The sequence below is a fragment of the Amycolatopsis sp. cmx-11-12 genome, from assembly GCF_046269425.1.
Taxonomy (GTDB): domain Bacteria; phylum Actinomycetota; class Actinomycetes; order Mycobacteriales; family Pseudonocardiaceae; genus Amycolatopsis.
Genome location: NZ_JADNQM010000040.1, coordinates 1 through 85,921 on the forward strand (window position 1 = coordinate 1; position 85,921 = coordinate 85,921).

At 64.2% G+C, this 85,921-nt stretch carries 69 protein-coding genes; 46 read left to right on the forward strand and 23 right to left on the reverse strand.

Annotated features, from left to right (window positions below):
* Positions 1-646: 646 nt before the first annotated feature.
* The 8 genes from ACLARN_RS36555 (at position 647) to ACLARN_RS36590 (ending at position 9,606) form a co-directional block, all read left to right on the forward strand.
* A complete protein-coding gene (locus ACLARN_RS36555; RefSeq protein ID WP_409496051.1) occupies positions 647-1,129 on the forward strand; it encodes a hypothetical protein in 483 nt (160 codons plus the stop codon).
* A 16-nt stretch (positions 1,130-1,145) separates the two neighbouring features.
* Positions 1,146-1,787 (forward strand): hypothetical protein, encoded by a 642-nt coding sequence (locus ACLARN_RS36560; protein ID WP_409496052.1) that lies wholly within the window; start codon positions 1,146-1,148, stop codon positions 1,785-1,787.
* Positions 1,784-2,779, forward strand: a complete 996-nt coding sequence (locus ACLARN_RS36565; protein WP_409496053.1) for a YncE family protein — start codon at positions 1,784-1,786, stop codon at positions 2,777-2,779. The genes ACLARN_RS36560 and ACLARN_RS36565 overlap by 4 nt, the downstream gene beginning before the upstream one ends.
* 871 nt (positions 2,780-3,650) lie before the next feature.
* Positions 3,651-4,658 (forward strand): terpene synthase family protein, encoded by a 1,008-nt coding sequence (locus ACLARN_RS36570; RefSeq protein WP_409496054.1) that lies wholly within the window; start codon positions 3,651-3,653, stop codon positions 4,656-4,658.
* 168 nt (positions 4,659-4,826) lie between these two features.
* Positions 4,827-6,188, forward strand: coding sequence for a hypothetical protein (locus ACLARN_RS36575; protein WP_409496055.1), 1,362 nt, complete (start codon positions 4,827-4,829; stop codon positions 6,186-6,188).
* Between the two features lie 168 nt (positions 6,189-6,356).
* A complete protein-coding gene (locus tag ACLARN_RS36580; protein ID WP_409496056.1) occupies positions 6,357-7,598 on the forward strand; it encodes an aminotransferase class V-fold PLP-dependent enzyme in 1,242 nt (413 codons plus the stop codon).
* Positions 7,599-8,274: 676 nt separating this feature from the next.
* Positions 8,275-8,433 (forward strand): hypothetical protein, encoded by a 159-nt coding sequence (locus ACLARN_RS36585; protein WP_409496057.1) that lies wholly within the window; start codon positions 8,275-8,277, stop codon positions 8,431-8,433.
* A 129-nt stretch (positions 8,434-8,562) separates the two neighbouring features.
* On the forward strand, positions 8,563-9,606 hold the full coding sequence (locus tag ACLARN_RS36590) for a terpene synthase family protein (RefSeq protein WP_409496058.1): 1,044 nt from the start codon (positions 8,563-8,565) through the stop codon (positions 9,604-9,606).
* 146 nt (positions 9,607-9,752) lie between these two features.
* Here the strand turns inward: ACLARN_RS36590 and ACLARN_RS36595 are convergent.
* Positions 9,753-10,573, reverse strand: a protein-coding gene (locus ACLARN_RS36595) for an IS5 family transposase (RefSeq protein ID WP_409496059.1) whose coding sequence is annotated in 2 segments (ribosomal slippage) — positions 9,753-10,231 and positions 10,231-10,573 — 822 coding nt in all. Because the reading frame shifts where the segments join, the coding sequence is not laid out codon by codon here.
* Between the two features lie 79 nt (positions 10,574-10,652).
* On the opposite strand from ACLARN_RS36595, the gene ACLARN_RS36600 reads away from it, so the two are divergent.
* Both ACLARN_RS36600 and ACLARN_RS36605 read left to right on the forward strand, forming a co-directional pair.
* Positions 10,653-10,934, forward strand: coding sequence for a hypothetical protein (locus tag ACLARN_RS36600; RefSeq protein WP_409496060.1), 282 nt, complete (start codon positions 10,653-10,655; stop codon positions 10,932-10,934).
* Positions 10,931-11,830: a hypothetical protein gene (locus tag ACLARN_RS36605; RefSeq protein WP_409496061.1), complete on the forward strand. Its 900-nt coding sequence runs from the start codon at positions 10,931-10,933 to the stop codon at positions 11,828-11,830. Before ACLARN_RS36600 ends, ACLARN_RS36605 begins: the two co-directional genes overlap by 4 nt.
* A 92-nt stretch (positions 11,831-11,922) precedes the next feature.
* Here the strand turns inward: ACLARN_RS36605 and ACLARN_RS36610 are convergent, their stop codons facing one another.
* Positions 11,923-13,269, reverse strand: coding sequence for a tyrosine-type recombinase/integrase (locus tag ACLARN_RS36610; RefSeq protein WP_409496062.1), 1,347 nt, complete (start codon positions 13,267-13,269; stop codon positions 11,923-11,925).
* Between the two features lie 510 nt (positions 13,270-13,779).
* On the opposite strand from ACLARN_RS36610, the gene ACLARN_RS36615 reads away from it, so the two are divergent.
* The 8 genes from ACLARN_RS36615 (at position 13,780) to ACLARN_RS36650 (ending at position 22,993) form a co-directional block, all read left to right on the forward strand.
* Positions 13,780-14,517, forward strand: coding sequence for a hypothetical protein (locus tag ACLARN_RS36615; protein ID WP_409496063.1), 738 nt, complete (start codon positions 13,780-13,782; stop codon positions 14,515-14,517).
* Positions 14,518-15,509: 992 nt separating this feature from the next.
* Positions 15,510-15,635: a hypothetical protein gene (locus tag ACLARN_RS36620; RefSeq protein WP_409496064.1), complete on the forward strand. Its 126-nt coding sequence runs from the start codon at positions 15,510-15,512 to the stop codon at positions 15,633-15,635.
* 479 nt (positions 15,636-16,114) lie between these two features.
* A complete protein-coding gene (locus ACLARN_RS36625; RefSeq protein WP_409496065.1) occupies positions 16,115-16,528 on the forward strand; it encodes a hypothetical protein in 414 nt (137 codons plus the stop codon).
* A gap of 203 nt (positions 16,529-16,731) precedes the next feature.
* Positions 16,732-18,942 carry a CRISPR-associated helicase Cas3' gene (gene cas3, locus ACLARN_RS36630; RefSeq protein ID WP_409496066.1) on the forward strand — a complete coding sequence of 737 codons (2,211 nt, stop codon included), beginning with the start codon at positions 16,732-16,734 and terminating at the stop codon, positions 18,940-18,942.
* The gene (gene cas5c / locus ACLARN_RS36635) at positions 18,939-19,664 is read left to right on the forward strand and encodes a type I-C CRISPR-associated protein Cas5c (protein ID WP_409496067.1); all 726 of its coding nucleotides are present in this window, start codon (positions 18,939-18,941) and stop codon (positions 19,662-19,664) included. Before cas3 ends, cas5c begins: the two co-directional genes overlap by 4 nt.
* Positions 19,655-21,580: a type I-C CRISPR-associated protein Cas8c/Csd1 gene (gene cas8c, locus ACLARN_RS36640; protein WP_409496068.1), complete on the forward strand. Its 1,926-nt coding sequence runs from the start codon at positions 19,655-19,657 to the stop codon at positions 21,578-21,580. Before cas5c ends, cas8c begins: the two co-directional genes overlap by 10 nt.
* 13 nt (positions 21,581-21,593) lie before the next feature.
* Positions 21,594-22,469, forward strand: coding sequence for a type I-C CRISPR-associated protein Cas7/Csd2 (gene cas7c, locus ACLARN_RS36645; protein ID WP_409496069.1), 876 nt, complete (start codon positions 21,594-21,596; stop codon positions 22,467-22,469).
* Between the two features lie 212 nt (positions 22,470-22,681).
* Entirely contained in the window at positions 22,682-22,993 is a 312-nt protein-coding gene (locus ACLARN_RS36650; RefSeq protein ID WP_409496070.1) for a hypothetical protein, read from the forward strand.
* Positions 22,994-23,639: 646 nt separating this feature from the next.
* On the opposite strand, the gene ACLARN_RS36655 is transcribed toward ACLARN_RS36650, so the two are convergent.
* A complete protein-coding gene (locus tag ACLARN_RS36655) occupies positions 23,640-23,816 on the reverse strand; it encodes a hypothetical protein (protein WP_409496071.1) in 177 nt (58 codons plus the stop codon).
* 60 nt (positions 23,817-23,876) lie between these two features.
* On the opposite strand from ACLARN_RS36655, the gene ACLARN_RS36660 reads away from it, so the two are divergent.
* A complete protein-coding gene (locus ACLARN_RS36660; protein WP_409496072.1) occupies positions 23,877-24,590 on the forward strand; it encodes a hypothetical protein in 714 nt (237 codons plus the stop codon).
* A 42-nt stretch (positions 24,591-24,632) separates the two neighbouring features.
* Here ACLARN_RS36660 and ACLARN_RS36665 read toward each other — a convergent pair whose 3' ends face one another.
* From ACLARN_RS36665 to ACLARN_RS36675, 3 genes are all read right to left on the reverse strand, one after another.
* Positions 24,633-25,058, reverse strand: coding sequence for an Imm1 family immunity protein (locus ACLARN_RS36665; protein ID WP_409496073.1), 426 nt, complete (start codon positions 25,056-25,058; stop codon positions 24,633-24,635).
* The gene (locus ACLARN_RS36670) at positions 25,058-25,813 is read right to left on the reverse strand and encodes a DddA-like double-stranded DNA deaminase toxin (RefSeq protein WP_409496074.1); all 756 of its coding nucleotides are present in this window, start codon (positions 25,811-25,813) and stop codon (positions 25,058-25,060) included. Before ACLARN_RS36670 ends, ACLARN_RS36665 begins: the two co-directional genes overlap by 1 nt.
* A 114-nt stretch (positions 25,814-25,927) precedes the next feature.
* Entirely contained in the window at positions 25,928-26,161 is a 234-nt protein-coding gene (locus ACLARN_RS36675) for a hypothetical protein (protein WP_409496075.1), read from the reverse strand.
* Between the two features lie 179 nt (positions 26,162-26,340).
* Between ACLARN_RS36675 and ACLARN_RS36680 the strand changes: the two genes are divergently transcribed.
* The 3 genes from ACLARN_RS36680 (at position 26,341) to ACLARN_RS36690 (ending at position 32,807) form a co-directional block, all read left to right on the forward strand.
* Entirely contained in the window at positions 26,341-29,253 is a 2,913-nt protein-coding gene (locus tag ACLARN_RS36680; protein WP_409496076.1) for a hypothetical protein, read from the forward strand.
* A gap of 728 nt (positions 29,254-29,981) precedes the next feature.
* Positions 29,982-30,257, forward strand: a complete 276-nt coding sequence (locus ACLARN_RS36685) for a hypothetical protein (RefSeq protein WP_409496077.1) — start codon at positions 29,982-29,984, stop codon at positions 30,255-30,257.
* A gap of 219 nt (positions 30,258-30,476) precedes the next feature.
* Entirely contained in the window at positions 30,477-32,807 is a 2,331-nt protein-coding gene (locus ACLARN_RS36690) for an ATP-binding protein (protein ID WP_409496078.1), read from the forward strand.
* A gap of 429 nt (positions 32,808-33,236) precedes the next feature.
* Here the strand turns inward: ACLARN_RS36690 and ACLARN_RS36695 are convergent, their stop codons facing one another.
* From ACLARN_RS36695 to ACLARN_RS36730, 8 genes are all read right to left on the reverse strand, one after another.
* Positions 33,237-35,951, reverse strand: coding sequence for an ATP-dependent RecD-like DNA helicase (locus ACLARN_RS36695; protein ID WP_409496079.1), 2,715 nt, complete (start codon positions 35,949-35,951; stop codon positions 33,237-33,239).
* On the reverse strand, positions 35,948-39,712 hold the full coding sequence (locus tag ACLARN_RS36700) for a hypothetical protein (protein ID WP_409496080.1): 3,765 nt from the start codon (positions 39,710-39,712) through the stop codon (positions 35,948-35,950). Before ACLARN_RS36700 ends, ACLARN_RS36695 begins: the two co-directional genes overlap by 4 nt.
* A 620-nt stretch (positions 39,713-40,332) precedes the next feature.
* Positions 40,333-40,542: a hypothetical protein gene (locus tag ACLARN_RS36705; RefSeq protein WP_409496081.1), complete on the reverse strand. Its 210-nt coding sequence runs from the start codon at positions 40,540-40,542 to the stop codon at positions 40,333-40,335.
* Complete coding sequence (locus ACLARN_RS36710; RefSeq protein WP_409496082.1) at positions 40,539-40,976, reverse strand: hypothetical protein; 438 nt, start codon at positions 40,974-40,976, stop codon at positions 40,539-40,541. Before ACLARN_RS36710 ends, ACLARN_RS36705 begins: the two co-directional genes overlap by 4 nt.
* 89 nt (positions 40,977-41,065) lie before the next feature.
* On the reverse strand, positions 41,066-42,001 hold the full coding sequence (locus ACLARN_RS36715; protein WP_409496083.1) for a helix-turn-helix domain-containing protein: 936 nt from the start codon (positions 41,999-42,001) through the stop codon (positions 41,066-41,068).
* A 59-nt stretch (positions 42,002-42,060) separates the two neighbouring features.
* Positions 42,061-42,873 (reverse strand): helix-turn-helix domain-containing protein, encoded by an 813-nt coding sequence (locus ACLARN_RS36720; protein WP_409496084.1) that lies wholly within the window; start codon positions 42,871-42,873, stop codon positions 42,061-42,063.
* 147 nt (positions 42,874-43,020) lie between these two features.
* Positions 43,021-43,203: a hypothetical protein gene (locus tag ACLARN_RS36725; protein ID WP_409496085.1), complete on the reverse strand. Its 183-nt coding sequence runs from the start codon at positions 43,201-43,203 to the stop codon at positions 43,021-43,023.
* Positions 43,204-43,356: 153 nt separating this feature from the next.
* On the reverse strand, positions 43,357-43,794 hold the full coding sequence (locus tag ACLARN_RS36730) for a hypothetical protein (protein ID WP_409496086.1): 438 nt from the start codon (positions 43,792-43,794) through the stop codon (positions 43,357-43,359).
* A 630-nt stretch (positions 43,795-44,424) separates the two neighbouring features.
* Here ACLARN_RS36730 and ACLARN_RS36735 point away from each other — a divergent pair.
* A complete protein-coding gene (locus tag ACLARN_RS36735; RefSeq protein WP_409496087.1) occupies positions 44,425-45,543 on the forward strand; it encodes an XRE family transcriptional regulator in 1,119 nt (372 codons plus the stop codon).
* Here ACLARN_RS36735 and ACLARN_RS36740 read toward each other — a convergent pair.
* Positions 45,540-46,097, reverse strand: coding sequence for an NUDIX hydrolase (locus ACLARN_RS36740; RefSeq protein WP_409496088.1), 558 nt, complete (start codon positions 46,095-46,097; stop codon positions 45,540-45,542). The two genes, ACLARN_RS36735 and ACLARN_RS36740, sit on opposite strands and share 4 nt — an antisense overlap.
* 386 nt (positions 46,098-46,483) lie before the next feature.
* Here ACLARN_RS36740 and ACLARN_RS36745 point away from each other — a divergent pair, with 386 nt between their 5' ends.
* Positions 46,484-49,144 (forward strand): MFS transporter, encoded by a 2,661-nt coding sequence (locus ACLARN_RS36745; RefSeq protein ID WP_409496089.1) that lies wholly within the window; start codon positions 46,484-46,486, stop codon positions 49,142-49,144.
* On the opposite strand, the gene ACLARN_RS36750 is transcribed toward ACLARN_RS36745, so the two are convergent.
* Entirely contained in the window at positions 49,145-49,546 is a 402-nt protein-coding gene (locus ACLARN_RS36750) for a winged helix-turn-helix transcriptional regulator (RefSeq protein WP_409496090.1), read from the reverse strand.
* 299 nt (positions 49,547-49,845) lie between these two features.
* On the opposite strand from ACLARN_RS36750, the gene ACLARN_RS36755 reads away from it, so the two are divergent.
* The 16 genes from ACLARN_RS36755 (at position 49,846) to ACLARN_RS36830 (ending at position 64,090) form a co-directional block, all read left to right on the forward strand.
* Positions 49,846-50,484 (forward strand): methyltransferase, encoded by a 639-nt coding sequence (locus ACLARN_RS36755; protein WP_409496091.1) that lies wholly within the window; start codon positions 49,846-49,848, stop codon positions 50,482-50,484.
* Positions 50,485-50,552: 68 nt separating this feature from the next.
* Positions 50,553-51,104, forward strand: coding sequence for a hypothetical protein (locus tag ACLARN_RS36760; RefSeq protein WP_409496092.1), 552 nt, complete (start codon positions 50,553-50,555; stop codon positions 51,102-51,104).
* 446 nt (positions 51,105-51,550) lie between these two features.
* Positions 51,551-52,063 (forward strand): hypothetical protein, encoded by a 513-nt coding sequence (locus tag ACLARN_RS36765; protein ID WP_409496093.1) that lies wholly within the window; start codon positions 51,551-51,553, stop codon positions 52,061-52,063.
* A 75-nt stretch (positions 52,064-52,138) separates the two neighbouring features.
* Positions 52,139-52,837: a hypothetical protein gene (locus tag ACLARN_RS36770; RefSeq protein ID WP_409496094.1), complete on the forward strand. Its 699-nt coding sequence runs from the start codon at positions 52,139-52,141 to the stop codon at positions 52,835-52,837.
* Positions 52,838-52,875: 38 nt separating this feature from the next.
* Positions 52,876-53,703, forward strand: a complete 828-nt coding sequence (locus ACLARN_RS36775; RefSeq protein ID WP_409496095.1) for a hypothetical protein — start codon at positions 52,876-52,878, stop codon at positions 53,701-53,703.
* 41 nt (positions 53,704-53,744) lie between these two features.
* The gene (locus ACLARN_RS36780) at positions 53,745-55,208 is read left to right on the forward strand and encodes a CpaF family protein (protein WP_409496096.1); all 1,464 of its coding nucleotides are present in this window, start codon (positions 53,745-53,747) and stop codon (positions 55,206-55,208) included.
* Positions 55,205-56,131, forward strand: a complete 927-nt coding sequence (locus ACLARN_RS36785; protein WP_409496097.1) for a type II secretion system F family protein — start codon at positions 55,205-55,207, stop codon at positions 56,129-56,131. Before ACLARN_RS36780 ends, ACLARN_RS36785 begins: the two co-directional genes overlap by 4 nt.
* Positions 56,128-57,036 (forward strand): type II secretion system F family protein, encoded by a 909-nt coding sequence (locus ACLARN_RS36790; protein ID WP_409496098.1) that lies wholly within the window; start codon positions 56,128-56,130, stop codon positions 57,034-57,036. Before ACLARN_RS36785 ends, ACLARN_RS36790 begins: the two co-directional genes overlap by 4 nt.
* Before the next feature lie 84 nt (positions 57,037-57,120).
* Positions 57,121-58,056, forward strand: coding sequence for a hypothetical protein (locus ACLARN_RS36795; RefSeq protein WP_409496099.1), 936 nt, complete (start codon positions 57,121-57,123; stop codon positions 58,054-58,056).
* 63 nt (positions 58,057-58,119) lie between these two features.
* On the forward strand, positions 58,120-58,374 hold the full coding sequence (locus ACLARN_RS36800) for a hypothetical protein (RefSeq protein WP_409496100.1): 255 nt from the start codon (positions 58,120-58,122) through the stop codon (positions 58,372-58,374).
* A gap of 43 nt (positions 58,375-58,417) precedes the next feature.
* Complete coding sequence (locus tag ACLARN_RS36805; protein ID WP_409496101.1) at positions 58,418-58,840, forward strand: hypothetical protein; 423 nt, start codon at positions 58,418-58,420, stop codon at positions 58,838-58,840.
* Between the two features lie 38 nt (positions 58,841-58,878).
* Positions 58,879-59,307 carry a TadE/TadG family type IV pilus assembly protein gene (locus ACLARN_RS36810; protein ID WP_409496102.1) on the forward strand — a complete coding sequence of 143 codons (429 nt, stop codon included), beginning with the start codon at positions 58,879-58,881 and terminating at the stop codon, positions 59,305-59,307.
* Positions 59,304-59,753: a TadE/TadG family type IV pilus assembly protein gene (locus tag ACLARN_RS36815; RefSeq protein ID WP_409496103.1), complete on the forward strand. Its 450-nt coding sequence runs from the start codon at positions 59,304-59,306 to the stop codon at positions 59,751-59,753. The genes ACLARN_RS36810 and ACLARN_RS36815 overlap by 4 nt, the downstream gene beginning before the upstream one ends.
* Positions 59,750-60,163: a hypothetical protein gene (locus tag ACLARN_RS36820; protein WP_409496104.1), complete on the forward strand. Its 414-nt coding sequence runs from the start codon at positions 59,750-59,752 to the stop codon at positions 60,161-60,163. The genes ACLARN_RS36815 and ACLARN_RS36820 overlap by 4 nt, the downstream gene beginning before the upstream one ends.
* Positions 60,164-60,192: 29 nt before the next feature.
* Entirely contained in the window at positions 60,193-63,087 is a 2,895-nt protein-coding gene (locus ACLARN_RS36825; RefSeq protein ID WP_409496105.1) for a LysM peptidoglycan-binding domain-containing protein, read from the forward strand.
* Positions 63,088-63,922: 835 nt separating this feature from the next.
* Positions 63,923-64,090: a hypothetical protein gene (locus tag ACLARN_RS36830; protein WP_409496106.1), complete on the forward strand. Its 168-nt coding sequence runs from the start codon at positions 63,923-63,925 to the stop codon at positions 64,088-64,090.
* A 452-nt stretch (positions 64,091-64,542) separates the two neighbouring features.
* Here the strand turns inward: ACLARN_RS36830 and ACLARN_RS36835 are convergent, their stop codons facing one another.
* Positions 64,543-65,409 carry a hypothetical protein gene (locus ACLARN_RS36835; RefSeq protein WP_409496107.1) on the reverse strand — a complete coding sequence of 289 codons (867 nt, stop codon included), beginning with the start codon at positions 65,407-65,409 and terminating at the stop codon, positions 64,543-64,545.
* Between the two features lie 564 nt (positions 65,410-65,973).
* Between ACLARN_RS36835 and ACLARN_RS36840 the strand changes: the two genes are divergently transcribed.
* The 3 genes from ACLARN_RS36840 (at position 65,974) to ACLARN_RS36850 (ending at position 68,139) form a co-directional block, all read left to right on the forward strand.
* On the forward strand, positions 65,974-66,615 hold the full coding sequence (locus ACLARN_RS36840; RefSeq protein WP_409496108.1) for a rhomboid-like protein: 642 nt from the start codon (positions 65,974-65,976) through the stop codon (positions 66,613-66,615).
* Positions 66,616-67,240: 625 nt separating this feature from the next.
* Positions 67,241-67,510: a hypothetical protein gene (locus ACLARN_RS36845; RefSeq protein WP_409496109.1), complete on the forward strand. Its 270-nt coding sequence runs from the start codon at positions 67,241-67,243 to the stop codon at positions 67,508-67,510.
* An 11-nt stretch (positions 67,511-67,521) separates the two neighbouring features.
* A complete protein-coding gene (locus tag ACLARN_RS36850) occupies positions 67,522-68,139 on the forward strand; it encodes an integrase core domain-containing protein (RefSeq protein WP_409496110.1) in 618 nt (205 codons plus the stop codon).
* A 130-nt stretch (positions 68,140-68,269) separates the two neighbouring features.
* Here ACLARN_RS36850 and ACLARN_RS36855 read toward each other — a convergent pair whose 3' ends face one another.
* Both ACLARN_RS36855 and ACLARN_RS36860 read right to left on the reverse strand, forming a co-directional pair.
* Positions 68,270-73,291 (reverse strand): NB-ARC domain-containing protein, encoded by a 5,022-nt coding sequence (locus ACLARN_RS36855; RefSeq protein WP_409496111.1) that lies wholly within the window; start codon positions 73,289-73,291, stop codon positions 68,270-68,272.
* Between the two features lie 14 nt (positions 73,292-73,305).
* The gene (locus tag ACLARN_RS36860; protein ID WP_409496112.1) at positions 73,306-73,704 is read right to left on the reverse strand and encodes a hypothetical protein; all 399 of its coding nucleotides are present in this window, start codon (positions 73,702-73,704) and stop codon (positions 73,306-73,308) included.
* 1,858 nt (positions 73,705-75,562) lie between these two features.
* Between ACLARN_RS36860 and ACLARN_RS36865 the strand changes: the two genes are divergently transcribed.
* Positions 75,563-76,591 carry a pentapeptide repeat-containing protein gene (locus ACLARN_RS36865; protein ID WP_409496113.1) on the forward strand — a complete coding sequence of 343 codons (1,029 nt, stop codon included), beginning with the start codon at positions 75,563-75,565 and terminating at the stop codon, positions 76,589-76,591.
* A 375-nt stretch (positions 76,592-76,966) separates the two neighbouring features.
* On the opposite strand, the gene ACLARN_RS36870 is transcribed toward ACLARN_RS36865, so the two are convergent.
* Positions 76,967-77,941 carry a hypothetical protein gene (locus ACLARN_RS36870; RefSeq protein WP_409496114.1) on the reverse strand — a complete coding sequence of 325 codons (975 nt, stop codon included), beginning with the start codon at positions 77,939-77,941 and terminating at the stop codon, positions 76,967-76,969.
* A 7-nt stretch (positions 77,942-77,948) separates the two neighbouring features.
* Positions 77,949-78,980, reverse strand: coding sequence for a replication-relaxation family protein (locus ACLARN_RS36875; RefSeq protein ID WP_409496115.1), 1,032 nt, complete (start codon positions 78,978-78,980; stop codon positions 77,949-77,951).
* 570 nt (positions 78,981-79,550) lie between these two features.
* Here ACLARN_RS36875 and ACLARN_RS36880 point away from each other — a divergent pair.
* Both ACLARN_RS36880 and ACLARN_RS36885 read left to right on the forward strand, forming a co-directional pair.
* A complete protein-coding gene (locus tag ACLARN_RS36880) occupies positions 79,551-79,763 on the forward strand; it encodes a hypothetical protein (protein ID WP_409496116.1) in 213 nt (70 codons plus the stop codon).
* A gap of 445 nt (positions 79,764-80,208) precedes the next feature.
* Positions 80,209-81,465 carry a HEPN/Toprim-associated domain-containing protein gene (locus ACLARN_RS36885; protein ID WP_409496117.1) on the forward strand — a complete coding sequence of 419 codons (1,257 nt, stop codon included), beginning with the start codon at positions 80,209-80,211 and terminating at the stop codon, positions 81,463-81,465.
* A 793-nt stretch (positions 81,466-82,258) separates the two neighbouring features.
* Here ACLARN_RS36885 and ACLARN_RS36890 read toward each other — a convergent pair.
* Complete coding sequence (locus ACLARN_RS36890) at positions 82,259-84,739, reverse strand: type IV secretory system conjugative DNA transfer family protein (protein ID WP_409496118.1); 2,481 nt, start codon at positions 84,737-84,739, stop codon at positions 82,259-82,261.
* Between the two features lie 86 nt (positions 84,740-84,825).
* On the reverse strand, positions 84,826-85,921 hold a 1,096-nt coding region (locus ACLARN_RS36895; protein ID WP_409496119.1), incomplete at its 5' end, for a VirB4 family type IV secretion system protein.

Sequence of the window (85,921 nt, forward strand, 5' to 3'; positions counted from 1 at the left end):
GATGCCGCGCACCGGATCCGCTGCTCAAGCTGGCGCAGACGCCACCAATACCGCGCCCAGCAAAGCCACTACCAGCGACAAACAACCCACGAACCATGACCATCACGAACTACGACTGGAGTACTAGTACACCTTCGGGTCATATGGCAGCACAGCCGTATCGGGCACTCTTGGTGTTGAACATGTTGAACACCCGCCGCGCGCGGGTTCGTGCCCTGCGGACCGTCGCTGGCTGGGCGCAGACTTGCCACCGTTTCGATCTCTGCCTCCGCGTCCGGCACCAGTCCGGTGATCTGCAGTTTGGTCGTGAACTGTTCTGTCCAGTACCACGGCATCGCGTCGAATCTCACCGTCCGGCAGCCGCCTCATCGCCAGCCAAGCCGGAGCCTGCTGGAAGAACTACGGCCCGGGCGACCACGCACGGGCACCTGCCCATCCGAACATCTACCGAACACGCGACAGTTGATCACGCGAGCCTGCCAGTATCTTAATCGGTTCACCGCGGCTACGCGGTCAGGATCGACCGTGGTTGACGGTCAGGCACCCACACGGGTATTTGCTTGCACTCAATCGGTTCAACGGCTGGCGTGCGCCAATTTAACCGACTATACAAGTGGTTTGTCGCCAATGCACCAGGGAGGCTGAAATGCTACGAAGAATCATCCTCATAGCAGTTCTTCTGCTGGCTTCGCTCACTGTCACAACAGCGAACGCCACGGCTGCCGAGAACTGCGTCGAAAAGTCCTTGGTGGCCAATGCTGGATATAACAAAGCGAACACCAAACTGTGCCTGGAGCTCGTCGGTGGCAAGCGACGCGCCAAGCTCAGAGCGGACTGCTACTACTACTGGGGTGCTCACTGGTCGGGTGACAAGCCCTGCACTGCCAAGGTGGAGTTCCTTGTGGTGGTCACCTATGAGGACGAGTCAAAGTTCTTCCCGACCAACCTCAAGAGTGCGAAGACCACCGACAACATCTACCTTTCCGGTGTGAGCAACCTCTACACCTGTAAGAGCCCGCCGTCCGACGTTCAGAGTGTCACTGTGCATATGGGCCTCAAATGGCAGCAGTACTGGAATGAACAGAACTACGGAACGCTCTCGCTCACGTTGCGCAACGGTGGCTGTTGAGAAGATTGGGTGAATCATGCAGAGAAAATGGACACTCGTCCTGACCGTTACCGCGCTCAGCCTATCCGTCATCGTGTCGCCCGCGAACGCCGTGACGGGAGGGCCAAGCGCTAATGAGATCTTGCTGAAATGCGGCGACGGGGTGGCGTGTAGCTTCGACCTGATCACGCCGAAGGATGGCAGGCAGGAGATCGTCGCTGGCAAGCCCACCGCAGTAGGGCCGGTCATCAACTGCACCTCGTCGAACGCCCAGAGGAGGATCAGCAAGGCGGTCACCGACGGCACTTCGGGTCACGTGGAGAAAGAGGCGGGCGGCAGCATCACCGTGACGCTCGGGAAAGAGGGCCTTGCTTCGGCCGCGTTCACCGCGTCCTATGCCCAGCGGTGGGGCATCGCCTGGGAGAAGAGCAAGACATTCACCATCGAAGACACGGTCACCGTGCCGCCGAAGTACAAGATGTGGCTCGTCCGCACCCCGAGCCTGCGCAAGGCGCGCGGCACCTATGTTGTGCGATTCAAGTCGCCCTACGAGGGCAAGTTCTTCTATGTTGTGCAGGACGTCGTGATCACCGGCCCCAACCCGAACAGCGGGGGCGGAACGACAGTACTGCGGAGCGCCAAGCTCACCGCCAGCGAAGAGAAGCGTTTCTGCACATGAAACTCCTGGCACTGGCGGTCGCACTCGTCATCTTGACCCATCCGACGTCGGCGGCGGCCGATCCGCCGTCCACTATCGACGTCGGCACAGGCCCGAACGGGCTGGCCCTCTCCTCGGACGGGAAGAGGTTGTACGTCACCAATCAGGATTCGAATGATCTGTCCGAGGTGGACACCGGCAAGCGTACGGTGGTGCGCACCATCTCCCAAGGCAACCAGCCGAGCAGCGTCGCCGTGGGCGGCGAAGGCGGGCAGGCCAGGGTCTTCGTCAGTAACGCCGAGAGCAACACCATCACGGTCATGTCGAACCTCACGGCGAAGGACCCGTCCATCGCTGAACTGGACGAGAATACCGCCGGCCTGAAACCGTCATCGCTCGCGGCGTCCGCTGACGGCAAAGTCCTCTATGTGAGCAGCGGGAGCGACAACGAGGTGCGGAGGCTGACGTACACCAGCAACAATCCTGCCCCTTTGTCGGCCACCGTCGAAGTCGGTAGCGCACCAAACGGCCTCGCGCTGGTGAACGACGTGCTCTATGTGACCAACGGCGAGAGCAACGACGTCTCCGTGCTCAACGTGAAGACTTTGACGGTGCGGGCGACCGTTGAGGTTGGGGTCCGGCCGAACAGCGTCACGACGACAGCCAAGGGCGACAAGGTGTTCGTCACTAACCACGACTCCAACACCCTGTCGATAATCAGTGTGCCGAGCCCGGACAAGGCGACGGTGACCGCCACAGTCACAATCCCGCCCCAGCCCACGAGCCTGGCGCTATCCCCAGACGAGAAACGGTTGTACATCTCGCATGAGGGCAGGTCGAAGATCACTGTGATCGACGCCTCCACCAGCGAGCGTCTTGCGGACCTGACTATGAAGGACGGCACGGCGGGCGCGAGCGGAGCCAATGGCATCGCCGTGTCCCCGGACGGCGAGTACCTCTATGTAATCAACAACGGGGGCAACACCGTAGTCGTCGTGAAGACCAAGGAATAGCATTTGACGGAAGGGTTGAAGGCAGGGTTCCGGCGGTGATGCCGAGGGGTCGGTATATAGGTCATAAGATTTGTGTGTCCCAGCCGGGAATCGGTGGCCGGTGCGGAGCTAACTAGGAAGGCCGCCGATTCTGTCGCGATTACTACAAGAATCTTAACAGTCTCGCCAAGTTTACTTCTTTAGGTGGTAAGCTAGCCCGCATGAGGTCACCTTGACCGTGCGAAGAGCCACTTCTTTCACGGCTGACTCAATATCTGGGAATTCTGTGAGATCAACACCTTGTTCCTTCTCGGCGACCTGGCCGGGTCGACCTTGCCGAACGCACGCTTCCGGCAAGGTCGATTCACGACACGTCATCGGCGCTTAGCGCTTTAGGCGATAACAAGCGTCGATGCACAGTGCGGAGTTTTGCGACGGCTCCGGAGGGGAATCACTCGAGCGTTGCGATGGTGGCGAAACGGATGTTATGCAACAGGTATGAACCGTCGACACGCCGGTTAGGCAAGATCGACTCGATGGAAAGCCGGCGAGAGGGCATCCATCAGCTCCACCCGGGGTGGAAGCCGCGTCTCGTCTCGTTCGACCCCGGGTGTCGCTGACTTGATTGAGCAAGGCGCCACAGGATTCGAGCATGTCGGTTCTTCGGCATGCCGATCCGCGCGGTCGACTACACCTTACCTCCAAGTCGCTGCCGGTGACTCCTAGTGCACCTCCGGGTCCTATGGACAGCGCAGTCGTATCTGGAACTCTTGGTGTTGAACAGTTGAACGTGCGCTGCGCTTTACCTGGCCCATGAGAAGATTCAAATTCTTGCCAGCGCCCCAAGTGAAGGTTGTCGTCCACGTGAAGAGCTGAAAGGAAGCCTGGCGTTATGGCGGTTGACCGTGTCTCTTTGTCTTCCGATGACGGTGGCCCTGTTCTGACGGGATTGCCGTTGCCGTTCGGTTGCTGCGAAGACAACCTTGGGAATGCCAGTTGGCTGGCGGCCGATCTGGATGAATGGATCACCGCCTCGGGTGTCGGGTTGGCCGTGGCGTCGCAGCCTCGGGCGCGGGCCAGCGGGTACGCGCTGCTGTCCTGCCTGAACTATCCCGCTGCTTCACCGGAGCTGCTGAGGCTGATCTCGCGGTATTTCGCTTTCTACTTCGAATGCGATACCTCACGCATCGAGTTCCCCGCGCTGGCGGGCGAGCCGGCTGATGCGGCTGCCGAGATACTCTGCTGCTCCGCGACGATCCAGGACCCTCAGCGGCCGTTACCGACCTCGGCAGGCCGTCACGTGGAAGCGCTTCGCTCGATCACTGAGCAGTTGCAGCGGTTCGCGACGCCCGAGCAGGCCGAACGCGCTCGCCGCGGCGAGCAAAACTACTTCGTCGGAGCCGCCTGCGAGGCCGCGTACCTCGCCCAGGGCACAGTGCCTACGTCCGCCGAGTATCAATGTCTGCGCGAACACACTGTCACAGCCGACTGGCACCTGGCCTTGGTCGAGATCACCGGCGGATTCGAGGTACCCGGCGATACGAGGTGGCGATCTGACGTCCGGGCGGCCGTCCGGACCATGGGCGGTCTGCTGGGACTCATCAACGACCTGGCCTCCTGGCGGAAGGAGGCCCGAATGTCACCTCAGGCGTTGAACTATCCGGTCGTGATCTCACGGGAACTTGGGTGCACTCTGTTCGAGGCGGTCTGCGAGACCGCCGACAGGATGTCCGCCCACGCCCAGAGGTTCTCCGAGCAGACCGGGCGGCTGATCCGCAAAGGCGGCACTCTCGGCCGTTGGGCGGCCGGAGCGCGCCACTGCGTCGCTGGATGGCATCGCTGGCACGCCCGTAGCGAACGCTTCAGCCTCGACACGGCGGATCGGGATCGGTTGCCGTAGAGGTGCTCGGGCGCCCGGTCCGCGAGTGGGGCCACGCCTGTCTCCGGGCGGTGCGATGTGGGTGCTGTACACCGTCGGCCCTTGTGGGGGCGCGGCCGTTCTGAGCACTCTGGTAGTTCACATCGTGAAACGCCCGCAGCGTTTGACCTGGTCCCAGTCAGGAGAGCTATGCCGAGTCGTGCCCGCAATGACCGGCTTCGCGACCTGTTGACCGCCGCGGGGTGGAGTTTCGATAATCTGGCACGCGCGGTGAACAGCGCGGGCACCGAAGCCGGATTGAGGCTGCGGTACGACCGGACCGCCGTCGCGCATTGGCTCTCCGGGACCCGCCCTCGAGGTCAGGTGCCCGCACTGATCGCCGAAGTGCTGACCCGAAGACTCGGCCGACCGGTGTCATCCGCCGAGCTCGGCCTGACGTGCGCGACAGCGGGGCGGAAGACCGCCCGGCCCGCCGGCAAGATCGCCGCGTTCGCTGACCTGGTCAGGGCGGACCTGGATCTTGTGGGGCACGACAAGCTCGCTCGGTCGGTGTACCGGCTGGATGTGCTGGTGGTACCGGCCTGGCGGTCGAAGGGCTTGGACGTCCGTCACGCCGACGATCGCACCGGGCCGACGTCGGCACAGGTCGGGATGGCCCGGCATCTGACGCAGGCTTTCGCCGCCGCCAATCACCAGTACGGCAGCGGCCACGCCAGGACCGCGCTGACCGCCTACCTCGCCGACGACGTCCTTCCTCGCCTGGCTGACCCGGTGACCGAGACCGTTCACCGGGAGCTGCTCGGCTCGGCTATCGATCTGGCGTTGCTGATCGGATTCGCGTGCTTCGACAGCAACGAGCACGGGCTGGCCCAGCGCTACTACCGGTTCGCGCTCGAACTCGCGGTCTTCGACCGTGACCCCCTCCGATACGCCATCGTGCTGCGGGCGCTGAGCCAACAGGCGTGCCACCTCGGGCATGGGAGACCGGCATTGGGGCTGGCCCTCGCGGCGCTGGCCGCGGGAAACCATCACGCCCAGCCACGCACCGGCGCCTTTCTCCACGCTCAGGTATCGCTGAGTTACGCCACTCTCGGCAGGGCGGACGCGGCACTGGCCTCGCACCAGAGTGCTCGCGACAATCTCCGCAACGCCACCGGGCCACCCCCGACGTTCGGCTCGTATCACCGGGGCGAACTGGACTATCACGCCGCATCGATCCGTACCTTCGACGGCGATACCTCAGGCGCGATAGTGGCATTGCGCTCCGCGTTGCGTCACTATCCCTCCGCCGAACGCCGCTCGCGCGTGCTGACGTTGGCCGAGCTCGCCGAGCGGCAACTCGACCTCGGCCTGCTCACCCGAGCCTGCGCCACGGCACACCGCTTGCTCGACGACTACCCACGTGTGCACTCCGGTCGTGTCACCGCGGCGATGGACGGTCTGCGGAACCGCCTTCGGCAGTTTCAGCGGAATCCCGCGGCGCGCGCGTTCAACCAACGATGTTCCGCGATGTCCCAGTCCCATTCTGCCAGCAGCAGTTCGGGTACCTGACTTCACGCTCGTGCGCCCACTAGGGGCGATCCTACGAGAGGCCGCGGAACAGAATCTATCCTGGCGCGCTAGCTCTTAGCCGATGGCTGGCCGAGGATTCAACACTTTCAACAGAAGCCCCTGCCATCGCCGGAATAATAATAGCCGGCACGGACCTAATGTTGGACTGTGCTGGAGCAGACGAACTATCGAGCGGACTTCCCGGTGTTCACCGACCTGGCGCTCCCGGGCCACAGGCGGATATACCTTGACAACGCAGCGACGTCCCAGAAACCGCACGGTGTCATCGCCGCGATGAACCACTATTTCATCTCCCAATGCGCCAACGTCCACCGGGGATCCTGCTGGATGGCGCAGGAGACCACCGCGGACTACGAGGCGGCCCGGGCAAAAATCGCCACGTTCATCAACGCCTCCTCGGCGTCGGACGTCATCTTCACCCACAACGCCACCGAAGCCCTCAATCTGGTCGCCAACACACTGGCGTGGGCTGAACCGCCGCTCCGGATCGGTGCCGGCGACGAGATCGTCACCACCCGGATGGAGCACCACTCCAACCTGCTGCCCTGGCGCCTGCTCGCCCAGCGCGTCGGCGCGAAGCTGCGCCATCTCGACATCACCGACGACGGCCATCTCGACCTGACCAACCTGCCCGAAATGATCACCGAGAAGACCAAGGCCGTCGCCGTCGTCCACACCTCGAACATCCTCGGCACCGTCAACGACATCACCCCGATCGTGCGCCGCGCCCGCCACGTCGGCGCACTCGTCATCGTCGATGCCTCCCAGACTGCGCCACACCTGCCGCTCGACGTCCAGGCGCTCGGCGCCGACGTCGTGGCCTTCACCGGCCACAAAATGTACGGACCGACCGGGGTCGGTGTGCTCTGGGGCCGCCAGAGCCTGCTCGAGGCGCTCCCGCCGTTCCTCGGTGGCGGCAACATGATCGACACCGTCACGGCCACCGGCACCACCTACGCGGCCCCGCCCCATAAGTTCGAGGCCGGCACTCCTGCGATCGCCGAAGCCATCGGCCTCGGCGCCGCCGTGGACTACCTCACCACCATCGGCATGTCCACCGTGGCCCGCCACGAACAACGCCTCATCGCCCACGCCCTCACCGAACTCGACACGGTTCCCGGACTGCGGATCATCGGGCCACGCACCCCCGCAGGCCACGGAAGCGTGATCTCTTTCGTCTCCGACACGGTCGACGCAGAACACCTCGGCCGACGCCTGGACCAAGCGGGGATCGCCGTGCGGACCGGCCAGCACTGCGCAGCGCTGGTCTGCGACCGCTTCCACATCCCAGCGGCTGTCCGCGTCAGCCTCGCTCTGTACAACACCCACGACGACATCGACCACCTGATTTCAACGCTGCGGAACCTCCACGCTCACCACGCCGCTTAGGCGGTCGGGGAACACAACGGCCTCGGCTGGCAGATTCTCGTCTAGGTGAACATGAGACTACATGTGTGCAATACGAGAGAAGGCGGCCTAACGTCAACAGAAGCGGACGCACCGTGCATCGGAAGGTGACAATGGCGAGAAAACCTGTCAGCACGTGTTCCGCCGTGGCTTTCGGCGTTGCCGCCCTATCCCAAGGTGGTGTCGCGAACCCCCACGACAACACCGTAGAGATCGAAATCGACAAAGGCCGTAGAAATCTGACTGGAACACTGCTTCGTTGCTCAACCGACGACCACGTCACTTTGACTCAGCACGGTGCTTCGGCTCCGCGCCTGTCCGGTGCCCGGAGCCAGGCAGGCGAACTCCGCCCACTAAGGCCGAGCCAGGGTTCCCGCCATGACACATCCGCAGACATCTCGGCTGTCCTCGCCAGGGCAAACCGCTTTCTTGCTCAGCGGTGATCATGGTCCATGATACCTCGGGCCAGGACGGTTGACGCGTGATCGCTCCTGGATGGCAGCGTGGGCGGCGGGCATACGTGGGTGATCGTGCCGGAACGCGCGGCATCCCGTGGCAACTCGCAAAAGCTATAGTCAGCACTAGAAAAATAGATGCGGACAAGTGTGAGAGTTGGAAATGGTTGCAAGAATGAAAGGGGAACCTTGTGGGTGAGAAAATGAAGGACCCGGAAGGCTATCGGGCCGCGGCAGTCGAATCAATCGAACACAACAAACTCCAACAGGCAAATGCAGAAGCGACGTTGGCTGTGTCTGAAGCCGTCGAGCAACTTACTGACGTGGTCGACGCCAACCGCAAGGAGGCTTCCTCCGACTAGCCCCCGCGCCCGCTTTAAGGACGGCAGGGCCGAAATCGGCTACCGGATGTCTCGCCTGCGGCGCGTGGACAGTCGGTGCCGTTCTGTGACCTGGGGTGCCCGAAAGCAGGTTCGGTGAGGAAGTGTCTGGTGGCGCGTATCGCGTTTGATCTGCCGTTTCGCTCGGCAGGCCTGCCCGACTTAACCGATGCCACGGAACACCATCACCGTTGGCTCCTGGAAATGGGCCTGCTGACCAGCACGGCCGCAGTCGACCGGTTGATGTCCTGGGGGCCACATCGATGTGCGGCGCACTTCCATCCGTACGCGCGCGGCGCTGACCTTCTTCTGGCCACGGACTTCTATGGCTGGATGATGGCCATCGACGGCCAGTTCGACGGCCCGATGCGTGACCGCCCGGATCAGGTGCGTCAGATCATCCAGCGCCACGTCGCCATCCTTGACGGCCGTGCCCCGTCCCCGATGTCCTCGGCGGAAAAGGCGTTCGCCGATATATGGGAACGCATGACCGCTGGGATGAGCTCTGCCTGGCCGGCCCGTGCAGGCGCCTGCTTCGCCCGCTTCCTACAGAGCTATACGGAGGAGGCCGTCAACCGGCGAGACAAGGTGAACCTGCACCCGGAAACCTATCTCGCGTTGCGGACCCGGTCCGGCGCGATGGACATCATCAGGAAACTGGCCGAGCGGATCAACGACTGCGAACTCCCGCAACGGGTCACTGACCATGAAGTCGTCAGACAGCTTTGCTACCTCTCCACCCAGATCATCGACGTCGTGCAAGACGTCCTGTCGCTCGACAAGGAGGTCGCCGAGGGCGAGATGCACAACCTCGTACTGGTCTTGCAGCGACACCACGGCTGGGATGAAGGCCGGGCAGTCGACCACAGCCGGACGATGGTGCGGGAATGGGTTCACTCATTCCACGCGCTGCAAGGTGACCTGCCCGCCGTGTGCGCTCAACTGGACCTCTCCGACACCGAACGTGCCCGGCTGTATCGGTATGTCGAAGCACTGCGGGCCTGCATGCGCGGTAACCATGACTGGTGCAGCGAATCGCCACGTTACGCACCCGACGCGGGCGAAGGCAGCCTGTATGTCGGCTACCTGGAAGGACTGGCCCACGCCTACCATCTGCCGGAGGATAGCGTCGGGTCGCCCACGGGTGATCTCTGATGAGGAAGTCGAAAAGGTGAGTACGAGGACATTGCCGGAGAAGCCAGGACACGACGTGCAGTAGTCGACCCGGTCAATGGCGACAACCACGGATATGTCGCAGTTGGCGAGTCGCGGATCCGGCGTGCGTTCAAGCTTAAGGGGTCCTAACAGATTGAGTGGGCTTTGAGTCGGCGCCAGCAGATGATGGCGCAGCCGAGGGTGAGGAAGGCTTTGTGGATGTCGTCGCGGTCTTCCCAGCAGATGCGTAGGCGTCGGAACCAGTGCAGCAGGGCGAAGGCGCCTTCGACGACCCAGCGGTGAATGCCGAGGCCGGAGCCGTGTTCCTGGCCTCGGCGGGCGATGACCGGGATGATTCCCGCGGCGCGGACCAGTTTGCGGTATTTGTCGTGGTCGTAGGCGCGGTCGGCGTAGATCCGTCGTGGCCGCCGGCGGGGTCGCCCACGGCGGCCCCGGACCGGCGGGATCGCGTGGATCAGCGGCATCAGCTGGGTGACGCCGTGCCGGTTCCCGCCGGTCAGGGTCGCCGCGAGCGGGATGCCGGTGCCGTCGGTGATCACATGGTGCTTGGACCCGGTACGGGCTCGGTCTACCGGGCTGGGGCCGGTTTCCGGCCCCCTTTTAACGCCCGCACATGCGATCCGTCGACCGCCGCCCGTGACCAGTCCAGCTGGTTCGCCCCATTCAGCTCCGCCAGCAGCAGCTCGTGCAGTTGCTGCCACACCCCGGCCTCGGTCCAGTCCCGCAACCGGCGCCAGCACGTCATGCCCGAGCCATAGCCCAGCTCTTGCGGCAGGAACTCCCACGGAATCGCGGTATAGAGCACGAACATGATCCCGCACAACGCCTTGCGGTCGTCCAACCGCTTACGCCCAGGATGCCGAAACCGACGCTCCACCCCCGGCAACAACGGCTCGATCCGCTCCCACAGACCATCATCGACCTCCCACGGACGCCGCTGCCCCACCCGGCCCACCCCTCACCCAAGATCAACGAGACACGACATCAAACCACACCAAAGAGATCATTCTGTTAGAACCCCTAAGTTGTGGTCGCTGCAGCCGCCAGCATCGGAGACGAATGCCGACATTGAGGCGATCGCTCCGCTGGTCGACGCTCTTCCGACGGATCGCCGGCCAAGCCTCACCTCAAATGTCCTCGAGAAACTTCAGTCGCTCGTCTCCGATGCCGACGAAGCCTCCGCACGTCAACAGCTCCTAGCTCACACCGAACTGTTCGTCACCCGCGGGTTCGTTGACGACTCGGGCGTCGCCGAGGTTGTTGTTTCCACTCTCCGAGACACGCTTGCTCAATCGCTGAGCCAGTGAATCACGAGCATGCGATGTATCAATATATTGCGGTAAACGGAGCCAAGGCTCTAGCTGCTCGGGTTGGATTGATCAACGATGAGGTCCTGAACGGCATCCTGAACGAAGCAGCAACCAGCCCATGGCTGGACGACCTCGGGCATATCGAACTCCCACTTATGCTGGCCACCGGCACTGGGCGGTCGGCAACTACGATGGAAGGACTTCCGACCGCTCAGGCTGTTGCCAGCGTTGTGGACAACTACGCAGGTCAGGCTGCCCACGCGGCAACATTGTGGGCTAGCCTGATCAAGCCCAATGCCGATGATCTCGCGCTAGTCCTCGACCGGTTGCTGTTCGAGGGCGTGCTATCGGCTGATTTCGCCGACGCAGCACTTCAGACTCAGCTGGCCTGGACACTTGCTCAACGTCGTGGTTTTTTGGATCGCTACCTTGCGCAACCCGACTCCGAAGTTCCTGCCGACCTCACTCTCCGGGCGATTGGCCTCGCGGCCTGCGACGACGGCGAGGTCGCCAGTCTCCTCTGTGACCGTTTCTCCCGAGCAACGAACAACAGCCAACGCCAAGCTGTCGTGGAGCTGTGGGGAAAGGCCGACATTCGCGATATGGCGGCACGGAAGAGACTTCTCGAGACAGTCGTCTACGGACTCATCGATCTCCATACCGAGAATGGCCGGAACGTTAGCGCGGTAGACCTTGCCCTTACGGCCCTTGACAGTCTCGGCGATCCCTTGCCTCACGGCTTAAAGGGAGCACTCGGACAGCGGCTCAAGGTTGTCGTCGACGGTAACAAGACCCTCGAAGACAAAGCGCTACGAGTGCTGCCTCGCCTCGGTTACTCCACGTCGAAGGGGTTCCTCAGCAGGACAAGGCGAGTGGACTACACCAAGACGTAGCTCCAGTAGTCTGAAATCGACCTCGGTGCCCTTCACGCCCGTCTCGTCGCTAGTTGGAATCGGACTCACGAAACTGCTTACGGTATCCAGCCTTAAGCAAGGGGGTGTGGTTCTTCGGTGAGCGCTGCCAGCGCACGGGCTACGGCGTAGCCGAAGTTGCGCTCGACCCAGGTCAGGGTCGTGTGCCGCAGCCAGTGGGTGGAGATTTGTTGGGTCGCCACCCAGGGTAGGTGTTTGCCCAGCCGGGTCCAGAGGTGGTCGTAGCGGCGGGTGGTGATGGGGCGGCCGTCGGCGTAGCGAAGCAACTGTCCGTCGCGGGGAGCGCCTCGTTCATCGGCGTGGTGCTGCAGGTGCCGCATTAGCGTTGGCGAGACCGGTTGCCAACGCACAGTTTCGCCTTTATCCCGCAGCAGAACGAGACACTGCTCCAGATCGAGGTCTTGCGGCCGGAGAGCGAGGGCGCCACTGCGGCGGCACGCGGTCTCGGTGTGCAGCCGCAGGATGAGGGTGTCCAGGGCTGGGTCGGTGCCGGTGGCGGCGGCGGTGTGGTTGATCTCGGCCAGCCGGTCGCCCGCGACCGCGCGGCGCGTGGACGGCAGTCGTGGGGGTTTGGCGACCTTACGAGCTGGGTTGTCGGCGGGTGTGATGAGGCGGTCGTCTTCGGCGTGCCGGTACAGGCAGCGCAGGGCGGCTACGAGGTGTTCGCCCGCGCTGCGCCCACCGCGGGCGTTGCGGCGGGCGACAACGGTGGTCTTGATGTGCTCGACGAGTTGTTTGATCTGCGACGGCGTCGGCTCGTCCAGGCGGCGATGCCCCCAGTGCTCGTAGATCCGGTTCCAGTAGGAAGCGTAGACGCGGCGGGTGCCCTCGGAGACCGCGTCGGACACGACGGGGATGTATTCGGCGAAGGTCGGCAGCAGTGGCCTGGTGACCGGCTCAGCAAGCAGGTCTTCGGCGGTGACACCGATCCGGGCTAGCAGCAGCCGGGCCGCGTCGAGATCGCAGCCCGGTCTGCCGACGCGCCCTGGTGCTGTTCCGTGGTCATGCGGGACCACCGCCCAGCAGCGTTGCGTGGCAGTCGGTGAGCAGCAGGCCGAGCACCATGGGTGGGTGCACCAGAAGCAGCTCGCGATCGGGGTAGGCCGCCAGCAGCACACGATCGCCAGAGCCCAGTTCGCAGCTGTGCCGTACATGTGCGGGAAGGCGTAAATGTCCTGGCTGGTCATGCCGAATACGCCGGAGGGGTCGGTGCCGATCACCAGCGTTCCGTCGGTGACGCTGATGGTCAGCGGTGTCCCGGCTACCCAGCCCAGCGCGGCGAACACCGCGCGGTCGGCGACCCGCCCGCGACTGTCCACGGCCGCCATCCCGTACACGGCGGCACCGGCGCGCGGTGTGGGAACCGTGGGCAACGGCAGCGGTCGGTTCGACGCGGCCATCGGAGAACGCCCGCCCCGGGCAGGCGTGGCAGGGAAGGTGACCGGGTGAATCACAGCGCCGGTCATGCCCACCGCCGCCATACGCGACGCGCGGTCCGGCAGAATGCCGGTTCAGGGTGTTGGAGTGCGTTGAAGCACCGATACGTTCGACGTAGCAGTGATGCAACGAAAGTGTGTCCGAGGACCGAGTCGCCCACTGCGCACACGTCCTCCACCAGCGAACACTGTTGGTTGTGGCGCCATGATGCGCGTTCGAATTCCTGGCGAGGTGCATGCAGCATCCACCCGAAACCACATCCGCTGTGAACTGCGACCTTCCGCGACCGCCGGGATCGCCCGGCGTCGTCGCGGTCAGGGTGGTTGATGCTCGATGACGACTTCCGTGCGGCGCAGGTTCGAGCCACTGGCAGGGCTACCAAAGGATGGGAACGGGGCTGACCAGGGGCTTTACGTTGGCACGTTGGTGGTCGAGGCGAGCTTCGAGCTTCCGGGCTCTGGTGGGAGCCCGTCATGAGCGCCAACACGCAGTCGGTAGCTCGGTTTGTCACGGTCATGATGGGGCTGGTAGTCGGGCTCACGTTCCTGTTCGGGTTCGGGAACGTCCTGAATCTCGCGTTGAAGCTGCAAGTGCCGGTGTTGGTGGCGCCGCTGGTGGCACCGGCCGTTGACTTGACGGTGCTGGGCCTGCTTGTCGGAACTCGGCACCTGGCGCTTACCGGAGCCAGTGACGACGTGCTACGGCCAGCGCGCCACTTGCTGCTTGCGGCGAGCGTCGTTACGTTGCTTTTGAACGTCGCAGACCCGGTGTTCGCCGGCCACTGGGGCAAGGCCGGGTTTGACTCGGTTGGGCCGTTGCTGTTGATCGGTTGGGCTGAGGCGGGCCCTGGCCTGCTCCGTGCGCTGAACGCTGCAAGTGCTGATCCCGGACCAAGGCAGCCGTCCAGCTTTGCGTCCTCGGAGCCGAAGTGCGACCGTGAGGAGCGGGATGTGTACGAGTCCACGACCGTTCGGCGTAGCCAGCAGGTAGCAGTGGAATCCCGTCGGACGGTTGCTCTCGATGAGGAACTTGTGGAGCGTGCTCGCCGAGCGGACGCTGACCACTGGCGGCGTTATCGGCGGCCGATCTCCGCTGAGACGCTCCGGAAGCAGCTTCGGGTTGGCGCGACAACGTCACGGTCTCTGGTAACAGAGGTTCGGCTGGAGAGCGCTCCGTCAAGCCAGACGAGCACTGAGCTCGAGGACGCATAACGGCGGTAGCTGACCGCTGAACGATGTCGGACACGTCAGCCAGTTTCTACGCGCGTACAGGCTGGGCCTGCCCAATCGGTGATCCGACGGCGGGGAAGGCAGAGAGGGACCACAGTATGTGGGTTTTCTCGCCTGTCCAGGACGTCCGACACGTGTTACATGATGTGCTGGAACCCGACACCTCCGTGTAGCTGGTCCTTCCGATGGCGCTGTTCACGGAGGAAACCTCGGTTTAGCCCCGAATCGGCGCGGCGCAATCGTGGACGTTGTTCGCCACCCATCAGAAAGTTCCGCGTGCTGCGCCGGGACTCGTTTGCTGCCGTCGATCGCTTCGGAACCTGGAGCGTCGCGTGACACGCCTGTAGGTTCCGAAGCAGCACCTGGCGTGTTATCTCACTGATTGGGATCTACGTTTCGTCCTGGGCCTGCCCAACGATGAACTTCCTGGTCGTGCAGGGGCAGCGCTGGTCGTCAGCGACCAGCGAGGATCGCAACAACATCGACGGTGTTCTGGTGCCCCTCATCGACGGGGCAGCGCTGGTCGTTCGCGGCCAGCGAGGATCGCAACCGGTGACGCAAGGCCGGGAAGACCGTCTACGCCAAGGCAGCGCTGGCCGTCCGCCGCCAGCGAGGATCGCAACTTCTGCGCGGCCGTGCTGCTGCCGGTCCCGCTCGCGGGCAGCGCTGGCCGTCTGCGGCCAGCGAGGATCGCAACGCTGGCTGGTTGCACGCCGAGGTCCGCCACGACGTGCAGCGCTGGCCGTCCGCGACCAGCGAGGATCGCAATAACGCATACACGGGCGACGAGGTTGGCCAGGACGGCAGCGCTGGCCGTCTTCGGCCAGCGAGGACCGCAACGGCAAGAGGTTCGTCGGCGCCACCGGCGAAATTGACGCAGCGCTGGCGAGGATCGCAACAACTTCGCCGAGGTGACCGGGATCGAGCTGAACGGCAGCGCTGGTCGTCCGCGACTAGCGAGGATCGCAACCCTCATGGGGCTGCCTACGCTGGTGATGCCACATGCGGCGCTGGCCGTCCGTGGCCAGCGAGGATCGCAACGCGCGGTCACCGGCGGCTTTCACCTCGGTGGCCTGGCGCTGCTGGCCGTCCGCAGCTAGCGAGGATCGCAACGGGTTGGACGAGCAGGCAGATCAACTCGGAGTCGGGCAGCGCTGGCCGCCCGGTGGCCAGCGAGGGTCGCAACAGCGCACCGCGCAGGGACACGATGACGGGATCGGCGCAGCGCTGGCTGTCCGCGGCCAGCGAGGATTGCAACAGCACGACGGCACGAACTCGTAGTCGTCCAACACAGCAGCGCTGGCCGTCCGCGGCCGGCGAGGATCGCAACAACGCGGTGGTCGCGAAAGGTGAAGCACCGGGGAACAGCGCTGGCCGTCTGCGGCCGGCGAGGATCGCAACGCCGCGACGTACCGCGCGACCGCCGCGCCGAGCTCTGGCAGCGCTGACCGTCGCGGCCAGCGAGGATCGCAACTGGTTGAAGGTGTGCTGGATATGCGGCCAGCCGAGGAGCAGCGCTGGCCGTTCCGCCGGTGAGGATCGCAACACTGGGACAGCGGGCGTATATGGTGACCCATTCGTGCAGGCACTGGCCGCCTGTGGCCAGCGAGGATCACAACTTCGTGCTTTTGGGGCCGTGCAGGTGGGTCACCAGCAGCGCTGGTTGTTCGTGGCCAGCGAGGATCGCAACGTCGGAACTGGCGGCGCTGAGGTGCTCACCGAACAGCGCTGGCCGTCCGCAGCCAGCGAGGATCGCAACACTCCTTGGCAGCGCGCGACCCCGATCCGCTCGGAGATGCAGCCCTGGCCGTCCACGGCCAGCGAGGATCGCAACGAATGCCTCGGGGCGGACATCGATGGATGCGGTCCGCAGCACTGGTTGTCCACGACCAGCAAGGATCGCAACGGCAGGGTCAGGGGGTTTAGTGCCGGGGCAGCGCTCGCCTTTGGGGCGAGCGAGGATCGCAACGGTTCCATTCATCCATTCTGCTGAATTCGTACCTGGGGAAGAGTTCGAGTGCGTATCGGATGAGGATCTCAGCAACGCTGAGAAGATCACGTGCAAAGTCCGGGCACAGAGGTGATCTTCCGCCACTTGCGCGGTGTTGCCCTGATCGTGTGAACGGTAGTGGACTTATCGGCTCTGCAGGGCGCTGGCGACGATTTTTGTCGGTGGCCCGGAGTATGCCTACCGCCGTGTTGTCGAAGCAGATTGACGAGGGTTGTTTGTGGTCGCACAGCGGCAACGCTGCCGGCCAGTGGCACGGCTTGGTCGATCACCTGACCAGTGTCGCGGCTCGTGCGGCTAAGTTCGGCGATGCGTTCGGTGCTGCGGCGTTGGGGTGGTGGCTGGGTCTGCTGCATGACCTGGGCAAAGGGGCTGAGGCCTGGCAGCAGGGGCTGATCGCGCGGGGGCTTGACGGTGGTCGGGTCGGCATCGATCACAAAGCGGCGGGAACCCGGTTCGCTGTTGAGCGGGTGGGTTTGTGGCGACTCGCGATGGCCATACACGGTCATCACGGCGGCCTCGAGAACCCGGCTCAATTGCATGCCTTCTTGACCAGCTCGGAACGTGATCGCCTTGCCGAGGGCCAGGCGGTTCGTCGATTGTCGAAACATATCGCCGAACTTCGGCAGCCGACTCCGCCGCCGTGGCCGAATTGGGCCCGCGACGACCCGGAAGCCGGCGAGATGTTGCTGCGGATGCTTTTCTCTGCGCTCGTTGACGCTGATCACCTCGACACGGCGGCACATTTCAGCGGTGTTGAACGTGGGCCAACGAAGGCGCCTGTGGGGATGGCTGAGCTGCTGGATCGGTTCGAGCGCGAGCGGGCACGTCTCTTGGCTGAACGGGAGCCTGCGTCGATCGACGAACTGCGCGCCCGAGTCTATGCGGACAGCGTTCGAGCGGCCGCGTGCTCGCCTGGCTTCTTCCGGCTGGAAGCGCCGACAGGAGCGGGCAAGACGCTCGCTGCCGGTGGATTCGCGCTGCACCACGCCAAGCGTCATGGCATGCGGCGCGTGGTCTTCGCGGTCCCGTTCCTGTCCGTTACTGATCAGAACGCGAAGGTGTATCGCGACCTGCTCGACCCGGACGGGACCGGCGAGGTGGTCTTGGAGCACCACACCGCGGTGAATCTCGACGATCGCCGCAGGGGAGAACGATGGCAGCGGCTCGCAGCCGAGAACTGGGACGCCGAGTTCATTGTCACCACTACCGTGCAGCTGTTCGAGTCCATCCACGCGAGGACTCCGACGCGGATGCGCAAGGTGCACCGGTTGGCCGGTGCGGTGATCGTTCTGGATGAGGTCCAAGCGATCCCGGTGCACGTGCTCGACCCGGTCCTGCTCGCGCTCCGGCAGCTCGTGGAGCACTTCGGTGCCACGGTCCTCCTCGCCTCCGCGACGCAACCGGAGTTCTGGCATCTGCCTGTGCTCAAGGGCGTCGCACCGACGTCCATCGTGGCCGATCCGAGCAGCCTGTTCGCCGCGCTGCGCCGTGTCCGGTTCCGGTGGTGGAAGTGGCCGAAGCCATCCCTGGCCGACGTGGCGGTCGAGGCCGCTAAACATTGCCGGGCGCTGGTGGTCGTGAACACCACTGACCATGCGCGGGCGGTGCTGCGGGTGTGGAAGGAAGCTCGCACGGGATCGGCGGTGATCCGGCATCTGTCCACGCGGATGTGTTCCCGGCACCGCCTCGACGCCATCGAGGAGATCCGCCGGCTGCTCGCTGGTGACGGCGACGTGCTCGTGGTCTCGACCCAGCTGGTGGAAGCAGGTGTCGATCTGGATTTCCCGGTTGTTTTCCGTGCGTACGCGCCGGCCGAGTCGGTGCTGCAGGCCGCGGGCCGCTGCAACCGTGAGGGCCATCTGGGGCGCGAGGGCGGCTTGGTCGTGGTGTTCGATCCGCACGAACCCGGCCGTCCACCGTCCTACGAGGTGCCGCTGCACGAGACCCGACGCCGCTTTGGACCGGCGCCCGGCCAAGCCGAACCGGATGATCTGGCCGCGCTGGCCGCCTACTTCACCGGTCTGTACGCGACGCTGGGACCGGAGGCACGCGGCCAAGCCGTGATCGACGCACGACGTCAATGGGATTGCCCGCGCGTCAGCGAGCTGTTCCGGATGATCAGCGACGAGTCTGTGCCGGTCCTGGTCGACTACACACCGATTGCCGATTCAGACGCACGTGCCAAGGCCGATCGTGTGGTAGCAGAGCTTCGGCGAGGTCGGCCGGTGCGGCCTGATCAGCTGAGGCACCTTCAGCCCTTCCTTGCCTCGCTGCCCCGCGGATTTGCCGAGCGGCAGCGAGATGCGCGCCTCGTCCGGCTGGCTGGCGACTTGCACATCTGGACAGGCCACTACGACCCGCACTTCGGCATCGACCTCACCTCGGAGGACCAATGAGACAGCCACGCAAACCCGTCACCACTGACACCCCGATCGTTCTCGACGTTGCCGGGGACTACGCCTGTTTCACTCGGCCCGAAGCCAAGGCTGAGCGGATCAGTTACCCCTTGATCACACCCAGCGCCGCGCGCGGTGTGCTCGAGGCGGTGTTCTGGAAGCCGGAGTTCGATTACCGGATCAGAAAGGTTGAGCTGTTGCGGCCGATCCAGTGGTTCCGGATCCGTCGCAACGAAGTCTCGTCGGCGCCGGCCCTGTCGACCATCCGGCGGCAGGGGGCGAACTTCCGGTACGACGCTGTGGCCGATCGTGACCAGCGATTCACCCTGGCGTTGCGCGATGTCGCTTACCGCATCCACGCGGACGTGGCACTGCGCCCGCACGCGACCGACAGCCTGGGCAAATACGTCGCCCAAGCTCGACGGCGTATCGAGCGCGGTGCTTGCTTCAGCCAGCCCTACCTCGGCTGCCGCGAGTTCTCGGCAACCGACTTCGGCGCCGCTGACCCCGCGGTCGGACCCGTCCCGCACGATGAATACCTGGGGATCATGCTGCTGGACGTCGACCACACGATCCGCCCGCCGCGTTCGACGTGGTTCACCGCCTGGCTGCGTCAGGGTGCCCTCGACGTTCCGCCGGAAGGCATCCACGACCCCGCGCTCGACGAGCAGGTGACCACCAGTCCGAGTATCGGAGCCGAGGCGGGCCGGACATGTTCCTGACTCGGCTGCGCGAGTTCGCGGAATCCAGCGACGCGATGCCTCCGCCGTTTCACGCTCGGCGCAGTATCCGATGGATGCTCGACCTTCATCTCGATGGCCGCCCCGACGGTGAACTGGTCGACCTCGCCGTCCCGGACGAGCCGGCTCGCCGCAACGGCAAGCGCGAGCTCGTTCCGAACCTGCAGCGCTCGAGCCCGGCGCCGCAACCGATGCTCGCGTGTGACGATCTCAAGAATGCTCTCGGATGGCCAAGCCCAGGGAAGGGTGGTCGGCCCTCGGACGCCAAGGACCTCGAACGGGCCCGACTGTGCCATGCGGCATTCACAACGCTAGTGGCCGAGTGGGCCGACGCCAGCCCACGCGATCGCGGAGCAGGTGCATTGCTGGCGTTCCTGCAAAGCGACGCCCAGCAGCACCTGACCCGGCCAGACAAGTACTCCTCAAGCGACCTGGTCGCGTTCCGCGTCCACGGCCGGTTCGTCCACCTCTCGCCGGCAGCAAAGCGGCGATGGACTCACATCGCCACACGCCGCAAAGCCAGCGAAGGTCAGGGGATGTGCTTGGTCTGCGGCACGACTGGGCAGCTGATCGACACCTTCCCGCGACAGGTGACAGCCGGCCTGATCCCGGCGATGGGGTTCGATCCCGACAGCCGCAGCAAGAACCGGCCCCAGCCCAACTCAGTGGCGCTGGCGAGCGTAAACAAGGAGTCCATGGGTTTCGACCTAAAGACCCAGCTCGCGCATTCACCCATCTGTGTGTCCTGTGCAGAAGCGAGCGTGGCCGCACTCGACCATCTACTGCGCAGCCGTGACCACAGCCGGCGCATCGGTGACACCGCGCTGACCTGGTGGCTGCTGCACGCCGAACCCGGCACGGCCGCGCCGATTCAGCTCGTCTTCGAACCCGACGAGGCTGCGATCGACGCGCTGCTCGCAGAGACTCCCACGACCTCGGCACCTGAACCTGTATGGCTTGTCAAAAAGGCCGGAACGATCATCGACGCACCGAAATCCGGACGCGAGCCCGGGCGGGTGGACACCAGCCTGTTCTGCGCAGCGGCGATGTCGGCGAACAAAACCCGGCTGGTCCTGCGCGACTGGATCGATGTGCCATTGCCCGCGGCCAAGCAAGCGGTGGCACGGTGGTTCGTCGACCACAGTGTGCTGGACCCGTGGACCGGCACCACGCGGAGATTTTCCCTATACCGCCTCACACTGGCCTTCGGGCGCTGGGATCGACAACGGGGTACGTATCTGCCCCTGGGGGATCCTGGCGCACATCGCCCGCTGTGGGCACAGCGAGACCTGCTCGCAGCAGCCCTTCACGAGAACCCGCCCCCGGTGACCCTTGCCCACCACCTCGTACAACGGCTCCGGGCCGATCGGCACCTCGACGGTCCCCGCCAAGCGCTGCTCAAGCTCCTCATCAGGAGGACATTCAAACTGGACAAGGAGACCCGATTGACACTCGACGAGACCGACGACACGCCTGCGTACCTGGCCGGAAGGCTCTTCGCCGTCCTCGAATCTCTCCAGTACACCGCCACCAGACTCGACAGCAAGGACAAGAAGCTCAACACGACCCTGGCTGACCGGTATCTCGCCGCCGCATCAACCAGCCCGGCACGGGTGGTCCCAGAACTGCTCCGCGGTTCCCAGGCCCACTTGAAGAAGCTGCGCAGCCGCAACCGCGACGGGCTCGCAGTCCACTACGCCAAGCAGCGTGACGACCTCAGCGCCCGGCTCAAGCCGGTACCGCTGGCGCTCGGGCTCGCAGACCAGTGCTCCTGGTTCAACGGATACGCAGACCAACGCAACCATTTCTTCGCACTCGCGGCAGCGCGCGGCCAGCGGGCAGGCGACAACGTACCGGCGATCCCCGACACCGATGCTGAACAGTCGACCGACAACTAAACCAGGAGGAACCATGAAGCAACCCCACCTCGACCCACAGCGCCGGCACGACGCCGTACTGCTCTTCGACGTCATCGACGGCAACCCGAACGGCGACCCCGACGCTGGCAACCAGCCCCGTACCGATGTCGAGACCGGCCATGGCCTGGTCACCGACGTGTGCCTGAAACGCAAGATCCGAGATCAGATCCCGTTGCTCCACCCGGGCGAGGAGCGCTTCAAGATCTTTGTCGAAGCCGACGTCGCACTCAACACCAACATCAAACGAGCGTTCACCGCGACCAAGACGCCGCTGACCAAGAAGACAAGCCCGCAGCAACGCGGCGATGTGCAGCAGTGGCTCTGCAACGAGTTCTTCGACATCCGCATGTTCGGCGGAGTCGTTGGCACAGGCGACGGCAACGCGGGACGGATTCGCGGTCCTCTTCAGCTGACCTTCGCCCGCAGCGTCAGCCCCGTCCTCACGCAAGCGCACGGCATCACGCGGATCACGCAGACGACAGAGAAGGACATCGAAAGCGGCGAGTCCACCGAGATGGGAACCAAGTGGACCGTCCACTACGGACTCTATCGCGCACATCTGCACTACAGCGCGTCTCGTGGAGAGCAAACCGGGGTCACCCAACAGGACCTGGCGACACTGTGGCAGACAATGACCAACCTCTTCGAACACGACCGAGCCAGCGGACGCGGAGAAATGGATGTCAAGGGCCTCTACATATTCAGCCACGACGACGCGTACGGCCGAGCGCGCGCCAGTCAGCTGTTCAAGGGTGTCCAAACTGCCCTCCTCGACGGCGTGACCGCGCCGAGGTCGTTCGACGACTACAAGATCGTCGTCGAAGGCAAACTGCCCAAGGGAATAACCTTAACCCGCCTAACCGACTGAAAGGCTTCCTATTGTGTGGGCGAGCCTGACGGTCGGCTCATCGTCGACCAACTGAAACTCATACGGTCGTCGTGATGACCAGATTGACCGACTGCCAACGAAGAACCTCAACGTTGTCGGAATTCTCATGCGCGCAGGTAGCCGATATTGAACGTTGGCTGTTCGCAGTCAATGGGGATCGCAACACCGACATGGTCAGCCCGGACGTGACGGTGACCCGCAGGGCAGCGTTGGCCGTCCGCGGCCAGCGAGGATCGCAACGTGGTGACGGGCCGGAACTGGCTTGCCCGGAGGACGCAGCGCTGGCCGTCCGCTACCAGCGAGGATCGCAACTATTGCGACCCGCCGCACTGGCAGGACTACGTCGACGGCAGCGCTGGCCGTCCGCGGCCAGTGAGGATCGCAACACCGGCCGCGCGTCCATCGAACGGCACTACCTGGCAGCGCTGGCCGTCCGCGACCAGCGAGGATCGCAACACCGGAAACGCGGCCCGCGCACGGAAATACGCATCGGGCAGCGCTGACCGTCCACGACCAGCGAGGATCGCAACATGATCACAGAGGTGTGTTCGGTGTCGACGAAATGCAGCGCTGGCCGTCCGCGGCCAGCGAGGATCGCAACTTCGGCTGGAGCTCCAGCACCGCCCCGAAGAGACGCAGCCGCGCTGGTCGTCCGCGACCAGCGAGGATCGCAACCATCCTTCGAAGGCTAGAATCATACAAGGACCGGTGGCAGCGCTGGGCGTCCGCGGCCAGGGAGGATCGCAACCAGAAGAAGGCCCGCACGAACCTGTGCGCGCTTGCAGCGCTGGGCGTCCGCGGCCAGGGAGGATCGCAACCAGAAGAAGGCCCGCACGAACCTGTGCGCGCTTGCAGCGCTGGGCGTCCGCGGCCAGGGAGGATCGCAACTTCTGCACCGCCGAGAGTTCGTTCTGCCACGCCGCAGCGCTGGCCGTCCGCCGGCCAGGGAGGATCGCAACAAGGGCTCGCATGCGACGCGCTTGCCAGTCAGCTGTCGGCGAACTCCTCCTGGCCGACTGGGATACGGAAGGCGCTCTTCGCCGCTGCCGCGACAGGACTGGCTGCCACCGGGTGGCGGCCGCGTGAACCGCGGGCGCCTGTCACGCCGTGGCGGACTCCATCGCGTGTTTCAGGCCAGGGCCCATGCGGCTATCGGCGGTGCCGACCCGCGACGCTGCGATGCCGCTGGCGGTTTACCCACAGCGCACGCATGGTCTCCAGCGAGACGGCGTCGGTGAAGTCCACTTCCCTGATCTCGGTCGCCCAGGCACGCAGCATCGGCAACACAGCGTCAGGTGCGGGTTTCCGCTCAGCGGGACTGGCCACGTCGGACACATCGCGACATCGTCGCGAAACGCAACATAACCGTCGAACAAGTTTGGCGACGTGACGATCAGCGCCGGGGCTGATCGGACCAAGACCAGTGCAGACCGGACGAAGGTTCGCAAGGCGCTGGCCCGCGTCACCGGCTGGACTGGCCGGGTCGTGGCCGAACTCGGCTTCGCCCACCACGGCGTCCTGCACCTCTGGCCCACGGAGACTCCGTGGTACGCGGGGCTGGAGGCGGAGCCTGATTCCTGGGACGACGGCGGTTTCGATGAGGATAAGATCGCCGAGCTCGCCGGACAGGTCGCGGCTGCACAGGAATTCCGGCGGGCGCGGTGGAGCGAGCGCGTCGCTGTTGCCGAGACGCTACCTGCGCTGGCCGATCTCAAGACGAACCCGAAAATTTCGCGGTGGACGATCTCGTCGGTGGTCAGAAAAGCCAACGACCTGGTCCGGCTCCAAGCAAATGACTGCGCCACCGCCCTGGAAGCCCGCAAAGAGGAATTGGCGGCCGCGCTAGCATCGGACCCGAAGTTCCGTGCGATCAAGAGGACCGACGGGCGCATGCGGTTCATCGAAACCTGGATCCGCGACTATTCCGACGGCCTGACGATCGGAACTTGGCTACTGAAGGAACTCGTCGCGCTGGCCGTCGAGATGCGGAAGAACCAGGGCCCGACTCAGCTGGCTCTAGCGAAGGCGCCGGACCCGTCGTCACCGATGAGTCAGCGGATGGACCTTGCAGGTCCGCAACGGCGACCGCGCGGCGTTTGACGAACTACGGTCGCCTGGCGGGCAACCAGGCCATCCTGAACCTCAACTGACGGACGGGTTGCGAATATCGCCGCTCTCGGTCACCAAGGTGACGTTGCCAGGAAGTTGCTGGTGCGTAAGGAAATAATGTGCAGCGGCGCGCACTTCCGTTGCGGGGATCTCGGCGTTGTCGGGGTAGAACTGTTCGCCGGTGTCGAGGTAGTACATGAGCTCGTCCCAGCCGTCGGGCAGGGCGAAGGTGCCGCCGGTGCTGTAGTAGGCGTCGTCCTGGTCGGCGTAGCGGAGTGTGCCGCGGTCGCGGTAGAGGCCGACGGTCAGGTCCGGTTTCGTCAGGTCGCCGTCGGGGATGAGCTGGACGACTTGCCGGGTGTCGGCGGCGGCGACCGCGTCGAGGACGGCGTCGAGCTCAGCGGGGGTCGTGACGGTGACCGGTTCGTCGAGGTGTCCCACATACCACGCTTCGAGCATCAGCGTGCCTTTCCTTGGTACCGGTAGGTTTTCGGCGTTCCGTCCGCTGTCACACCATAGACGGTGAGCGTCGATCCGGCTGGCAGGACGTTCGGCAGTACTTTGTCGCAGCCCAGCGGGCCGGCGCAGGGGACATGGTTGATCGTGACGGTGACGTCGTCGAGCCCGGTGCGCGCCATGCGGACGGCGAGTTTGGTTTCCACGTGCGCCGCGATCGCGAGTTTCCGGTAGCCGAGTGCGGTCAGATGCTCCTGGGCCTGCTGATGGGTGACGTCATCGGGATCGTCGGGATCGGGGGCACCGGTGCCGCTGACGATCGGCCTGCCGGAGTCCTTCGATCCGGTGGCGAACCATCGTCCGTGTGTCTTCTGACCGGTGTTGGGTTGCACAGGTGGCGGCAGGGAGGCGCGAGCTGCGGCGACCTGTGGTTCGGGGTCGGTGGCGTTGTCGGTGCGTGGGTCTGGTGCGGGCCGTCGGGGCACGGGTTCGGTCGGTGTCGTGGCGGGCCCGCGCAGGCTCGCGGTGTACCGGGCGAGAGCCTTGCTGCTTTCTTGTAGCTGGCCTGTGAGATCGGTGATGCGGTTGTGGGCATCGGAAAGTGCGGCGTGTCCGTTGTTGACGTCCTGTGTAGCCGCCGCGAGTGCGGCGAGAGCTTCCGCTATGAGGCTCGCGGCGGACTGTAGGTGTGCGGCGGCGGTGTCGACAGAGATCGCGGCGGCGGTGGTGCCGGCCACGACGTCAGCGACGTTCTCCATGCCCTGATCATCACCCGTCGGAGCGAGTAGTGCAGCCGTGCGCTGTGTGTTCGTGAACGCGAGCTCGGTTCATTGGAACCGAGGGTGAAGAGGCCTGCGCGGGTTCACGCCTGGCTAGTTGCCGCGACGTCGGGTGCCGTTTTCGAGCTCGAGGACCCGGAGGGCGTGTGCGCTGGTGGTGATCTTGTTGCTGGCGCGGAGGCGGATGATCTGGGTGACGATCACCCGTGCAACGGTGGTCGCCGCGGCGACCACCGCTACGGCGACCACACACCAGACGGGCAGGGCCCGAAGGAGAGCCGCGCCGCCGGCGGCGGAGGCGAGCAGCACGATCGGTTTGGAGCCCATCGTCACCACCTTTTCGTGTTGTTGTCACCGCCGATCGGCCGGTGTGGTTCCACGGTGACGCCGTCCACCACGCTGGTCAGTACATCCATCGGGCACGGCGCCGACGTGGGCGATGGATGTGCATCGGACCGATGCGTCAGCTGCCGACGCGCTCGGTGGGGCAGGCGCGGAGTTCGGCCATGACGGTGGGGTGGGAAACTGTGGTGATGGTGCAGCCGGACCTTGCCGCCGCTCAGCAGCTCTGCACGTTCCTGGCCGGTTTCAAGGCCCGCAGTGGTCTGTCCTACGAGAAACTCGCGGAGCTGGCATCGTGCAGTCGAGGGACGGCCGAGAACTACATCGCCAAGCCTGGCCACAGTCGCGGCGAGGATATCCTCAACTCGCTGTTGACCGCGCTCGGTGTCACCGACGCTGAACGCGCGGAGGCTCTGCTCCTGCACCGGCGTAGCAGGCCCGAAACTACCGACCCAGTGACGGTGGGGTGGAGGGTCGCTGCGGCGGAAGCCGACTGCACGGTGTGGGAGATGGACGAGTTCACCCCTGCCGAGGCGACGGTTCACCCCGCGATCCGTCGTGGTCGGGTTCTCGTCAGCGACGGAAACCCCGTCATGTCGCCGCCCGCGTATGTTCAGCGGGATCACGACACATCACTGCGCGCGGACGTAGCTGCCGCAGCCCGCGGTGAACTGCGTGCTCTAGTGGTGCTGCGTGGCGGGCCGTCGACAGGGAAGACCCGGTCACTGTTCGAGGCTGTCCATGCTCTCGGGCCCGGGTGGGCGGTGATCCGCCCCCGTTCAGCCACTGCGGTTCGTGGCTTGGTCACGTCCGGCCTGCTGCACCGGCGCAGGTGCGTGCTGTGGCTCAACGAACTTCAAACTTTCCTCGGTCCCAACGGCGCCGGACTGTCTCTGGACGTTCTGCGTGACTTGTTCGCCGCCACCGGCAACCGCACCGATGGGACGAACCGAAGCCCGCAGCCTCTCGTGATGGTGGCGACGTTGTGGCCGGAGAAGCTGCGCGATGCCACCGCGCCCGCCGATCACTTCAGCGACAACCGGGGGCTGCTGGCCGCAGCCAATGAGTGGGTGCGATGGCACGATGTTCTCCGCGACTTCTCGCGGCGCGAACGCGGTAGAGCCCGGAAACTCGCTGCCAGCACCGGGGATGAGCGCCTTGGCGCGGCTCTCGCCAATCGCGACCGGATCGGGTTTGCCCAGACCCTCGCCGGGGCCCACGAACTCCTTCAGCACTACCTCACGGCGCCGAACCACATGGACCAGCTGTTGCTCGACGCCGCGTGTGACGCGCGTCGCCTCGGCCACACCAGCCCGATTACCGCCCCCTTGCTGCGTGCGACTGCCACAGCACTATGGCGGGATGAACGTGGCCAGACCAGCCAGCCTCCAGACTGGTTCGACACCGCGATCGCCCACGCGACGCAGCCCCTACGTTCCACCCAAGGGGTCCAGGCCCTCATTCCGCTCGACTGCACCGACCCTCACGACACCACAGGCAAGCCCGGCACCTATGAACTCGCTGACTACCTCGAACAGCACCTCAGCCAGACTCGTCACACCCATCCAGTCAGCGACGCAGTCTGGAACGCGCTACGGGACCACTCCGCGGCCCCCGACGATCTCTGCAACCTCGCCAAGGCGGCAAGAAACCGCGGCCGCTTCCAGCACGGCGAAGCGCTATACCGTGCGGCAGGCACACCCGGTGCATTGGGGGAGCTCACCAGTTGGCTCGCGGTGCGGCCGGGACATGAACAGGAAGCGGAGCGGGTCTACAGGGACGCCATCGCCTCAGGTCACCCCCATGTGCTCTCTGCGTTTGTTCGCTGGCTGACTGGACAACCGGGTCGTGAGGCGGAGGCGGAGGAGGCCTTCAGGGACGCTGTCGCCGCCGGAGACGGCGGCGTTCTTCACGCGTTTGCGCGCTGGCTGACTGGACAACCGGGTCGTGAGGCGGAGGCGGAGGAGGCCTTCAGGGACGCTGTCGCCGCCGGTGACCGCGGCGTTCTCTACGCGTTTGCGCGCTGGCTGACTGGACAACCGGGTCGTGAGGCGGAGGCGGAGGAGGCCTTCAGAGACGCCATCGCCGCCGGCGACTTCAACGCGCTGCAGGAGTTCGCCGCCAGGCTGACTGAGCAACCAGGCCGCGAAGCAGAGGCCGAGCTACTCTTCCGGGACGCCATCGCCGACGGGCGCTCCTTCGTACTCCATATGTGGATTAGTCGGCTGGTGGCAGAGCCAGGCCGCAAAGCTGTGGTAGAGCGGGTGTATCAGAACGCTATCGCCGCCGGGGACTACAGGGCGGTCCGCGTTTGGGCTGACTGGCTGGCGACACAGCCAGGCCGCGAAGCCGAGGTAGAGCGGGTATATCGGGACACCATCATCCGCTACCCCGACGGATTGTCCTCGTTCGCAGGCTGGTTGGCGACACAGCCAGGCCGCGAGGCGGAAGCTGAGCAGGTATATCGGGACGCCATCGTTGCGGGGGACTCTTTCGCGTTCAACTTGCTGGCCAACTGGCTAGCAACGCAGCCAGGCCGCGAGCCGGACACAGAGCGGGCCTTACGCGACGCTATCAGCGCGGACGAACACTTCGCGCACGTCGAGTTGGCTGATTGGCTGGCGATACAGCCAGGCCGCGAAGCGGAGGTGGAACAGGCGTACGAGGACGCTATCGCTGCTGGAGACCGCAACGCGTTCCGTGGGTGGATCGATTGGCTGGCGATACAGCCAGGCCGCGAAGCGGAGGTGGAACAGGCGTACGAGGACGCTATCGCTGCTGGAGACCGCAACGCGTTCCGCGGGTGGATCGATTGGCTGGCGACACAACCAGGCCGCGAAGCGGAGGTGGAACAGGCATACGAGGACGCCATCGCCGCTGGAGACCTCTACGCGTTCTACTCGCTGATTGACTGGCTGAGGGAACAGCCAGGCCGCGAGGCGGAGGTGGAACAGGTCTACCGAGACGCCGTCACCGCCGGAGATCCCTCCGCGTTCACTAAATTGACTGACTGGCTAGCGGAACAGCCCAGCCGCGAACGCGAGGCCAAGCATATTACTCGCTTTGGACTGGACTGATAGGACCTGCGTCCATCGAGTACGGGAAAACCGGATCAGAAACGCCTCAGCCTGGAACTTTGACTGGTAGCCGACACTATTCGTGCGTGATGTATTCCGTACGAAACTCGCCGGTGGCCACCTACGTATCGGGCCACGTCACGAGTGCACCAAAGATCATCAACTGGCTGACGAGTTCCTCGAACCCATCACGCTGCGAGCCCGACGGCGACTTGCCACGGATTTGCCGCCAGTTGATCTCGGGAAATTGAGTCACGAAATCTCGCCAGTCAATGGTAACGGGATGGATGGAACTGGACAATCTGAGCTAGATGATTCTAGGCGCGTGGATGGCATCGGTAGGTCAATGACACAAGGCACTCCTTGTGGCGACACTCAGGCCCTGTCGCTTTGCGTGATCACTCCTAGCAGTTGGCGACATCTCGGGCGGCGACTGTTCGCGACCACGACCGAAGCCTCGCCACTGTTGCTGACGCACCAGCGATCCCGTCGTCCTACTGCGCATACTCGGCTTGGGCGTCACCACCGCCATGAGCAACATCCGCGCCGCCTACCCTGACCCCTTCACCCTCGAACCTGTCAGCGTGCGACAAACGAATTCTCTTGCCGCCAAACGAACTGCTCAGCGTAGACAGCGTTACGGCCGCCCGATTCAGCAGCCGGGTTGGCCGGGAGGTGCGGTTCACTGTCTTCGCCGAATTCCAGCCAGGATGCCGCGGAGGCCGGAGGTGGAGCGCACGGGCGCGGTATTTGCCGGCGAGGTCACGGTGGCTCGGGTACCGCGCGGCCTGATCGTGCGCCCATGCCGGGGACGCCCACTTGGCGTGGATCATGCCGAGCAGCGCGTGGTGCGGCGACGCAGGCTGGACCAGGTCGCGAGCTGCTGCCTGAAGGCGCCATCGACTTCGGCCCATCAGCATTCGGACGAGGCGATGCGGGTCGTGGACGAGACTGGTGATGGCAAGAAGAGTGAGCACCGGGGGTGCAGCGGCAACCCGTCGTGAGTGCTCCAGACGGGTGGTGCCCATTAAAACTCGCGGTGACGCGTCGGCTACTCAGGCAGACTGTAGTTCGTGGTAGACGGGGCAGCGGGCCGAAACGAATCTGCTGGCAAGGAGGCCGGTCGGGTTACGCAAGCTGGGCCCATTGGGCATCTCCAGACGGCCAAACACGCGGAACCCGAAGCGAAACGTAGCGGTCTTGTGCCGCGGCAATTGCCGCTCGTGATTCCTGATTTCGTCGGCCGTAGTGAATACCTGACGGCGCTGGACGGTTTGCTTCTCGAAGAGCGCGAGGATACATCGGTAGCGGCGATCATCTCGGCGGTGGACGGGGCTGCCGGGATCGGAAAGACCACGCTAGCGGTGCACTGGGCTCATCGGGCGCAACGTCACTTTCCGGATGGCACCCTCTATTCCAACCTTCGTGGCTACGGGCCTGGAGCTCCGGCCAGTTCCAGCGAGGTGCTGGAGGGATTTCTCCGGGCGTTGGGGACTCCGGTTGACTGGATACCGGTTGGGCTGGAGGCGCGAACTGGTCTGTATCGGTCGTTGCTTGCTGGCCGGCAGATGCTGGTCGTGTTAGACAACGCCAGTACCGCCGAACAGGTGCGCATGCTGCTGCCTGGCTCGTCGAGGTGTCGTGTTGTGGTTACTAGTCGTGACAGTCTGCTTGGGCTGGTCATCGGCGAGGGGGCGGTTCGGTTGACGCTCGATCTGCTCACGGCGACAGAAGCGGTTGAGATGGTGGAGTCGATCGTGGGGCGCCAGCGAGCGGAGATGGAGCCAGATGCTGTGCTGGCGCTGACGACCGTGTGCGCGCGATTGCCGCTCGCGCTGCGTGTCGCGGCCTGTCGCGCCACAGGCCACGTGCATGCCACCGTCGCAGACGTTGTCGCCGAGCTCGCCGATGACCGTCATCGACTGGACGCTCTGAGTCGAGGTCGAGACGAGCGGGCAGCGGTGCGGACCGTGTTCAGTTGGTCCTACCGTCGGCTAGGCGCTGAGCAAGCTCGCCTGTTCCGCTGTCTGGGCCTGCACCCCAGCTCTGAGTTCAGCGTAGAAGCTGCTGCGGCTGCACTTGGGTCTTCCAGGCACGTGACTTGTCAGCTCCTTGATGAGCTTGCCGACGCCCACCTCATTGAACCCGTGCGTCCGACGCGGTATCGCATGCACGACCTATTGTTCTCCTATGCGGCGGAACGCGCTGCGCAGGACGAAGGCGGACCCGATCATGAAGCGGCTGTGCGTCGCATACACGGGTGGTACTTGCACACCGCGGATGTGGCCTTACGTGCGCTGCATTCGGCCGATGTGCGGCTGCCTCTTCCGCTGGTCGGCCCGGGTGTCGTGCTGGTTTCGTTCGACAATGATGCCGAGGCATCGGAATGGCTGGAAACCGAACGGCAGACCGTCATAGCGGCAGTCCACAGTGCTGCAGATCACGACCTCGGTCCAATTGTGTGGCACCTCGCTGACGCGCTCTCCATGTTTCCGCAAGGCCCCCAAAACGCTGCGGTACGCGCGGCTGTACATATCGCTCTAGCTGTTGCGCGGCGAGCTGGAGAAGTGAGGGCAGAAGGACGCCTGCACAGTACGCTCGGAAATGTACATAGTCACCTGGGCGAGTATCCGCAAGCACGCGACCACTTCGCACAAGCTATTGCGAAAAGTCGACATATTGGAGACTTGAATGCTGAGGCCATCGCCATCGGCGATCTTGGCGTCATGGAACGTGAGCTGGGCAATCTGCGCGACGCTGAAATTTGCATGCAGCAAGCCCTCGTCATGGGCAGAAAAGCCAGCAGCGCAACAGGTCAAGCGGCGCCTTTGGCGAACCTTAGCTTTGTCTATCATAAACTCGGCGATTTTACTCGCGCTCGAGACTGTGCGCAACAAGCACTCACTCTATATAATGAAGGCGAACATCTCGCGGGTCAAACCATCGCCTTGGTCAGAATCGGGATTATCGATTGTGATCAAGGACTGCTGGATCAAGCCGATGATCACCTCAGGAGGGCATTGAGCAAAGCCGTGCGACTCCGAGACAGTTACCGGCAGACCATCGCACTGCGCGGCCTTGCGAGCGTTGCTCGCCGAAAGGGCGAGCTACACGGTGCGGAGCAATATGCCCGAGCGGCTCTTGCCAGTGCGCGCAAGATCGGCTATCCGCCGGGTGAAGTTGACGCTCTGGTCGAACTGGCCATCCAGTTGCGCGCACTTGAACGGTTTCAAGAGGCGCTTGACTGTGCTGAAGGAGCACGGTCGCGGGCGTGTGCCACGGGCCAACAGCTTCGCCAAGGCGAGGCGTTTTGCGCGCTAGCCGAAGTACATCTCGACCTCGGCGAATTTCGGCAGGGCATCGAGCACGCCGAGCACGCTTTGATGATCAGCCGTAGTACAGGGCACCGCTTGGGTGAGGGCCGGGCTCTGCGAACTCTGGGTCATGCCTACGAACGGACGGGCCGTCACATCGACGCTGCTCAGTGTTGGAACATGTCGCAGGCGCTCCTCGCTGAGACTGGCGCAACCTTCACCAAACGGCAAGCCTGGTAGCACTGAAGTCACCGAAGGTGTTTCCGTCGTCGCAGGGATCAGCGGCCGTGCCCACAACGCGGCTCAAGCATGTTCAGTGACAAGCTGGTGCCTCAACAGGGCCGTCGCAGCGCGCGTTCGACATGACAGCCTTTCATGCCAGACGAAGTGATGCTTCTGGGAAGTGTCATTCAGGATCTCATGCGGCGGCGCCATCGGGGCGGCCTGCGTTCCCTCAGCGACTTGTCACACCACCGGGTAGATGGCCCTGATGACTCCACCGGTGCTGTAGTCGCCGGTCAGCTACAGCCTAGGCTGCGCCATCAGGGACTCGAACCCCGAACTCGCTGGTTAAGAGAACCGGCCGGACATTGCGGCAAGGAGAATCTACCAATTTTGATCTCGAGAAACGTGTCCTCGCCCATGTCCGATCTCGTTTAGCTCTTCGTCTCATGAACCGCGCCGGGATCCAGACGCTGTCACCAAGCCCCGACGGGTCGACAGTAGGGCAGTATCTTTCGGGCTCGTGCTCCGCTGAAGGCTCTTGAGAACGTGCTGCTGGGTCTCTGGTGTCCAGACGATGCTCAGGTGCTCACGTGCGCGGGTGACGGCCGTGTAGAAGATGCTGTGGGTGATGTGATCTTCGCTGGCGTCTGTAATGACGATCTTGACGGAGTCGTACTCAAGACCTTGTGCCTTGTGGATCGAGACGGCGTAGGCGACCTGGAACGGCACGGTGGTATTCAGGGAGTCATCGTCGTCGTCGCTGATGTCGTGCTCGTAGACCGAGAAGCGAACCGTTGAACCTTGCACCCATTCGAGCTCATCACCGTCCACATCGAACTCGCTGAGCGGTCGGTCGAGCTCGACGTCGAACCGGATCTGCCCTCGCATGCGCTCGACGGCGACAATCCACCCTTTCAGATTGTTGTAGATCACCGGACGGAACCGTTCAGCGCCGCTGAACAACACCGGATCGCCGACCTTGTACGTGGAGGCGCCCCAGGTCGTTGCCGCGCCAGGGTTGCTGCTCTGCAGGAATCGGTTGACGTTGTTGATCCCATAGAGACCGTCGTAGTTCAGGCACAGGATGATCTCGTCGTCACGCTGAGCCTCGAAGAGTGACTTGTCGAGAACGGTCGAGTAGCCATTGCGGGCGATGACCTCGGCGAGGTCGTCGTCGATGCACCGCACCTTGTTCCAGAAGCCTAAGAGCGAGTCGTTCTTGGTGCGGAACGGTGTCGTTAGCTCAAACACCGACGTGTTCGGGATGAACGACCGGATGATACTGAACCAGTTCCCGAACTGGATCGATTCGATCTGGTAGACGTCACCGACTAGCACGAGCAGTTTGAAGGATGTCTCCTCCAGCACCCTGAGTAGGTCAGCATTGCTGACGGTGCTGCACTCGTCGATGACTAGCAGGTCGTACTCCGGGTCGAGGGCAGCCCTGTGGATCTGGCTGCTGATCGTGCGGAAAGTCGAGTTCTGCGCTGTGACCTTACGCTTGAGGTTGTCGATCGCTGGGTTGGTGTGGGCAAGGAACAGCTTCGACTTGTCGTTGAAGTAGTTCGCGATGTGGTCAACCATGGTCGACTTGCCAGTGCCGGCCGCGCCGTAGATCAGCGCGACCCGCGACTGGCTGAACAGCAGCTTGAGCGCGTCCTTCTTGGCGTCGTCGTCGATCTCGCGTGGAGTCTCGTCGAGCCAACGCTCGACGGCCTCTGTGTAGCCGTCGATCCCGGAGGGTGTGAACTCCTGGAGCTTCTCGACGATGTCGACGGTGTCGTCCTCGTAACCACGGATGAAGATGTGCCCCTTGTCCAGCACCAGCTTGCGCTCGGTGTGGCGGTGGTAGACCTTCCTGTTGTACGCGGGGATCAGCTGGCCGATGTCTCCGAATTCCTCCAGCTCAGCCACAGGCGTGTAGAGGACTCCGTGTCGCTCGACGTTGTTCTTCACACGGCGAGCGAGCAGCTCATGGTTACGTTCGGACACGTCGAGGCTTTCGACGAGGTCCCAGTACCGCGGGTTGTGGCCCGGCAGCGAGGTGCAAAAGGGCATCTGATCGAACGGAATGCAGCCATACTTCAGATTCATGCCTGACAGGAGCCCGCAGCTCTCCCAGTAGTACTGCGGCTTCAGCACCTGGTTGTGCATTCGCAACATGAGATAGCGGATGACGTTGTGGCCAGGAGAAGCTGAGCGCACGATGCGGCGTGCTTCGTCCAGTGCCGGGAAGATCTGCGGCTGAGAGATGCCTGTCGTACCCAGGGCCTTTGTCGCCTGGTACCTGTCATCGGGCAGGTCGATTAGGTCCAGCAGGCTGCCCGAGCCGGCCGTCAGCCCTTGCATCAGGTAGCGGTACTCCGCAGAGCCGGTCCGCACCCTGGTGGTGATGCCCAGAAGACGTGCGAAATTGTCGAATTCACACGGGCGGATCGACACCTCCCACTCGCGAATGATCGTGATTGGCATCGTTTGGTCGAGCACGTCGATCGAGTCGCTCTGTAGCGTCAGCATGGCCGAGTACTTGTCGGTCATGTCAATGTCAGTAAAGGCGATGATGCGGTCGAACTTGCTGATCTTATTGACGGCTTGGTAAAAGGTGACCTCGTAGTAAATGCGGCCGCCAACGAAGAAGGGGCGCGTCTTATGGATGTAGTATCGGCCCGGCAGGCCGTCGCCTGACCGCCTTGAATGTCCAGCCTCGATCCTCGTGGCGATCTTTTCGTGGTACTCCCGCAGCGACGGGTCGAGATCGATCGGAAAGGCTTCAAGGTTCGCCAGTACGGCGATCCCGCAGCTGTCCTGGAGCAGGCTACGGATGCGCAGGAGGTACTCGTAGTACTTGAGCATCAGACGCTCGGAGGCGTCCCCATCCAGGGTGTAGTGCGAGGTACTCGCTTGGGTGAGCTTGTGGAACTTGCCGAGAAAGTTGACCTTACCCTTGCTCTTGACGAATGCAAGTCCGGGATCGACTTGTGCGTAGTTAAAGTCTGCATCGGAGTTGCCGGTGTGAAGTCGTACCGCTACCCCCTCGACGAGGTTCCGGAGTTGCGCGAGGACATTCTGCGACAGCAGAGCGCGCTGATCAGCCAGTAGCTGGATGTTTCGGCAGATCGCCTCGTCTGCGCTCTGGATCTGTTCGCCGACCGTGGTCATGAGAGTTCACCTCCATCGTCGGCTGCGCCTGCACGTGCTGGTCTCCAGCCAATTGCGCCCATTTCGTGTAGTGCGACTGCCGCTGCTGTAGGGATCAACTCAGCGAGTACCTCGATAGACCTCTCCCAATCGGTCAGTCTCAATCTGGTCGCGATTAGTAAACACTGGCGATCCGGATTGCTGCCTTCGAACGATTGCAATTTCGCACGGCAACCATTATCCGTTTCGAGGGTCTCGTTGCAGCATGCCGACGCCAACCTCGCCAGGTTGAGCATCGCCGCGGCCCTCTGGTCGGGGTCGGAGGTGCCGTTCGCGATCGCCTCGATGTGTTCTCGGGCGCGCTCCTCAGCGAACATCGTCGTCATGTCCGTGAGCGCGTCGTCTCTGTGGCCGGGAGTCATGGGAGCATTGGCGATGGTTTTGGCTCGCTCCAAGTCACCTATCCACACGGCAGCCCCTGCAACCCATTTCAATGCCCAGTCTCGGATCTCTGACTTGACTATGGCGTAGGCGACGTTCTCTGCTTCATCGACCGCGGAGCGCGCAGTTTCCAGGTCACCAGCTTGCACGAGCCCCCCGGCTAAATGCGCGAGTGCCCACGCCTGCTCGCCTAGCTCGGTGTAGCTTTGAACCAGCGTCTCGGCGCGGTCGATCTGCAGACGCGCACGTCGGGGATCGCCTGCGTTCACGAACGCGTCGATGATGTCCGCCAACACCCACAGATAGCTGTCGGAGTTGTCGATGTCGCACGCGATGGCCTCGGCGCCCTCCAGGTCTCCGGCCTGGGCAAAGACGTCCACGAGCCAGGCCTGCACCAGTGCGCGCCCATCGCGTTCGGCGATGTTAGGGACAATGGTCAGGACATGGTCCACCAGCGCACGCGCTCGGTCTTCGTCGCCGATGTCGACAGCCACCTCCGTCAGGTGCATGAACAACGTGGCTTGATACTCGAAGTCGCCGACGGTGCGGGCAGCGTTTTCGGCCTGTTCAAGCACCCTGTGCGCTCGTTCCGAGTCGCCGGCGACGGCGACCGCCGCAGCGATTTCTCCTAGAGCCGATGCGCGGGAATCTGAGTTAGTGATGTCGTGAGCAAGAGCTTCAGCGCGGTCCAGATCACCGTGGCGTGCCCGCGTCACAGCGATCCGCTCCAACGGCAACGACTGACGGGACGGGTCGATCTCGTCACGGACGAGCGCTTCGGCGCGGTCCAGATCGCCAATCTGTGCCAGCGCAGCCGCGACGTCAGACAGAGCCGATACCCACCGCCGCGCACTGGTAGCGCCGCGTGCTACTGCTTCAGCCCGCGCGAGGTCGCCCGCCTCGGCAATCGCCTGCGCCACATCGGTTCGTGGGTGTGGACGGAGTGGCACGTCCGTGAACTCCCTGGCGAGGGCTTCGGCGTGGTCCAGATTGCCTGCCCGCGCCAGTGGGATTGCCACCTGCTGCAGCGCCATGGTGCGTGCACGTAGATCAAGAATGCTGCGGGCCATGACCTCGGCTCGCATCAGGTCGCCGCAAGCGGCGGCCGCTGCCACCATCGCGGACAAGATCGTCGTCCGATGTAGTTCGGAGACGGCGTGGAGGTCGTTTTGGACCTCGTCGATCAGCGAACGAGCGCGGTCCACATCACCGATTCGCGCCACAACCTCAGCCAGGCCCGCGAGGACCTTAGCCCGCGTAGACGGCTTGGTGATCTCGCGAGCAATCGCCTCGGCGTCTTCGACGAGTGCGCGGACGCGGTCGGTGTAGTCCTCACTGTCATGTCGTGCGAGCGTCTCGGCCAGGCGGGTGAGCGCGCCGGCTCGGCCGCCAGGGTCGGTGATAGTCCGGGCAATGGCTTCGGCGCGCTCCCCATCACCAGTCCGCGCGATCGCCACGGCGAGTTGGGTTAGTAACGACGGCCCGTCGTAGGTATCAAGGCTGCGGACTAGGGCCTCTGCTCGCTGCAACTCGCCAATTCCCACGAGTGCCTCCGCAACGCCCATCAGCTCGATGGATCGCGGTCCAGAATCGATTCTGTGGGTGAAGGTCGTCTCTGCCTCGGCGATCAGGGCGCGAGCACGTTCGATGTCGCCGGCTCGTGTCGCGGCTTTGGCCAGGTATGCCAGCGACTCCACCTGGATCCTGGGATCGCTGATGTCGCGCGCATGCGCTGCCGCTCGCTCCGAATCACCTGTCTTCGCGCTCGCGGCCACCACATGCAGCAGAGATCGAGACTGCGTGAAGGGGTCGCTGATGTTGCGCGCGGCCATCTCCGTTCGGTCGAGCAGTGAACGTGCTTGCGTTCGGCTGCCGACCTCGGCCACCGCCACCACGAGGTGACCCAGCGCAGCGACAAGGTCCACCGGATCGCTGATGGAGCTAGCAAGGGCAAGCGCACGGTCTGTGTAGCCGCGACGAGCCCAGCAAGCAGGCAGACTGACCGGGATGCCATCGTTTCGGCTGATCAGGTGGTCACGATGGATCGCCAGCCGCAACATCGCCAGCAGGTCGATAGGACTCTGAAGGAACAGACGATCCTGAGTAGCGGTGACCTCAGTCAGAGCGGCGTTGTCACCTCCGGACAGATCGAGCATGCGATCGTGGCGCGCTCCGTCGGTGCCCAGGGCGACCATACGGGGCAGGTCGTTGGTCGCTGTGAGCATGCGGTGGTAGCCGCGGAGCAGGTATTCCGGTGTCTGTGACGGCCAGCCCAGGCTGCGGTAGTGATCGGCCCACTCATGCAGGCGATGTCGGTAGGCCGTCAGTTGGTACTCGCCCAGTTCCTCGGCCGCGATTGCCTGGAGGTCCTCGTGTCCGAGCAGATAGACCGGGTTTTCCGGGCGCCAGTGCGCGTTGCGGGTATCGAACGTTCGCGCGGCTACTTTACGTAGCCGACCGTGGACTCGGCGCGCGCTCTGGTTGGTCAGCGCGGCAAGGTCGGCAGCCGTCAGACCGCCACGGGCAACGGTGAGTAACCCGAGCAGATCGCGTTCTTCTGGACCGGCATGCAGCATACGGTCCAGTTCCAGGAGCATGCGGTCTTCGGCGATCTTCGCGTGGGGCGAGGCATCCAGGGCGCGCAGGACGGCTGCATCACGCAATGGATGGTCGGCGGGGACATCGGCGGGGAGCTGGGGGTTAGGCCGTCCGGCCACCAGAATCCTGATCCCGGTGGGCGGACGGGCAGGCAACGCGGCGGCGATGCTGGTCCCCACCCCTGGGCGGTCGTGCGGGGTGGCGCGGTCCTCATCCAGGCCGTCGACCAGCAGAACTAGCCGTTCCTGCCTGCTCTGGCAGGCTTGCGCGGCGCGCGTGAGCAGCCCTAACAAGTAGCTGTCACGCACATGTGGGGGCATCGTCGCCGGGCTGGGCTCACCGAGGATCTCGGCCAGCTGGTCGCCCACGATGTCCACGAACGCTTCCCGGGTGTCGTGTCCGGCCCAGCGGGCGGTGACGAAGAATGCCACCACACGCACTCCCGGCGGCGGGCCGAGGGCGAAGGCGGCCATCAGAGCGGTCTTGCCTGACCACTTCGGCGCCCGCCACCATCGGTACGCTGGCGCATCATCGTTGGCTGCGGTACAGAACGTGGCCAGCTCGGCTAGCTCCATAGCCCTATCAAGCAGCCGGTCGGGAGCGATCTGCGCGATCTGGTCGCGGTAGTAGGAGACCGCTGCGGGAGCGGTGGTGACCGTGACGGTGCCCGCTCCGCTGATCGCGATGGCGCCCGGCGCAGTCGCGATCGCGTCTCCGGTCCTGGAGACCCTAGCTGTGCTCACTTGCGGCCACGTTCCTGCCGAAGCTGATTCGTCTCTCGCTGTTCAAGCCGATCCTTGCTCACTTCGCGTCACCATCTCGACTACGCCACCTGCGGCTAAGTATCAGCCGAGGTCAACGCCGGTGACTGCGCTGCCGCCATCATCGGCCTGTGCTTCTCCTGTGTTACGCGCCCTGACCGTCCCTTCGTCCCTGGCGGTGCCGCGTACGCCGGAGATGGCGCTGCTGCCGGCCCCAGTGGCAGTCGCCTTCCCAGTGCCTGTGGCCCGGGTGGTGCGACGCGATCCAGCTCGACCGGACGAGGCGCGCAGGGTTGTCCAGACTGCGACACCGACTGCGGCCACCGCGCCCAAGGCGGAAGCCACAGTAGCGGCCTTATTGGTCTGATCCCACTTAGCCACAGCGAACCAGACACCCAAGCCGGCCACGACCACGCAAGTAATCACCAAAGTGACCCGTGCTCCGTTCATACCCTTAACATCGCACAAGCCGACGGCCTTGTATCAGTGCTGGCTTCAGCAGCCTTCGCGGCCACTACCGCTGAGGTTGGTCGCTCGCGCGCATCTGTACTCTCTCGGAGCTTCGCTACCGTCCAACAGAAGAAGCCCTACCTCGTCGAGGTCTACTTGGCGGGGGCCGCCTGTTCGACGTCGGTATCCGGGCGATGCAGCACCATCCGCAGGGTGACCGGCCCACCAAGAACACGACCTCCTGTGCCGCGCACGGTGGCCTGGTCGCGACCGGTCTGGTCGCGGCCGCGGTGCTGGCCGTCAGCACGACGGCCACCTCCGATGCGGAAGGAGCCGAGCGGAGCGGTCCCCGTCTCACTCACCTTTCGCGGCTAGCGGTGCCGGCCGACCCGGTACTGCGGCACACGGATGTGCGCGGTAGAAGGTCGAGCTGGACCCACAGCATCCGGTCTGCGGTCGTCTCGACTCGACTGCTATTCCGGATCCCGTCGCGGTGGTCGGCCACGGCCTGCGCGAGAGTGCGTAGCGCAGACCTCATCTCGTCGATCACACGGGCTTCGTTGAGAAGGCGGATTCGGGGCTCCAGCTCACCGCGGCGTTCACGCGCGCAATTGGTGAAGTGAACTGTCCGCGACTTCCAGGCCTCGTACTCGGACGCCGTCTCCCGGTAGTCCTCGCGGGTGCCCTGAAAGGCACGCAGGTCGGCCTTGCGTTTGATGAACGCGACCTCGACCTGCTTGATCAGGAGCCCAAGCGCGCGGTAGGTCTGCCGTAAACGCTCCTCGCCAGTGGTCATTGCCCGCCAGCGTGCCGTGTCTGGCCGGTTGACTTCCTGACCGACCGCTTCGACGGCTGCACGGTCATCGTCGACTGCGTACGGGAGTCTCATGTCTCGGGTTCCGCCACGGCCAAGCGTTGAGGGCTGAGTGGCCGAGCGCGCTCTTGGCGCAGCTCGATTTCAGCCAGTTTTTGGGTGAGCCATTCCCGGGTCTCTTGCTGGCCAAGCGCTAGTTCTGCCAGACGTTCCAGTTGGCCCTGGTAGTAGGCGATGTCGTGCGCGCTTTCGAGGAAGAGGCTGGCGGTGGGCAGTTGGTGGTGGAGAACGGGTGGGTGCTCGTCGTGCCGATACAGGGTGAACCCTGTGCAGAGATCGGTCACGGGGGCGTCCGCGGGAACGAGGTGGATGTGGCAGCGGGGAAGCGAGGACAGGATCGACAGGTGCACAAGTTGCTCATGCGCAACCTCGGCGCTCCCTGGCTTGTCGTGCAAGGCCGCTTCGGGAATGTAGAAGGTGAAGGGGCCGGGTTTTCGCATGGATGACGGCTGTCGGGTGAGGCGATCCTGCACTGCGGCATCCAGCGCGAACCCGTTCTCGTAGCCGTGCGTCCTAAGCACGGCGCGGATGTACGGTTCGATTTGGAGATGTCGGGGGATAGAGAGAGCATCGTAGGTGGCGAAAGAAATACTTTCGGTATCGAGCACGGTGACGATAGGGAGTGAGTCGGGGAAACCCGCGGGGTGAGGCCTGGCCTGGCAGCCGTCGTCGGGGTAGCGGTCGAGCGCCACCAGGCGGTCGAACTCCTCGGTAGTTGCCTTCGCTCGTGCGAGGTAGAGCGCAACCCTTCCGTCTTGAGGTTTGCGTGTGCCGTTCTCCATGTGTGAAATCGCAGGCTCGCCCCAATCCAGCATAAAGGCCATGTTGACGCCTAGGTAACCTGCGCGCTTGCGGATCCGTCGGAGCTCGGCGCCCATTTCCCTTCTTTTGATGGTGGAGAACTTCTTTTCTTTTCCCGTCTTCAATGGATTCCTCGATGTGGTCATGTGGTATCGATTTTCTGATTTCTAGCGATCCGGGCCTGGACTTCCTGGTCGATAGCGGACTAGGGCCTAACCTCGGTTAGGTGTGTCGAGAGTCGATCTCGGGTCTCGCTACGACTGAGCGCTGCTGCGGCGATCTTTTCTAGATGGCCTTCGTAGAACGTGATGTCGGTTTCGTTTTCGAGGAAGAGACTGGTGGTGGGTTGTTGATGGTGCAGTACGGGGCGGTGTTCCTCATGTCGGTAGAACGTGAAACCTGTGCGTATGTCCGTCAGGTCCGCGTCTGCGGGAACAAGATGGATATGGCAGTGAGGCAGTGTGGACGCGATTGTCAGATGCGCCAACTGTTCATGTGTCACCGTGGGAGGCACGCTGGTGCTGTGGAGGGCAGTTTCGGACAGGTAGAAGGTGAAGGACCCGGGTTGGCGAAGGGAAGAGGGGTGGAGAGCCAGCCGGGTCTTCACCGCCGTGTCGAGTGCCTGATCGTCGTATCCGTGTCGCCTGAGGGCATCGCGGATGTACGGTTCGACCTGGAGGTGGCGGGGTACTTCCACGGGGTCGTAGCTGGTGATCGATGAACTGTCGTGGTCGAGCATGGTGATGATGGGAAGGCTATCGGGGAAGCCCGCCGGGTGTGGCCTGACTTGGTAGCCGTCATCTGGGCGGCGAGCCAAGGACACCAGTTCGTCGAGTTCGACGGGGGTGGACTTTGCTCGCGCCAGGTAGAGTGCGAGTTTCCTGTCCGGGACCTTGCAGAGGCCGTTCTCCAGGCGCGAAACCGTGGAAGCGTTCCAGTTCATCAACGCACCCACGTCGCCTCCGGGATACCCAGCCCGCTTGCGGATCCGGTGAAGCTCGATTCCGAGCTCTCGCATCTTTACAGTCGACAAAGAGCTCGCGTTATTTTTCTTCTTCACAGTTCCTCATAATGCTTCTAGAAGAGATTTCTTTGCTGTGGTGGCGCGGGAAACGGAGAGTTGGCCAGATGATCGTCCGCGGAGGCCAGGTTGGAGGTGTAATGTTCACCATGCGAGCGAGAGCCCGAAATATATTCTGGCTCCCAGGTAAGCGATGACGAATCCGCTGCCGACGATGACTCCTCCTCCGATGAGCAGGAAGATAATTCCGATATAGCTGACGTTGCCCAGCCTGGAACCAGCTGACGTGCGATGAGAAGTGGCATGCGCGTGGCGTCCGGTGGCCATCTGTTCTCCTCCATAACATTTAGTCGGCAATTCTCGCGAGAGTTGCGAGCGGGAGCTGGCAGGTTGAGAGGAGTCCCGGCGAGGGGGTCAGGTCCGGGACTCCTCTCAACCTGTCACCTGTGGGCCGCCCGAATTTGTTTCTGGCTGTGGTGGTCAAATAAGGTGCCATGGCCCGGCGATGCATCCGTTGTAACCGCTTTTCTCGGCTGCGTGACCGGTTGACCGGACGCAACTGTGCGGTGCTTGTCGCCAAGGCAAAGGGACGAGTGCTGTTCCATGGAAACGTTGCCGCCAGTCCGGCGCTTCAGCGGTTTCTGGCTCGGGGAGGGCGAGTAGCCTTTGAAGTGCATCCTGAGGCTTGCCGCCGAACGACCAGGAAATAAGCTCGGGTACGAATGGATGAACGTCCTTGTTGATATGGGCGCGGTAGGCTTCCGCGAAGCCTTGACTGTTGACTACGAGGACGTCTGCATGATTGTTCTTTCGGTGTAGGTAAACAAAACCTAAGAAGTTCTCTCTGGTGCCGAATTGCCACTTCTCCCATCCAGCGCCGGACACTGCGTCAAGGGCGTTGTCAATGTCCGCTGTCATTGCCCCAAGAGTGGGCCGCCGCTTACGTTGAGAAGCAGGCATCACCGCTTCGCGGGTTCTTGCAAGGGTCCCGCCCGGACGGGCAAGGAGGATCCAGAACTGGCCCTGTTACCGTAAGTGACTGGATGCATGTACTGAGTGTCTGACTCCAGGTGCTGGAGTGGAACGACAGTGATGCATGAGATTCAGCTGGTAGAGAGCCTGCAGCGTCGGATTCCATGCATGTACAGCATGGAATCTGTGACTTAGGGTGTTAGATCGCATACACTGTGATGAGAGATGGACGAGGGGCGGCTGGTCGTGCGAGGAGCAACGCGCAGGTGTAAAGCGTGCGGCGCGCGCCTCGCTCGCGATCGCGTGAGTGAACATTGCGGGACGTGCATCAAACGATTGGTGTCCCATGAAGCTCCGACGCGACCAGAGTCATTCTGGCAAGCGGAGGGCATTCGTGCTGCGCTTGATGCGCGCCACTTCGGGCGCCTTCTCTCGGCATATCGCAAGGAATCCGATCCGCACGTGTCACAGGCTGCGCTAGGTCGATGGCTGGGCCTGGATCAGTCACAAGTGAGTCGGCTCGAGGCTCCCGGTGCTCGTTCGCCAAGCAACCTGCACAGCCTCGAACGTTGGGCCTTGGCAATACGTGTCCCCCTGGAACTCCTATGGTTCAAGGTTTCCCATGTACCTGAAGCATCGACTGGCGCGGAGGTGCAAGCTAGTGTCGACGACGTGCAACGGAGAAGTTTCTTCAAAGCCGCAAGCGCGGGCGCGACCGTTATTGGTGCTTCGCTTCTCGGTGTGGCCTCGGAGTCAGCGAGCGCTTCGCCGAAACCTAGAAGCCGCGACGTCGAGATTGTTCGGGATATGACGGCGACGTTCCGGCGACTCGACAACCGGTATGGCGGTGGCCATAGTCAGGCGACGACGACCATCACCAAATACTTGACGTCAACGGTTACGCCGTTGCTGAAAGACGCTGGCAGGAGTTCGACGGAGCAAGAGGAATTGTTTGGTGCGGCCGCCGAGTTACACCAGGTCGTTGGCTGGATCGCTTACGATATCGGCAATGCGGGCGAAGGGCAGCGACACCTGCGCGATGCGTTGAAGCTGTCTCAGGATGCCGGTGACGACGCACTTGAGGCCGAGATGCTTGCGGCGATGAGTCATCATGCTGCGTTCAATAGAGCCCACGGGGTCGCCGTCGACATGGCGCTCGCAGCCAGGCGTACTGCCAAGCGATCCGGCCTGGTCGCTCTGCAGGCAGAGGCTGCGGTTTTAGAAGCCCATGGGCACGCGCTCCAGGCGAACCCATCTGCTTGCTTCGCAGCCCTTCGTGACGCGGAACGATCCTTCGAACGATTTGTACCCGGTTCTGGGCCGTCCTGGCTGACCTATTTCGACAACGCCTACCTTTCGGCGAAGTTCGCTCACACCTTCCGCGATCTCGGACTTCCTGTTGAAGCCGAGCGGTTCGCCCGGCGATCACTTGGAATGAGCGACGGGTACGAGCGTGGAAGGTTGTTCAATACGGCTCTACTCGCGTCGACGCTGGCCGATCAGGGACGCCTTGATGAGGCGTGTAACGAAGCGGCGACCGCGGTAAGGATGAGTGAGCACGTCCGATCGGTTCGAGGTGGCGCCTACCTTGCTGATGTAGGACGTCGTCTAGCCGCGCATCGCGACGACCGGCGCGTAAAGTCGCTGTACTCCCAAATGACTGCGGCAGGTGTCCCCACTCCGACACAGTCCTAGCGGTGGAATGCGAGAACGTGGAGCAAGGCAACCTGGGATGCTGCGCCGATGATCTCGCCCTCGGCGATGCGCTGGCGAACAGTGTCGAGTGGAATCCAGGCTACCCGTTCAGCTTCGTTGATATCTTCGGGTTCGCCGACATACTCCGCTCCTCGGGCCACGTACAGAATATTCTCTGCGTCGGCGCTGCCGACAATGGGCTGCATCGAGCCAAGGCGTTCGACGCCGAGCGGGCGCCAGCCCGTCTCTTCCTCGACTTCACGCGCCGCGGTCTTCGCGGGATCCTCGTTGGGGTCGACATAGCCACCTGGTAGTTCCCACACCCAACGGTCGACGATGAACCGGTGGCGCCACATCATGAGCACGCGGTCCTGATCGTCGAGAACCGCCACCATGGCGGCTTTGGGGATGCGCAGCACGTACTGCTCGAAGGTCACGCCGTCAGGGAGCTCGACCGAGGCGATGCTCAGGTGTAAGCGACGTGTGTCGTCGACCAGCCGCTCCTCGTGGATCTTCCAGCGTGTCGACTCTTGCCCGTTGGGTTCGATAGCCACGTGACTGGATCCTACGGCGCAAGGTCGGCGTAGCGATATGAGCCGTGTTTTCACTGGGGACGAGCTGAAGGGCTACGCCGGCCGATGTTGTTGATACCCGCACGTCGAGTGAGCGGTGTGGCTGTAAAGCTCAACCTAAGACAAGCAACGGGCTGTAGTCGCGGAAGTCTTGAAGCCGACTGTGCCCACGGCTGATCTATGTCCAGTTTAGAGAAAGGTGGCGAGCGCGCCCTCATGATCACGGTAGGTAGTCACCTGCATGCGATCGAGTGAAACTTCGCTAATCGTATCCGGCTGGCGACTCTCCGGGCATACCGTGGCTGGTCCAGACGTGTGACGCCTTCATTGGCGAACTGGAGCACAACCGCGCGCGGTGGGGAGGCCAAATGCGGCGTGTGGAAGGGGTCGGGTTGATCGACTCGTTGAGAGTCGGTGAGTTTCGTGCGCTGTGGTCGGCCGAAGCCGCATCGATCCTCGGTGATCAACTCGCGAGGGTTGCTCTCGCGGTTCTTGTCTTCGAACGGACCTCCTCGGCTGTACTCACCGCGTTGACCTACGCGCTGACGTTCGTTCCTGCCGTGCTCGGCGGCTTTCTGTTGTCTGGCCTGGCCGACAGGTTTCCGCGCAAGCGTGTCCTCGTACTGACCGATCTAGTGCGTGGCGCACTGGCGGCGTCAATGGCCATCCCTGGTATGCCGCTATGGGTGCTGTGGACCTTGATCGGTCTGCTGACCATGGCGGCGGCGCCCTTCAAAGCAGCGCAACTAGCTTTGCTGCCGGACGTGCTGGGCGATGACCGATACCAAGCTGGCCTGGCGCTTCGTCAGATCACGGTCCAGATCGCGCAGGTGGCAGGGTTCGGGCTCGGCGGCATTCTCGTCGGGGTGCTCAGTCCGTCAGGCGCGCTGATCGTCGACGCGGCCACCTTCGGGCTGAGTGCGCTGATCATCTCGACGGGCGTCCGGCCAGTCCAGGCGGCGAAGAAGACCGCGGTCGGCGAGGTCGGCGCCGATGCTCACCAGCGCGGCATCGACCTCAGGCTGGCAGTGCCGTTCATCCTGGGGGCGTTGATCGGGCTCTTCGTGGTGCCCGAAGGTCTCGCCGCTCCGTACGCGGGGTCTCTCGGAGCGGGAGCGGTCGCGATCGGCCTGCTGATGGCAGCCGATCCCGTCGGCAGCGTCATCGGGGCCTGGTGGGCGGCTAAGACCGGCTCGTCGGCAACGCCGACCCAGCGAGCTGTGGTGGTCCCGGCGGCTCTGGCGGGTGTGCCGCTTGTCGCCTGTGCATTCTTGCCGGGAGTCGCCTGGACGATCACGTTGTGGGCGTTGTCCGGCGTCTTCTCGACGATCTACTTGATCCGCTTGCAACCCATGATCGTCGCGATTGTCCCGGATTCCCGGCGTGGCGCCGTCATGGGCAGATTCAGCACCACTGTCTACGCCGGTCAGGGCGTAGCGATCCTGGGTGGCGGAGTCGTCGCGGAAGTGATCGGGCCGAAGTACACCGTCGCGGTCGCAGGCGTTTTGGCCACGGTCCTGGTTGTCGCCGTCGGCGCAGCCTGGAAGATGGCTCGTCCTCGACGCGTCAGGATCACCGAGGACGAGCCTGCACAAGCTGATCAGGCGGCACGAAGACCCTCAGACTTCCTTGTTACGCATCGCGGCCTCCTCCCGGGACGTCCGGCTGAAGGAGGAGGTTCCGCCGGCCAGGAAGCGGCGACTTCGGAGACCGGCCCCTCCTCCGAAGGGAACGGAAGTGCGGTCAGTATGCAGCGGGAGTCACAGAGCGCGCATGGGGGTAGTCCAATTGGACCCGTAGGTTGGTCTGTCTGGTCTCACTCTGTGTATGCGCGTGCGTTCGTCGTGTTCATCGAAATGGCCGCAATCGCGGCGGTCGGCGTCAGCGCGGCTCTTGATACGCCCTCCTGGGGGGACGTTCGTGTCTGCCTGTTCGTGCTGGCTTTCGGGGTGATCGCGGCCGAGCTGGCGCGCAGCGTTGAACGGCGTCGGAGGCGCTTCGCGGACACGCCACACGTCAATTTCTCGTCCGTGTGGACGCTTGCGGGTGCTCTCATCCTGTCCCCGTCTCTCGCCGCCGGTCTCGCTGTCGTTCTCTATGTCCATCTCTGGCTCCGTTGCTCACGTGGTGTGGCCGGGACCTTTGCCTCGCGGTTCGCGTTCAACGCGGCCAACGTGATCTTGTCCTGCCAGGTGGCTGGATGGCTTGCCAAGCAGATGCACCTCGTGCCGATGACGCACGAGTTCGATGGCTCGGATGCGCTGGCGTGCGCCGCGGTCGTCGTCGTGTACTTCACCGTCAACTCGCTGATCGCCGCGATCACGATCGCGATCGTGCGTCCAGACAGGACAGCGACGCGCCTCCTCGGGCCGTTCAGCGAGAACGCGCTCGAACTCGCGACGTTGTGCATGGGTGTCGTGACCGCTCTCTTGCTCAGCATGCACCCCACGCTCGTCGTGCTGATCTTCGTGCCGCTGTACGCGCTGCACAGGTCGGTGCTGATCCGGCAGTTCGAGCACGCGGCCACCATCGACCCGAAAACCGGCCTGCTGAACTCGACCGCATGGCACGCCCTCGCTGAAGCCGAGTTCGCGCGAGCTGAACGCACCGGTACGACGGTCGGTGTGCTGATGATCGACCTCGATCACTTCCGCCGGATCAACAACTCCTTCGGCCACCAAGCCGGAGATCGAGCCCTCCGCGCAGTCGGCCAGGTTCTCCAGAACATCGGCGGAGAGGACTACAGCGGCCGGTTCGGTGGCGAAGAGTTCGTCGTGATCCTTCCCGACGTAACTCAGGACGAGCTCCGAGCCGCGGCTGACCGGACGTGCGAGGCCGTCTTCGGCCTGCGCGTCGACGGCATCCACGATCATGCCGTGGGCGAGCAGCACCCACTCAGCGCATCGATCGGAGCCGCGCTGTACCCGAACGCCGGTACGAGTCTCGAGGACGTGCTCCTGGCCGCCGACCTGGCCCTGTTCGCCGCGAAGGACGGTGGGCGGAACCAGGTTCGCATGTTGACTACGTGATCAAGTCTCGTCGGTCGTGGTGGCGGTGTCTTTCGCCAGGTTGTCGTGATTCTGCTGCGCCCAGGTCGCCAACGGCCGCAGAGCCCTCAGTAGCTCCTTGCCGCTGGGGGTGAGCCGGTACCAGACACTGCCGCCGATCTGGCTTCCCTCGGCACGGCGTACGACCAGCCCGTTGTCCCGGGCTCGTTGCAGCGTGTCGGTCAGCACCTTGTCTGTGACCGGCTTCGGGTGCGATACCCAGCCAACGCGTTCCTCGACGCCGTTCACCTCGGCCATCAGATCCTTGTAGCGCCGCTCGCCGAGCGCGAGCGTGGCCAGCACCGCCACCGTCCATTGACCGGACAGCAGAGCCAGCGCCTCGTGCAGGCTTTGGCGGTACGGGACGTCCCAGTCGTTGGCCACGGCCTCTGCCTATCACGAGCGGGCTTGCGCCGGTGCAAATCTGCGGTCTTGTGTCCACTGTTCGAGTGAAGATCAGCGTACTGAGTCGAGGCTCAGTACGTACTTACCTTGCAGATAGTCGGGGCTGACCAGCTAGAACCGAAGAAGCCCGGACGTTCCGCTCCGGGGACGGAAGTTAGGTGACCGGCTTGGTTCGGAGCCGGCGAGCACACCGGACCCAGCCGGTCACCATCACCGATAAGGAGGCGAGGCCATGACGATCCGCTCGTGTCTGTGCGCTTCGCCGGGGAGTGTCAACAGTGCCGATCTTGGAGTGCACGGTCGGCATCGGAAGCCTCGTGGCGGGACCGGCGTCGCTCGCTGCTGCGGAGCGCACGACGAGCACGGTGCTGGTGACCGGTGTTCGGACACGGTTCGTGGTCGCGGCCACGATGTCGGTCGCGACGGCAACGGCGAGCTGGATCGGCTGGCTCCGGATGGGCACGACGCCGAGCTGGCTCGTCTGGTGCTGGGTATGCGCACTGGGGTTCGGCCTCGCGCTCGCCGATCTCCGGTGCCGACGACTCCCGTTTCCGATGGTGACGACGCTGGCAGGCGGCTGCGCCGTGGCTTTCTTCAGCGTCGCGCTCATCGATGGAGTTTGGTCGCGGTTTGCTTTCGCCTCTGCGGCTGCCGTGGTCGCGTTCGGTCTTGCTTCATTGGTGCAGGTCTGCGCGCCGGACCACACCGGAGGAGGCGATACCGCGCTCTATGGCGCGCTCGCGTTGTTTCTCGGCTGGTTTGGATGGGATGGCTTACTTCGGGGCCTGCTGATCGCGAGTGGGCTCACCGCGGTGGTCGCCCTCGTAGTCGCGGTGTCGTCCAAGAGCGTGAATTCCACCTTCGCTGCCGGACCGTCGCTGCTCGGCGGAGCGCTGGTGAGCGTCCTCGTGGCATAGACAGGCCGGTGACCATGCCCAGACGGCGTGGTCGTGCATCGGTAGTGGTCATCATTGGGGAGGAAATCGTGAACGAAGTCGGTACTCGTCGGACTCTGCCGGTTGCCCTGGCCGGATCGGCGGCGGTGCTGCTGGTGAGCTGTAGTGGCGGCACCGGCCGGGTGTCGCCGTCGTCGACGAATCTGTCCGCTCCGCCGCAGACGGCGAGTTCCTCGGGCCAGGACGAGCGGGCAGCGGTTGAAACTGCGTACTCCGCGTTCTGGTCCCGGACTCTCCAGACCGACGACGAGCCGGAAGACACCTGGCGGGCAGCGATGACAGCGGTGGCGGTGGACCCCCAACTCACCACGACGCTGAACGCGATGCGCACCCAGAGGCAATCAGGGATCAAGGTCTACGGCGACGTCACCGCACGGATCCAGTCGGTTCAGATCGATGGTGCCTCCGCCAAAGTGGCCGATTGTCAGGATGCGTCGCGCACAGGCCAGGCGGACGCCACGACCGGCGACCCGAAAACTGTCGGGGTGCCAAGGAATCCAGTGGCCGCCGACCTTAAGCGAGACAACACGGACGGTCGGTGGCGAGTCGCCAAGGTCGCATTCCCCGGCGGGACATGCTGATGAACCGGCCAAGCAGCACGCGGGCGACCTCGATGGCGCTTGCCTGCCTGATCGGAGGAACAGTTGTCTTCGCGTCGCCCCAGGCAAACGCTGCGGCGCTGGCGCCCACCGATGATGGTCAGGTCATCGTGGTGCCCGGCGACTCATCAGGACTCGTCGCTCCACCGCACGTCGACATGGGGGCATTGCAGCAGCGAGGGCAGGCTCCTGTCCGGCCAGGCGGACCGGGAAGGAAACCACTGGGCCAAGACCGGCGTGCGGCCGGTGCGAGCGGAGCACCAGAGGCGCCGGACGGACTTCCTCCAGGTTGTTCCCTCGGTGGATTCGGTGTCGGTGGCCCGCCCGGCGTCGGCCGAGCAGGCGGCAGTGCGTTCGGGATCCGCTGTCTCCCTCCGCTGCCTGCCGACGATGAACCCGCGGCTCCAGAAGGGCCGCCAGCTCCGCCGTTGCCGACTCCGGCGCAGCTCGCCGCACGCGCATTCGAGCAGCTGCAGTTACCCCTGCCGGTTCCTCGTCACTCGCCGGACGTGCAGTTGCCTGATGGACGGGACGCCACGATCGTCGGGGAGAACACGTGGATCTGGACTGACCGAAGCGTGTGGAAACCGGCAGTGGAACGGGTTGAAGTCGGTCCGGTGTGGGCCGAGGTGACCGCGACACCGACGGGAATGACGTTCAACTCGGGATCCAGCGGGTCGATGAGCTGTTCGGGGCCGGGAACACCGTATGACCGTTCCCATGGACTGCACGCCGCCAGCCCTGATTGCGGCTTCGTGTACACCCGCAGTTCAGTCGGGCAGGTCAAAGACCAAATCACCGCGGAGTGGGCGATTCATTGGTCGGTGAGCTGGATCGGCTCGGATGGTTCCGGTTCCGTGGGCGGCGACTTCTCGCTGATGCAGTCCCGGGCAAGGGCGACGTTCGCCGTCGCCGAGGTGCAGGCCCTGCGCACGAAGTAAACCCCCTACGAAAACGCAATTTACTGCGTTCTAGGCGCACTAAGCCGCAATTCTGAATTGTGGAGGAATACCACTATGGGTACCGCTTTGTCTTTTTCCCGACCATCGAAACCGCACGGCAGCGACTCGGGCTTCCTCGACCAGCTCGAGGACGACGAGGTACCGCGGGTGCCACGACGACGGCGCTGGTGGTTGTTGGGCGTTGCGGTGGTGCTGGCCGCGGTCGTCGCGTTCGGCAACTACGCCCTGATCACGGGGCAGGACGAGCGCGTCGATGTTCTCGCACTCACCCGCGAGGTGAGCTGGGGGCAGACGATCGAGGAGATTGATCTCGGTGTGGTCAAGGCCGTCCCGGACCAGCCGCAGGCCTTCATCCCGGCCAGCGACAGGGATCTGGTCGTGGGCCAGGTCGCGCGGTCGATCCTGCCCGCAGGGACGGTACTGGCTCCCGGTCAGTTGTCCGTGCAGCCGGTTCCGGGGCCAGGGGAGCGACTGGTCGGGCTGCTTGTGCGGCCGGGTCACCTGCCTGCCCGTGGCTTGTCGGCCGGGGATCTGGTGCAGGTCAACCCGGTTATGGGCGGCGCCGGGCCCGATGTCGGGCAGGCCCCGGCGAGCACGTCCGGTCCGTTTCGTGCGCGGGTGCTCGGCGTCGGCCCGCCGGATTCCACCGGGGCGGTGACGGTCGATGTCGTCGTCGGCACGGACGCCGCGCAAGCCGCGACCAGCGCCTCCGCGGGCCAGGTCGTCATGGTCCAGCTCGGACCGGGCGGGTGAGAAGACCAGATGGCGAAGGAGTGGTGAGGGAGATGGCGATGATCACGATTGTGTCGGGCAAGGGGTCGCCGGGCGGGACTACGACGCTGGCCGCGTTGGCGGCGTCCTGGCCTGCGCCGGTGTTGCTGGCCGACTGCGACCCCGCCGGGGGCGACCTGGCGCCGGGCTGGCTGGGGCATTGGGTCGTGAACGGGTTTCTCCGCACCGATCTCGGCTTGTTGTCGCACGCCATCGCGACCCGGCACGCGACGGCAGGAGACCCGGCGACGCTGATTGAGCACGTGCAGATGGTGCCTCCGGCGCGGCATGTCGGCCTGCTGTCCGGGTTGAGGACGCAGGGCCAGCACACCGCGATCGGCTCGGCCGGATGGACCCGCCTGACCGTGGCGTTGGCCGCGTTCAAGACCGCGGCTGGGCATCCGGCCGACGCGCTGGTCGACCTCGGCCGCTTCGGCTCGGCGACACCGTGGCCGGTGCTGCTCGCTTCGGATCTCGTGCTGGTCGCGGTGCGCCCGACGCAGCGGCACGTGCTGGCCGCACGTCCTGTCCTGGCCGAGCTTGCCGAGCGGATTCTGCCTCACCGGCTGGGGCTGGCCGTGTGCGCGACGACACCGGCGGGTACCCGCGAAGTCCGTGTGGCGCTGGGACGTGAGGCTGCGGTGGAAGTCCCGATGGCCGTGCGGACGGCGGCGGTGTTCTCCGACGGCATCGACGGAGGAGCCCTTCCGTACCGGTCGCCGCTGCTGCGCAGCGCGCGCCGCGTCGCACGCCGCCTGCACGGCTCCTACCACACCTATGCGCCTGACGAACCGCGCTTTCCGGCCGTGTCGGCATCGGCCCGCTTGCTTTCTGGGGGTACCCGATGACGTTGCCGCGCAACGGGTTCCGCCCTCTAGATGATCCGGCGATGCTGCCTCCACCGCGAAGCAACTCGGCGGGATCGGCGACAGCGATACCGCGAACACCGCTGCTGCGGGACAGCGTGCAGACAGGGCGTGCCGATCCCGAGGCCGTCCGGGAGATCCGGGAAGCGGTCGCTGCCCGGTTGGAACGCGTCGCGGCGGGCGAGTCCCATGTGGATACACCGCTGACGAGCGAAGAGCAGCAGACGCGGATGCGTGCCTACGTGGCCGAGGAGGTCGCCGGCTGGGTGCAACGCCGCGCAACTGCCGGACAGGCACCGCTGTCGATCGCCGAAGAACGTCGATTGATCCGGGCGGTCGTGGCGGCGCTGTCCGGGCTGGGCGTGCTGGAGGAACTGTTGGAGCGCGACGATGTCGAGAACATTCACGTGCATGGTTGTGACCGGATCCTGCTGGAGCTGGCGGACGGTTCGATCGAGCTGTGGCCGCACCCGGTGGCCGACACCGATGCCGATTTGGTGGAGATGCTGGCGGCGATGTTCGCCCGCCAAGGCCAGACGTCCAGGGAGTTCAATGCTGGCCGCCCGTTGGGAAACCTTCGGATTCGCGCGGGTGGTCCGTTGGGGGCGAGGGTGGCTGCGGTGATGGAGGTTTCCGACCGGCCGCGAGTGGCGATCCGCCGCCACCGCCTGGTCGACGTCGGCCTGAACGATCTCGTGGCCAACGGCACGCTCGATCCGGTGCTCGCGGGCTTCCTGCGGTCGGCGGTGCGGGCGGGCTGCACCATGGTCGTCTCCGGCGGCCCGGCTGCGGGCAAGACGACGTTGCTGCGCGCGTTGTGCACGGAGATCCCGGACTACGAGCACGTCGTCACGGTCGAGGAGGAGTACGAACTAGGTCTGCACCTCAGCGCCCGGCCCTTGGTCACCCCTTTGGAGGCCCGTCCGGCGAACTCGGAGGGGATCGGGGAGATCTCCTTGGACGATCTGCTGAAGCAGACGCTGCGGCACTCGCCGAGCCGTGTGATCGTCGGGGAGGTTCGGGCCGGGGAAGTGACCGCGATGCTGCGCGCTCTCGGGAACGGCGCCACGGGCGGTATGTGCACCCTGCACGCCACGAGCGCCTCGGCGGTGTTCGACCGGATCGGCGCGCTCGGGCAGCTCGCTGATCCACCGTTGGCGATCGACGCCGCGCACCAGTGGACTGCCTCGGCGATCGACCTCGTTGTGCACGTCGCCCGCGCTGACCACGACACGGCTGGTGGGCGGCGCAGGCAGCGGTTCGTCACCGAGATCATCGAGGTCGGCCCGGTCGGCGATTCCGGTCGACCGGACACCACCAGGATCTTCGCCCCACGCCCGGAAGACGGCCGCGCCGTCCCGGCCTACCCGCCGACCCGTGACCTGCTGGAGCGCTTGGCGAGGCACGGGTTCGACCGCCACGTGTTCGACACCGCCGGTGCCGACACCTGGCAGACCACCGGGCTGCCGGGCGGGGGCGGGCGATGACGGGCGTATGGGCGGGCCTGCTCGGCGTCGCCGCGGTAGCGGCGATCGCCTGCGCCGTCGTCGCCTTCCGCCCACCCGCCGCGCGGTCGACGACACCGCGCAAGGCGCGCAGCGCGGGCTGGAGGACGGTCGCGGCGCGGATACCGAGGCGGCGGGTCGTCGTCGCGGTCGCCGCGGGCGGGGTCGTGTGGTGGAGCACCGGCTGGCCGGTCGCCATCATCCTGACCGTCGCTGCGGTGCTGACGGTGCCGATCCTCGCCCGCGGACATGACGCCCGCCGCGTGATCGCGAGGTTGGACGCCCTCGCCAGCTGGGTCCGGCGTCTCGCCGACGTGCTGGCCTCCGGCGCCGGCGGGCTGGAGCAAGCGATCGCCACCTCGGCCCGCACCGCCCCCGAAGCCTTGGCCAGCGAGGTCGAAACCCTGGCAATGCGGCTACGGACCCGTGGCCTTGAGGCCGCGCTCCGCGCCTTCGCCGAGGACGTGGGCGATGAAGCCGCTGACGAAGTCGTGCTCGCGCTGATCCTGCGTGCCCGCGCGGGCGGACGCGGCCTGGTCGACATTCTCGACAGTAAGGCCACCGCCCTGGAACGCGAGGTCGTCGCCCGCCGCGACATCGAAGCCGACCGCGCTAAACCCCGCACCGATGTCCGCGCCATCCTCGGCATCACCGCACTCCTGCTTGCCGGGCTGGTCGTCTTCGCGCACGAGTTCCTCACCCCGTTCAACGACCTGCTCGGCCAGCTCGTCATGGCCGGAATCGGTGGCCTGCTGGGCGCGGCCGGGTGGTGGATGCACCTGCTGACCCGAACCCGCCGCCCCGCCCGCCTGCTCGGCGCCACCTCGAGGATCCCGCCAGGAACACCGAAACCGAGGCGCACACCGATCGCTGCCGCCCATGTCGAAGTGGAGGTTCCACGATGAATCCCGGGGTCACCGCTGTCGTGCTCGGTGCGCTGGGCGGGCTGGCTGTGGTCTGCGTGCTGCTGGCGCTGGTGCGCCCGGCACCGGTCAACGTGGCCGCCGCGGTGGCCGAGCTGGACGACCGTGCCGCCCGCCGTGCAGACGGGGCACCGCCACGCAGCCGCTGGTCGACCCGGATCGAACGCCTGGCCGGGGTCTCCGGACGGTCGTCGAACCGCTGGTGGGGCATTCCCTCCTCCGACCTTGACGTGCTCGATCAGACCGCCGACCGTTACCTTGCCCGCCGTCTGGCCTGGGCCGGTGGCGCGGCCGGAACCGTGCTCGTGGTGGCAGGGCTGGGATGGTTCGGCGGAATCGACCTCCCCGCCCCGGTCGTGGTGCTAGCTGTGATCGTCGGCGCGGCTGCCGGGTCGGTGGTGCCGGTCCTGGCCGTGCAGGAGGACGCCGTCCGGGCGCGGGAGGAGTTCCGTCGTGCCACCGCCGCCTATCTCGATCTCGTCGCGCAGGAACGCGCCACCGGCCGCGCCCCCAGCCAGGCACTGGGCGAGGCCGCCGCGGTCGGGGACTCGTGGGTGTTCGCCCGGATCAACCGCACTCTCGGCCGCGCGATCCGTGCCGGGCACACGCCGTGGGAAGCCCTGTCCCGCCTGGGGAAACGCATGGGGGTCGTCGAACTCGGCGACTTGGCCGACATCCTCGCCACCGCCGCCGCCGACGGCGCCGCCATCTACACCACCCTGCTCGCCAAATCGTCCGCGCTGCGGGCCGCCGCTCTGGCCGCCGACAAAGCCGACGCGAATGCCCGGTCCCAGCGACTCGTGCTTCCCGTTGCGCTGCTGTTGGTCGCGTTCCTGCTCCTGGTGATGTACCCCGCCATGATCCGGTTGGCGGCTGGAGGTGGCTAGCCGATACCGCGCGACGACACCCGTTGTTGCCCTTCGCATTCCGCTCCAGGGAATGAATTCGACCTCGGCTTAAGGAGAAGCCCGATGCGCAACCATGATTCACCTGCAACGGTGCCACCGGTGCTCGACTGCGTGCTCCCTGACGGCTATGACACAGTGCTGCTCAATCCTGCGATCACCCCTCGGCAGTGGCGGCGAAGGCAAGCCTTCGGTCTCGTCCGCCCCATGACCATCCTCAAAGGACTCGTCGCCGCTGGTCTGGCCATGCAGATATCCGGTGCCGGTCACGGATTCGGCGAGAAACTCGGCATCGGCATGGTGACCTTAATCCTGGTACTGGGTGTATTGCGCGTCCTTAACCGCCCAGCCGGTGAGAACCCGTTCGAGCGCGAACGAGCGCCGCGGCCGCGCCTTCGGCGAGGAGAGTTCTTTCGGCGCCATGATTTCGACGACTTTGGTGCAGATTCCCGTGAACTGGTAGCCGAGCTGCTGGCAGGGGTGGAGGAGCTGCACCGCAGCCCCGCGCGCGCCTGGCTCGACCCCGCTCTGCTGGGCGAGATCCACACAGTGGTGTGGCGGGCTTTGTGCTGTCTGGATCGCAGCCGAGATGCCCGTGCTCTCGCCGACGAGATCGCAGCCGAACTGGACGCTGGCGACACCCTGGCAGCCGTGACGTGGCAGGCGGTTGACGACGTCGATACCAGCCTGCGCGACGTGGCCAGGCATGTGCAGGGGTGCGTCGTGCTCTGTCGCGCGTGGGAACAGAAAATGCGTCGACAGGAACTCGTTGACCGGGCCAGTGACACGCTGACCACTGCCCCGGGACGGGACCACCTCGCCAGCCTGTCCCAGGACTCGGACACGTTGCCGCGAAGCGTTTTCGCTCACGTCACAGCCGCACGGGACATCACACATTCCGGTCCATTCCCATGGGAGCAGCCACCATCCGAGTGGCCCGAACTCGTTCTCCTTTCCTCCCGAGAATCGTCAACCTCGCCGACTGTCAAGAGACAACCATGAGCATCATCCAGACAGAAGAATCGTTGCCAGGCAACCGCTTTGCTGTGAAGGAGTTCGATACTCATGCTCAATGACCTGAACCGCTGCGCAACCACTGTCCGGCGATGTGGTGCCTGGCTCGGACTGATCGTGACTGGCTGGGTGCTCACCCTGGTCATCAGTACTGAAAGCCAGTGGGAGCGAGCCCGTGCGTCGGGAGACCGCGGATCGGAGTCCGTGGAGAAAGCGGTCCTCGTCGCTATCGGCCTTGCCGTGGCGATCGGGCTTGCCTTCGCCATTCGCGCCGCCGTCCAGAACTACCAAGGCCAGATCAAGTGAACCTTCATGCGCCCGAAAGCACTTAACCGTCAAGGAGCCTACGATGCCCACCGCCGAGGAGATCGAACGACGGGTCGCAGTAGCCGACGAAGCCCGGAGTGAGAGGAGGTCTGCCGCGGCGCGACGCGTCGGTGACTTGGCTGAGCGTCACGCCGAGCTCGCCGAGCAACTCGGCGACGTCGAACGAGAACTGGGTGAAGTGCTGGCCGAGTCCGGCGACGTCATCGAGATCGACGAGCTTGCCGTGTTCACCGACGTCCCCGTTGCTGAGCTCACTCGCTGGCTCAACTACGCCAAACCTAGTCGCACCAAGCGAAAGAAGCCCGTTGGGGTCAACCACACGAGGACCACTCAAGCCCCGAAACCGGCTGCTTCCCACGAAACAGCGCAACCAAAGCCCGCTGCGGCGCAGGATATTCCCTTTGCACGAAGCGGCACCGTGTCCACTTCGGCGGTGGCGTCGTGATGACATCTGTACTTGCGCTGCACCCAGACGAGCGACCTATGCGGACATACGGTCGAGAGTTCGGCCAGACACGGATGCACGGCGACCGTGGAGCGGAATCTGTCGGCTTAGCCGTGCTGTTCCCGTTGGTGCTGCTGCTGATTCTCACAGCGGTACAAGGCGGGCTGTGGTGGCACGCCCACTCCGTGGCAGCCCAGGCAGCACAGGCCGGCGCGGACGCCGGACGCCCGGTCGGCGCCACCCAGTCCACCGCCGCCGCCGCCCAGTCGTTCGCCGACCGCGCGGGCCGCGGCGTCCTCGCCATGCCCGAGGTCCGCGCCACCATGACCGCGGACACCGTCCAGGTAGCGGTGTCCGGTACGACCGTCCGGCTGCTGCCGATCCCCGGCCTGGACATCCACGTCGAAGTGACCGCCCAGGTCGTCAAGGAACGCTTCACCACGTCGCCGACCGGGGGTGGCTCGTGACCCGCCGGGCACGCACGCATCGAATCGGTCGACTGTGGACAGACACAGGTTCCGTCAGCGTCGAAGCCGCGGTGCTCGTGCCCGCCGTGATCGTCGCAGGGTTGCTGATCATCGCCGGTGCTCGTGTCAGCTCCGCACAGCAAGCCGTCGACAACGCCGCCACCGCCGCCGCACGCGCCGCCTCGATCGCACGCAGTCCTCTCGCGGCACGGCAGGCCGGAACGACAGTGGCCCGCGACCGTCTCGGACGCGAGGGCATCACCTGCCAAGAAACCAGCGTCTCGGTCGACGCCAGCCAGATCGCCGTCGGCCGCGCCGGACTGGTCCGGGCCAACGTGACCTGCCGCGTCGCACTCAGCGACCTCGCGCTCCCTGTCTCCGGAGGGACCCGCACGATCACCAGTTCCTTCACCAGCCCCGCCGATCCGTACCGAGGCACCCCATGACCACCCGAGCACGGCCACGCGATACCGGATCGGTCACCGCGATGATCGCGATCCTCGTCCCCGCGCTCCTGTTCGTGCTCGCCCTGGTCGTCGACGGCTCCGCCCGTTTGCGGACCTTTGCCTGCGCCGACGCCCTGGCCGCCGAAGCCGCCCGCGCCGCGAACACCGCTGTGGACACCCGCAGCCCGCACGTCGGCATCGATACCGCCACGGCCGCCCGCACCGCAGCCGACTACCTCGCCCGTGCTGGGCACCCCGGCCACGTCACCATCACCGGACCCCGCGCGGTCCGTGTGACGGTCACGGTCACCGAGCCCGCGCCCATCGGCCTGCTCGGCCGTAGCGTCCAGGCCACCGGAACCGCTCTGGCCGAACTCGGCGTCGGTACCCGCGACGGCGGACTCCCATGACTTCCCCGGCGACTCAACGAGTTCGCGGCGTGCTCGCCGCGCTCGCTCTGATCGCCTTCGTCGCCGGTATCCCGAGCGGGCTCCTCGCACTCGGTGCCAATCCCGCTCGTCTGCTGCCCGATCGGTGGCCAGACCCGGTACCGATAAGCCACTGGCCCCAACAGATCTGGGCAACGCTGCGCTGGGCGTGGATCACCGGTGACCTCGTGATCTGGCTGATCGTCGCCGTGGCCTGGACGGGCTGGCTGGCAATCACCGTGTCCGTGATCGTCGAAGTGATCCGTCAGACCGGTCATGGAGTCCGCGCCGCCCGCGGCTTGCTAAGCCGGGTTCCGCGCGGTCGGTGGATCGCCGGGCTCGTCGCCGCCGTCCTCATCGCCACCAGTGCAGGCACCGCGGCAGCGTCCGGCCTCCCCACCACGTCTACGGCCGCCACCGCGCTGCCCTGGCCGCATCCGCACCCAGCTACCGCAGTCCGAGATTCCGCAGCGGCCACCGCGACCGCGGCTACGCACGACGCGGTCCCATACACGGTCGTGCACGGCGACACCCTGTGGGACCTCGCCGAACGCTACCTCGGCAACGGCATGCGCTATTACGAGATCGTGCAGCTCAATCCGGACCTGCTCGCGGGCAACCCGGACGGCCTCGAACCCGGTTGGACACTGCTTCTCCCACCGGACGCAGCCGGTCTTCCCCACCCCACTGACTCCATCGCGGAGCTTAACCTGACCGTCACCGTGCAGCCCGCGGACACGCTCTCCGGCATCGCCGAACGCCACCTCGGCGACCTGGACGCTTGGCATGTGCTCTTCGACCTCAACGCCGGGCGTCCCCAGCCTGATGGCCGCGCACTCCGCCAACCCGACCAGCTCCTGCCCGGGTGGCACCTCACCCTGCCCACCCCGCCATCACCATCCAAACCAGTGGCTGAACCAAGGGATACACCGCCGAAGATCTCCACGCCCGAACTCCCGGGCGACCCCCCTCCGGTCAACCAGACTCCGTCGCCCGTACCTCAGGACGACGAGCAGCGCGCGTCCGCGATCTCCGAGGACGGCGGAGTTTCACTGCCGGGCGGAGCATTCGTCGGCCTCGGACTGGCCGCCCTGATCACGTTGGCCACCGTCACGGCCCGAATGCGACGTCGTCGCTGGTATCGACCAGGAAGGGAAAGCAACGCCGACCCCGCGGGACTACCGGTCGTACGTGCGCTGCGCATCGCACACGATGCCGCCACACGATCGCTCGTCGACGACGACATGCCGGTTCCCGCACTTGCCACACCTCGGTTCGACCGGCCGGTTGAGATGAACGTCCGCGACCAAGCCCGGGCCATCGTCCGCCACGCGCTCCCGACGACGCCCGAGACCGCGCTCGGCGTCCGGGACGGGCGTGCCATCGCGCTCGACCTCGCCCGGACACAAGGCCTCGGCCTCACCGGCCCCGGTGCCCGTTCCGCCGCACGGGCGCTGATCGTCAGTCTTCTTGCGCAAGCCAGCACTGACAGCCTCGATGCCACGATCGTCATCCCCGCCGCTGCTGCCCACTCACTACTCGGGAGCAGCCCCCCGGACCGTGTGCCGACACGACTGAGGATCGTCGAGGACATGCCCGCAGCAGTCGATGTCCTCGAAACCGAACTCCTGGTGCGCACTCGCTCGGAAGACATCGCCGGGCATAACCCGGCCACCCAGAAACCTCACCCATCGAAGGGCAATGGACTTCTTCTCATCGTGGCCCTGCCCAGCACGGACGCCGACCGGCGCATGCACACCATCCTCGAGACCGGATCGCACCTCGCTCTCGCGGGACTGATTCTCGGCCCCTGGCACTCCGGCGGCACATTGCACGTGACCGACGACGGGACGATCAAGACAACAACGCCAGCACTCGCCGGCGACCTGACCGGCGCGCGACTGTTCACCCTGCCGGACTCCGACACCCTCGACCTGCTTGCGCTGCTTGAAGTAGCCGAGCCCGACCACACCGAACAACTGCGGAACCGCGTCCCTGCCGACAGCCCGGTGCCCAACGTCTCCGAGTACGAGTTCAGCACACCCGCTACCGGACCCACTGCCGAGACGTCCACGGTGTCCACCAGCGATGACGACCGGCCAGCAGTGACCCGGTCCGCAGGCTCGAACCGGGAACGCCCACTCCATCTGAAGGTCCTGGGCCGCCTTCACCTGACCCGCACTAACCCTGAACCTCGCGACTTCATCGAGGTCCTAGCGCCGCGGCAACGCGAGATCCTGGTTTACCTGGCCCTACATCGTGAAGGTTGTCGACGCGAAACCTTGAGTGCCGTGCTCTGGCCGGACGCCCCAGCCGATCGTCCTTACAACACTTTCCACGCAACCCTGTCCCAGCTACGACGAGGACTTCGCCGTGCCACTGAGGACGACAGGCTCGACATCACCATCACCCAGGATGGTTACTACGCGCTCAACCACGAGATCGTGACCGTTGACCTCTGGCAGCTGCAGGACGCGCTCGACGCCAGCCGGACCAGCACGTCGACTGACACGATCACGGCCCTGAACGGCGTCACCGAGCTGTACTGCGGAGACCTCGCCGAGAGCGTTGACGCCTCCTGGATCGACGGCCCGCGCGAAGCGCTCCGCCGAGACGTCCTCGATGCCTTCAGCGGCCTGATCCGAGCAAACCGCATCGACGCACCCGAGAAATCTCTCACCTTGCTGGAGCAAGCCCGGCAACTCGACCCCTTCAACGAAGCGATCTACCGCGACCTCATGCGGACGCAGGCCCGTCTCGGTCAGTACGACAGCATCCCGCGCACCCTGAGACTGCTCACCGCAGCGCTATCCGAGCTCGGCGAACGCCCCGCTCGCGGCACCCTTGACCTCGCCGACGCCCTCCAACAGCCGCGAGACGGCACCGCCGCCCGAAAAGCTAGCTGACCGTGCCTAGCTCCGGTGCGGCGCAAGCAGACGTGCCGTCGCCTTGTCCGCACTGATCTCCTCGATCTGCGATAATGGAATGGTGCCTGCGAAGGGCAGAGCGACAAGCAGAATGGTCCAATCACCGGCCAGCTCGGAGCTGCGGGGCTCAGTGAGGCGCCCGCAGAGCCGATCCACAGCGGACCATGTGGCGGTCCTCAGGAGAGTTCGAGCGGGCGACCTACTTGTGGGCAGGGCCAGAGGACGGCTGCGCTCAACTGAGGCAGAAGCGGTCGCCGCTTGTCCTGCTACCTCTCCAGCTTCCTTTCCCCCTTCCTCTCTGGGGACCGGCTAGAGAGGAAGGGGAAAGGAATGAGCGTGGCGCAGCCCAGGTACCTCGGCACCCCTTCCTCCGTGTACCCCAACTTCGGTGCCAGCAGGCATATTAACAGTCATCTGGGTGGATGGTCGGCTGCCGTCTGTTGTGATTCCGTGGTCACCTTCGGGTGTGATGGTCGCCTTCTTCTGGTCGAGGCCTACCGGTGTTCAAGGTCATGCATGCCGCTCGCAACAATGTCGCGGTGGCGAGGGCAGTTGCTCACTTTCTGCCAGAGTCCACTATGGATAGTATTCCAGGCGAACATCCACAGTAGACGACGGGTTGAAGGCGCTAAGCGATCTCCGATGTTCTGCGGCTGGGGTGCTGGCGCCGATGCCTGGGTGGTCGCGTTCTCGAGCGTGAATACGCTGCAGCTGTGCGCAGACTGCCGGCCGGGTTGGGTAGATGTATTCATTGCGTGCGACCGCTCATCAGTCGCCAAAGGTGCAGACTGGCCCACATTTTCCTCTGCAGGAGATGCGGGAAGTCCTGCTCCAGCAGCGGAAGGTCGCACGAGCTGAGCGGCTGACCGAGATTCGCGAAGCGGACAAGGCCGGTGTGCCGAAGACCAGGATCTCTCGCGAGGTCGGCCTTAGCCGGGCGAACCTCTACAATCACCTCAAAGGGGCCTCGGCGGACGAGTAGTCCCACAGGGCTGCCGTGGAACAGACGGACGACGAGACCTCGGATCAATCCTTACTGTCGGTTCCCAAGTGAACCGGGGGTATTGACGGGCGGCTCTTAGACCTCGGGCAGGGGCACGACGATCTCATCAGCTGATCGCGCGGTTATCCACCACAGGCTACCCATCCCGTAGTCATGCAAGGACCAGAAACCGCGTCATGGACCACGGTGTATTGCGTGCCTTCGTGAGCGGTCGCAGGCGTGGGACTGGGCACCTCGCGCAGGGAGCGCTTACCCAGAACGTGGGCGAGCTCCAGATGCAGTACTGCAGTGTGACCGTCATGTGGCTGACCGTGCCGATGCCGGTGGCAGTGAGGGATCCGCGGGCGTTGCCGTCTTCGACGAGCAGTTGATTCACTACGTCGTCGATCCTCGGTTCGGCCAGATATTGACGATCGCGTTTCGCGGCACCATCAAAAATAGCTACGGCCGCCGTAGGGCCACTCGGTCTCTTCAATTAGTTCACGATTAACTCGGTCATTTGGCGCCGGACGCGTACGTGCCAAATGGTAGACGAACGAATTGGCTGACAGGAAAGAGACAAATAAGACCAAGTAAGGAACAAATAGCGGTCCGGTCATGGTAGCGTCATACAATAAGGCGGCAAGCGAGGCGAACCAGATTCCTACGCCGATTATCAAGGATAATGCGAACGACGCCGCCATTCGTAGAGATTTTTCCCGTTTTTTGCCGGTAAGCGACTTCTTTCCGCTAAGACGGAGATAGACTGTTGTGCCGATGATGATCTGCAATAGAATTAGAGCCCACGCAGTAATATCGAGTGCGCCAATGGCTTTTCGTTGAGTTGCGATATTGTAGTCTTGAATCCCAAGATAGAGAAAGAAAAACATGAGCGGAGTCAATATTGTGGCAAGAATAAGACGAATAAAACTGCCAACCGAATCCAGGGCGAAATTGACACGCTCTGACGCAATGCTGAGACTGTCAAAGGTTAGCGCTATGGCGTAAAATAGAAGCAGTCCAGAAGCGGCGAAGCCGAGTCCTGCCACTAGCTCCAAGGAGGCAAGGCGGCGAGACTTTGGTACATCGCCAGCAAGGGCGGCGTACGTAAGACTTGATATCAGAAGGCCAACAAAAGAAACAATCAAGAAACGCGTTGGAGGGACAAGCGGGGTTGTCTCATGCGTGCTCGAACCCGCTGGAGATAGTCGTGCGGTCAAGAGAAGCAGAAGTCCGGTAAAGGCAAATCCGGACAGTACTCCCGCCAACTGAGAATACAGGCTTGCTATTTCAGCAATATTGTATCCAGCTTCCTCCAAAGCGCGGCCTCCGTCCACTGCTCACTCTGAATTTTATCGTCTCCGTTTGGTGAGGGTCAACGTCCGAGAGAGTGAGATTCGCTGAGGCCACAGCAAGTGATCATGGTAGCCGCCGGGAGACGTGTTCCCGCGAGCGATCCAACATTCTGGTAACGTGCCGACATCAGTTGACTCCGCAGTTCAGAAACGTTCTCACTGATAGTGGCTCCTTGTGACACTGGTTGGCAAACGCCAAAACCGCCGGGTTGCGCTGACCTGCAAGCTGTGTCGCCTCGCTCCATGCTCATAACGCAAGACGACAGGGCGGTCGCGCACGTTCATCCAGATATGGTATTTTCAATAACCCACCTCATTAAAGGGTTAATCATTTTCATGTTTGCACGTGTTCTATGCGCGCCTACTGGGTATCGTCAATACCACTTCATCTCGGTAGTCGCACCAGTCTGCACAGCACGACGGTAAGATCGCCGATGGCAACCTAGGGGCTCTCAAAAAATCCCTAGGCAAAAGAAGCGATATCGTTCAGTGTTCCGAGCCATCTCGACCGTTGAGGGGATACTTCCAGTGTTGCTGTCCTATCTTCGGCGCAATCCAGTGACCGCCGGGTACCTTGCCTTCCTGTTGGTTTCACACCTTGTGCTAGTTCGGCTGCTTTCGCTGGACCGAGCGGACAGTCTGCTGAGGTGGATCAGCACGAACCTCGACAATCTCGACACTCATCCAGTTGGTGCGCTGATTGGCAGCATCTTGTTCTTCAATGGCACCCTCACCGAGGTCTGGACGCTGGAATTCGCTGGCACCGTGATCACGCTCGGCTTGGGAGTCGGGTGGGCGCTGGCCCAACTCGAACGGCGACACGGTCCGCTCTGGACGTTCAGCGCTTTCCTGGCCGGGCATATCGGGGCCACTCTGCTTACGGCACCGATCATTGCCTACGCCATCCATCATGGTTGGTATCCGGTCAGCATCCGCGCTGACCTCGACTATGGCATCAGCTATGGCGCACAGACGGCGTTAGCCATGGTGACCTCCGGCTTGTCGAATCGCGCCCGCCCGTTCTGGATATTGTTCGTGCTCGGCTGGCCGCTCGCCGGGGCCGACTTTTCCGGAGCCTTGCCGAACTTCACCACCATCGGCCATCTCGCGGCAGCCGGACTCGGCCTCATGATCGAGGTGGCCACACGAATACAGACGCACGACAAATAGACGTTGACCGACCGGGCTCGCGTGGATTGCCTAGTCACCTTTGCTCTCGAAGCCTGAACTCGGCACGAGCGTTCGTTGCTGCTCCCGGCATCGAATCGGCATCAGCAGACCTTCCGCAGCGCCTGAGCAAATGCTCACGGGATGCTCATCTGCAAGCGGAAATGCTCGGATCGGTGCGGAAACTGCAACAAAGTGTACTTTCCGCGCCAACTTGGCCAAATCTGACACGCAACATCACGGTTTCCGCGCGATGTGATCGCTCGACAGATGCTGGTTTCCGCCGTACTTGATCGCCGCAACCAAGCAAGCGTGACCACTCTGCAGAAGAGGGTGCGTTCGACTGTTGGTGGCCAGTTTGATCTCCCCGCTGGCGGCCAGTGGGGTTCCAGAACGCCGGCCCATGCATCAGACCTGCGGCGACAGGCGCGTTCGACGGGTAGGGCATGATCGTCGGCCACGTCGTTGCGTCTGCTCTATCTGATCTTCTTTCCACTGGTGGGCCTGGTGGTGTTACTCGGCCGGTCGTCAGCGTCGAAGAATGTCGAGTTGCTGGTACTGCGCCACGAGGTCGCCCGTGCTGCGCAGAGGCAACCCGTAACCTCGTCTCGACTAGGCTGACCGTGCTGTGTTCGCCGTGTTGGTCCGTCTGCTGCCCAAGGCGGCGCGGCTGCACCGGTTGGTCACCCCGGGTACGATCCTGCGCTGGCACCGGCGCCTGGTAGCCGCGAAGTGGACCTATCCACACCGGGTCGGCCGTCCACCGGTCGACGACGCGATCGCCAGGCTGATCGAACGGATGGCCACAGAGAACCACAGTTGGGGCTACAAGAGGATTCAGGGTGAGCTGCTCAAGCTCGGATACCGGGTCGGCGCTTCAGGATCCGGCGGATACTGAAGCGGGCACGCGTGCCTCCCGCGCCGGTGCGGGACACTGACACGACCTGGCGGCAGTTCCTGCGCACGCAGGCCTCGACGATGCTGGCTTGCGACTTCTTCCATATCGACTGTGCGCTCACCCTCAGAAGAATCTACGTGTTCTTCGTGCTGGAGGTCGGCAGCCGCTACGTCCACATACTGGGCACGACAACGAATCCGGACGGCGAGTGGACTACGCAACAGATCCGCAACCTCGTGATGGATCTCGGTGATCGAGGCGACGACTTCAGGTTTCTCATCCGGGACCGGGCTGGCCAGTTCGCGTCCTCGTTCGATGCCGTCCTGGCCGACGTAGATATCGAGGCGGTAAAGATCCCTCCGCGCTGCCCGCGGGCGGACTGCTACGCGGAACGGTGTGTGCTCACGGCCAGAACCGAGCTCGCCGACCGTATGGTGATCCTGAGCGAGCGGCATCTGCGCGCCGTGCTCGCCGAGTATGTCCGGCACTACAACGGTCGACGGCCGCATCGTTCCCGCGAGCTCTGCCCACCACGGCCGACCCACCCCGTGGCAGACCTCAACTCTCAGCGGATTAGGCGACAGCGGCTTCTCAGCGGCCTGATCAACGAGTACGAACGGGCGGCGTAAACCTACTGGTCAGAGCCGTCGGCAGACTTGTGGAACCCCGCAGCTTCTCGAGCCGGTGAGATTGATTTGTCGTCGAGGTTGTTGGTGACTTTGCGTTGCAGGCTGTAGTGCCATCGCGGAAGTTATTTCCTCAAGCGAATTGGATCTGGTACCTCGTTGCGGCGAGGAACGGGTCGTAGCGGTTGTCCGGTGGCAGGTGAGCCGCCCTGCCCTGGAGCAGAATTGCCAGTGCTTGTAGGAAATCACCGGTCTCCCGGTCGTTTGGGAACTGCTTCGTGTGCTCGGCCAGCACCGCGCCGAACTGTTCCCGCCAGGTGTCCAGGTGCTCGCGGTGATTGCTCAGAGCGCCGCCCGTCAGTGAGATGAATCGCATGATCCGGGCGCTGGTCAGGCTTCCCGGCCACGTCAGCTTGCCATGGAACAGGTCGATGCTCTCCTGCGCCCGCTGGCACTCGGTTTCGTATCGATGGCCGGCGGGCAGGGCGGGGTCTTCGGCGCGCACGATTTGAATCAGCGCGTCGAGAAACTCTCGCTCTGGCGTGAATGTAACGTGTTCCGGCAGGGCATCGAAACGGGACTGCAACACACCCAGCGTCTGCTCGTGTTGATGCGGTGCGGTGGTCCGGGTGAGAACCGTGACCGTGAGCACGGTGTCGAGATCCTGCATAGCGGCGAACGGGGAATTGTGTCGATGGCTAGTGGTGAACTCATTCTTGCTCAGTGCCAGCGCCGCGATGGAATCGTCAGCCGGCAGCTGAAGCGTCGGAGGAAAGGCTTCGGCGAGTTCGCGCACCAGTTTGACGTACGGGTTGTCCTGGGACAACCGTTCCATCGGCGCCAGGTTCACCAGCGCGAGTACCGCGTCGACCAGCTCGATCTCATGCTGCCACTGCGGTTCGCGGCGTACCAGGTCGTCGCGCCAGGCGAGGATGTTGTGCTCCCACTGGCTCTTGGCCCATGCGATGTGGCGCAGTTCTGGCGATTCGAACCTGTCCCGCAGGAAGGCAGCGACGGTCTCCTGTCCCGTGGGCATGCCAGAGACGAACGACTCGGTGAACGCCTGGCGCGCACGGAGGCGCTCCGCGGCCGAGTCGAGCAGGTATCTGAGGTCTGCAACGGACAATCGCCCACCGAGACGCGCTAGGGCACCATTGCGCCGGACCTCGCCTTGTGCCCGTCGCACCGCTGCCGAGTAGGGGTGGTCCGGGGCGAGCTCTGGTTGTCGTCCTTCGAGCAGGTCGCCGAGTGCGGCGAGAAAGGAGGCTTCGTACCGCCAGTCCGCACCACGGGCCTCCATGATCGACAGGTAGTTCGTGAAATACTCGCCGATCCCGGACGTTTCGTCCAGCACTCCCGATCGCACCGACACGACGAGATCCACCAGTCGTGCGACGTCATCGTCGGGCAAGGTCTGGTCGACACAAGGGGCACGGCCCTGCTCGCCGATGGTGGTGGTAACCATTTCGACCACGCCCGCGTAGGGATGGTGAGCGGGAAGTTCCGGTGACTCGCCTTGAAGGATCCGCACCGCGGCGGCGTAGAGATCGGCGTCGGTGTGGCGGCCGATGCCACGGGCCTCTTCGGCCTGCTCGCCTAGTCGCTGAGCGAGCCCGTCGGTCGTCTTCGGCCGGTCGGTTCTCGCCGCTACGACCCGGTCCATCAGTCCGGGGAGTTCGGCGTTCGGTATCAGGCTGAACAGAACCGTGCCATTCGTGACTGCTTCGACTGCGCGGGCGAACTCGTCGTAGTAAGGGTTGTCCTCACCTAACAGGGGATGGTCTCCGGATGCGAGGGCGATGAGCGCGGCGATGAACTCCTCACTCCAGCGATCACCGCGCCAGGAAGAGTCCCTTTTCGCGTCTTTGAGGTGTTCTGTCCACTTAGCCAGTTCGCCGGGCTGCAAGACCAGCGTTGCTACGGTCCGTTCCACCAGGACGTGTGTAGGCAGCCGCTGGTGCTCGAAGAGTGAGTCCAGCAGCGCATTAAGGACTGCGCAATGCGGGTGGTCCGCAGGCAGCGCGGCGGGCTGGCCTCCCAGCACGCAGAGCAACGCACGGCAATAGTCCTCGACCGGGACGTCACTCCAGATCCAGGCGCTGCGAAGATTGGCACGCAGAGTGCGTTCCCAGTCCGCACGATGCCGGGATCCGTCGACAAGGACGAACAGCGTTCGCTGCGCCCATTGCAGGGCACCCTGGCCTGTCAGGTGCGACCGATCGCCTGTGTCGCGGAGTTGTTCCGCTCGTGTTCGGACTTCTGCGACTATCTGCGCGTAGCCGGTGCCCGCAGCGCCGCGTTCGGAATTGCCCAGGGTGACATCGATCAGGCTGTTGACGAACTCGGCGTGCTCGGAGTGCAGCTCGCCAGCATCTTCGATGAAGTGTCGCAACGCTTCCGCCCATTCCTGGCCGGCCTGGTCAGGGGACGAGGCGAGGCTGATGGTGCGGCCGATCAAGTAGGCTCTCAGGTCTTCCGGCAGCACGCCTGCGGGGTCTTCCAGACGGTCGGCCTGTCTCCGTCCTTTGACGCGGTACTGCTCAATTTCGTTGAGCCGGGCGACGTCCTCGTAGCGCACCACGAAGTGGCCACGGACGACGAACTCCTCGACGCTGTCCTCGTCGAGGAACTCCTCAGTCAGGAGACGCGCTAGGGGAAGCGCGGCGGCGTGCGCGGCGAGTGCCTCGGAGTGTCGGCCGGCCTCGGCATGCAGCTGGGCGAGATTGCGCAGAGCGGTGGCGTGCCCTGCAGTGTGACCGGTGGTGGCAAACAGCGAGATCGCAGTCTTCAGCAGACTGGCCGCGTAGTCGGGCTCGTCGGCTGCGATCGCCCCGGCGAGGAAAAGCCGGGCCACACCCTCGCGGTCGCGTTGGCCGATCTGCTCGAACTTCTCGACGGCGTCACGCAGCATTGTGGCTGCGGTACTCGAACTGCCGAGGGTGTCAAAGAGCCTGCCTAGACGCAGGAACGTCTCCGCCTGAACGTCGCCGAGGTTGTGCTGCCCTGCGATGTGCGAGGCGTGTGACAGCGACATGATCGCCGTGGCGCGCTCGGCGAACGTGCGAAACCAGTGGGCTTGCCAATCCGCGAGCTGGAGCAGGGCGTGGGCAAGTTGCGGTTCGTCGCCGAGGCGCGTCCACAGCTCCACGGACCGGTACAGCCACTGCGGCGCGGCGTCCGGGTCGTACTGGAGCATGATGGCGCCGAGGTTGCTGTTCGTCATGGCGGTCCCCGCCGTGTCGCCCGAGCTCTCTGCCCGGCGGCGGGCCTGGTACAGGCTGCGGATAGCCGCAGTTGGGTCGCCGCGGACGTGCTGTCCCTTGGCTAGCGAGTTGAGCAGGACGACCTCGTAAGAGGACTCGCCGAGCAACGAGCTGACTGCCGCGCCCGTGGACATCCATTCCGGGTGGTGCAGTTCCGTGCGCGTGGCGAGCAGGTGCCGGGTGTTCAATGCGAAGGTCAGCATTCGGTCGAGCCGTGCTCGATCCGGCCGCTTCCCGCTGAGTTCCGCTTGTACGGCAGGTACCAGGAGTGTGCCGGTTTCCTCCATGTGGGCGATGTACGGGTTCAGCTCGTTCCACTGGTCGAGTGGGCGTTGCGCGAACCTCGTGCTGATGTCGACGACTTTTGCTGTGTAACAGTCCTCTGCTAACGAACGATCTTGGCTGCTGTGCAGGAGGGCGCGGGCATAGGCGCGCAGCAATTGGTGCTGGTGGTACCAGCCAGGTGAGGTCGCGATCGAGAGCAGTGCCCGGTGCCGGAAGCGGTCGAGGACCGGCTTCGGGGCATCACCCCAGATCGCCTCGCACAGCGACCGGTCGAAGTCGGCACCATACGCCAGCACACCGAGCGCGCGGAATCGGGCCTGGTCCGCCGCGTCCAGCTGGTCGTAGCTGAACGACAGCACCAGCTCTAGGTTGTCCTCGCGAGACTCACCCAGTTCAAGACGGATACCTCGAAACGGGCTCCCCGCAGGGATACCTCCCCGATACAGGGCCAGCAGCTCTCCGAGCTCCGCGTCCGGTCGTTCCAGTAGCTGTACCTGCCCGGCCGCGAGCTCCATAGCGAGCGGATGGTGTCCCACGATCTCCGCCAGCTCGCGCAGGTCGCCCTCAGCCAGGGCTGGGAAGTCGGACAGCAGCACGCGAAGCATTCCCACTGCGTCATCAGATGTCATCGGATGGAGCTCGACGCCGGTACTGCGCAGTTGGGAGACCACCCGCCGGGAACGGGTGGTGATCAGGTGGACCGTCCCGGGCGGGGACGCCGCCCGCAGGTGTCGGGCGGTGGTGACCGAGTCGCCTTCCCAGATGTCGTCGAGTACTACCAGCACCCGTTCCCCCGGGAAGTGGTCGCGCACCAAGGCGGCCAACGTCGCTCGTACCCGGCTGACCAGCCCCTCGACCGATCCGTTGCCCGCCTCGAACTCGGGGTCGGCGTACCTAGCCCAGTCTGTCAGCAGTGCGACAGGATTCGGAGCGGGGCCGAGCGACGCCCAGAGGACGACACCGAACTCTGACATGTCGGCGGCGAGCCGCAGAGCGGTGGCAGTCTTGCCAATGCCTCCCATGCCGTGGATGCTCGTAATGGCCACATTGCGCCCTTGTGAGAGCGCCGCGCGAAGCTCTGCCAGTTCCGTCGCGCGTCCGGTGAAATGCGGAGGTGGATCAGGCGCGACAGGCCGCGGCCGCACCACTGTCTGGGTGACGACTAGGTCTCCGGCGACGTACTGCGTTCCGCCAATGACGATGTTGGCGCCGCTGACCGACCCCTCCACGCGGACGTCCGCAGACCGTTTCAGCAAGTCGTGACGGAGGCATTCCTCAAGGAAGTACCCGATGAGCCGGTCGAGTTGTGCGCGGAGTTCCCCGTCCTCTTTCGCCATGCGGGTGAGCAGGAGGGCGCCGTCGAGCGGTGTGCTATCAGCGGCGAGGGCTTCCACCGCACGCAGCAACGGATCCACGTGTGCCGTTCCGCAAATGCTCGCCAGGGCCTCGCGCAGGCTAGAGGAACCGCGATCGTCTCGCACACTCCACAGCAACGCGCCACCGACAACGCCGTAGGTGACACCGATCCGCGCGTCTACCCGGGCCAACGCCGAGAACAGCCCGACACGGTCCGGCAGCTTGGCCCGCCATCTAACCAGGTAGTCCATCCCGTGGCAGTGGCCTAGGCGAACTTCTCGATTGTCGCCGCGACCTGCGTGGCGAACGCCAGCACGGACGGGGTGACACTGGCGAGCCGTTCCGCTGCCCTACGCAGCGTCGCGGCCCTTCTGCGCACCTGGGCGGGCGCGACCTCGTCCTTTGCCACTTCAGCGACCGCGTCCTCGGCTGCGGCGTGCACGTCCTCGGCGTCCCCCTGACAATCGGCCGGAACCTCGCGCAGCGCTGCCGCCAGCGCCTCGGTCTGTGCCCTGAGTTGGGCGAGAAGTTCCTCCGAATCCGTTGCACCGCCCACTGTAATGGTGAAGTCGCCGTGGACGGTCTGCGTACTGCCTACAAGCACGTTCTGCCCGTGCACGTCGCCCCCGATATGGATTGACGGCTGGTCCGGCTCGCCGCTCAACGTTTCTCCCCTCGCAACACGTAGCGAAACGCCGCTAGCCACTCGCTTCTTTGCCATAGTGTCACTTCGAGTGAAGATTGTCACTACACGTGACCAAATGCCCGCCACGTCAGTCGGAACAAAGACTGTATGTTGGGCCGGTGTCGCTACCAGTAACCGCTGAGCGAATCAGCCACGAGGGTCCACGGTGGAAGCTTGGCAACACACTCTCATTGGCATGAGCGAGCATCTCCGGCACGAGTTGTTTTACACGCGAATGATGTTCAACGAGAACATGTTCACATGACACCGCCGCACCACGAAGCAGCCTCATCACCGGCAACACCGTGGCTCCCAGCCCGTGGCGACGATACCGGCATCCTGCGTAACAACCAAGGCAACGGCGATCGAGGAAAGCCGAGTGTGCTTCGCCTAGCGAGCTAGGGACGCGATGCTGTCAGTTCTCGCGGACACGAGCCTCCCCATCAAACACGGCGCGTCATTTGATACGGAGAAATGCGGTCGCAACGGATAGGGAAAATCATCTGGGAGATCGGCCAACCCCCGGACGCGCGAGAGAGGGCCGCAGATGGACAAGGAACGAGCACGCAGCGCAGCTGCGCGCCCGCCGACACCGCATGGGAACAATCGAGACCACCTTGGAGAGCGTCTGGGGCGTGGAAAGTTCGCTGCAGGAGATGAAAGAGTTCCTGACCAAGTAGCTGAAAGCCGAACGCACCGAACGGCTCGCCGACATCCGGGTAGCGGACAAGGCCGGTGTGTCGAAGACCCAGATCATCCGTGAGGTCGGCCTCAGCTGCGCGAACCGCTACAGCTACCTCAAAGACACCTCGGCCAGCGTGTGGTCCCCGACCGGGCAGTGAAATTTCCTGTGACCTGGGTATGGATCCTATCTACCTCGGGCGCTATTAATGGCGGATAGCTCTATTGTTTGTAGGTGGCGAGTTAGATCAGCGTGCCGTCCACGATCGCATGTGAGCGACCAGCGGCCTTAGTCGCTAGCAGTGCCCTGCGAAGTGACGGCCAGCGCGCCGCTATCTCTTGCCAGGGCTGATATCCGAATGTCGTCGAAGGGGTCAGTGCAGCACCAGCACTTCCTGCTTATAGGTGCTCAGTGCGCGGACGCCCTTGCGGGGTGTCCCACCGGCTCCGCTCGGTATGCGGCTAACTGGACAGGAGCAAGACGCTGTCCGCGGATTGTTTCAGGACAGCAATGTATGCAACACGTATCGATGCGAGATCCTTTGCGATGTTGATCTGTGAGAAGACCACTTTGAAGCAGAGGTCCCGCGTTCTCATGTGGACGCCGTCCGGCGTGGCCCCAGGGGCACACAGTGTCGCGAACCCTGTTCTCGGAACTCTTCATTGGGCTTCAGCCTGCAACAGATGCACTATGGCTCCACTACTGGCGCAGTATAGGTATTTGAACCGTCTGAATGCCTCCATCACTGCGTGGCTGGCTAGCTCTGCGTGATCAGAATCTATCCGGAGCCCGCGAGGGAGCTGTACGGAGCCCGTGTCGGCAGGTTGCGGGCCCAGCTCAGTCGACCCGCAACCTGGCGACAACGAGCGGGACTTGGCCGCTGGTCGGGTAAGTCTTGTCGTCGGCTTCTTGCGGGTAGGGCATGCTGATGTCGTGTCTGATCGATCCGGTCTTGCGGGAACGCGGCGAAGTCGGCTTAAGCCGCTTCGCTGGTGGTGGGTTGGCGCTGCGGCGGCGCTCGTTGTCGTTGCGGGTTTGAGTGTGGGATGGGTGTTGTGGTCGCAAGGCCGTGGCCTGGCGGGGCCCGCGTTGGCGCAGGCGCGGGCTGACGCGATTCGCACTGGTCTGGCTGCAGCTGCGGGTACTGGTGCGGCGTTGGCTCTGCTGCTCGCGGTACGTCGACAGCGTTCCACAGAGCTTGCGCTCGACCTGCAGGCTGACGACTTGGCGCAGAAGGAGCAGGTCGCTGCGGCGAACGCGCATGATGCCACAGAGCGACGTATCACCGAGTTGTATGCAAAGGCCGTCGAGCAGTTGGGTGGCGACAAAGCGCCGGTCAGGTTGGGGGGCCTCCATGCTCTGGAGAGACTGGCTCACGACAACGAAACCCACCGACAGGCCATCGTGGATGTCCTGTGCGCGTACCTTCGGATGCCTTACGCACCGAACACTCGTCGCATCTCCCGACACATGCCCGACCTGCCGCCAGCCGATGGTAGAGCCGATGATCCTCAGCTGGCGGCCGAGGAGACCGATGGCCCAGAGTTCGAACAGCGTGAGCAAGAACGTCAGGTTCGCCAGACTGCGCAACGGATCCTTGCTAGGCATCTCCAGCCGGTCCGGGATTCAAATGGACAGCCGAGCAACCCAAAGTTCTGGCCTCGTATCGATATCGACCTCACTGGCGCATACCTCATCGATTTCGCGATGAATGAGTGTGAGGTTGCCGCCATCACCTGTAACAACACGATATTTGCAGGCGAAACCATCTTTAGGGGGTTTGCCTGCGATATGGCCCTCATTCAGGGTGCGACGTTCATCGGGGGGCCGACTGAGGATACTTTCATGGCAGACTTCCGCGGTGCGCGCTTCGGGTCCGACGCATGGTTCTCGTACTCGGCGTTCGCTGGGCGACCGTGGTTCCACGCTGACGAGTTCTTCCCAGGGTCCCATTTCGGCGGATGTGCGAGCTTCAGCGGAGTCATCTTCAATCGCGGCGCACGGTTCGATGGCGTGTCATTCGAGAAGGATGTGGACTTTGCAGGCGCTCGGACCCGGGTGGACTGCGATTCGGGCCAAGACTGGCCTGAACACTGGACCGAATCCTCGAACGCCGAGCCCTTCGGTGAGGCATCCGACAAAGCGGCCGGTCGATGGCGCAGCCTCATCGCGCCAGACAGGTAACGTAACTACCGCACAGATCATCGGGCGGTTGCCGACACATGTCGCTCGGGGACGTTCAGTGGGACTGCGAGGCAGCATCGGACGAGCTGGTGTGTGTTACCCGTGCGGCTCCTCGTCCTGAGGCGGGGTTGACAAGGCTCCTCCCGCCGCGCAGTCCGTCGAATCCAATACTGAGTACCTCAGCATACTTCGAGGATCGCAGTACATGGTCCCGACGTGCTCGCCGAACGGCGAGGCCCCTCGCTGACAACGAGACCTAGACGCCGGTAGTAACCCCAAGTGTAATGTCAGCTAACAGCTAACCGGGGCTTGTCGCATAACGGGAATTAGCGACCAAAAGTGCAGAAGCGTCATCAGATGAAACTCGCAACGGAATTAATACATTGAGACGTGAATGTGGTCGTAGTGGCAGCCAGTGAGGTTGTTGGGGTTGGGGCAGCCGTAAGCGCTGGATTGGTACGTGCTCCAAGTCGGGTTGTCGGCTGACCAGTACTGGGCCTGCCAGATGAGGTAGCTGACGCCGAGATTCGCCTGGTGGGCGATGAGCCAGTTCGCGACTTGCCAGCCTCCGGTCACCGATGGCTGGCTGTGGGGGTTGAACATGATGTCGCAGGCGCGGCCCTGTGGGTGGTCGGAGTGCGGGTTGGCTGGTCGGTGTGCGAAGCAGCCGAGACCGTTCCCGGTCATTCCGTTGGTGCGCAGTGTTTGCACGAGGTTCAGGGTGCGTGGTGTGATTCGCCCACCGCTGGTGGGGTCGGGCATGGTGGCTTGTTCGGAGAGCCAGTCGGTGCGCAACTTGCCCGGCGTACCGGTTGCGCATGGGGCGCCTTTCGTGGCAGCCACGATCTGCCGGGCCGTGTCTTCGAACACGGTATATCGATCTGGAAATCCTGAGCGCTGCACGGTTTGAGCGGCTTCGGCGACAGGAATGCTCTGCCAGTTCGGCACGGCCAGCAGATGACGGTAGAACTGCTCGCTGCTGTAGCCGGGATCCATGATCTGCCCCGGGGTTCCCCAGCCCATGGACGGGCGTTGTTGGAACAGGCCGAGACTGTCTCTGTCGCCGTGGTCGAGGTTCTGCAGGCGTGTCTCGGTGAGCGCAGTGGTGACGGCGACGATCCAGCCGTATTCGGGTACGCCCAGTCGTTGACCGACGGCCACGATCGTTGCCGCGTGCGCGATTTCCTGAGGTCCGAACCCCGTAGCCGCGGTGGGAGCGTCTGTAGGAGTGCAGTTCAGGCGACTGTCGGACGAGCCGAACACGGCTTGCACGACGGCGATCGCTCCGCCGCCGATGAGGAGAATGAGCGCCAGGACCAGCGCTACACTCGTTCCGACGATCTTGCCCATGGCCGCTTCACCTTCGCCGGCTGCCGGAGCCGGGCGGGGCGCTCGGCAGGGGCGGTGCCAGTTCCGGGTGGTGGCCTGAGGGTGCGCTGCTCGAGGGGCGTGGTGTGGTGGGTGCCAGTGTGCGGAGATCGGGCCAGAGCGCGTGCAGACCTGGGAGCGCTACGCGATCGGCGGTCCCGGGCTCGTCGACTCGTCGCCAGCGGGCCGCGGCCATGTCGAGCGGGTCGAGAGCGGTTTCGCCGCTGCTGGTCGCCACCGGCACTCGCGCGGGCTGGCTGAGTGCGCGCAGTGCCTCGGCTAGCGCCTTGCGGGCGTTGGCCTCGCGCGCGGCACTGGGCATCCACACCAGCACCGGTGTGGTGATGCCCGTGGTGTCGGCCAAGCGCTCGTAGCGGGCTAGCTTGCCCGCCAGCCGGGATAGTTGCTCGGTGCCGAAGTCGAACTCGACGAACCATTCGATCTCCCGGTTGCCCTCGTGCCAGCGGCCGTAGCCGTCCGGGGTGACGATGTCGCCCCAATGTCGGCCGCAGCGGGTGGCTGACCACCAGGCCGTCAGGTTTCCCGTGGCGCCGGGCTGGCGTGCTCGGCGGATGAGGGAGGTGAACAGGCTGTTGCAGCCGACGGTGTGCGCCAGTTGCAGGGAGAAGGCTCGTCCGATCTCGCGCTCACGGCTGTAGCCCAGTTCCTTGGGGTCGATACCGGCTTCGCGCGCGAGAGCGACTGCTCCGGCGGTGTCGAGGACGTAGTGCATCGGGTGTGAGCCGTGGTCGCGGTGTGGCTGGAACCGGTGCACGACGCCCCATTGGTAGAGGTCGCGCAGGCGTAGGTTCGCGGCGCGCCGTCCGGGGAAGGCGATGTCGATGATCTGGGTGCTGGTGAGCACGTGGTGCTCGAACAGCATCCGGCACAGCCATCGGTCCCGGTCAGTGAGGTGCCGGACCAGCCAGGCGTGGTGTTCGGCGGTGTTGAGCACGCGTGGTGCGGGACGTTCCGGCCGGTGCGTGCGCAACTGTCGCTGAGGCGTGGGATTGCTGACCATGGTGACGAAACCTCCAACTAAATAAGCGGAATTGCATTTGTTGCAACATTGGGCAGATCGCTGCGACTGCGATTTTCGCTGGTCAAGCGGACAGGGCGAGTTGCCGCTGAGATGGATGAATTCACTGTGGACCTGGGCGCCATCGTCGAGTGCATCGATGTTGCGTCTGATACAACGGCGCGATGGGTCCTGAAGTGCCTGGTTCAGCGCGTCTTGTGTTGATGGAGAATGTCGTTCACCTTGATCCGGCGCCAGCGGTGTTCGAGGCGATGTTGGAGCGCTGGCGGCGGCAGCAGTCCGCGCGTTTCCAGAAGGTGTCGACGATCGCGCCGAGGCTGCGGTTAGTTCGCCGGATGGAACGGCTACCCAGTGGGTGCCGGTGGCCGGTGAGGCGTTTATCGATGACCTGCGCGGCGGCGAGGCGCCGACCGTGTCGTCCACGGCCCGGTCGTACGAGGTGACGGTCAGTCTTCCGGCGAGTAAGAACAGCTTGCCGATCCACTTTCAGACCGAAGACCAGTACCGTCGGCAACTGCGCCGCTGCCTCAACGACGACAGCTTCCGCACGAGGTGCGGATCATCGGCAGCCTGTTCGGGCTTTTCGGCCTGACGATCAGGCGCATCGTCGATCTCGCCGCCGATCGATTCGGCCGCGCCGACGGCGACGCCTTCCTGACCATCGGCGACCATCCGGTCTTGCTGCCGCCCAAACTTGCGGTGCTGATCGAGCAGCAACTCGCCAGCCCTGGGCTACCGGTCGATGGTGTGCCTACCAGAGGGTGAGCGCCCTGATACCTGCTGCCCACTAGTCGGCCTGGCAAGCCGCGAGGCGCTCGGGCAACGCAGAAACTCCTCCGGCAAAACGGATTGCCCACGCTCGCGGCCCGCAACACCGCGACGATCGAGGCCGCTGGCGAGCTGCCTCTGATCGTGATCGCCGACTTGTTGGGCCAAGCTCACCCAAGCCACCTGGACCGACTACCTCGCTGCCGCCAGTGGGCCGGCAGAGCGGTGTTCTTGGAACCTCAGGAATAGTGCGCACTTTCAATACTTGCCTTTCGTTAGGCAACCTATGCGCTGGCAATGAGGCTGCCGGGTCAAATTTTCCCGGCCAGAAATCAACAATCTTCCGGTCGAAATTTCGTACGGAGGGGCGTTGGCAAGATACGTCGAAACGTCTCTCTTTTATTGGGATGTCTCTCCCTATCGTTTGGTGTAGAATCCGACGATGAGCAACTATGCCAGTGCGTGTCTTCGAGATGTAGAGATACTTTTGTGGCGAAATATCGTGGATTCAAAGTTCATGTATCTGTTTACAAGGCAAGACTTCCGGCGCTTTTCGACATCTGACGAGGGCGGTTCCCGGCTAAAGAGAGTTTACTTGTCTGCTACTGCGAAGATTCTGTCCGACCGACTCGATGCGCTCGGCATCGGTCCTGCTTCTGCCGAATTTGCCTTTAAGGAGCTTACGGAAGGGCGACTTGCGCAAAAGCGTAACCGTTATGACGCATTCTCTTCCGGTCCGGACTATGAGGGCTATCGAATGGAAGCACGGAATTTGGGGCGAGAAATCGAGAAGCTTGAGCAAATGACATTCGATTCCTGGGTTGACCAGTTTGCGGAGATGCTCAATTCCCCCGAGGAGTGCGTGCTTTACGATGCCCCATGGATGATCGACTCCTTTGCATGGTTGATGAGTATATGGGAGGGCGCTGATGCTCGGTTTCTGCTTCGTGCTGCTTTGCTAAAATGCAAGCCGGATGAAGAAGTTGTTCTCGATTTGACGCGGTTGATTAATCGTGGTTGGCTGGACGACAATTTTGATCCCCAGGCGTTAGCGACGGATTGGTTCGCCTCTGTGCTGACACATGGAAGCCCGGCCGTGGTCGTCACTGAAGGCGGCACCGACGTCGAGTTTCTTCAAGCTGCCGTTCGAATCCGTTACCCGCATCTGAGTTCTTACATTAGATTCTTCGACTTTTCTAGTGGTGCCGAGGGTAGTGCGGCTGCAGGTATTCGAACTATAAAGAGCTTTGCGGCTGCTGGTATATCAAATCGAGTTATTCTTCTTCTGGACAACGATACCGCGGCTCGTGATGCGCTGAGAGCGTTCAGGAATACCGTACTGCCAAGGCATTATTGCGTTCTCCGCTATCCTGAAATCGATCTTGCTCGTCGCTATCCAACTTTGGGTCCGAACGGATTGTCGGAGATGGATGTCAACGGACTGGCTGGCTCTATTGAACTTTATCTGGGAGTGGACGTTCTTACTGGTTCCGAAGGGTCACTAAGCCCTGTGCAGTGGCGCTCATACATCGAAAGCATGAAAGCCTATCAGGGCGAAGTCATGAACAAGTCGACAATCCAGAAGCGGTTTCGTGAAAAGGTTAAGCTGGCCGAGTCGGATTTCGACACTGTGGTGCAGCAGGATTGGAGCGGACTCGAAGCCGTAATCGGCCGCTTGATTGAAGTACTGCGAACCTAGTTGCGGTCGCATGGCCCATCTCCGGCTGCGCTAGGGCGGGCCGCTTTAGGGGAAGGGGTGCAGGGCGGGTTCAACATCCTCCCGAGTGGCATGGCAATTAATGCGGCAAGTAGGTCGTGGATCGGGTCGGGAATAATGCAATATCGGAATAGCGCCTATCTAGAACTTGGAATAGCGCCTTGTCGGAATTTGGATTTTTTCACCACTCAAATTCCGACTTTTCGTCGCTATTTGAGTGGTGTCTGGATAAAGAGCAGACTCGCCACCCGTCGACTGGCGGGATCATCGGAAGCCGCAGTTCGGTTAGCAGGTCCGTGAGTGGTCGGACATCCTCAACGACGTCTACCGGCGGCTTAGCGAGGGCGGTCGCGGTGAGCCAAACGGCTTCGACACGTCCGGGATGCAACGGCTACGCGGTCTCATCATGGTCCAAGCGGCTGAAACCGAAGCTTTAAGGACCCCCGTATCGGGACCGGCTCGCCACATCCCATCGCGCGTATCGGGCTACTGTTCCGATCCCTGGCAGGTGACGCCCGTCGCCTGACTCCCAGCCAGCTGACGGCCGACCATCGTAGCCCTTTAAGACGGACCACTGTGAAGTTGTAAAGGAACAGGAGTTGGGTCGGCCGCCAAGATCACGAGCGCCGAGTTGGTAACGTCAAGCCAGCCAGGCTTGGATGGCCAACAGTGCGACGCTCGCCGACGGAATAGTGCAACCTCCAGATACTGCTCCTTCGCCAGTCACGCAAGGCGTGACAACGCACTGCGGGTATAAGGAAAAGTGAGTGGTGGGTCAGGCCGTGCGGCGGGGATCGACTGTCACCGGCCGGACGTTCTCGACAGGCGACTGCGTGCTCCGGGGCACGGTGTTCAAGCGCGCCAGCCGACGGATTTCCGTGGCGCGCCCCGGAATCGCCGGCGGGAGTTTCTTGGTGACCGCGGTGAACGGGGGCGCTTCTTCGCTGTCGAGCACGAGCCGGGCGGCGATGTGGAAGCGTCCGAGGTTGGCGAGATCGTGTTCGGAGAGCCTCGGCGCGGTGTGCCGGGCCAGGCGACGGGCGTCCTCAGGCGACGCAGAGAAGATGACTTTCGACCTGGCGTTGGTGGAGATGCCTTCTTCCAGCTCGCGGGTCAGTTGCTGGAGATACTGGTGCGCCAGGATTATCGACATCCCATAGCCGCGGGACTCGGCGAGCATGTCTTCGATCGGGTAGGCCAAGTTCAGGAAGTTGTGGCACTCGTCGATGTAGAGCGAGGCATCGCGGCGATCGTATTGAGGTATCGCGGCACGCCGGGTCGCCGCCTGCCATGTGCGGGCCACGACGATTGACCCGATCAGCCGCGCGGTGTCCATCCCGAGTGCGTCTTTGCCTAGGCGTACCAGGCAGATCCCGCCGTCGAGTACGGCGTCCAGATCTACAGTGGACTGGCCTCCGGCCAGTGACGCGCGTACGAACGGACGGAGTAGCAGGCCGCGGAGCTTGTTCATCAACGGGGCGATGACCTGTGCTCGGCCGGCACCGGAGAGGTCGTCGTACCAGGCCCAGAATCCGATGAGCACGTCGTCGGAGATCTTTTCGAGTGCGCGGTGCCGGAACGAGGACACTGTCAAGAGTTTCGGCAGGTCGGCCAGGGCGGGAGTGCCGGGGAGCTCGCGCAGGGTCAGCAGCCCGGATCGCAGGATGTCTTCGGTGCGAGGGCCCCAGCTGGAGGCGTACACACGGGAGAAGATCGAGACCAGGTTGTCCACAGTGCGGGCGGTGTCGTCGCCTTCGAGCGGGTTGAGCACTGGCGGCCGGGTGCGGTCGTCGGCGTCGAAGAGCACGACCTTCTTCCCGAGTCTCGAGGGCAGCCGCATGAGGGTGTCGGTGACCAGGTCGCCCTTGGGATCGATGACCACCAGGCCACGGCCTTCCTCGGCGTCGTCGAGGATCATGCGGGCCATCAGCTCGCTCTTGCCCGATCCGGTCGCGCCGAGGATGTGGAGGTGGTGGCGGGCATCGGCGACGCGCAGCCCCACCGGCCTGGAGTGGCCGGAGTCGGTGATCCCGATCGGTTTCACCCCGGCGCCTTCGGTGGCGATCCCAGGTGGGGGTGGAACCGCTTTCGCGCCGGCGCGCTGCAAACCGGGCACTGCCTCGTCTGAGGGAACGTGGGCCAGCGCGGCCAGCTCCGCGATCGAGAGCAGGTCGCCGGAGGTCAGGCGCCGCTCGGCCACGGCCCGGATCGGGTGCGCGAGCCGGACGCGGCGGTAGTAGTTGTGTTCGCTGTAGGCGGCGAACGCGCTGGCGATCGCATGTCCGCGTCCGCGCAGGTGCTCGCGCACCGAAACCCGCTCCGCGCCGTTCGCGTGCTCGTCGACCAAGGCGGCCACGGCGTACCGGACGCGGGTTTCGTACTGAGGGCTGCGCTGCTTGGCCACGATGACCCGGTCCTGCGCGGAGTTTTCCAGCGAGGTCTGGTGATCGATGACCGGGTTCTTCGCCGCGGCGCTGGGCGTAGGGGAACCTGCTTGCGGGGTGAGCAAGTCCAGCAGACGGCCGACGACGGTGGCCGAACTGCCCGCGCGAACGCGGCGGGCGGCTCGGCGCGCTGTGCGGACACGGCTGCCGGTGACCGATCGCGCGAGAATCTGGACGACGGCGCGTTCGTGGGTGGGCAGCCCGGCTGGCGCGCCCAGTAGTGCCCGGATCGGGTCGGCCGGGAAATCGGATCGGATCGGTAGGGCTTCGCTGCGTGCCAGCCGTAGTTCGCCGCCCGCCGTCTCGATCGCCTTCCCCGGCGAGACGGATAGCGGGATCGGTGGCTTGGCTGGCGTGGTGCGGGTGCGCGCGCCCGGCCAGGCGGCCTCGATCGCGCGCTCGGCCATCCCCGGCGGAACGACGCCGGGGATCCAGAGCCGCAACGCGACACCGGCGTGGGAGAACACGTACTCCCAGACGATGTGCGGCTGGCCGTGTACTCGGCGTTTCCAGCCGCTACGCAGCAGCCCGACCAGGTTGGAGTACAAGGCCGCCGCACCGTCCGGATCCACCGCGGGCGGGGCGAGCACCGTCACCAGCCGTGCGTCGGTGGCCATCCGGTCATGGCATCGGCGTGTCCACCACCGCCGTCCGCAGGCGATACCAGCCAGCGCGAGCACGAGAACCGGACCGAGCGTAGAGCCCCACGACAGTGCGAAGTCTCGCAGCGCACCGAGTACGGCGTGCAGCATGGCGCCGGGGTCGCGGAGATAGTCTTGCAACGGTGACGCGAGGGTTTGGGTAGAGAACATCTTGACTCCTTTGGCGCCAAGGAACCTGCGGCGGCGGTGAACGGATTCGGCGGCCGCTCGAAACGAACGGTTGCGTGACCGGCCGGTCAGGCTGCGTTGCCGAGGTCGATGTGCCCGCCGGCGCCAGAAGATTCAGCGCCGATGTCTACAAAGGAGCTATCTTCGGTGCTAAGGTTGAAGTGGTTCGCCAACTCGGCCGGATCTGTTGTGATCAAAGCGTTTTCCTGCGGAGACGCCAGTGACTGGAACGCGACTCTCTGTGTCCCGGTCGAGAGCAGACCTTGTCCCTTGTCCGCGGAAATCAGGAACTGCTTCTCGCCTTCGGACAGGTTGAAGGTCGCCACGATCTCCTCGATCGCTTGCGGCGCTTGTCGTAGGAGGATCTGCGTAGCCGCGTTCGCGATGATCGCCTTACCCAGCTCGGTGCCGAGGACGTCGCCGACATCTTGGGTCGCGATCGTCAAGCCCGCCCAGTGTTTCCGGGCTGCTTTGGCCATGCGGTGCAGGAAACGCGCTCCGACAGGGTCCTGCATGAGCAGCCATGCCTCGTCGACCGTGATCAGTCTCGGGCGCCGGATGGCGGGGTTGGACACCCGCCGCCACACCGTGTCCAGGGTGAGCAGTGTGCCGATCGGCCGGAGTTCGTCGGGCAGGTCACGCAGGCTGAACACGGTCAGGTGGCCCTCGGCCCTGGTCGTGGTCGGTCCGGAGAACATTGTGGAGAACGCGCCCTCGACGAACGGGTGCAGCCGGGCCCCCAGGTCCGCCGCGACCGGGTCCGCGGTGCCGGTGAGGATCGCGGCGAGATCGGCGAGCAGTGGCGCCTGCCGGCCCCAGGTCCGCGGGTCGCTGGTGATCCCGGCCTGCTGATAGGTGGCCATGATCGCCCGGTCGAGCACGGCCCGTTGCTGTGCGGACAGTTCGGTGCCGAGCAGCACTCCGATGACGGTGTGCAGGAACAGCGCCCGGCGTGTCAGGGCGTCCTTGGGGGCGGTGCGGCGCCCGTCCGGCCTGATGGCGATCGGTAGGTCGAACGGGTTGATGCGGACACCCGGGTCGCCGAGGTGGATGTAGGTGCCGCCGATGGCCTCGCACAGCCGTCGGTACTCGTCCTCGGGGTCGATGATGGATACCTCGACCCCGCGGTAGAGGCTGCGCAGGGTTTCCAGCTTTACCAGGTAG

Bases quoted from the DNA above. Each gene is read 5' to 3' on its own strand.
- ACLARN_RS36555 (WP_409496051.1), top strand. From the start codon at position 647: ATGCTACGAAGAATCATCCTCATAGCAGTTCTTCTGCTGGCTTCGCTC.
- ACLARN_RS36560 (WP_409496052.1), top strand. From the start codon at position 1,146: ATGCAGAGAAAATGGACACTCGTCCTGACCGTTACCGCGCTCAGCCTA.
- ACLARN_RS36565 (WP_409496053.1), top strand. From the start codon at position 1,784: ATGAAACTCCTGGCACTGGCGGTCGCACTCGTCATCTTGACCCATCCG.
- ACLARN_RS36570 (WP_409496054.1), top strand. From the start codon at position 3,651: ATGGCGGTTGACCGTGTCTCTTTGTCTTCCGATGACGGTGGCCCTGTT.
- ACLARN_RS36575 (WP_409496055.1), top strand. From the start codon at position 4,827: ATGCCGAGTCGTGCCCGCAATGACCGGCTTCGCGACCTGTTGACCGCC.
- ACLARN_RS36585 (WP_409496057.1), top strand. From the start codon at position 8,275: ATGAAGGACCCGGAAGGCTATCGGGCCGCGGCAGTCGAATCAATCGAA.
- ACLARN_RS36610 (WP_409496062.1), bottom strand. From the start codon at position 13,269: ATGGCCGCGTCGAACCGACCGCTGCCGTTGCCCACGGTTCCCACACCG.
- ACLARN_RS36615 (WP_409496063.1), top strand. From the start codon at position 13,780: ATGAGCGCCAACACGCAGTCGGTAGCTCGGTTTGTCACGGTCATGATG.
- ACLARN_RS36620 (WP_409496064.1), top strand. From the start codon at position 15,510: ATGGGGCTGCCTACGCTGGTGATGCCACATGCGGCGCTGGCCGTCCGT.
- cas5c (WP_409496067.1), top strand. From the start codon at position 18,939: ATGAGACAGCCACGCAAACCCGTCACCACTGACACCCCGATCGTTCTC.
- cas8c (WP_409496068.1), top strand. From the start codon at position 19,655: ATGTTCCTGACTCGGCTGCGCGAGTTCGCGGAATCCAGCGACGCGATG.
- cas7c (WP_409496069.1), top strand. From the start codon at position 21,594: ATGAAGCAACCCCACCTCGACCCACAGCGCCGGCACGACGCCGTACTG.
- ACLARN_RS36665 (WP_409496073.1), bottom strand. From the start codon at position 25,058: ATGCTCGAAGCGTGGTATGTGGGACACCTCGACGAACCGGTCACCGTC.
- ACLARN_RS36670 (WP_409496074.1), bottom strand. From the start codon at position 25,813: ATGGAGAACGTCGCTGACGTCGTGGCCGGCACCACCGCCGCCGCGATC.
- ACLARN_RS36675 (WP_409496075.1), bottom strand. From the start codon at position 26,161: ATGGGCTCCAAACCGATCGTGCTGCTCGCCTCCGCCGCCGGCGGCGCG.
- ACLARN_RS36680 (WP_409496076.1), top strand. From the start codon at position 26,341: ATGACGGTGGGGTGGGAAACTGTGGTGATGGTGCAGCCGGACCTTGCC.
- ACLARN_RS36695 (WP_409496079.1), bottom strand. From the start codon at position 35,951: ATGACCACGGTCGGCGAACAGATCCAGAGCGCAGACGAGGCGATCTGC.
- ACLARN_RS36710 (WP_409496082.1), bottom strand. From the start codon at position 40,976: ATGACCACTGGCGAGGAGCGTTTACGGCAGACCTACCGCGCGCTTGGG.
- ACLARN_RS36715 (WP_409496083.1), bottom strand. From the start codon at position 42,001: ATGACCACATCGAGGAATCCATTGAAGACGGGAAAAGAAAAGAAGTTC.
- ACLARN_RS36720 (WP_409496084.1), bottom strand. From the start codon at position 42,873: ATGCGAGAGCTCGGAATCGAGCTTCACCGGATCCGCAAGCGGGCTGGG.
- ACLARN_RS36725 (WP_409496085.1), bottom strand. From the start codon at position 43,203: ATGGCCACCGGACGCCACGCGCATGCCACTTCTCATCGCACGTCAGCT.
- ACLARN_RS36730 (WP_409496086.1), bottom strand. From the start codon at position 43,794: ATGACAGCGGACATTGACAACGCCCTTGACGCAGTGTCCGGCGCTGGA.
- ACLARN_RS36745 (WP_409496089.1), top strand. From the start codon at position 46,484: ATGCGGCGTGTGGAAGGGGTCGGGTTGATCGACTCGTTGAGAGTCGGT.
- ACLARN_RS36770 (WP_409496094.1), top strand. From the start codon at position 52,139: ATGGGTACCGCTTTGTCTTTTTCCCGACCATCGAAACCGCACGGCAGC.
- ACLARN_RS36775 (WP_409496095.1), top strand. From the start codon at position 52,876: ATGATCACGATTGTGTCGGGCAAGGGGTCGCCGGGCGGGACTACGACG.
- ACLARN_RS36780 (WP_409496096.1), top strand. From the start codon at position 53,745: ATGCTGCCTCCACCGCGAAGCAACTCGGCGGGATCGGCGACAGCGATA.
- ACLARN_RS36785 (WP_409496097.1), top strand. From the start codon at position 55,205: ATGACGGGCGTATGGGCGGGCCTGCTCGGCGTCGCCGCGGTAGCGGCG.
- ACLARN_RS36790 (WP_409496098.1), top strand. From the start codon at position 56,128: ATGAATCCCGGGGTCACCGCTGTCGTGCTCGGTGCGCTGGGCGGGCTG.
- ACLARN_RS36795 (WP_409496099.1), top strand. From the start codon at position 57,121: ATGCGCAACCATGATTCACCTGCAACGGTGCCACCGGTGCTCGACTGC.
- ACLARN_RS36800 (WP_409496100.1), top strand. From the start codon at position 58,120: ATGCTCAATGACCTGAACCGCTGCGCAACCACTGTCCGGCGATGTGGT.
- ACLARN_RS36805 (WP_409496101.1), top strand. From the start codon at position 58,418: ATGCCCACCGCCGAGGAGATCGAACGACGGGTCGCAGTAGCCGACGAA.
- ACLARN_RS36810 (WP_409496102.1), top strand. From the start codon at position 58,879: ATGCGGACATACGGTCGAGAGTTCGGCCAGACACGGATGCACGGCGAC.
- ACLARN_RS36820 (WP_409496104.1), top strand. From the start codon at position 59,750: ATGACCACCCGAGCACGGCCACGCGATACCGGATCGGTCACCGCGATG.
- ACLARN_RS36830 (WP_409496106.1), top strand. From the start codon at position 63,923: ATGCGGGAAGTCCTGCTCCAGCAGCGGAAGGTCGCACGAGCTGAGCGG.
- ACLARN_RS36855 (WP_409496111.1), bottom strand. From the start codon at position 73,291: ATGGACTACCTGGTTAGATGGCGGGCCAAGCTGCCGGACCGTGTCGGG.
- ACLARN_RS36870 (WP_409496114.1), bottom strand. From the start codon at position 77,941: ATGGGCAAGATCGTCGGAACGAGTGTAGCGCTGGTCCTGGCGCTCATT.
- ACLARN_RS36875 (WP_409496115.1), bottom strand. From the start codon at position 78,980: ATGGTCAGCAATCCCACGCCTCAGCGACAGTTGCGCACGCACCGGCCG.
- ACLARN_RS36885 (WP_409496117.1), top strand. From the start codon at position 80,209: ATGAGCAACTATGCCAGTGCGTGTCTTCGAGATGTAGAGATACTTTTG.
- ACLARN_RS36890 (WP_409496118.1), bottom strand. From the start codon at position 84,739: ATGTTCTCTACCCAAACCCTCGCGTCACCGTTGCAAGACTATCTCCGC.